The following is a 112,379-nucleotide window of genomic DNA, read 5'->3' as shown; positions in this document are numbered from 1 at the left end:
CCACGAGCAAACCGCTCCGGTATCGAGCCACTACGAAGAAAAAGGCATCCTGGTCCGCGTCGACGGAATCGGCGAGATCGAGACGATCAACCAGCGTCTGGCCGACGCCCTGGCTTGACCCGGATCCGGATGCGGATTTCGCCGTCGCGCGTTTCGGCCCCGATCATTTCGTGACCCGTTCTCTGACAGAAAACCGCCAGGTCCATCTCGGCCAGCGGATCGGTAGCGATTACCACCAGTTCGGTGCCGGGCCGCAGGTCGGCGATCGCCTGCCGCGTCAGAACCACCGGCTGCGGACAGTCGAGTCCGCGGCAGTCCAACTCCACGACGTCTGCGCCTGATTCGTTCATGTCCGCATTCCTCTCGCGCCTGATCGGCATTCTGCTGCTTCGCGCCGGCCCGCAACACTTGCCGGCCGGCCACCTGCCCATGCTGCTGGCCATCATTTTCTACGCCGCAGTCAGCACCGTCTCGATGAACGTGTCGGGCACCGCCGAGAATCCGGTCGGCGTGATCCTGCTGGCGGTTTTGCTGCCGCTCATCCTGGTGCGCATTGTACTGACGCTGCGCGGCAAGCCGGCGCGCTGGCCGCAGACCCTGACGGCCCTGTTCGGCACCGGCGCACTGCTGTCGCTGGTGTCACTGCCCCTGGGCCTGGCCACCGGTAGCGAACCGTCCGCGCCAATCGTGATGGCCAGCCTGGTGCTGTTCTTCTGGTCCTTTGCCGTCGACGGCCATATCTGGCGTCACGCCCTGGACACCAACTTCACCACCGGCCTGGCCGTGGCGGTGATACTGTTCGGGATATCGATGTTCGTGATTTCATCCGTGGCGGGGCCCCTGTGATCCTCCAACCTGATCATTACGGATTCAGCGTTCCTGTGGCGCTTCGCTGCAAGGCGCGGCGCGCAGGCAATGGCCGTAGCCCTTGGCAAGCGTCGCAACGCCGCAGCGGGGCGCCACAGGAGCGCCCGAAGGGTGGATCTGTCAGCGTTCATCGCCGCGTTCCGGCTCTTGTAAAGGGCCTGGCCATTCACTGCGAGCCGCGCCTTGCCCTGAACGCTGACAGACCCACTGAATTCGCAATGATCAGATTGGAGGATCACCGGTGAAAATCCATATTCTCGGTATCTGCGGCACTTTCATGGGGGGCCTTGCGGCCCTGGCCCGCTCCGACGGCCACGAGGTCAGCGGTTCCGACGAAAACGTCTATCCGCCGATGAGCACTCAGCTCGAGTCGCTGGGCATCGAGCTCGGCGAAGGCTACGACCCGGCCCATATTCCCGGCGATGTCGACCTGGTCATCATCGGCAATGCCCTGAGCCGCGGCAATCCCTCGGTCGAGCACGTGCTCGATCAGAACATTCCCTTCGCCTCCGGCCCGCGCTGGCTGGGCGAGACCTATCTGCGCCGTCGCACCGTGCTGGCGGTGGCCGGCACCCATGGCAAGACCACCACGGCAAGCATGCTGGCCTGGATCCTGGAAGCCGCCGGTCGCAAGCCGGGTTTCCTGATCGGCGGCATTCCGGAGAACTTCGGCCTGTCGGCACGTACCGGTGACGACCTGTTCGTGGTCGAGGCCGACGAGTACGACACCGCCTTCTTCGACAAGCGCGCCAAGTTCGTTCATTACCGGCCGCGCATCGCGGTGCTCAACAACCTCGAGTTCGATCACGCCGACATCTATCCCGACCTGGCCGCCATCCAGACTCAGTTCCACCATCTCGTCCGCACCATTCCGGGCAACGGCTGCCTGGCCGTCAACGCGGCCGACAACAATCTGCAGGCAGTGCTCGAACGGGGTTGCTGGACGCCGGTCTCGGGCTTCGGGCTGGACGACCAGGTCGAGGCCGACTGGCAGGTGCATCTGGACGACCCGGCCGGCCGCGAGCTGACCTTTCGTCACGCCGGGGAGAACATCGGCACGCTCAAATGGTCGATTACCGGCCGTCACAACGCGCTCAATGCCCTGGCCGCCGTCACGGCCGCCGCAGCGGCCGGCGTGGAACCCGCCCAGGCAGTAGCGGCCCTGCAGGACTTCAAGGGCGTCAAGCGGCGGCTGGAGTACCTGGGCGAACACGGCGGCATCCATGTCTACGACGACTTCGCCCATCACCCCACCGCCATTCGCCTGACCCTGGAAGGCCTGCGCCGCGCCGTCGGCAATGCGCGCATCCTGGTCGCCCTGGAGCCGGCCAGCAACACCATGCGCGGCGACTTTCATGTCGGCGACCTGCCCTCCGCGCTGGTGGCCGCCGACCACGTCTGGCTGCGCAGCTCCGACGGCATGGACTGGGACCCGCACGAAGTGCTCGAAAAGATCGGCGGCAACGGCCGGCCGCGCAGCCAGGTCGACAACCTGCTTGAAGACCTGCGCAGCGAAGCCCGGGCCGGCGACCATGTCATCTTCATGAGCAACCGGGGCTTCGAGAACGCCCCCCGACGTTTCTTCGACGCCTTGTCGTGAGTACCGAGTCGCTGCCCCTGTTTCCGCTGCAGACTGTCCTGTTTCCCGGCGGACTCCTGAGCCTGCGCGTGTTCGAGCAGCGCTATCTCGACATGGTGCGCGAATGCGCCCGGTCGGGCAGCGGATTCGGCGTGATTTGCGCCTGGCCGGCCGAGTCCGAGAACCGGGCCCGCCACGCGCGCATCGGCACCGAAGCGATGATGGTCGACTTCGATCAGCTCGAAGACGGGCTGCTGGGCGTGACCTGCCGCGGCCAGCGCCGCTTCCTGATTCGCGAAACCCGCGCGCGCGACGACGGGCTGCTGATCGGCGATATCGACTGGCTGCCACCCGAGCCGGCCGTGCCGGTCCCGACTCGACTCGCCGCCTTGCAGACCTTGATGCAGGAACTGCTGCGACATCGCGAAGTGGCCGAGCGCATCGAGGTCGACGTCGAGGACGCCAGCAGCCTGGGCCGCAGCCTGGCCGGCACAATCGACATTCCGCTCCAACACGCCCAGGCCCTGCTCGAGATGACCGACCCGGTCACGCGCCTGGAGGGTCTGCTCAGCTTGCTGGAGCAGGAACAGGAACCAGACTGAACAACCAGAGGTCGCCGTCGACGCGGCGGGCCTCGGGTATCGGCAGCGCAGCCGGCAGGCGCCCCAGAACATCCGAGGCGACCTCCACTTCGCGCCAGCGGTTGACCAGGCCGAACCACTCCGCGACTTCCTCGATCCGAACCTGCCCCAGCCACACCGGCACACCCTTGTCGACCAGGTTGGTGCCCGAAGCCCACAACCTGAGCACTTCGCGCCGGCCCGCATCACGGTCACGCACCATGATCAGCGCTTCACCGTGCCCGGCGAAATCGCGCGGCAGATGCGGCAGGCGGCGACCGTCGGGCCGTCCGGAAAAGATCGCCGACCAACTCGTGGCGTGCTGTCGGGGCTGGCGCCAGCCGGCCGCCTCGAGCGAGGCAATCCAGGACTCGCGCCGGCCGGCAAGCTGGAAATCGAAATGCTGCAGTGACTCCGGGCCCAGGCGTGAGCGCCGGTCCGGCAGGGTCTGCCACGCCTGGTCGAACCAGGCTTCCGCCGCCAGGCTCCGCTCAGGCAGGGCCAGGCGCGTGCGGGCTTCGAGCTGGCGGTAGCCGTCACCGGCCTGGAATGCCACTACACCGACCAACAGGCCATAGAACACGACCGCGATCAGGCCGGGATGATGGCGCCCCGCCGCGCGCTGGCGATAGCCGATGCCGACCAGCGCGGACCAGCCGCCACCCAGCGCCAGTGCCGCCATCAGGCCAAGCGGCGTGACCAGCCCGAGGTAGAAGCAGGCGAAGCTGATCAGGGCGAGCAGGACCGAATTGAGCAGGTAGGGCCATTTGCGGCGGCTGGCACGGATGTCCTTGGCCACCATCACGGCGAAAAATCCCAATACCACGGTCACCAGGGTCAGGCCGCGATGCGGCAATTCGCCGTAGCCGGGGACCACACCGGATTCCGAAATCATCAGGCCGGTCAGGCCATTGAGCGCCTCGGCCAGCAGCCAACCACCCGCGGTGGCGGCCAGCCAGTGTGTGGCGGCGTTACCCCGACCCAACGCCAGCATCAGCAGGCCGGTCGCGCCGGCGACCAGGGCCATCACCTCAAGTTCGGCCGCCATGGCCAGAACGATCATCATCGGGTCGGCCAGATGATTGCGCAGGCTGGCCGCCATCGAGGCAAGCTGACGCTCGGCATCGAGTGTGCCGGCGGCAAAGGGCAGCGCCACCATCACGCCGATCAGAGTGGCCAGGCACAGCACCAGGAACAGGCCCAGCAGTGCCACCGACAGCAGTTCACGCCGGCCCGGCCCGGCGCCGAACAGCGGCTCGACCCAGCGGCCAATCAGCCGATGTTCGCTCGACCAGCGAATCAGGCTGCGTAGCCACCAACCGCTGCGCCGCGCGGTGAAGTTGTAGACCAGCCGGGTCAGCCAGGCGACCAGCCAGATGCCCAGCACCAGGATCACGAGCACCACCGCCAGGCGGCCGGCGAACTCCGCTGCCAACTCCAGCGATGCCCCGAAGACCAGGCCGGGGAGCATATACAAGGGCACCCAGACCGCGCAGGCCGGAACGGCGGCGGCCAGCATGATCCGAGGGGGCAAGTTCATCGCCCCGGCGGCCAGCGCGGTGACCGGCCGGGTCGGCCCCAGCAGGCGACCGACGAACACGCCCTTGCCGCCGTGACGGGCGACCACGCGCCGGCCCGAGGCCAGCAGTTCCGGGTGGCGCCGGAGCAGCCACCATTGATCGATGCGATCCCGATAGCGACGTCCGACCCAGTAGCTGGTCAGGTCACCCCCCAGTGCACCGAGAAAGGCGCTCAGCCAGCACCAGAAGAACAATTCTGGCTGGCCGCTGACGACGGCGCCGACGATGAACAACATCAACACACCCGGCAGCAGCAACCCGATGACCGCCAGCGATTCGAAATAGGCAAAAACGGCCGCGACGGCGATCAACCAGCCCGGGTGAGACTGGGCCAGATCGATCAGTCGCGTGATCAGGCTGCCGTCCATGAGAATCGCTGGGTCGGGCCGAAACTCGGCGTGGGGGTTAGGATATGCTCGACTCGCACCTCAAGGAAACCACACTAGACCATGTCCAACACACTCGAGGGCAAAACCCTGTTCATCACCGGCGCTTCACGCGGCATCGGCCTGGCCATTGCGCACAGGGCAGCCCGCGACGGCGCCAACATCGCCATCGCGGCCAAGACCGACCGACCGCATCCGAAGCTGCCCGGCACCATCCATACTGCCGCGGAAGAAATCGAAGCTGCCGGCGGCCAGGCCCTGCCCCTCAAGGTGGACATCCGCGACGAGGACGCGGTCGCCCGGGCCATGGCGGATACCGCCGAAACCTTCGGCGGCATCGATATCCTGGTCAACAACGCCTCGGCCATTTACCTGGCGCCCACACCGGAAGTGCCGATGAAGCGCTACGACCTGATGCACAGCGTCAACACGCGCGGCACCTTCGTCTGCTCGCAGGCGGCGTTGCCCTACCTGAAGAAGGCCGGCAATCCGCACATCCTCAACCTGTCGCCGCCACTCAACATGGACCCGAAATGGTTCGCCCCGCACGTGGCCTACACCATCGCCAAGTACGGCATGAGCCTGTGCGTGCTCGGCATGGCCGAGGAGTTCCGGCCCGACGGCATCGCCGTCAACGCCCTGTGGCCGAAGACCGTCATCGCCACGGCCGCGCTGGCCATGCTCGGCGACGCGGTCAAGCCGGAGAACTGCCGCAAACCCGAAATCCTGGCCGACACCGCCCGCTGGATCCTGACCCAACCGTCCCGGGAGGTCACGGGCAACTTCTTTATTGACGAAGACGTGCTCGAGAAGATGGGAGTGACGGACCTGGATCAGTACGCGGTCGAGCCGGGGAAGGGCCTGCTGCCGGACCTGTTCCTCTGACGTCTTGCCGCGTTGTCGCGTCCCCGAGATCCTGGGGCGGTGGATGTGTCGTGCTGTTTGGCCTCACGCCAAGGCGCGAAGGCGCCAAGAACGCGAAGAAAAGAAAAATTCAAGAAACTACATAGTCCTGAAGTTGCCGCTCAGCTAAGCGATTTCAGAATCGCTTTAAACTAATTTCTTTCTTGGCGTACTTGGCGCCTTCGCGCCTTGGCGTGAAATGCTAGTGGCTCAAGCCTGTCAGCCAATCACTAACGCTTGTCGATGTCGACGTAGTTGCGCTCGCCCGCCCCGGTGTAGACCTGCCGCGGCCGCCCGATGCGGTGCGGGCTGGCGGACTGTTCCAGCCACTGGCTGACCCAGCCGACGGTGCGGCCGATGGCGAACATGGCGGTGAACATGCTGGTCGGGATGCCCAGGGCCTTGTAGATGATGCCCGAGTAGAAATCGACGTTGGGGTAGAGCTTGCGTTCGACGAAGTAGTCGTCTTCGAGCGCGATCTTCTCGAGCTCCATGGCCAGGTCGAGCAGGGGGTCGTCCTGACCGAGGTCATCGAGCACCTCGTGGCAGGCCTTGCGGATGATGGTCGCGCGCGGATCGAAGTTCTTGTAGACGCGGTGGCCGAAGCCCATCAGGCGAAACGGATCGTCCTTGTCCTTGGCCTTCTCGACGTACTTGCCGACCTGGCTGACGTCGCCGATCTCATCGAGCATGTTGAGTACGGCTTCGTTGGCGCCGCCGTGGGCCGGACCCCACAGCGCGGCAATGCCGGCGGCCGTGCAGGCGTACGGGTTGGCCCCGGTCGAGCCGACCAGGCGCACGGTCGAGGTCGAAGCGTTCTGCTCGTGATCGGCGTGCAGGATGAACAGCAGGTCCAGCGCTTTCGCCGCTACCGGATTGACCTCATAGGCCTCGGCCGGTACCGAGAACATCATGTGCAAAAAGCGCTCGGAGTAGTTGAGCGAATTGCGCGGATAGGCACTCGGCCAACCCATGTAGTGGCGGTAGGCCGCCGCGGCGATGGTCGGCATCTTGGCGATCAGGCGCTTGGCCGCCAGGTCGCGCTGCTCCGGGTCGTTGACATCGAGCTTGTCGTGGTAGAAAGCCGCCATCGAACCGACCACGCCCGACAGTATGGCCATCGGATGTGCGTTGTAGTGAAAGCCCGAGATGAAGTTGTTGAGCTTCTCGTGGACCATCGTGTGATAGGTGATGTCGCGCTCGAAGGACGCGAACTCATCGCCGGTGGGCAATTCGCCGTAGAGCAGCAGGTAGGCCACCTCCAGGAAACTGGAATTCTCGGCCAGCTGCTCGATCGGATAGCCGCGGTAGCGCAGGATGCCGGCCTGGCCGTCGATGTAGGTGATATCACTCTTGCAGCTGGCCGTCGCACCGTAACCCGGATCAAAAGTGAAGTAGCCCAGCTCGGAATGCAGCCTGCTGATATCGAGCGTGGGATCGCCTTCCGAACCGGCCACCACGGGCAGGTCGAGGGACTTTCCGGATTCGGGATCAGTCAGGGTGAGTTTGCGTTCGGCCACCGGGATTCTCCTTGGAAACGTTGACGGGCGCGCAGCCACAGTACCGCGCCGTACGGAACGGCGTAGTATCGCATATCGGCCTTCTCCCTGCCATTGACAGGGGCCTGGTTAAAGGCCTCGTGGGCCCGTTTCGGTTTCGTCGAACAGGCCTCGCGTGGATAATGGACCGCCATGCCCGGAGCGGACCGGGCCCAATTCACCCAAGGTCAAGAGGGTCGATGCAATGCTTTCCCGCCGCCGACTTGTCTCCTGGCTGTTTTGCGGCAGCCTGGTCCTGCTGGTTTACTCCTGGTGGCATCGCGACGAGTTCACCGATGACCTGCGCATCGATCCCGCGCTGGCCGAAGAGCCGCTACAGGAAGCGGTCGAGCGCGAGCCGTTCACGACCGAGGCCAACGAGGTCGAGTACGTCGTGCGGCCGTTGCATCGCTACGAACTTCATGGCCTGGTGGTGTCGTTCAAGCGCTTCACGCCCGGCATCGGCCTGCACGAGCGCTGGAACGACTACATCAACGTCGCCGACGTGTGCGTCATCTGGGGCGACAACGCCCGCGATCTCGACCTCAACGAGTTCAGCTTCAGCAACGGCGAGTTCACCTGCCGCATCGCCACCCGCAACGAGCAGCAGTGGCGCCGCTTCAATCGCAACCAACTGTCGAACAATCACCTCATCACCGACGACGAGCGCATTCGCGACCTGATCGACGAACTCGAGGTCGGCGACCAGATCCGCATCAGCGGCTGGCTGAGCGAATACGGCGAGCCCGGCGGTCCGTTTCGCCAGACCAGCACCACACGCACGGATACCGGCGACGGCGCCTGCGAAACCGTCTACCTGGCCGACATGCAGATCATCGACTCGATGGACAACCTCTGGCGCCGTCTGTTCTGGCTGGCGCTGGTCGGCCTGGTGGCCAGTATCGTGCTGTGGTTTCGAACGCCGTATCACCAGCTACGACGCTAATCACACGTCAACGAACTGCTCGGCATCGCCCAGCCAGCGCTCGATGACGATGTCGGCGCCGGCGGTGTCGAGTGAATCAGCCAGGCCCTTGACCGGCTCCAGCAGCTCGGCATCGCGCGCCAGGTCAGCAATGCGGAAGCGCATCATGCCGGTCTGGCGGGTGCCGAGCACCTCGCCCGGACCGCGCAGTTCCAGGTCCTTTTCGGCAATCACGAACCCGTCGGTGGTCTCACGCATCACCTCCAGGCGTTTCTGCGCCGTCTCGCCCAGCGGCGGCTTGTAGATCAGTACGCAGGCGGCCTGTGCGCTGCCGCGCCCGACCCGCCCCCTGAGCTGGTGCAACTGCGACAGGCCCAGTCGCTCGGCGTTTTCGATCATCATCAGGCTGGCATTGGGCACATCCACACCCACTTCGATCACGGTGGTCGCCACCAGCAGCTCGATGCGGCCGGCCGAAAAATCGTCCATGACCTGCTGCTTGTCAGCCGGCTTCATCCGGCCATGAATCAACCCGACGGTAAACTCCGGCAGGGCTGCGGAAAGTTCCTCGGCGGTCGATTCGGCGGCCTGCGCCTCGAGCACTTCGGATTCCTCGATCAACGGGCAGACCCAGTAGGCCTGACGACCCTCGGCCAGCGCCCGGCGCAGGCGATCAATGATCTCCTCACGGCGGCCCTGGCTGAGGGCGACCGTGGTCACCGGCTTGCGCCCCGGCGGCAATTCGTCGATGACCGAAACTTCCAGCCCGGCATAGGCCGTCATGGCCAGGGTGCGTGGAATGGGCGTGGCGGTCATGACGAGTTGATGCGGCGAGCGCTCGCCCTCGCTGCCCTTGGCCGCCAGGGCCAGGCGCTGGTGCACGCCGAAGCGATGCTGCTCGTCGACCACGATCAGGGCGAGGTCGCGGAACTCGACGCCGTGCTGGAACAGGGCATGCGTTCCGATCGCCACGGCGGCATCCCCGGCCAGGCGTTCGAGCGCCTCGCGCCGGGCTTTTCCCTTGACCTTGCCGGCCAGCCACACCGGTTCGATACCCAGCGGCGCGAACCACTGCGACAAAGTGTTGTAGTGCTGCTCGGCCAGGATCTCGGTGGGCGCGACGATCGCGGCCTGGCGCCCGCTGGCGGCGGCCGCCAGAAGCGCTACGGCCGCCACCAGGGTCTTGCCCGAGCCGACATCGCCTTGCAGCAGGCGACGCATCGGGCGGCTGGTATTCAGGTCGGCGGCAATCTCGGCAATCACGCGACGCTGGGCACCGGTCGGTTCAAAACCCACTACATCGAGCAATTTCGCGTCCAGTGCCTGGTCGGGTTCGAGCGGGTGGGCTTTCTGACGCGCCCGCGCCCGGTTCAGGCGCGTCAGGGCCAGGTGATGGGCCAGCAACTCTTCGCTGGCCAGGCGCTGCACGGCCGGATGGTGGCCGTCGATCAGGGCATCGAGATCCGCGTCCGGGCCCGGACGGTGAACCTGCCGGACGGCTTCGACCAGGCCCGGATCGATCGTACCGTCGAGCGGATCGGGCAGCTCGATGATTCCGGACAACAGTCGCTCGACCGCGCCATCGATGATCTTCGCCAGCGTCGCCTGCGCCAGGCCCTGCGTGACCGGATAGATGGCGGTGAGATGTTTCGGCAGCGGCGGTGGTTCGCCTGTGCCCAGCACCTGGCACTGCGGGTGGGCCATCTCGAATCCCTGCGGACCGAAGCGCACGTCGCCGAAGCAGCGCAGGTGGTTGCCCACCCGGAACATTCGAAGCTGCGACGGATAGAAGCGAAAAAAACGCAGCGTGATCTGGCCCGCATCATCGGCCAGGGTCACCAGCAACATGCGCCGGCGCCGCTGCACAATTTCCTGGTGCATGACCCGGCCCTCGACCTGCACCCGGGTCTCGGGCCGCACCCGGTTCATCGCAACGATGCGGGTGCGGTCTTCGTAACGCAGCGGGCGATGCAGCAACAGGTCGACTTCGCGGATGATGCCCAACGCCTTCAGGCGTGAAGCCACCTGCGGGCCGACGCCGTCGAGCTCGGACACTTCACGCAAGCCCCTGTCCGTCACGCGCTCGGACACCCGATCGAGAACACTCAGTCGTTCCCGAGCACCATGACGGCATCCATCTCCACCGGCACGCCCTTGGGCAGCGCCGCAACCTGCACAGCCGCGCGTGCCGGGTACGGCTCGGAAAAGCGCTCGGCCATCAGTTCGTTGACCGTGGCGAAATGCGACAGGTCGGTCAGGAAAACATTGAGCTTGACGATATCGTCCATCGTCCCGCCGGCGGCCTCGACCACTGCGGCGAGATTGTCGAATACCCGATTGGTCAGGGCGGTGAAGTCACCCTCGAGAACCTCGCCCGAGGCCGGATCAAGCGGAATCTGGCCGGAAAGATAGACCGTGTTGCCGGCCCTGATGGCTTGGGAATAGGGGCCGATGGCGGCGGGTGCGGCTTCGGTTGAGATTGGCGTCTTGGACATGTATGAGCCTCCGATAACGTTCTTGGCTGTTCAATGGTTAGCTGGTTGGCTGGTTTGCTTGTTCGACTCAACAACCAGCCAACAAGCCAACCAGCAAACGAGCTAACTTTACTCTCTGCTCACCCTCAGCACGTGGCGGTTACGCCGCAACCGCCGCATCACGCGCGCGAGTTGATCGCGGCCGGTGACCGCCAGGGTGAATTGGAGGATGGCGGTCTCGCGTGTGGTTGACGGTTGTTCGACCCGCTCGATGTTGGCACCGACCTCGCTCAGGGTGGCCGACACGGAGGCCAGTACGCCGGGACCGTTGACCGTGACGATCTTCAGCCGCACCGAGAAATAACCGTGCATGACCGGCGCCCAGTCGACCTCGAGGCAGCGGTCGGAATGATCCTTCTTCAGTTCGGGCACGTTGGGACAGCGCTTGCGGTGAATGACCAGGCCCTTGCCGGGGGAGAGATAGCCCATGATCGGGTCGCCCGGCACCGGGTGGCAGCACTTGGCGTACTCGATCGCGCTGCCCTCGGTGCCGCCGATGGTCAGCGATTCGGATTCAGGCTCCTCACTGGCGCGCCGCTGGGTGATGGGCAACAGCTTGTGGGCGACCACGCGGGCCAGCATGTCGCCGCGGGCAATGCGGGTGAGCAAGTCTTCCAGGCGCTCGAGCTTGAGTTTCTTCAGATAACGATCGAGGCGCCGCTCGGAAATCTTCTCGAGCGAATAGCCGCGCCGGGTCAGCGCCTGGTCGAGCAGGCGATGCCCGATGGCGACCGAGTCGGCCTGCTCCATGTTCTTCAGGTGCGCCCGAATGCTCGAGCGCGCCTTGGAGGTGGCGACGAACTCGAGCCACTCCGGCTGCGGCGTGGCGCCTTTCTGCGTAATGATCTCGACCGTCTGGCCCGATTCCAGGCGCGTGTTCAGCGGCACCGGCTCGCGGTCGATGCGCGCACCGACGGCCTGGTTGCCGACGTCGGTATGAATGGCGTAGGCGAAATCGAGCGCGGTCGAGTCGGCCTTGAGGTCGATGATCTTGCCCCGCGGCGTGAACACGAAGACCTCGTCGGGAAACAGCTCGGCCTTTGCCGTGTCGAGAAATTCCACCGAGTCGGAGGCGCGCGACTGGGTCTCGACCAGCTTGAGCAGCCACTCGCGCGCACGCACCGCCGTCTGGCCGTCGGGTGTGGCCTTGTACAGCCAGTGTGCCGCTGCACCCTTTTCGGCCACCAGGTCCATCTCCTCGGTTCGGATCTGCACCTCCATCGGCACATCGAACGGCGAGTTGAGCACCGTGTGCAGCGACTGGTAGCCATTGGGCTTGGGCAGTGCGATGTAGTCCTTGAAGCTGCCGGGCTTGGGCTTGTAGAGCGCATGGACTACGCCCAGGGCCTGGTAGCAGTGCGGCTCGGACTGCGTGACGATGCGAAAGGCGTACAGGTCCATCACCTGATCGAAGGAGAGCGACTTGTCGCGCATCTTGCAGTAAATGCTGTTGACGGTCTTGGTCCGCCCCTCGACACGCGCTGGTATGCCCGCTTCGCTCAGGCGCTTCTTGACCGCCTCGGTGACCGAATCGATGATCTCGGCGCGGTTGCCGGCGCCCTGCTTCACCCGCCGGGAAATGACCTGGAAACGATTCGGGTAACGGTGTTGGAAGCCCAGGTTCTCGAGTTCTTCCCTGAGCTCGTTCATGCCCAGGCGCGCCGCGATCGGCGCGTAGATTTCGAGTGTTTCCGCGGAAATACGCCGCTGGGCCGCCGGCGACATGTGACCGATGGTGCGCATGTTGTGCAGCCGGTCGGCCAGCTTGATGAAGATCACCCGCAAATCGCGGCTCATCGCCAGCAGCAACTTGCGGAAGCTTTCCGCGTCCGCTTCCTGGCGGGTGCGGAACTTCATCTTGTCCAGCTTGGTGACACCGTCGACCAGTTTGGCGATCTGCTCGTCGAACTGCTCGACCAGGTCGTCGTGCTCGATCTCGGTATCTTCGATGGTGTCGTGCAGGATGGCCGCGGCGATGGTCTGGTGATCCATGCGCATGCCGGCCAGGATGTGCGCTACCGCCACCGGGTGGAAGATGTAGTCTTCGCCCGAGCGGCGCTTCTGACCCTCGTGGGCCTCGGCGCCCAGTTCATAGGCGCGCAGCACGGTCGCAACGTGCTGCGGTTCCAGGTAGGTATTGAGCAGGTCCCTGAGTTCGCGAACCGGGGCTGGCAGCATGGCGGCTCTCCGGTTGGCTACAGACACCTCATGGACGAAATCCAGCGGGCGCGATCAGTCGAGGTCGTCTTCGGGCGGCGGCGGGACTTCGGCCTGCATCGCCGCCAGGCGGGCGTCGAGCTCGGCCTGCAACTGGGCGATGTTCTCGTCGTTGACCGCGCCTTCGGCGATCTCTCGCAGGGCGATGACGGTCGGCTTGTCGGACTCGTCGTCGACCAGGGGATCGGCGCCGTTGGCAATCATGCGGGCGCGCTGGGCGGCGGACATGACCAGTTCGAAGCGGTTGGGGACAGCCCCGATGCAGTCTTCTACGGTTACTCGTGCCATGGCTTGTTACTACTCCGGTATGCGCAAGGGGCCTTGCGGCTCAGGTCCAGACAGGGGCCCCGAAAGGAAAATCAATCGGTTATTGTACTGTGACCGGCGCTTTCATCCAACAGTTCATTGACCCGGGTCTGCTGGCGGTGGCGCCTGAGCGGCCAGCTGCGCACGACGGCGAGCAGGTCGGCCAGGGCCTCGTCGAAGTCGTCATTGACCACCATCCAGCGGAAATCGCCGCAGGCGGCAATCTCGCGGCGGGCCTCGCCGAGCCGTCGCTCGATCACTTCGGCCGAATCCGAACCGCGTGCCTTCAGGCGCTCGGCCAGCACCGCCATCGACGGCGGCAGGATAAAGATCGAGCACAGGTCGGGGTGATTGGCGCGGATCTGTTCGGCGCCCTGCACGTCGATCTCGAGCAGCACATCGCGACCGGTCGTCCGCAACGCCTCGACGCGGTCGCGCCGCGTTCCGTAGTAGTTGCCGAAAACTTCAGCATGCTCGAGATAGTCGCCAGCCTCGACCCCACGCTGGAATTCCTCGACCGTCACGAAATGGTACTGCTCGCCGTCGACCTCGCCGGCGCGCGCCGGGCGGGTGGTATCCGACACCGACAGCGCCAGGTTCGGGCATTTTTCCAGCAGGGCCCGCATCAGGCTGGTCTTGCCCGCACCGCTGGGCGCGGCAATCAGGAACAACTCGCCGGACGATCTGTGGTCACTCGACATTCTGCACCTGCTCGCGCATCTGTTCGACCAGCACCTTGAGTTCGACCGCGGCCTGGCCGACCTCGGCCAGGGTCGCCTTGGAGCCGAGCGTATTGGCCTCGCGGTTGAGTTCCTGCATCAGGAAATCCAGCCGCCGGCCGACCGGTTCGTCGAGCTGCATGACTCGCCGAATTTCGGCGACATGAGCCTCCAGGCGGTCGAGCTCCTCGTCGACGTCGAGCTTCAACAGCTGGATCGCCACTTCCTGCTCGACGCGACCGGGTTCCGCCTCGACCGCCAGTGCATCGAGCCGTTCACGAAAACGCGTATCGAGGGCCCGGCGAATCTCGGGCAGGCGCTCGCGTACCTCACGCGACTGAGTCTCGATACCGGCCAGGCGCTGCTCGAGCATCTCGGCAATGGCCCGACCTTCCTGCTCACGCGCGGCGATCAATTCGTCGATCGCCCGATCGAAGGCGGCCAGGGCCGGCTCGTAGGCCTGCTCGAATTCACCCTCGCCCTGCTCGATCAAGCCGGGCCAGGACAGCAGATGCACCAGGTCGGGCTCGGCGCTGCCGCCGGCCAGTTCGGCGATCTCGTCATGGGCGTTGACCAGGGTGCGGGCCAGTTCGAGATTGACACGCATCTCGGCCGCAGTGGCCGAGGCGTCGGGCTGGAATTTCAGCGAGACGTCGACCTTGCCCCGGCCCAGCCTGGCTTTGAGCCGGCTCCGAACGCCCGGTTCGAGTGCCCGGAACTCCTCAGGCAGGCGCAGGCCGACATCGAGAAAGCGCTGGTTGACCGAACGCAGCTCCCAGGTGAGCTGGCCGACATCCAGCGACGCCGAGTGCCGCGCGTAGGCCGTCATGCTTCTGATCATGCCAGTGAACCGCTTGCGAAAGAGTCGACATGGTACCCTTGCCGACCCCTGAATAGAAAGGATCGACTGCCTTGAATCGACCCTCCGGACGCGCGGCCGACGAACTGCGCCCAGTCACCATCGAGCGCAATTTCACCCGCCACGCCGAAGGTTCGGTGCTGATCTCCTGCGGCGAAACCCGCGTGCTCTGCACCGCCAGCGTGGAAGATCGGGTTCCGCCCTGGCTCCGGGGCAAGGGCCAGGGCTGGGTCACCGCCGAATACGGCATGCTGCCACGCGCCACCGGCACTCGCAACATGCGAGAAGCGACCCGCGGCAAGCAGGGCGGGCGTACGCTCGAAATTCAGCGCCTGATCGGTCGCAGCCTGCGTGCGGTCATCGACCTCGAAGCCTTGGGCGAGCGCAGCGTCACCCTCGACTGCGACGTGCTGCAGGCCGACGGCGGCACGCGCACCGCCTCGATCACCGGCGCCTACGTCGCCCTGGTCGATGCCATGGACAAGCTGTTCGACGCCGGCAAGGTCAAGCGCAATCCCCTCCACGGTCGCGTGGCTGCCATATCGGTCGGCATGCTTGGCTCGGATGCCGTCCTCGACCTCGACTTTGCCGAGGATTCCACCGCCGATACCGATCTCAACGTGGTCATGAACGACGGCGGCGGATTCATCGAGATCCAGGGCACGGCCGAGGGCCATGCCTTCCGGCGCGACGAACTCGACGCCATGCTCGCCCTGGCCGAAAAAGGTGTCGGGGAGCTGATCACCGCCCAGGAGACCGCACTCAATGGCGATTGAGGGCGGCAAGCTGGTCCTGGCCAGCGGCAACCCGGGCAAGCTCAAGGAGCTGGCCCACATGCTCGAGCCGCTGCATATCGAAGTGATCTCCCAGGCCGATTTCGATGTCCAGGCGGTCGAGGAAACCGGCCTGACCTTCGTCGAGAACGCCCTGTTGAAAGCGCGCGAGGCGGCGCGGGTTTCCGGCCTGCCCGCGCTGGGCGACGACTCCGGCCTGGTCGTCGATGCGCTCGACGGCCGTCCGGGCATCTATTCGGCGCGTTACGCCGGCAAGGATGCTTCGGATGCCGACAACAACCAGAAACTCCTGCGCGAGCTCGCCGACCTGCCGATGGATCGGCGCACGGCCCATTTCCACTGCTGCCTGGTGCTGCTACGCCACGAATCCGATCCGGTGCCCATCATTGCCGAGGGCAGCTGGCACGGACACATTCTGGAAGCCCCGCGCGGCGATGGCGGCTTCGGATACGACCCGCTCTTCCACGACCGCGAAATCGGCGCCACGGCCGCCGAGCTGCCGATGGAAGAGAAAGCCCGCACCAGCCATCGCGGCTCGGCGCTGGCGGCACTGATTGACAGGTTGCGGTGACTACCCGTTTTAATCATTCGATCATTCGAATTTCGAATTTGTTTGTGATTTGATGCTTGGAATTTGGTGCTTTCCACCGCATACCATTTCTTACGGGTCATAAGCCAAATAAGCCCACCACGATGCTCTCATCTCCACCCCTATCCCTTTACATCCACCTGCCTTGGTGCGTGGCCAAGTGCCCGTATTGCGACTTCAATTCGCATGCGCTCAAGGGCGAACTGCCCGAAGAGCGCTACGTCGATGCGCTGCTGGCCGACCTGGAAGTCGACCTGCCGCGGGTGTGGGGCCGGCCGGTGGTCAGCGTGTTTCTCGGCGGCGGCACGCCGAGTCTGTTTTCGGGCGTGGCCATCGATCGGCTGCTGGCCGGCGTACGCGCCCGGCTGCAACTGGCCCCGAATGCCGAGATCACGATGGAAGCCAACCCCGGTACGGTCGAACACGACCGCTTCGAGGCCTACCGGGCCGCCGGCGTCAACCGCATCAGCTTAGGCGTTCAGACTTTCGATAGCGACAAGTTGAAGATCCTGGGCCGCATTCACTCGGGCGCGGAAGCCGAAAAGGCGATCGAGGCCGTCAAGGCCGCCGGCTTCGAGCGCTTCAACCTGGATTTGATGTGGGCACTGCCCGAACAGAGCGTCGAACAGGCCGTGGACGATGTCGAGCGCGCCCTCGGGTTCGGCCCGCGCCACCTGTCGCACTACCAGCTCACGCTCGAACCCAACACGGTGTTTGCCAAGCACCCGCCGCCACTGCCCGATGAAGACAGCATGATCGCCATGCAGGAGGCCTGCGCCGAAAGACTCGATCGCGCCGGGCTGCACGCTTACGAGATCTCGGCCTGGGCCGAGCCAGGCCAGGAGAGTATCCATAACCTGAACTACTGGCGCTTCGGCGACTACCTGGGCATCGGCGCCGGTGCTCACGCCAAACTCACCCTGCCGGCGGAAGAACGCATCATCCGCACCCGCCGCAAATCGCACCCGCGGCCCTACCTCAAGGCGCTGGAAGACGGCAGCTTCGTTGCCGAAGAGAAGTCAATTTCCGAATCGGAACTGGCTTTCGAGTATTTCCTCAACCGGTTTCGGCTGGACGAGCCGGTGCCGCTGGCCGAGTTCGAGGATCGCACCGGGCTACATTCCGGTGCGCTTGCCGATAGGATGGGGCGTGCCCTCGAACTGGGATTGGTCGAAGCAACCGACCCGGCCTTTGAACGTTCGACAGTCCTCCAACGCACCGAGCGCGGACAGCGCTATCTGAACGACCTGCAGGCGCTGTTTCTCTAGAGCGCCGGGGGAACCGACAGGCACGGCATCGGTCAGACCGATTCCGCGTTTAAGACATTCACCGCTACTGTAAGGTAGTCATTACATGCGCAGTATTGTCTCCGTCACGACCCTGTTGTTCGGCATCGGCCTGATGCTGGCCGGCAACGGCCTGATCGGCACCCTGCTGGGTGTACGCGGCGGCCTCGAGGGTTTTTCCAGTTCCGTGATCGGCCTGATCATGGCCGGCTATTTCTGCGGTTTCGTTGCCGGCACCTTCATCGTCCCCCGCTTGATTCGTGGCGTCGGCTACGTGCGTACATTTTCCGCCCTGGCGTCGATCTGCTCGGTCACCGTGCTCCTGCACGGCCTGTACCCGAACCCCATAGTCTGGTTCGTCGTCCGGGCCGCGGCCGGCATCTGTATAGTCGGTATCTACATCGTTATCGAAAGCTGGCTCAACGAGCAGACAACCAACGAACAACGCGGACATATCTTTTCGGCCTACATGACCACCACGCTCGTCGGTCTGGGCATCGGCCAGTTATTGCTGCAGACCGGCGACATCAGCACCCTGCAACTGTTCGCCCTGGGTTCGGTTCTGATGTCGCTCGGCCTCGTGCCGGTTGCGTTCACCCCGGTCAAGGAACCGCCGCTGGTCGAGGCACACCGTCTCGGGCTGCGCAAGCTTTACCAGGCCTCGCCGCTGGGCGTGATCGGGGCACTGTTCGCCGGCGTCGGCACCGGCGCCTTCTGGGGTCTGGCACCGGTCATGGCCGCGGGCATCGGCCTCGATCCAGCCGGCATTTCCGCCTTCATGGCCCTGAGCATCCTGGGCGGGGCGCTGGTGATGTGGCCCATCGGCCGTCTATCCGACCGACTGGACCGACGCAAGGTGCTGGCCTGGGTCTGCCTGGTTACCGGCGCCGCCGCACTCGGTGCCCTGTGGCTGATCAGTTGGGACACGCGGCTAATCCTGGTCGCCGGCTTTCTCTACGGCGCAACGGGTTTCAGCATGTATTCCCTGTCGGCCGCGCATACCAACGACCACATCGAGACCGAACACATGCTCGAGGCCACCTCGAGCCTGCAGCTGCTCTACGGCAGTGGCGCCATCGTCGGGCCACTGACGGCCGGCTTTTTGATGCAGTGGATCGGCCCGACGGTTCTGCTCGCGTTCATGGGCGTCACCGCCCTGGTGCCCGCCGGCTTCGCCCGCTGGCGCATGTGGGTGCGCCCGCCAGTCCCGCTCGACGACCAGGGTGGCTGGGTACCCCAGTTCGCCACATCGCCGGCGGCACTCGAGATGCATCCGGATCAGGAGGATGAAGTCGCCAACGGAGAAAGTGGTGCCCAGGACGCGGTGCAAACGGACTCTCCACCAAAGCCTTGACAGTTGTCGTCCCGGAAACGCCGAAGGCGTTATCCGGGACCTCGCAGCTACAATCCCCGACCTACCCCAGCGGCAACACTAGCTCGACTCGAAAAGTATCCCCATCCTGCCGCGTTCGCAGATGAGCCCCTTCCTCGTAGGCCAACTCCAGACGCTGGCGGATGTTTTCCAGCGCCGTGCGGTTGCCCGGCGCGGGGGCAGAATCGTCGGGGGGCACCGGATTCTCGATGACGAAGCGCAGCCGCTTCTTGCGCGGGTACTCGCCACGGATCGTCAACGTCCCGCCCTTGGGCAATCGTGCAATGCCATGGACCACTGCATTCTCGATCAGCGGCTGGATCAGCAGCGCGGGCAGATCCTGATCAAGCGGCAGGTCATCATCGAGCTGCCAATCAATCACCAATCGATCACCCAGACGCAGGGATTCGATCCGCAGGTAGCCGCGCACCAGGTCGAGCTCTTCGGACAGGCTGTGATGCGAATCCTCGCGCAAGCCGGTACGCAACAGTTCGGATAGATCCAGCGTCGCCTGCTCGGCCTGATCCGGCTTGTCGTGGATCAGGCCGGAGATCGTGTTCAAGGCATTGAAAAGGAAATGGGGGCGGATGCGGGCCTGAAGCGCGCGCAGGCGATGGCTGCTATCGGCCGCCACCTGGCGGCGCCATCGTGCCTGCAGGGCAAGATAACGGGCCACCAGCAGACCGACGACCAGACTGAACGCCAGGTTTCTCAGCACGAAGAATATTGGTGCATCGGCAGCACCCAGGCCCAACACATCGGCCAAGCCATTGATGCTGACCACCAGCCATGAAAAGACCGCGACGACAAGCTGAATGATCAGAAACAGCATCCACTCGTCGGAAACCGGTGTGCGGCGGACCAGGTGAACACCCAGGTGGCAGTGCAGCGCGGCCACGCAGGTGCCGACCAGAATCACGAACGCTGCGACCAGGCCAAAGACCGGCCAGAACTCGGCAAAAGACTCGATACTGACAAGTACGATGCACAGCGCCAGTGCAATGCAGGCCAGAACAATGACCAGCAGTGCCGACGCGGAATCGCAGAAACCGGAAGGGCCGGGAGATGGCTCCCGGCCCTCGAATGATTCTTCCTTACGTTGCTTGCGAGACAAGCTTTTCCGATCCAGCCTCAAACTTCACGACTATGGACTGGGCAGTGAAGCACAAGCCTGAAACTCTTCATCATCACGCCAACCGAGGTTCTCACGCCAACCGGCGATAACCATATCGGCATTGACCGAGATGCCCAGGCAGTCACAGGACGGGTTCCACATATGCCAGGCCTTCTGGTTTTCCGGTGGGCCATTCGGTGGCGCTGGCGAAGATACGTAGAAATAATTGCCATCATCCGCACCACCATCGGTGCCGGCTACATCCGTGAAATCGACCCCGGCATTCGAATGCCAGCAATAGTCATCGTAGTGTGCTTCCGGATTCTCATAGAACTCATCATCCGGCTCGCTGGGCAGAGATTGTAACGGTTGCGAGCACAACAGTTCATGCTTGACCTTCTGCAACCTACGGCAATCATAGGTGATATTTCCATTCCCGCCACCACTCCAGTCGAGGGTGGTATTACCCCATAAAAACTTCGCATCGGCCGTAGCCTGATCCCAGTTCCAGTGGTTGGGGTTGTAGCCGTAGGCCTCGGGATAGTTGTCGACTTGCACGAAATCCGGGATCAGGCGGCCATAGGCATCGCGGGTTGGGTCACTCTGGTATGACACGGTGATCGTGGGCAGACCCGTACCGGGATCCAGCAATACAAAATCGCTCCCCACGGTCCAATCAGCGGGATCGGCAGGACGATCAACTTCCGAGCCGTCGGAAGCGAGAAAGAAACGATCGTCAGTAATATCTCCCGGCGTGCCAGTATCGTAGTGGATCAATTGGCGATCTTCGCTGTCGAGCAATATTGGACGGTGTGGAACTTCATCCGCAGCGCCCACACCCGAAAAGCCGGTGCCTGTTGCTTTTCTTACATCAGACCCGGGCGGGTAGGGGGCCGAATCGTACATAAGCACTTCTTGTGCGGAATCGTCGCGCGCCACCTCGTAATGGAGAACATTCGGACCATAAAGGGGATCATTCGGATATGGCGGAGTGTCATAGCTCAGATTGGTAAGCACCATGGAGCCATCAGGGTCCCCATTACCGCCGCCGTCGGTTGAAAATCCACCCAGAGAAATGATCAAGCCATCAAAATCCGGCGTGCCACCCCACGTCAGGTGTCCACGTGTAATCAATATACCGACCCCGTCGCTATTACCGCCAAAGCGCGCGTCACCATCAACATAGGTAATCTGTGGATCGGCCGTGGTGCCAAAGGTATTGTTGCCGCCATCAAAGTTGCCATCGATATACAAACTGCGCATATTGGAGTCGCCCACGGCGGCGTCCGAGTGCACCGTCCCGGTTGTCGATCCCAGCTTGATCCAGAAAACAAACTCGGCGAGCAATGCGGGATTGTTCCAGGGCGTGCCCATATTGCCGCCTACAATGCCGCCAGTGTAATTACCAATCCGGTTATCGGGAATACCCCCCGTGAATGTACCCGCGTCATCGGTCGAGTCGGTCACGATCGCCGCCCCGCAGGAGCCATTGACAGTAAACTGCTGGGAATTCGCGCCTGTTACGCTGTCGATATTGCCAGGCGCACAGATGGCGCAAGTGGGATCATCCGGATCAGCCTCGGCCAACTCCACTTCGATCTCGCGCAAGGCCAGCGACTGGCTATCGTCGGCACCACCCATGAAGGTGGCGCGGTTGAGCGCGTACAACTTGGATGGACTTTCTACCCACACGGTGCCACCGAGCCCATCATCAACTTCTTCCCAACTCTGGCAACAATACATTTTTTGTTCTAGCTTCGGATTGTCACCAGTCTCGCTGGCAGAATGCCAGGCGTCGGCGTCTCGTGGATATGCCCAAGCCTGGGCACCAATGGCCGATAGGTCCCCGGAGGAACCACCAAAGACCTGGCCGCAAGAGAGATTGTATTCGCCGAAGGTATACGCGCCAGCATTGTTGTAAAACAGTTCCAGCGAACGGGTAACTCCCTCCGAAGACGTCTCGAACACATCGGCCTGGGTGCTTGCATTACCGGCCATGCGTTCCTGCATGATGGTACTGTTCATGGCAGCCACGCCGATGACGGTCAACACCAGAAGGATCAGCAGGCTAAGCACCAGGGCGACGCCTGCTTGTCGAAATTGACGGTCAACGCATTTCATAGTCGAACTCCTTAGGGGCACCATGTTCCCGGTGAAACACCGGCCCGCTCTTCCAGCCGAACACAAGGTGCGTAAATCTGGTCGATCGCCGAATTTCGAAAAGTTGATGTCAATTCAACAAAACGTGACTCGAACTGACCTGCGTTATCGAGATCTCGCAGACCTTCGAATTCAATTCCGATCTGCACTCCCAGGCACCGATTGGCGAGCGCAGCACCCGGATCGACCTCTTCGCACTCGTATTCATCAACCTCCGAAGTACCGTCGGCCAATAAAACTTCAAATGCCAGCCCGGTCAATCCTCTTACCAATGCCCGACCGGTACCCCCAGCAGTAAAGCTCGGATCGGCAACTTGATCGTAATCATCACTGAAACCATCGTTATCTACGTCTATAAGCGCAGCGCCGGCGCAACGCAGCTCGCCGGTTGCGGCATCGAAGAAGTAACGATTCTCCACCACACGGTAATTATCGAATTCTTCCTCGCAATGGCCGCGACCGGCATAGCGAACAATCAGTTCGTCTGCAATCCCATCACCATCAGTATCGAGAGTCTCAGCAACCTTTTCCTGAATGGCGATCTGCTCGATGAACACTAATGTCATCTGATCTCTAAACCCTGCGTTACGAATATCGCGCACCATGTAGTCGCTAGCGAAGCGTATATTCTCCTGCAAACGCGAGAGCTGATTGGAATCGAGGTAGGCCGCCTTTGATGAGGCGTACATCAGAACGACTCCGCCGATCAAAAACAGCGACAACGCCATGGCCACCATCAGTTCAATCAGCGTAAAGCCACGCATGGTCGGTCGGAGACAGATGAGATTCTGGCTTGTGTATTTCATAGGTTTAGGAAATTCGGCCTGCAAGGTAACGTGATATTCGCGGTATAGCTCTCGCTGGTCTGATCTGCAGAAAATCGTCCTTCATCCCAGCTCAGCGTCACCGGTACCGTCTTCCAGCTGACATCGTCGACCCCGTCTGCGTCCTTGTCCACGCCACTGACTGTGGTTGTGCCAACGGCGAGTGAGATGCCCGGCATCTTGAATCGATTCGCGTCGGACCAGGCCCCTTCGCCGCCGGCTGCAGCGGCCTCCCATTCAGTTACTACGGCTGATGCCCGGGCACCAATTGCAGTGTCGCTTATGCAGCCCGTCGTGGGGCTGCTGACGGCGGTTCGCGTTATGTCGAACCAAAGCTGCTCCTCGAGGTCCAGAACAATGGCCGAGGCAACCGAGTAGTGCGCCGACGAATGGACGTTCTTCATGGACGTCAGCATCAGCGCACCCAGACCGACCAAGCCTATGGTCAGCACCAGCAGTGCGATCATCGCTTCGATCAGTGACATGCCGTGCTGCAGATTGGAACTTTGGGTGGTCATAAATCGCTCCTCGCTACTCAACGCAGGCGGCATCAGTCGAGGACACCTGACCGGTCGGCAAGATTGTGATCTCGCGCCGCTGGCGGTCGCCGGAACAGTCGGTATGCTGCAGCACGATATCCACCTGGGTAAAACCATCCACGTAGCCGCGATTGTTGAACGCGAAACTGTCTGTGCCGCTGGGCAATAACACGCCGTTATAATCTGCACAGCGCAGGACACCGACGGTGCACCCCTCTGAGTCCTCTGCACCATCGGGGCTTCTGACTTCGGCACTCCAGCCACTGGCATTAGAAATCAAATCCATGTCGACACTCTGATTTCTGCGAATCGATTCGTTGCGGGCAAAATTGATCACGGAAACTAGCTCGTTGGTCTGGGCAGTGACGCGGTTGTTCTTGATCAGCTGCTGAATGGAGGGCACACCGATGGTCAGCAATATCGCGAGTACCGCGATCGCAACGATCAGTTCGATAATGGTAAAGCCGCCGGTCCGATGCATACCATTAAACCTCTGATTAAATCTGCAAGCAGGATTCATAGCTAGTTCCCCCAGCAACGATCGGCGCTGCCAGTCACACTCTTGTTGCCCAGATGATCCAGCTTGAACGAGCCGCAGGGGTCACCGGACTGCGAACCCTGCGGCGCGGCGGTTAGGTCGTAGGATGTGGCCGCCACAGTGGCCGAAATCGAATAGTGCCCGTCAGCGGAGGCAGAGGGCACTGAGCAGCCGCTGTAGGTACTGGTCCTCGTAAAGCACCGCTCCAACTGCTGGGCGGCATCCAGCAACGAGGAGACCGCATCGGCACGACGTGCCTTTTCCACCTGGTTGCTGTAGATGGGAACGGCGATCGCGGCAATGATTGCCAAAATGGCAATGGTGACCATCAGCTCGATCAGTGTGAATCCGCGCGCTTTCATAAGCATGACTGCCCTCGTGTGTTCTCCGGCCCCGGATTATGGCGGATCGGGGGCGGGGACGCCAACCGGCCGCGAAACCGGGTCTCGGGACGTATCAGTCTAGAAGGGCTGTGGCGCGGCGCAAGGACTCGCCGACGGGCGGCAGGCCGCGGGGGACGAACGGTGGTTCTGGGGCGGGAATTTCGGGCGCCGGCTGTGCCGACGCCCGCAAATCAGGCGACAGGGCTTACTTCTTGCCCTTGCCGTAACGCTGCTTGAAGCGGTCGACGCGGCCGCCGGAATCCATGATCTTGTGCTTGCCCGTGTAGAACGGGTGCGACTTGCTCGAGACTTCCACCTTGACCAGCGGGTACTCGTTGCCGTCTTCCCACTTGATGGTTTCCTGCGAATGGACGGTCGAGCGAGTCTTGAACATCAGGTCGCTGGACAGGTCCTGGAACACCACTTCGCGGTACTCGGGATGAATTTCGGGTTTCATGACACTCAATTCCTGGGTCGGTCTGGCGAAAATAGCCGGCTATTATTGCTGATTTTTGCTGTTCCTTCAAGGCATGCTGCGCGCACCAGTTTACAGCTCCAGCGGATCGACGTCCACGTGCCAGCGCACGCGGCGGGCCGACTTGAGTTCGTGCAGGGCCGGCAGGCGCTCGGCGATGCGGTTGACCAGGGCGGCCCGGTTGTCGGCCTGCAGCCACAACTGAAAGCGCCAGTAGCCGCCGCGGCGAGCCAGGATGGCCGGCAGGGGGCCGTGAATCTCGAGGCCGCGACAGGCCAGCAGCCGGCCGGCCTCGACCAGGAAGGTTCGTGCCGCTTCGGCCTCGTGCGCCTCGGCCCGCACCAGCGCCAGCGCCTGGGCCGGCGGCAATTGGGCCTGGGTCCGTTCTTCCAGCAAGGAGCGCGCGAAAGTCAGATAGTCGCCGCGCGCCAGCGCTTCGAGTAAGGGATGTTCGGGATGACGGGTGACGATCAGGAATTCACCCGAGCGATCGCCCCGCCCGGCCCGACCAGCCACCTGCGCGATGACCTGGCCGAGCCGCTCTGGGGCCCGGAAATCAGCGCTGAACAGGGCCTGGTCGACATCGAGCACCGCCGCCAGGGTCACGCCCGGCAAGTGGTGCCCCTTGGCCAGCATCTGGGTGCCGACCAGCACGCAGGGGGTGCCTCCCCGGACCGTTTCCAGCAGCTTTTCGAAATCGTCCTTGCCGCTCATGGCATCGCGGTCGACGCGATGCACCGGCACGTCAGGGCAGGCGCTGACGACGCAATCTTCAAGGCGCTCGGTACCGGCGCCGAGCGAAAGCAGCTCCGGTGACTCACAATCCGGACAGCGCCGCGGAACCGGCCGCTGCGCGCCGCAGTGATGGCACTGCAGCCGACCCTGGCGCTGGTGCACGGTCAGGTGCGCGCTGCAGCGCTGGCAGTCGGCTTGCCAGCCACATTCGGCACACATCAGTACTGGGGCGTAGCCGCGCCGGTTGCGGTAGAGCAGGACCTGGCCGCCTTCGGCAAGATGGCGCTGCATTGCTTCGACCAACTGCGGGTGCAGTTCGGCCTTGCTGCCGCGACCATCGATGATGCGCCAGCGTGGTTGGCGCGCGGCGCCGGCCCGGCGTGACAGGGTCAGCATTTGATAACGACCCTGCCCGACGTTGTGCAGGCTCTCCAGCGAGGGCGTGGCCGAACCGAGCACGATCGGTACGCCGGCCGAGCGCGCGCGCAGTACCGCCACATCGCGGCCGTGATAGCGGGCGCCTTCAGCCTGCTTGAACGAGCCGTCGTGTTCCTCGTCGACGATGATCAGCGCCGGCTGCACCAGTGGCATGAACACCGCCGAGCGCGTGCCGACGATCACCCGCGCCCGGCCGCTGCGCGCTGCCTGCCAGCAGGCCAGGCGTTCGCCCTCGCTCAGGCCCGAATGGTAGACATGCGCCTGGTGACCCAGACGCGACTCGATGCGCCGAACCAGTTGCGGCGTCAGACCGATTTCCGGCACCAGGATCAGCACCTGGCCACAACCGCGCAGCAGCCGCCGGGCGGCCTGCAGGTAGACCTCGGTTTTTCCGGACCCGGTCACGCCGGCCAGCAGGAAAGAGCTGAAACGCCGGCGATGGTGAACGATGGCAGCGACGGCCGCGCGCTGCTCGGCGTTCAGTTCCGGGCCGGCGACCGCTTCAGGCTGGGGATCGGAATCGCTGGCGCGGATCAGGCCGCCGGATTCCATGCGCCGCAGCACCTCGGTGCCGGCGTGCTCGAGCAGTTCCTCACGCGCCCTGGGTCCGGCCGCCAGCAAATCGCGGATTTCGGCCTGGCTCGGGGCGCGCTTGAGTGAGGCCTCGCGGCCTTTTTCGGTCAATTCGTAGGCGCCCGGCGGCGGCTCGCGGAATTCTCTCGTTCGCCGCAAGGCGCCGGGCAGCAGCAGATTGACGGCCTCGCCCGGCGCGAAAGCGTAGTAACGCGCGCACCAGTCGATCAGTTCGAGCAAAGGGGGAGCAATCAGTCCGGCGTCGAGCAGGCGTTCGATCGGCTTGAGATTCGAGCGGTTTTCGGGCGAGGCCTGGGAATGGCCCATCACCAGTCCGACCAGGCGCCGGCTGCCAAACGGCACCAGCACCCGGCTGCCAGGTGGAGGCAGCTCGGCGCTTGCGTTCTCGGGCAGGTAGTCGAACAGGCGCGGCACCGGAACCGGCACGGCCACCTGTGCCACTGCCCGCCCCGCGCCTTTCATTCAGTCAGCGTGTGCAATCACTCTTCGACCTGGCGGTGCGCCAGCAGGCGCTCGCGGTCAAGGCCGATGAGATCACTGAGGATACGGGTGGTTTCGGTCAGATAGACGTCCGGCTCCTCTTCCTCTTCGGACTCGTCGGCGTCGGCGTCAGCCTCGTCGCTATCCACCTCGTCGCCCAGGAGTTCCTCGTCGGCACCGGCGAACTGGTCCGAACGGCGCTCTTCGGCCTCGTCCATTTCTTCACGGCGCACGGATTCGAGCAGCGAGATCGAGTCGCGCTCACTATCCTTTTCCCATTCCGACATGTCCTTGAGCAACTCGACCAACTCTTCGTCGGATTCCAGGCGCATCTCGTGGCGATGACGGGCCAGTTCGACCAGCGGCTCGAGATCGGCCACCGGCGTGTAGTCGGTCGCATCGATCTCGGCCCAGGGCATGGCGAAGTCCAGCGCGCTTTCGCCGTACTCCTCAGGATCACCGGGCGTCGGCAGACGAATATCGGGGACAACGCCCTTGTTCTGGGTCGAGCCGCCGGCCACGCGGTAGAACTGCGCCATGGTGAGCTTGAGCTGACCCAATTGCGTGTCTTCGCTACGGGCCATGTTGTCCAGGTCGATCAGGTTCTGGACCGTGCCCTTGCCGAAAGTCGGCTCGCCGATGATCACGCCGCGGCCGTAGTCCTGAATGGCGGCGGCGAAAATTTCAGAAGCCGAGGCGCTGCGGCGGTCGACCAGCACGGCCAGCGGGCCTTCCCAGGCCATGCCCGGCTCGTTGTCGGTTTCAAGCTTGACGTGACCGCGCGAGTCACGCACCTGCACGATCGGACCGGTGTCGATGAACAGGCCGGTCATGGTGGTGGCTTCGACCAGGGCGCCGCCGCCGTTACCGCGCAGATCGACCAGCAGCCCATCGATGTTCTCGTCCTTGAGTTCGTTGACCAGCCGGCGCACGTCGCGCGTGCTCGAGCGGTAGTTGGGCTGATTGCGCGAGCGGCCCTCGAAGTCGACATAGAACACCGGCACGCGCACCACGCCGATACGGCGGGTCTCGTCGCCGGCCGGGACCTCGATAATTTCCTTGCTCGCGGCCTGCTCCTCGAGCTTGACCTCGTCGCGCACCAGACGGATCTGCTCCGACGGCCCGCTCAGGCCGGTGTCGGCCGGCAGGATCTCCAGACGCACGACGGTATCGCGCTCGCCACGAATCAGGTCAACCACGTCATCGAGGCGCCAGCCGACCACGTCGACCATCTCCTCGTCATCACCCTGGCCAACCGCCACGATGCGGTCACCCTCTTTCAACTGACCATCGAGTTCGGCGGGGCCGCCCGGGACGACCTCGACCACGGTGGTGTATTCGGTTTCGCGCTGCAGCATGGCGCCGATACCGTCGAGCGACAGCCGCATCGAGATCTCGAAATTCTCCGAGGTGCGCGGCGACATGTAGGAAGAGTGCGGCTCGATCGAGCGGGTGAACGCGTTCATGAAGAACGAGAACACCTCTTCGCTGTTGAATTCGTGGATGCGGCGGCGCAGGTTTTCGTAGCGCTCGCTGAGCGTTTCCACGATTTCGTCTTCTTCCTGGTCGGCCAGCTTGAGCCGCAGCCAGTCGTTCTTGACGCGCTTTCTCCAGATCTCGTCGAGTTCCTGGCTGTCTTCGGCCCAGGGGTCCTCGCTGCGATCGAAATGATAGTCCTCGTCGACGGTGAAATCGAAGCGATCTTCGAGCAGCGAGAGGGCGTGTGCGGTGCGCTCGTCGACCCGCTCGACGTAGAGATTGAAGACCTCGTAGGCCGGCTCGAGATCGGCCGACTTGATCGCGTTGGCCATGTGCGGCCGGTACTCCGACAACTTTTCGATATCGGCCGCGGTGAAATACATGCGGTTGGGGTCGAGGGCCGACAGGTACTGGTTGAACACCCGCTCGGAAAAGGCCTCGTCCATGTCCGGGCTGCGATAGTGGTAGCTCGTCATGAAGCGCGAGGCCAGGCGACTGGCAAAACGGTGCTTGGCCTCGGGCTCGAGCCGTGTCGGCTCGGCCGGCGCCGCGCTGGCCATGCTGTCGGGCCGCTGCAGCAGGGCCGGAACGGTGAGTACGGCCAGCAGGGCGATCAGGGAGATTCTGAGAGTCAATGTTTTCATGTCAGCTATGACCGGTTCGAGCCGTGGAAGTTTGCCGGGGTGAAATTTCGGGCCATTCCGCATGGTAACCCATGACCGTGCAGAACGCCTCGATGAGCCGATCGGCCATGCCCCCCCAGGTGGCGCCATCGACGTGATCAACCACCTGGGTCATGGCCAGACCGGAAAAACCGCAGGGGTTGATGAGCGAAAACGGCGTCAGGTCCATGTCGATGTTGAAGGCCAGGCCGTGATAGGTCCGGCCGCGGCGCACTTTCAGGCCGATCGAGGCGATCTTGGCCTCGCCCACGAATACGCCCGGGGCGCCTTCCTGCCGCCCCGCCTCGACTCGCTCGGCGGCCAGGACGTCAATCACGGCCTGTTCGAGCCGGTCGACCAAGCAGCGCACGCCTACGCCCATGCGTTCGAGATCGAGCAAGGGATAGGCCACCACCTGCCCGGGCCCGTGATAGGTCACCTGCCCGCCGCGGTCGGTCTGGACGATGGGAATATCGCCGGGGTTGAGGACATGCTCGGGCTTGCCGGCCAGGCCCTGGGTAAAAACCGGCTCGTGCTCGACCAGCCACAGCTCGTCGGGCGTGTCGCCATCGCGCGCGTCGGTAAAATCCCGCATCGCCGCCCACACCGGCTCGTAGGGCTGACGCCCCAGCTGCCGCACGATGAGTTCGTGCGAGTCCCGAGTCCCGAGTCCCGAGTCCCGACAAGTCATAGCGTCATCTTCACCACATCCAGCGCCCGAATCTCGGTGTAGATGATTTCCAGGTGCCGGCGCGACTGCGCCTCGATGGTCACGGTGATGCTCTCGTAGCGGCCGTGCCGGCTCGGGCGCACACGCACATCGTGCTCATCGGGCAGCTCGGCATGGCGCGCGATCACCGCCAGGACATCGTGCATGGCATCCTCGCCGGCTTCGACCATGGCCTTGACCGGCCAGCGGCAGGGAAATTCCAGCGGGCTGTCAGCGTCGCCGGCCATCAGTCACCACCGAACAGGCCGCCCACCCAGAGCCGGATGCCGTCGATGGAGCGACCGAAGAACCCGGCCTGCTCGACACCCGCCAGGGCGACCAGCGGCCGCTCGACCAGGTCGTTGTCATCGAGCGAAATGATCAGGCGACCCACCTGCTCGCCCTGCTCGACCGGCGCGGTCAGGGTGCCGTTGACTTCCATGCGCGCCTCGAGCGAGTCGTAGCGGCCGCGCGGAATGGTCACGAACAACTCATCGGTCACACCCAGCGCCACCTCGTCGGCCTGGCCCTTCCAGAGCGGTTCGACGCTGAGCTCGTCGCCGGCCTCGTAGAGCTGGTAAGTCTCGAAGAAGCGAAACCCGTAGTTGAGCAACGACTGGCTGGCCGTCGCCCGGGCTTCTTCGCTGTCGGTGCCCATGACGACGCTGATCAGGCGCATGCCGTCGCGCATGGCCGAGGTCACCAGGCAATAACCGGCCGACTCGGTGTGGCCGGTCTTGAGCCCGTCGACCGACGGATCACGCCACAACAGGCGGTTGCGGTTGTGCTGGCGAATTTCGTTGTAGGTGAATTCGCGCTCGGAATACCAGGCATAGAAGTCCGGGAACTCCTCGATCAGCGCGGCGGCCAGGCGGGCGACGTCGCGCGCACTCGTGTACTGCTCTGGATGCGGCAGGCCGGTGGCGTTGACGTAGCGGGTATCGCTCATGCCCAGCCTGCGCGCCTCCTCGTTCATCATGCCGGCAAACACCTCCTCGCTGCCGCCGACGTGTTCGGCCAGGGCCACGCTGGCGTCGTTGCCGGACTGAATGATCACGCCCTTGAGCAGTTCCTCGACCGTGACCCGATTGCCGACCTCGATGAACATGCGCGAGCCTTCCGTGCGCCAGGCCTTTTCCGAGATCAGCACTTCGTCGGCCAACGCCAGGTTGCCGTCAGCGATTTCCCGAAAAACCACGTAGGAGGTCATGATCTTGGTGATCGATGCCGGCTCGACCCGGGCGTCGGCGTCCTGCTCGGCGATGACGGTGTCGCTATGGAAATCGACCAGCACGTAGCTGGTGGCGCCCACCGACGGGGCCGCCGGCACCGGCGACTGGGCGAAAGCGGATGACGCGATCAGCCACAGCAGGCCGCAAATCAGGGAAACGTTTCGTTGCATTGAAGTCATCAGTCGGTCAGTTCTCTCAAGGATAGACGTATCGGGCCGGCCCGAGGCCGAGTTCGGCCACGCGGTTCACCAGGCCGATCGCATCGCCCGCCTGTTCAACGGGACCGAGTCGAACGCGCCAGATCCGGCCGGCCGGCGTGCGGGCCCGTTCGGTGTGAATGGGACCGATTCCGGCGCGTTCAAGGTCGCGCGCGACCGATTGTGCCCGTTGGTGCTCGGAAAACGCGCCTACCTGGACGAATACCGGCACTCGAGCCGGGCGCGGCGTCGTGCCATCTTCATCGAAGGTAATGGCGCGCACTTCCACCGGTGCCGTGCCCAATTCGGTCATGCCCAGTTCGCTGGCTGCTGCCCAGCTCAGGTCGATGATGCGGTCAGGATGAAACGGCCCGCGGTCGTTGACGCGCACGATGATCGACTTGCCCGTGTCCACGCGCGTGACCTCCACCCAGGTCGGCAGCGGCAGGGTGCGATGGGCGGCGGTGAGCTTGTACATGTCATAGGGCTCGCCCGAAGAGGTCGGACGACCGTGGAAACGCTTTCCGTACCAGGAGGCGATGCCCCGCTCATGGTAGCCGCCGCCATGGTTCATGACGCGATAAGTTCGGCCCAGCACCTCGTAGGGACTGTGGTTGCCGTAGGCACTGCGCGGCTCGGGACGCGGCTCCGGGCGTTCGATCATGGCCGGGTCGAAACGTTCGTCCGGCGGCCCGTCCGGCTGCTCGCGAATGGCCTCGCGACCACAGCCGGCCAGGATCGTCGTAAGCAACACTATGAGCAGCGCACGCTGATTCACTCACGCGCCTCCCGAATGGCATCGGCCAACTGAGTGACGGCCATGGCGTAAAGGGGCGAACGATTGTAGCGGGTGATGACGTAGAAATTGTTCAGGCCGATCCAGTATTCGGATCCGTCACCCTGCTCGAGCTCGACCAGTGTGGCCGCCGTGTCGTCGGGCAGTCCGTCGGCATCGAACTCGACGCCCAGCTCGGCCAGGTCAGCCAGGCTGTGCTCGAGCTTGCGCCCGAACTCCGGCAACTCAGCGTCGTCCGGAACCCGGGCCGGCAGCACGATCGGCTCGCCCGCCTCCCAGCCGTGGCGGGCCAGGTAGTTGGCAACCGAACCGGCGGCATCGGGCAGGGAGCGCCAAAGATCGCGGCTGCCGCTGTCGTCCATATCGACGGCATAGGCGCGGTAGCTCGACGGAATGAACTGGCCCACGCCCATGGCGCCGGCGTAGGAACCACGCACCTCGGTCACCGGCAGCGACTCCTCGTCGGCCAGGCGCAGGAAATGCGCCAGCTCGCCGGCAAAGAAACTCGCCCGCCGGGGATAGTAGAAACCGAGCGTGGCCAGTGCATCGATCACCCGGTAACTGCCCGTATTCATGCCGTAGCTGGTCTCGACCCCCATGATGGCGACGATGATTTCGATCGGCACTTCGAAGCGCTCGGAAACCGACTCGAGCAACTCGGCATTGGCACGCCAGAATTCCACGCCCGAACTGATGCGGGTATCGGTGACAAAAATCTTGCGGTACTCGTGCCAGGGCTTGCCCTCGGCCGGCCGCGTGATGGCGTCAATGATCGACTGCTGGTAGCGCGCTTCGGCCAGCACCGCGCGCACCCGCTCGCGATCGAGCCCGTGTTCCTCGACTGCCATTTCCACGAATTCATCCGCGCCCGGATGCGGCTCTTCGGCCGGGACAATCGGGGCAACCAACAACAGGGCCAGCGCGGGCAGCAGTCTTTGCAGCATCAGGTCTCTCACTTCGGGGGATTTCAGAATATAGAGGGCCGAGTAAAGAAAAAGTTTGAGCCCCTTCGCCAAGTCTGAATTCTATCCCATGAATCGGCGGCGGCTGTACAGCCCCATCACCAAGCCGAATCCGGCCAGCAGGGTCACCGCCGAGGTGCCGCCGTAGCTGATCAGCGGCAGGGGCACGCCGACGACCGGCAACGCGCCGGAGACCATGCCGACGTTGACCGCCAGGTAAACGAAAAACATGAAAACCATGGCACCGGCCAACATCCGCCCGAAACTGTCTCGACACTGCGAAGCCAGGTGCATGCCGCGCAGGATAATCGCGGCATACAGTGCCAGCACGGCGACCACGCCGATAAAGCCGAACTCCTCGGCCAGCACCGAGAAAATGAAATCGGTATGCGGTTCGGGCAGGAACTCGAGGTGCGACTGGCTGCCTTCCAGCCAGCCCTTGCCGGTCAAGCCGCCAGAACCGACGGCGATTTTCGACTGGATGATGTTCCAGCCTTCACCGAGCGGGTCACTTTCGGGATTGAGAAAGGTGCGGATCCGATCGCGCTGGTATTCGTGCAGATTGAGCCACAAAAACGGCGCCGCAGCCGCGAAGACAGCCCCCAGCCCGAGAATGATGCGCCAACGCAGCCCGGCCAGGAACAGCACGCAAGCACCGCTGATCCCGACCAGCAATGCGGTTCCGAGATCGGGCTGGATGGCGATCAGGCCGACCGGGATGGCAACCAGCACGACAACCATGCCCAGGGCGAGCCAGTCCGGCGGCAGGCTGCGCCGGTGCAACACGACGGCGAGTATCAGCGGTAGTGCCAGCTTCATCGCCTCGGAAGGTTGAAAACGCAGCAGGCCGAGGTCGAGCCAGCGTTGTGCACCGCGGCCGACGCCAAAGAACACCACCGCAACCAGCAACAATACGGCCAGGCCGAACAACCATGGCGCCCAGACCTTGAGCAGGCGCGGCGGGATCTGGGCAATCACCAGCATCACCAGCAGACCAAGGCCTATGCGCACGGCCTGGCGCCAGACCAGGCCAATGCTCTGCTCGGCCGCGGAATAGAGCACCAGCAGACCAAAACTCATGAGCGTAAGCAGCAGCAAAAGCAGCCAGGGGTCGAGCCGCAAGCGCTCGAGCCAGCTGGCCAGGAGCGAACCCGGACGCAGCCTCACAGCCCCGCCTCCAGCGCAGCATTCAGGACACTCGCCGCAATCGGTGCCGCAACCGAGGCGCCGCCGCCGCCATGCTCGGCCACCACGGTGACCACCAGGCGTGGTTCATCGGCCGGGGCGAAACCAGTAAACAATGCGTGGTTGCGCAGAAACTCCGGCAGGTCTTCCTGCTCGCGCTCTTCGAAACCTTCGAGCTCTTCCGGGCGGGTGAAGACCTGGGCAGTGCCGGTCTTTCCGGCCATGTTCACGAGCAGTTCGGGCCCGATCGCGCGGGCCGTGCCGCGCGCGCCGTGCACCACCGCTTCCAGGCCCTCGTGGATAGCCTGCCACCAGGCCTCATCGTGGCGCACCATCTGCACCGGCTCCCTGCGATCGACCAGCGCGGGCGGCGCCGTCTGCCCACGCCCGGCCAGCGCGGCCGTGGCGTGCGCCAGCTGAATCGGCGTGACCACCGTGAAACCCTGGCCAATGCCGGTAATCACCGTTTCACCGGGGAACCACGGCTGGCCGAAGGTCGCACGCTTCCAGCTGCGTGTCGGCAATATCCCGCTGATTTCACCAGGCAGATCCAGGCCGGTGGCACGACCGAAGCCGAACAGCGCCAACTCGCGCGAGATGCGGTCGATGCCCAGGTCCACGGCAAGACGGTAGAAGTACACATTGACGGACTCGGCCAGGGCCAGCTCGAGATCGACGCGACCGTGGCCGCCATCCTTCCAGTCGCGATAGACGCGGCGGTGGTTGGGCAGACGGAAAGTGCCGCCGGAAAAGACCGTGGTCTCGGGCGAAATCTCCCCCGTCTGCAGCCCGGCCAGGGCAATGAAGGGCTTGACCGTCGAGCCGGGTTCGTAGCCGCCGGCCAGCACGCGGTTGAACAAGGGCTGGTGAAAGTCGGTCAGCAAGTCGTTATAGGCACCGTGCCCGATGCCATGCACGAACAGATTGGGATCGAAGCCCGGCTTGCTCACCAGGGCCAGCACCTCGCCGGTTTGCACGTGCAGCACGACCACGGCACCGGCAAATTCGGCCAGAGCTTCATAGGCGGCCCGCTGCACGTCGAGGTCGATATTCAGGCGCAGATCCTCGCCCGGACGCGGATCGGTGCGCTCGAGCACGCGCAGTACCCGCCCGCTGGCGTTGGTTTCGACTCGCTCGAATCCGGCATGACCGTGCAGACGCCCTTCGTACTGACGCTCGATCCCGGTCTTGCCGACGTGGGTGGTGGCCCGGTAGCGGTCGGCCTCCAGTCGCTCCCGATCACGCGTGTCGAGCCGGCCCACGTAGCCGACCAGGTGGGCGAACAGCTCGCCGTGCGGGTAGTGACGGGTCAGATAGGGCTCGATGTCGATGCCCTCGATACGATGTCGATGAATGGCCAGGCGCGCCACCTGCTCTTCGGTCAGGTTGCTCTTGAGCGTGATCGATTCGAACGGGCGCGAACGTTGTTTTTGAAGCTGGAATCGCTCCCGCTCGTCGGCACTGACTGCGACCAGGTCGGCAACCCGGGCCAGGGTGGTATCGAGATCGGCGGTACGCTCGGGTACGATCACCAGCCGGTAGGCCGGCCGGTTCTCGGCCAGTACCCGACCCTGACGATCGAGGATCAGGCCACGATTGGGCGCCAGGGCGCGCAGACTCACCCGATTGTCATCGGCGCGAGCCACGTATTGTTCGTGATCATCAAGCTGCAAAAGCGCCAGGCGAAGCGCCAGTGCGCCGATCACCAGCAACATTACTACGGTCATGAAGTTGAATCGCGATCGGACCAGCGCGAGTTCGGCGCGCGAATCCACGAGCCTGGCCAAGCGAGAACGCGCGATCATGACCGAACCCGGCGCTCTCGCTGTCGAAAGGCATCGAGCAACAGGAACAGCCAGGGCCAGATCAGCATGCCGATCACCGGCGCCAGCCACCATTGCCAGTTGGGCCAGCGATCCCCCACCAGCCCGATGATCCACAGTTGCACAATGCGGTCATTGAACAGCAGCAGCATCACCACCGCCGCCTGCTGCCAGGGCGGAAAGAAGCGGATACGAAAACGAAAGCGCTCGACCAGGTAGCTGATGATCAATAGGCTCAGGGCATGCTGCCCCAGCAGCGAGCCGGTCAGCAAATCCAGTACCAGCCCGCCGATGAAAGCCTGGCCCAGATAGCGCAGGCGGCCGCCTTCGAGATTCCAGTAGATCATGACCAGTGCCGCCCAGTAGGGCCGGGCATCCTCGGCCACAGCGGGCAACGGCATGAGTGTCAGGACCACAACGGCGACCAGCGAGGCCAGCAGGGTCCATTGGCCGCGTTCGCGCGCGCTCATGGTGTCTCGGGCTCCGGCGCCGGGTCTTCTTCTACGCTTGTTTCGTTTTCTGGCGACGTCTGTGCAATGGGCGCGTCGACCACCAACACGTGGCGAGAGCGGTCGAGGCGACCCAGCGGCCGCGCTTCGGCCAGGGCAAAAGCCTCACCCGAGGGTCGAGAAACGGTTTCGATTTCCGCCACCGGCAGCCCGGCCGGGAATGCGCCGCCCAGCCCTGATGTCAGCAGGCGGTCACCGGGATCGAGATCGACATTCATCGGCAGGTCGGTCAGCCGCAGCTGATTGATGCGACCGCTGCCGTAGGCCACGGTGCGCAAACCGGTGCGTTGAACCCGAACCGGCAAGGCATGGTCCGGATCGGAAATCAGAATGACCTGCGCGGTATGCATGCCGACCTCGTCGACCTGGCCGATCACACCCCGACTGTCCATGACCGGCTGACCCGCCTGCAGGCCGTCACGGCCACCGCGGTTGATGACCACCCGATGCGACCACGGATTGAGATCGATGTGCATCAATTCGGCAGCCTGGAAGTCGGGCAGGTCCCGGCGGGTGGCCTCGAGCAGTGCGCGCAGTTCCCGGTTGTCGTCCGCGAGTTCCTCGAGCAACGCCAGCTCGGCGCGGCGCTCGCGCCGTTCGAGCTCGAGCTGCTCGATGGTCTGCATCAGCTCGTGGCGGTCGCGCAGCTCCTCACCCAGGCGTTGACCGAGCGCAAAGGGCGCTTCGACAGCCATGATGACCGGCTCGACCGCACGCCAACCCAGCGCACGCAGTTGCTCGACGTACTGACCGCGATGGTCGAGGGTCATCAGAACAACAGCAAGCAGTGCATAGAACATCAGCCGGGCGATGCGGGCGGCCGCATCGCTGTCGATCGCCGCCGGCCATGCACTGCCGCCAGGAGTCACTTTTCGCTAAAACCCCCGCGCACCGTGACATCAGGCCGCAAAGAAGAAGTCACCCTTGTTCTCATCCATCAGCTCCAGCGCCCGACCACCGCCACGGGCCACGCAGGTAAGCGGGTCATCGGCGATGATCACCGGCAGGCCGGTCTCTTCCATCAGCAACTTGTCGAGTCCGCGCAGCAGTGCGCCGCCGCCGGTCAGGACGATGCCGGTTTCAGCCACGTCGGCACACAGCTCGGGCGGCGTCTGCTCGAGCGCGGTCTTGACCGAACTGACGATGCTCGACAGCGCCTCACTGAGCGCCTCGAGCACCTCGTTGTTGTTGAGCGTGATCATCTTGGGCACGCCCTCGGCCAGGTTGCGACCCGAAACCTGGATCTCGGAGATATCGTCCTGCTGGTGGGCACAGCCGATTTCCATCTTGATGCGCTCGGCGGTGGATTCCCCGATCAGGGTGCCGTAGGAGCGGCGCACGTAGTTGACGATGGCCTCGTCGAAGTGGTCGCCGCCGATGCGTACGGAATTGGAGTAGACAATGCCGTTGAGCGAGAGCACGGCGACCTCGGTGGTGCCACCGCCGATGTCGAGCACCATCGAACCGCGCGCCTCGTGGATCGGAATGCCGGCGCCGATCGCCGCCGCCATCGGCTCCTCGATCAGGAAGACCTCGCGCGCGCCGGCACCCTCGGCCGATTCCTTGATGGCGCGGCGCTCGACCTGGGTCGAAGAGCAGGGCACGCACACCAGCACGCGCGGGCTCGGCCGCAGAAAGCGTGAGGAATGCACCTTCTTGATGAAGTGCTGCAACATCTGCTCGGTCATGTTGAAGTCGGCGATCACACCGTCCTTCAGCGGCCGCGTGGTGCGGATGTTGCCCGGTGTGCGACCGAGCATCTGCTTGGCCTCGGCGCCCACGGCAGCGACTTCCTGGGGCCCGCCGGGACCGCGCTCCATGCGCACCGCCACGACGGAGGGCTCATTGAGCACGATGCCCTGGCCGCGAACGAAGATCAAGGTATTGGCCGTGCCCAGGTCAATGGACAGGTCATTGGAGAATAAACCGCGCAGTCGCTTGAACATGATTTCTAGAGGGGTCGCCAGTCAGGATTGCAAAAGACCGACTAATGTAGCAACGACAGTGACTTCCGGCAACAGTAAAAATGTGTGAAGACGCACAATCGAAGGGTATTTAAGGGGGGTCCGAACGACCCTGCTCGGACGCGACGGTGTTCGGAGCCGATTCGGTACAATAGCGTGCTGTTTTTCATCCCCTGGGTAATCGCCCCATGTCCGTCCTGATTTGCGGCTCGCTGGCCTACGACAACATCATGGTCTTTCCGGAACGGTTCAAGGACCACATCCTTCCCGACAAGACCCACATGATCAACGTCGCCTTCCTGGTGCCGGAACTGCACCGCAATTTCGGCGGAACGGCCGGAAACATCGCCTACAACCTGCAGCAGCTCGGCGGCGAGCCGCTGCCGATGGCCACCGTCGGCCCGGACTTCGACGAGTACGCCCGCCACCTCGAGCGCCTGGACATCAACCAGGACTACGTGCGCTGTCTGGGCGACCACTGGACGGCGCAGGCCTATATCACCACCGACCTCGACGACAATCAGATCACCGCCTTCCACCCCGGCGCCATGAACGAGGCCCACTGCCAGCCGGTGCCCGAAGACCGCGACATCGCTTTCGGCATCGTCTCACCCGACGGCAAGCAGGCCATGCTCGACCATTCCGAGCAGTTCCGCGAAGCGGGCATCCCGCATATTTTCGATCCCGGCCAGGGCCTGCCGCTGTTTTCCGGCGACGAACTCAAGCGCATGATCGAGAACGCCGACTGGCTCGCAGTCAATTCCTACGAGTGGGAAATGCTCAAGAAGAAGACCGGCTGGGCACACGAAGACATCACCTCGCGGCTCTCCGGCGGACTGGTCATCACCCTCGGCGGCGACGGCTCGGAACTTTGGACCGGCGATGGCAAGACGCACATTCCGGCAGTCAAGCCCGCAAAGATCACCGACCCGACCGGCTGCGGAGATGCTTATCGTGCGGGGCTGCTGTTCGGCCTCGAACGCGGCTGGGACCCGGCCGACGCATGCCGCCTGGGCTCAGTGATCGGCGCACTCAAGATCGCCGAGTCCGGCCCGCAGAACCACGATTTCACGCCGGAGGAAGTTGCCGAACGGTTCGAGTCCGAATTCGACCGACCGCTGCCACAGTAACGCAAGTCAGGACTGCGGCACCAGCAACTCGAAGTCATCGGCAAAGATCGGGTCGGGCGGCTCGCCGGGACCCGGGCCCGGGTCACCGCCGGCCGGGGCACCGCCGACGGTCACAACGCATTCACCGGGCAGGCAGGTTTCGCGCGTGAGCGTATCGAAGATCACCACGCCGGCCTCGAGATCGAAAGCATCCGGCCACTCCGATGGCAGCGCCTGATCAAACGGCAGGCAGTTGCCGAGATCGGGATCGTAGACCAGCAGGCCGGCGCCCTGCTGGGGGAAACAGCCGGCCAGCAGGGCTTGCCAGGTCTGCTGCGTGCCGTCAGGCAGGCCAAAGACGGCTTCCACCGAAAGCTGATCCAGCCGCTCACCATCGACGACGACGCGAACTGGACCGGCGACCACCGAGCCACAGACCAGCAGGCCAGCGAACGGCAGAAGCCGCCACCCACTGCCTACTTGGATTGGGCGACAAAGTTCCACGAGGTGATAACCTCTCCTTTCCCGTCAAAGTAGGTCCACTCTATTTCCTCGGCGATGAAGCCGAGAGATTCCTCGGCCTGACCTTCATTCCCGGCATGCCATTCCTTGCGCTCGTTGACGAAGGCCTTGGACAGCACCACGCGCCAGCGCTGCACGCTCTCGCCGGAGCTCGGGTCCGGGCCCCAGCGCTCGATGCGAATCTCCGGACAACTCTGGCCAGTGACCAGCGCTTCGACCAACCCGATCGAACTGCGCGACACGGCCTTGACCACCCGGAATGAGTCGAACATGGTGTTGCCGATGGTCGGGCCGGAACCGCCAAACACGACGGTGTTGGATACACCGTGATGGAAAGAACCGATCTCGACGTAGTCTTCCAGTCCCGGGCGAGTGCCTTCCCCCACTGTAAGAACCGAGCCGCAGGTGGCCTGCATGACCAGAAAATCCTGGGCAATCGCCGGTAAACTGGCGAACCCGGCCAACAGCAATAGCACCCCACTAACGCAACCGCGAAACACGGCCGAACGCTGAATGGAACTCCCCATGGTGGACACTCCCGGTGGTATCGATCAAGTAAAGCACCAGGGTTGATCCGTGTCAATCATCTGATTCGATAGTGTGCGGCCCATCACGCCATGTCATCCCCGCTCGGCCGGCGCCCAAAAGCCCTCTGTGCCTTGACTTTGAAAGGTAAAAAACGAACAATATCCGGCTCGCTTGTGGCTACGTAGCTCAGTCGGTTAGAGCACAGCACTCATAATGCTGGGGTCGGTGGTTCGAGTCCACCCGTAGCCACCATTATTTCCCGGGCAGCGCCGAATTCCTCCATTGGGCTCGTGCCCTTCCGATTCGGGCAGCGCCCGATCCCAGCGCATGAGTCTTCGTTCCCTCTATTTCAGCGCGGCACAGTCCTTCGAGGCGGCGCGGCGCACCGGTGGCGACCTGCACGGTCATGGCTTTTGCGCCCGGCTCGTGGCTGCACCACGCTCGTTCGACGCGGCTTTCCCTGGCGCCGAAGTCGATACGCTGGCCGAGCAGCTGGCAGCCGCCGTCGCACCACTCGACTACAGCCTGCTTGAAGACCATGTCGAGAACGCCGACGACGCGGCGCTGGCCGGGTCGATTCTGACGACGCTGAATCTCGAAGCGCCAAGCGCGCTCGATCTGCGTAGCGCTCCCGATCGGGGCGCGATCGTCAAGTCCGGGGGCGAGCGCCTGGCCTGGCAGCGATTTCGTCTGGAGGCCGCCCACCGCCTGCCCCATGTGCCGCCCGGTCACAAGTGCGGCCGCATGCACGGGCACGGTTTCGAGGTCACCCTGTATGGCACGATCGAACCGGACGCTGAGGCACACGCGGCGCAGCAGGGGATTGCCCGTGCCTGGCAACCGCTGCAACGGCAGCTGCACCTGGCCTGCCTCAATGACTTGCCGGGGCTCGAGAATCCGACCAGCGAGGTGCTGGCACGGTGGATCTGGCAGCGGCTCGAGGAAGCACTGCCCGACCGGGTCGGCGTCACGGTGATGGAAACGGGCTCGGCCGGCTGCCATTTCGACGGCGAGCGCTGGCGCATCTGGAAGTCGATGTCCTTTGACAGCGCGGTGCGGCTGGCGCGCGCGCCCGAGGGTGATCGGAGGCAACTGATTCACGGCCACACGTTCACCACGCGACTACATCTGGCCGGCGGACTCGACGAAGTGATGGGCTGGGTGTACGACTACGGCGATGTCAAGCACCGCTTCGATCCCGTCTTTCGCGCGCTCGACCACCAACCCCTTCATGAACAACCCGGACTGGCGGACAATGACCCGGCGTCGATCGCGGCTTATATCGATGCGGAAATGGCTGCCGCACTGCCGGGCCTGAGCCGAATCGATGTCCTGTCCACGCCCGGCTGCGGTGCGCTGCTGTGCCGCCGGCCCGACGAACGCGGACTGCTGGTGCCATGACCTACAGCGTGCGCGAGATTTTCCATACCTTGCAGGGCGAAGGCCTCAACGCCGGCCGCCCGGCCGTGTTCCTGCGCTTTACCGGCTGCAACCTGTGGTCGGGGCGCGAGAAGGATCGGCAGCGGGCCATCTGCCAGTTCTGCGACACCGAGTTCGTCGGTACCGACGGACCGGGCGGCGGCAAGTTCGCCGACGCCGAGGCGCTGGCTACTGCCGTGGCCCGACACTGGCCGCCAGAAGCGAACGGCCCGAGGCTGGTCGTCTGCACCGGCGGCGAACCGCTGCTGCAGCTCGACGAAGCGGCCATCACCGCACTGCACAGGCGCGAATTCGAGGTGGCGGTTGAAACCAACGGCACCATCGCCGCACCGACAGGCATCGACTGGCTGTGCGTCAGCCCCAAGGCCGGGGCCGACCTGGTGCAGCAATCCGGCGACGAGCTGAAGCTGGTCTTTCCCCAGGAAAACGTCGATCCCGAATCCTATGAACATCTGGCGTTTCGACACTTTCTGTTACAGCCCATGGACGGGCCGCATCTGGCCGAGAACAGCCAGGCGGCCATCGACTACTGCCTGCACCACCCGCGGTGGCGCCTGAGCCTGCAAACCCACAAACTGCTGGGAATCCCCTGAGTCCTGGAACCGACTGTCCGGTCGCCGGCAATTCGCACTCCCCGCAGTCCGCGGTGTACCATCGGCTGCCTGTTGCAGGCCTGAGCCAAGCGGTGGAGGTTTCGTACTCATGAATTCGATCAGGGAACTGGCTGAAGCGATGCTGCGCTATCTGGGTTCGGCCGGCCTGTCTCCGGCGGAGCTGGCCCAGCAGACCCGGATTCCCGCCGACCGGCTCGACACCTGCAACCCCGACCTTTCACCGTCACAGATGGCGCAGCTGTGGCCACTCATCCAGAGCAGCATGGCTTGCCAGCCTCGCTTCACCATGCTGGTGCGCGCGCTGATCGACCGGCAGCTGGCGAACGGCCGCGCCCGGGTCGCCGATATTGCCGACCAACTCAACATGAGCCGGCAGACCCTGTACAAGCGTCTCAAGGAGGAGAACCAGACCTTCGCCGCCCTGCTCGACCAGGCGCGTCGCGAACAGGCCCTGGTGTTTCTGCGTGATCGCCGGCGCACGCTCACGGAGGTCGCCCACCAACTGGGCTTTTCCGAGTTGAGCGCCTTCAGCCGAGCGTTCAAGCGCTGGATGGGGCAATCACCGGCCCACTTCCGGGATTCCCACCGGACCTAGCCAGGCGGCCAAACAGCCCGCTTCGTCACCGGCTCAGTGCGACTCCGATCGCTTGAAAACCAGGCTGGCGTTGGTGCCACCAAAGCCGAAGCTGTTGCTCATCACCACCGGCAAGTCGATATCTTCGCGGCGCTCGCGCACGATCGGGTAGCCCTCGGCTCTCTCGTCGAGCCGCTCGATGTTGGCCGAGGGCGTGATGAAGCGGCCGCGTTGCATCAGCAGGCAATAGATGGCCTCGTGTACGCCGGCCGCCCCCAGGGAATGGCCAGTGAGTGGCTTGGTCGAACTCAGCGGCGGGATGTCGCCGCCGAACACCTCGGCAATCGATTCCAGCTCGACGATATCGCCGGCCGGCGTGCTGGTGCCGTGGGTGTTGATGTAGGCGATCGGCTCGTCGACGGTTGCCATCGCCTGGCGCATGCAGCGCGCCGCGCCTTCGCCGCTGGGCTGGACCATGTCGGCACCGTCGGAGGTGGCGCCGAAACCGCCGAACTCGGCGATGATCTCGGCACCGCGCTCTTGTGCGTGCTCCAGCGACTCGAGGACCAGCATGCCGGCGCCGCCGGAGATGACGAAACCGTCACGGTCGGCATCGTAGGTGCGCGATGCGCGCTCGGGCGTTTCGTTGTAGCGGGTCGACAGCGCGCCCATGGCGTCGAACAGCATGCTCAGGGTCCAGTGCACATCCTCGCCCCCGCCGGCGAACATGACGTCCTGGCGGCCGAGCGCGATCAAGTCGGCGGCGTGGCCGATCGCGTGCGCACTGGTGGCACAGGCCGAAGTGATGCCGTAATTGATGCCGCGAATCCCGTAGGCCGTACTCAAACAGGCATTGATCGAGCTGCTCATGGTCTTGGGTACACGAAACGGCCCGACCTTGCGGATGCCGCGCTCACGGTGGGTATCGACCGCATCGATCAACTCCACGCTGGAGTTGCCGCCGGCGCCGGCAACCAGGCCGGTCCGTTCCGAGCGCACCCGGCCCTCGTCCAGATTGGCACACGCGATCGCCTCGCGCATGGCCTGCCAGGCGTAGCCGGCGCCCGGACACATGAACCGCCGCAGGCGGCGATCGATATTGGCTTCGAGGTCAAAGTCGATCCCCCCGCAGACATGACTGCGCAAACCAGCCTCGCGCGCCTCGTCGCTGAACACCAGTCCCGAACGGCCCTGACGCAGGGATTCATTAACGGTCTCGAGGCCAACGCCCAGGCTGGAGACAATACCCATGCCGGTCACTACCACCCGTCTCATCGATCCTGCCCTCCGAAGGCTTCCATGGACGTGAACAGGCACACCTTCAAATCCTTCGCGGAATAGATTTCGCGGTCGTCGACCGAGACCGTGCCGTCGGCGATGGCCATTTCCAGGCCGCGCCGCATGACGCGGCGGATATCGAGCCGGTAGCGAACCAGCCGGTTGTCGGGCAGCACCTGACCGAAGAACTTGACCTGGCCAACCCCGAGCGCGCGCCCGCGACCCTTGCCGCCGTTCCAGGCCAGGAAAAATCCGACCAGCTGCCACAGGGCATCCAGCCCCAGACAGCCGGGCATCACCGGGTCGTTCTCGAAATGGCAGCGAAAGAACCATAGATCCGGGTGCAGATCGAGTTCGGCCACCACCTCGCCCCGGCCGTATGCGCCACCGTCGTCGTTGATGCTTGAGATGCGGTCGAACATCAGCATCTCGTCGGTGGGCAGGCGCATGTCGCCGTCAAACAGACGACCATGGCCGCAAGCGACGAGCGCTTCCTTGTCGTAATGGTCAGGTCGGTTCATGAAGCAGGCTTGGTGATCGGTAGACCAGCAGCATAACGAGCAGCGCCCGGGCCCGCTTGACTTTGGGTGCTTTCTTTTTGACCGTTGGTCAACTTGCCGCTCTTGACATGCAGCGCGGCAGCTCTTATAAATAAGCAAGTGCTCACTTACATTGATTGAGATGCGTAAATCCGGCGAACAGCGACGCGAGGAGATCGTGCAGGCCGTAATCCACCTGGCCGCCGAGAAAGATGGCGGCCAGATCACGGCCCAGGCGATTGCCGACCGGGTGGGCATCGCCCAGCCGACGGTCTTCAGGCATTTCAAGACCCGCGACCGGATTCTCGAGGCGGTAATCGAGTGGATCGCCCGCCAACTGCTCGGTGTGGTCGGATCGGTTGCGGCCGGCACCGGGCCGGCCGACGAGCGCTTACGCCAATTGCTCGAGCAACAGCTCTCGTTCATCGCCAAGCATCGTGGCCTGCCGCGGCTGCTGTTTTCCGAGCGATTGCACCAGGAAAACACGCACTTGAAGCGCTCGGTCGGCAGGATCATGGAGGCCTACTCAAACACCGTCGCGGACCTGTTGCGCGATGGGGTGGCATCGGGAGTATTTCGACCCGACCTGGACGCCGACGAGACTGCCCGCCTGATTCTGGCCATGATCCAGGGGCTGGTGATGCGTTGGTCGATCCACGACTTCGACTTTGAACTCCCGAACGAGTCGGCGTCATTGTGGCGACTGCTGGAGCCGGCACTGCTCAAGCGGTAAAAAATTTAGGCATTTAAGCAAGTAAGTACTTACTATCAAATATGAATTCGATGCAACTGCATTGGCAATCGCCACACAGCCCGCCCAAGCAACGGGCCCGGAGACAGACATGAAACTTCCCGCCAGACCTTCGCCCGGAACCCTGATCGGCCTGGCCCTGGGGCTCGGCCTCGTGGCCTGGATCGGCTGGGCTACCGTGGTCAAGTACCGGGAGACAGTCGATCCCGAACCAGCCCGGCCCCAGCCGCCGATTCCGGTGCAGGTCGAGGCCGTCGAACCGAGATCATTTTCCGTACACCGAAGCTGGCGCGGCAACATTGATGTCGACCAGCGCGCCACGCTCTCGGCCCAGCTGACCGCCACCGTGCTGGAACTGCCTTACCGTGAAGGCGAGCGCGTCAGTGCCGGCGAACTCGTCTTTCGCCTCGACGATGCCGAGCTGCAGGCCGAGCAGGAGCGTCTGAAGGCGGTGATCGAGCGGGCCGGCGGCGAGCTCGACAACGCACGCCGCGAGCTCGAGCGCCAGCGCGATCTGTTCGCACGCAAACTCACCCCCGAGAAGATGCTCGACGACGCAGCCCAGCGCGTTGATTCCCTGGCCGCGCAAAAACGCGAGGCCGAGGCCAACCTCACACTGATCAAGACGCGGCTGGCATACGCAAGCGGCCGCGCGCCCTTTGCCGGTACCGTGCAGCGCCTGCACGTCCAGCGTGGTGAGCTGGCGCGCGCCGGCAGCCCCGTGCTCGAACTGATCGCCGACGATACACTCAAGGCGGTAGTGCGCGTGGCCCAGACCGATATCGACCTGGTGCGCGAGGGGCTTCCGGTGACAGTGGCAGTACCCGCCCTTGATCGTGAGCAGCACGGTCGCGTCGATCGCATCTACCCGCTGCTGGATGATGGCACGCGAAACGCCACAATCGCCGTGCTGCTGCCCGAACTCGCCGCGGGCGTGCGTGTGGGCATGGCCGCGGTGGTTCATGCCCGCCTCGGGGCCTGGGACGATGCCCTGACCCTGCCGGCCCAGGCCATCCACAGCGAACACGGGGCCAGCTGGGTTTATGTGTACGACGGCGAGAAGGCGCGGCGACGCATAGTACAAACCGGCCCCGGCGAGGACGGCCGCATTCTCATCGTAGCGGGGCTGGAGCCCGGCGAGCACGTCATCGTGACCGCCGATCCGCGCCTGAGCGACGGCACACGCATTCGCGTTGAGCACGGCCGGTCCGGATCATGAGCCGCTGGCCACAATGGGTACTCGATCACCGCCACATGGTGATCGCGCTGATCATCGCCGCCCTGGTGCTTGGGCTGCAGGCGCGCTACGAGTTGCCGGTGCGCCTGTTCCCCGATACCGATCCGCCGACGGTCACCGTGATCACGCAGTTCCCCGGCATGGCCACGGCCGATGTGGACAACGACCTCACCCGGCTACTGGAAGAAGAGTTCGCCAGCCTCGACGGCATCACCAGCCTCAGCTCCAGTAGTCAGGTCGGTCTTTCGGTGGTGCGCACGGAGTTCGGCTTTGGAACCACCTCGGCCCTGGCCGCCGTCGATGTACAGAACGCCATCGGACGCATTCGCCAGGAGTTGCCCGACGGCATCGAAGAACCGCAGGTGCTGGAGTTCTCCACCGCCGACAAACCGATCGTTACCCTGGCGCTGGTCTCGCAGGCACTACCCATCGAACAGGTGCGCGAGCTGGCCGACAATACCGTGCGCGATCGACTCGAGCGCGTCGCGGGCGTCGCCGCGGTCGACATCTTCGGCGGGCACAAGCTCGAGCTGCACGTGGCCGTCGACCGCGATCGGCTCGACGCCGCCGGCCTCGACACCGACCAGGTTATGGCCGCCCTCGACGACTGGAATCTGAGTGCGCCCGGCGGGCGCATCGACGAAGGCCGGCGTGAGGCGGTGGTGCGCTTCGACGCGCCCCTGACCTCGGCCGAGGATGCCGAAAACATCGTGCTCAAGGCCGCCGGCAGCCGTTTCGTTCGCCTGGGCGACGTCGCCGAAGTGGAGCTGACCCCCGGAGAGCAGCGCTCGGCTTATCGCCACAACGGACGCCGGGCCATCGCCGTGCAGATCCTCAGGCGCGACGACGCCAATACTGTCGAGGTGGCCGCCGGTGTGCGAGAGGCGGTGCACGAACTCGCCCGGGAACTGCCCGAAATCGAGCTGGTCATCGCCGACGACGATTCGGTCTTTACCGAAAAGGTCATCGACGACATGACCAGCACGGTGATGGTGGCCGTAGGCCTGACCATGATTGTCGTGCTGCTGTTTCTGGCCCAGTGGCGCCAGGCCCTGATCATCGCGCTGTCGATTCCAGCCGCATTCCTGAGCACCTTCATGCTGATGCAGATGGCGGGCCTGGACCTCAACATGGTCAGCATGTCGGCGCTGATCCTGGCCATCGGGTTGCTGGTCGACGACGGCATTGTCATCCTCGAGAATATTCACCGCCACCTGAGCGAGCGCGATATCAGCGCCACGCGTGCTGCCATGGACGGCACCGGCGAAATTCTGGGCGCCAAACTCGGCGGTTCGCTGACGACCCTGGGCGTACTTGTGCCGCTGATCTTCATGGGCGGGTTCATCGGCGAACTGTTCCGCCCCCTGGCGATGACGTTGGCCTTTGCCCTGGGCTCGTCGTTCGTCGTAGCCGTCACCCTCATCCCGCTACTGGCGGTGTGGTGGCTCAGGCCCAACGACCCCGACGCATCGCCGGGGCGCATCACCGGCACCCTGGACCGGGCCATGCGAGCCACCCGCCACGGCTACCTTGCGGCCCTGTGGGGGGCACTGCGCCATCCCGTCATCACGCTGAGCCTGGCTGCCGTGCTACTGGTGGCCAGTTTCGGCATGCTGCGCCTGATCGGCAGCGAAATGCTGCCGCGCTTCGACTCGGGTAGCTTCCAGGTCATTGTCGACACGGTACCGGGCACCGCGATCGAGGACACGGTGGCGACCCTGGGCGTGATCGAGGATGTACTGGTCGGCCGCGAGGAAGTGCTCGACGTCGGCATCCGCGTCGGCCACGAACCGGGAGCGCGCTCGATGGGACAGCGCGGGGCGATGAATCCCAACCAGGCCGAGGTGACGGTCAGCCTGGTGCCGCGCACCGAACGCGAGTCCAGCCAGTGGGAAATCATGGACGAGGTCCGGCGGGCACTCGAACACACCCCGGGCGTGATGCTGGGCGTACCGAAGGAAATGGGCGGCACGGCGCGCAGCAGTACCGCCGCCCCCGTGGTGGTGCGCATTTCCGGCTACGATCCGGCCGGGCTCGACGAGGCCGGTACCCGCCTGCTCGAGCACCTGACCGGTATCCCGGGCATGACTGACCTGTACAAGGACTGGTCGCTGGATACGCCGGAGGTACGGGTCCACCTCGACGAGGATCGCGTCAGCGAACTGGGCCTGAGCGCGCGCCGCACCGCCTCGGCCGTGCATCGCGCCATCGACGGCCATGTCGCCACCCGCTACCGACAGCCGCCCCGAAGGGACCTGGACGTGGTTGTGCGCTACAGGCCCGAGCAGCGCGCGCAGATCGACGACCTCGAAAATATCGTCATCCGCACGCCGGCCGGCAGTGTGCCGCTGCGCGAGATTGCCTCGCTGGAGAGGGCCCGGGGTCCGCGCATTCTCACCCGCGAGGACGGGCTGCGCACGCTCGAAATCCTCGGCTACCACGCCGGCCGGCCCTTGTCTGCGGTGGTCGCCGATGTCGGTGAACGCCTGGCTGGCTTCGAGGCGCCGCCCGGTCTCGAGGTCGCCCTGGTCGGCGAGCAGGAAGACTTCGGCGAAGCCCGGGCTCGCATGATGAAAGCCCTGATGCTCTCGGCGCTGGCGGTCTACCTGCTGTTGGTGGTGCAGTTCTCCAGCTTTGCCCACCCGATCACCATCATGGTGGCCGTACCCCTGCAGTTCATCGGCGTGGCGTCGGCCCTGCTGATCGCCGACAAGTACGTGTCCATGTCGGCGCTTCTGGGCATCATTCTTCTCGTCGGCATCGTGGTCAACAATTCGATTATCCTGCTCGACCTGGCGCGGCAGCGACTGCAAACCGGCGCCAGCCCGGCACGGGCCGTGGGCGTGGCAGTGGCCACCCGGCTGCGCCCGATCCTGATGACCGCGCTTTCGACCATCGCCGGCATGCTGCCGCTGGCGCTGGAAATGGCCGTCGGCGCCGAGCGCTTTTCACCCATCGCCACTGTGATCATCGGCGGCATCATTACCGCCACATTGCTGACGATGGTGGTCGTACCCACCCTGTTCGTGCTGGTGCAGCGTTTCATCGGGCGATGGACATGATCCGCGCCTTACACCGCAAATGCTAGAATCCTGACCGAGCAAGTCAATCAGGAGACCAGCGTAGTGGGCTACGCAATGAATTGGGTAACGCTCAGAGCCACTTTCTTGGAGCGAATCAAGATGCGTTTCGCAGAGAATGGTCGCTCACTTGCCAGGGAAAGCAACGCTGAGTCGTGCCAGCACAGTGGTTCCAGAAAGGTCGCCGCAAAAGCGCTGTGGCCGGCATTGCACTCGCTCGAATGGGCGACCGGCAGTCCTGCGCTCGCGTGCATTGCCCAAGACACTTGTGTGCCGGCTGAGCGTAACCCAACCAAGCGCATGGCCCACTAGGATGCCATCGACCAATACTGCGCTAGACCTTGAGCTGCTCCGACGTCGTTGTGCACGCTGCGATTTGCGCGAGCTGTGCCTGCCCGCCGGCATGGGCAGCGACGATGTCGAGCGCATCGACCAGATGGTGGCCGACCGCGCAAACCTGGCCACCGGCGACACGCTCTATCACGCCGGCTCGCCCTTCCGCGCGCTGTATGTGGTCAAGTCCGGCTCGCTCAAGACCCAAGCGGTGTCCGAAGGCGGTGAATTGCAGATTCTCGGATTCCATCTGCCCGGCGAGCTGCTCGGCTTCGATGCCCTGGCCAGCGAAAGCCACCAGTGCAGTGCCGAAGCGCTTGAAGCCTCCAGCATCTGCCGGCTGCCGTACTCCGAGCTCGAACGCATCAGCGCTTCGGTGCCCGGGCTGCAGCGCCAGTTCATGCGCCTGGTCAGTCGTGAAATGGGCGACGACCACGTCCACATGGCGATGATGGGTCGCAATCAGGCGATCAGCCGCCTGGCCTTGTTCCTGCACAGCCTGAGCAAGCGCCACGCCCGCCTGGGGCGACGCGACGACGTCATCACCCTGAGCATGTCGCGCGCCGACCTGGCCAACTACCTGGGCCTGGTGCTGGAAACCGTCAGCCGCCTGTTCGGGCGAATACAGGACATGGGCCTGATCGAGGTCAGGCGGCGCGAAATCAAGATTCTCGACGCCGAGGGCCTCAAGAACCTGGGCGATCACTGAGAAACTTCCGAACCTTCGTTTGACCGGCGTCAATCGGCGCCTGCCCCATCACTGAAATACTGGCTCCAGGATTCATGCATCGTGGAGGCAACATATGGATCGCCTGTCCCATTTCGTACTTTTTGTCTGCGCGCTGGCGCTGGCCGGCTCGGCCGCCGCGCAGTCCGACTCCTGGGAACCGGTCATCGACCTGCGCTACCGCCTCGAGCTCGTCGACGATGACCGCTTCAGCGAGGACGCCACGGCCTCGACCCTGCGCGCCCGGCTGGGCGTGGTCAGCCCGGAGTTCTCGGGCTGGCGCTTTGGCCTGGTCGGGCACGCCAATCGCCATGTCGGCAGCGAGGACTTCAACTCCACCGCCAACGGCCGCACGGACTACCCGGTCGTGGCCGACCCCGACGACGAGCACCTCTCGCAGGCCTGGATCGGCTACCGGGCCAATGAGCGCTTCGAGGCCCGCATCGGCCGCCAGCGCCTGATCGAAGACAACGTCCGCTTTCTCGGCAACGTCGGCTTTCGTCAGCTCGAACAGACTTTCGACGCGATCACCCTCGGCTGGCAACCGGCCGAAGACTGGCAAGTGGACCTGCGCTGGCTCGACAAGGCCCATCGCGTCTTTGGTCCGTCCAATCCCAACCCGCTGCTCGCCGAAGCCGAGCTCAATGCCTGGATGGGCACACTCACGCGCGACTTTGGCCCGGTCAAGTCGGCGCTCTATGCCCACCGCATCGCCTTCGACGACCGCCCGGCCTCGCACCGCAACCTCGGCCTGCGCCTGACCGGCGATCTGCCGGGCGACCAGGGCTTCGGCTACCGGGTCGAGTTTGCGCGCCAGGACGGCATTCGCGAGCTCGACGCGGTTTCGGGCCAGAACTACATCCACCTGCGCCTGCAGCAGAAGCTGGAACGCTGGCACTGGTTCGCCGGCCACGAACGCCTGGGCGGCGATGGCAACTACGCGTTCCAGATGCCGCTGGCCACCCTGCACGCCCACAATGGCTGGACCGACCAGTTCCTGACTACGCCGACCGACGGCCTCTTCGATACGTATGCTGCCGCCGGCACCACGCTCGGCCAGTGGACCGGCCTCGTCAAACTGCACGACTTTCGCAGCGACCGGGACTCTCGCAGCTATGGCCGCGAGTTTGGTCTGATGATCAAACGCCCGCTTGTCGCCGGATTGTCGGCAGAAGTGAAAGCAGCCCGCTTCAACGGCGACAGCAGCAATGGCCACCCCGATGTCACCAAGGTCTGGTTCACCCTCAACGGAAATTGGTAGGCAGCACTCGGCGGATTTTCAGCACCTTGCTCGTTAGGAACATTCGAATTTCGGTCATTCGAATTTGTTTGTAATTTGGTGCTTGGAATTTCGAATTTTGAAGTTCATTTACAGCCACCAGTGCTCAACCCGATCGTCGGGACTTCCGTGATAAGCCACCTGCGCCTGAAACAATTCCGCCGTGGCCAACGCGTCGGTCAAGGCGTGGTGGGGTGCATATTCGGGCAGGCCGTAGCGCCGACGGCAGTCGGCCAGGCGCCAGGAGTGACGCCCGCGCGCCAGCCAGGTCAGCGGGTTGAGGCTGACCCGGCCGCGGATACGCTTTTCCATCTGCAGGGTATCAATCAACGGAAACAGCAGGCCCTCGCCGAAACGGCGCTCGAAGGCCCGGTAGAGGAAGGGCCGCTCGATGGCCTGATAGTGCACCACCAGCACCTGACCGGCGATGGCGTCGAGCAGGGCCTCGGCCAGGCTTTCGAGGTCGGGCGCCGATTCGATTTGCTCGTGGGTAATCCGATGGATGGTGATCGAGCGTTCCTCGACCTCGCGGCGTGGCCGCACGACCCAGTAATGTGACCGGCTTGTCTGGATACGCTTCAGGTTGAACGGCACCAGGCCAATGCTGACGATGCCGTGGCGGCGTGAGTCGAGGCCGGTAGTTTCCAGATCGAGCGCCATCAACGGCACCTGCTCGAGCGGGGTGTCCGGCGCCACCGCGCCGCGGGCATAGTAGTCGCGCAGCAGCGGCTGACGCGATTTTTCGGCCAGGGTTTCAAACTTCGCAGCCCAGTCGGCCGGCTCGTTCTTCTTGCTGTTACCCGGAATGAACACAAGCGCTCAGACTCGAACCGGCCGGTAGCGAAAACGGATGAACTTCTGCGCGTTCGACAACACCTTGAAAGCGTCCTTGAGGCTGCGCCGCTCGAAAGCCGACAGGGTTTCCGGGTCGATGTTGTTGTTCGGCTCACCGCCGCGCTCGACATCCCAGGCCTGGTGGCGGGCACGCACGATAGAAATGAACTCCAGCGAATCGCGCAGATCGGCGGCCATGTTTGCGGTCAGGAAACCGGCCGCCACGCAGTCGTCGAGGCGCTTGAAGGCGTTCTGCGAGCGGGAAGCAGAAGCCAGAGCGTGTACCCGAATGACGTCGATCAGGGGCGCGGTGCCGCGGCGCTTGAGATTGATCGAATTGGCGTGGCGCCCACCCTGTTCGAGAACGAAGTCGCGGAAAAAGCCCAGCGGCGGCGTTCGGTTCTGGGCATTCTGCGCCAGACAGCCGAGAAAGGCGGGTTCGGCGCTGGCCTCTACCGCGATCAGCTCATTGAGTTCGTCGGCCATGCTGGTCTGGCCCGCCACGCCGTCGAGATCGAAGAAGATCGAGCTGTGCAGCAGGCGTTCGGCATTGGGCCGGTGAATCCATTCCATGAACTGCTTCTTCCACGCCGACAGGGGCTGGCGCCACTTCTTGTTGGTGGCCATGATGTCGCCCGTGCAGTAGACGTAGCCCGCGCGATCGAGCCCATCGCTGACGAACTGCGCCAGCTTGAGGAAATAGTCATCGTGGCGGGCCGGATCGAAGGCATCGTCGAGCACCATGGCGTTGTCCTGGTCGGTGAACAGGAACTGCTCGTCGCGCGCCATCGAGCCCAGGGCCAGAAAACAGTAGGGAACGGGCGGTGGTCCGAACTGTTGTTCGCCCAGTTCGAGCAGACGCTGCTTGAAGCTGCGGCCGATGGTCGCCATGGCGCTGCCGATCATGTGCGTATTGGCATCTTCCTCGACCATGCGTACGAAACTGGCGGCCACCGCGGGTCTGAGCGCCTCGAGGCCCTCGACGCTGTTGCAGTGGAAGATGTTGCGCACGACGAACAGGCTGTTCTGGGTTTCATGGTGAATGATATCGGCCAGGTCGAGCACGCCGATTGGCTGTTGATGGTGCAGCACCGGCAGGTGGTGCACGTTCTCACGCAGCATGATCAACAGCGCCTCGAACAGGTAGCAGTCGTCCTGGATACTGGCGACCCGACCGGACATGGCCTCGCTGACCGGCGTGTCCGACGGCAAGCCCTGGGCGACAATGCGCCGCCTCAGGTCACTGTCGGTCAGAATGCCGACCAGCTCCGGCGACTGCACACGCGCAGCCGCCTCGATGTCATCCTTGACCACCAGCACGGAGGTGATGCGCTCTTCGGTCATCAACCGCGCTGCTTCTTCGACCGTGGTCGAGGCCGTGACGATTACCGGTCGGTGACTGACGAGCTTGCCGGTACGCAGCGTCAGCAAGGGATTGTCGCCGCCACTGCGCGCCGCAGCCTGGCGCAGGCGGGTGCGATCCTCGACCTCGACGTAGTCGGCGAAAGCGGTGTTGCTGTCGAACAGATTGCGGAACAGATCGCCGGGGATGAAGTAGATCAACGTATCTTCGAGCGCCCGCGCAGGAAAACGGGCGCTGCGCCGGGTCAGTAGTCCGAGCTGGCCAAAGATGTCGCCCTCGCCCAGGCGGTTGTAGAGCTCGCCGCTACGCCGAAAGAGCTCGACCGAACCGCTGCGGATATAGTGCAGGTCATTGATCTCGTCACCGAGCGAAAGGATATCGGAGCCGGCCCGGAAATAGGCCACCTCCACCGATTGCGCCACGGCCGTGAGTTCGTCCTCGGCGAGAAAACTGAACGGCTCGCGCTGGCGCAGATGATCGCGAATCTCGATCTGCTCGATTTCCATGTCCGCTCCGACTGCGCGTGTCGGGCTCATGTTACCGCGCAGCATTGAGCCGGGGCTGCACGACGCGGATAATGAGCCCATGGATGATTCATCGAAAGATCTCTGGCGCCTCGACGGCCGCCGCGCGCTGGTCACCGGTGCCAGTCGCGGCATCGGCCTGGCCATTGCCCGCGCACTTTGCGAACGCGGCGCGGAAGTGTGGATGACGGCCCGGGGGCGCAGCACCCTGGAAGAAGCCGTGGCCGAGCTGAACGCCGATGGCTTTCGCGCCCACGCGCTGGCCGGCGATGTGAGCGACGCCGACTCGCGCTCACGCCTGATCGAGTCGATCGGTGCACCCCTTCACATCCTGGTCAACAATGCCGGCTACAACATTCGCAAGCCGGCCCTGGCCTACGCCGGCGACGAAGTCCGGGACATTTTCGGCACCAACCTGATGGCCGCATTCGACCTTAGCCGGGCAGCCCATCCGGCGCTTGCGGCTGCCGGTAGCGCCAGCATCGTCAACGTCAGTTCAGTGGCCGGGCTGAAGCATCTCCGGACCGGCGCACCGTATGCGATGAGCAAGGCGGCCATGAACCAGATGACGCGCAACCTGGCCGTGGAGTGGGCCGACGACGGCATTCGCGTCAATGCCGTCGCGCCGTGGTACATCGACACACCGCTGGCCCGGCAAGTCCTCGACGATCCGGACTTCCGGGCCGAAGTCCTGGCGCGTACCCCGCTCAAGCGCATCGGCCGACCCGAGGAAGTGGCCGCGACGGTGGCGTTTCTGTGCCTGCCGGCCGCCGGTTATATCAGCGGCCAGACCCTCGCTGTGGACGGCGGCTTCAGCATCTTCGGCTTCTGAAGCGAATACCAGGGCCGGCCGGCGTCTGCACATCCGACTCCGGGCAGTTCGCTACAATGCCCGACAGCTTCCGCAAATGAGTTGATATGGCCTTACTGGCGTTCTACCTGTTTCTCGCCATCGGCGTTTCCTTTCTCTGTTCGATCCTGGAAGCGGCGCTGTTGAGCATCACCCCGGCCCATATCGCGGTGCTCAACGAGCGCGGCAGCCGCACCGGCAAGCGCCTGCGACGGCTCAAGCGCGACATCGACCAACCGCTGTCGGCGATTCTGAGTCTCAACACGGTGGCGCACACTTTCGGCGCGGCCGGGGTCGGCGCCCAGGCGCAGGTGATCTTCGGCCAGGCCTGGCTGACCCTGGCTTCGGCCATCGTCACGCTGCTCATCCTGGTGTTCTCCGAGATCATCCCCAAGACCCTCGGCGCGACCCATGCCAAGTCCCTGGCGGGCTTCACCGCCAGCGCCTGTATCGTGCTCATCTACGTCACCTGGCCGCTGGTGCAGCTGTCAAAGCAGATCACCCGCTGGCTGGCGCACGACAAATCGGCCCCGACGGTCAGCCGCGAGGAGTTCCGCGTTCTGGCTCAGGCCGGCTCGCGCGAGGGCGTGTTCGGGGAAGAAGAATCCAATATCTTCACCAATCTGATCCGCTTCAGCGCCATTCGCGTCGAAGACATCATGACCCCGCGCGTGGCTGTTGTGAAGATGCGTTGCGACCAGACAGTCAGCGAAACCATGGACTCTTCCCGGGGCATGAGCTTTTCGCGTTTTCCCGTCTACGGTGAGTCAGACGAAGACATCCGCGGCTACGTGCTCAAGACCGACATCATGCTGGCCCAGGCCCAGGGACGCGGCGAAACGCGCCTGGAAGAACTCAAACGAGAGGTCCTGTTCGTGCCCGAGTTCGTGTCGCTGCAGAACCTTTTTAGCGAATTGCTGGCGCGGCAGGAGCACTTTGCCGTGGTGGTTGACGAGTATGGTGGTCTGGCCGGGGTGGTGACGATGGAAGACGTGCTCGAAACCCTGCTCGGCATGGAGATCGTCGACGAAAGCGACACCGTTGAAGACTTGCGCCACGCCGCGCGGGAGCAGTGGAAGACCCGCGCGCGCAAACTCGGCCTGGAATTGCCGGAAACCGGGCTGCAGTCGGAAACGGAATCACCCGAACCGGACGAGGAGGAGCGAAAAGATGACGCCTAGAAAGTTCTTTTGTGCACTTTGTCTGCTACTTCTGGTGGCAGCCTGCGCGGCCACGCCGGAGTCCACGAGCCGCCTGGATATCGAGGGCGCCCACCGGCCCGAACCCGGTCGCACGATTTCCGGCCAGCCCACGCCCGCCGAACTGGTCGCGGCCGAGCGTGCCGGTGTGCGCCACGTGGTCAACGCCCGCGACATCGGTGAATTCGAGGCCTGGGACGAAGCCGAGTTGGTCGCTGCCCTGGGCATGGAGTACCACCGCGTGCCGATCGGCAGCCCCGGGGACCTCAACCGCGCCGCAGTCGAGGATTTCGACCGCATCCTGGCCGAAATCGGCGACGACCCGGCCCTGCTGCACTGTGCCTCAGGCAACCGCATCGGCGCCCTGTACGCACTACGCGCGGCCTGGATCCAGGGCCGGGATGCAGAATCGGCAATCGAAATCGGCAAGGCGCACGGCCTGACCAGCCTGGAACGGCCGGTACGCAGAAAGCTCGGCAGGAACTGAGGCGACCTTCAGTCCATTCCCGGCCGGCCTTGCCAATAGCCACTGACGGCATCCGGAACGGCTTCGGTTAGCTGGCCGGCCAGCGCCGCGCGAAAGCGCCCAATCACGGCGGACATGTTCGCCTGCTGCGGTGACAATCGCAGGATATCGACGCCAGCAGCGGCGAGGGATTCGACGTGCGGGCCGAGATCCTGCAAGGCACCGGACTGCACCTGGATGCCGTTCAAATTGAGGAATGGCCGGTCTTCTCGGGTCTGCACGAGTTGGCCTTCAGGGTGATGGATGCACTCGAAACCGCACTGATCCTTGCCGCGGCCGACCGCGCGGGCCGTAAAACAACGCGCCGAATGCGACAGGGGCACGCGACCCCAGGCCAGGATCTCGATCTCGGGCCCGTCCGTACCCGGCTCCCGGAGCTGCGACAGTTGCGCCTGCCCGAGTTCCACCGGTGCAACCATGCGAAACAGCCCCGACGCGTGCAACAGCGCCAGCGCCCGGTGGTTGTAAATGTTCACCCCCTGCCCCGTCACGAAAGGCAGGCCGCGTTCGCGACACAGTTGCACCGCCGAGAGATCACCGGCCTCGACGGCGAACTCGCCATTTTCCACGATGCGCTTGCACATCGACAGTTCGGAGGCCGCCTCGATCAGGGTCAGGGTCGAGAGCACGACCTCGTGACCGGCGGCCTTCAGGTCGCGCCCCAGTGCCAGCCAGTCGGTCAACTTGAGTTCGCGTCGCTTGGAGCAGACCGTCTCGCCCAGGTAGACGATATCAACCGGCTCGCCGGCCATCGACTCGTAGAAGGCCAGCGTCTTCTGACGCGGCCAGAAATACTGCAACGGACCCAGGGAAAGCTTCATTGCCATGCCCTTTGGTACGGCCCCAAAGTAACCTGGCTGCCTTCCGACAGGCGCGTGAGCTCGCTTTGCCATTTGGCATCCGTGGCAAATCCTTCCGGGTCGGCCTCAAGCCGATCGATGGCGGCGCGCCAGATGCGCACAACCGTGCCGACATAGGCCGGCGAACGCTGGCGACCCTCGATCTTGACTGCCGAGATGCCGGCGGCCTTCAGCCGCGGCAACAGTTCGAGGGTATTGAGGCTGGTCGGCTCTTCCAGGACGTGGGAAATCTCGTCGCCGAGCCGGTAGCGACCCTTGCAGACCACCGGATAGCCGGCCGGCTCGCCGTCGGCAAAGCGGTCGATCAGCACGCCGTTGAGGCGCGCCGTCTTGCCTTCGGGCGTTTCCTGCCAGGCCACGAACTCGGCCGGTGAGCAGACCCCGGCCAGGTTGGGTGATCGGCCGGTGACGTAGCTGGAGAGTTGGCAGCGGCCCTCGACCATGATGCACAGGCTGCCGAAGGCGAACACCTCGAGCTCGAGCGGCGTTTTCTCGGCCAGCGCCTCGACCTGCTGGATGGCCAGCACGCGCGGCAACACTGCACGCGAGATGCCGAATTGTTCGTGGAAGAACTTCAGCGCTGCCGCCGTCGTCGCCGAGCCCTGAACGGACAGATGGCGCCGGATATCGGGATGCTTCCGGGCAGCGTAGTCCATCACCGCCATCTCGGCGATGATGAGCGCGTCCACGCCCAGGTCGGCGGCCCGGTCGACCGCCGAGTACCACTGCGACAGCTTGTCGGAAGTGGGATAGGTATTGAGCGCCACGTAGACCCGGCAACCGTGCGAGCGCGCATGGGCCAGGCCGCGCTCGATATCGCGATCGGAAAAATTCAGGCCCGGGAAAGCGCGCGCATTGGTCGCGTCGCGGAACCCCAGGTAGACGGCGTCGGCACCGTTGTTGACCGCCTCACGCAGGGCTGGCAGCGAGCCGGCCGGACAGACGAGCTTGATGGGCATTGCAGTCGAACCGGGAAGATGTCGGATGCGCCACAGCTTGACCGCAACATCAAGGATTGTCCTTGATGGCCGTCAAGCCGGTCCACCAGCATCCCGAATGGCATCGACCGCCGCCAGGATACGCCCGGGCTCGTCCAGGGCATTGGGCCAGTGCGGCGAGAGGCGAATCCAGCCGTCGGGACTGGCGCAGGCAATGCCCCGTTCGGCCAGCGCCTGCGCCCAAGGCGGCGCTTGAGCCGGGTCGTCAGTGCGAACGCTGAGGATACCGGAGCGCCCCGACCCATCGCTCATCCGGGCCGATCGGAAGCCGCGCTCGATCAGGCCCGGTTCGAGCGCATCATGCCAGGCCTGTACGTGCCCGAAAATGCGCTCGATGCCGATCTGTTCGAGCAGACCGAGACTGGCTTCCAGGCCGGCGGCGCCAAGCGTGTTGGGCGTGCCCGCCTCGGCCATCAGGGCACCGGGGCGGAACGGCCGGTCATAGCGCAGTTCGCCGGGCGCGCGGGTCAGAAAGGCAAAGGCGTCCTCGTGGCTGAGCCAGCCGGCCATATTCGGCTCGAGCGCGGCGGCCCGCTCCGGTGCCACGTAGAGAAAGCCGATCCCTTCCGGCGCCATCAGCCACTTGTGCGAACCACAGGCCAGATAGTCGATCCCCATCGCCTCGACATCCAGCGGCACGATACCGGCGGCCTGGATCGCGTCGACGAACAGTTCCGTTCCGTGGCGCTTGCACAGTTCTCCCATGGTTTCGAGCGGCATACGCTGGCCGGTGGTGAACTGCACGGCGCTGACTGCCACCAGCCGCACGCCGCGCTTGAGCTCGGCCTCGAAACGTTCCAGGGCTGCGTGGCGATCGGCGCGAAAATCATCGGCCTTGAGCCAGACCAACTCCAAGTCATGCTGCCGCGCGGCCTGCTGCCAAGGTGTGATATTGGTCGGAAATTCGCCGTCGAAGACCAGCACCCGCTCGCGCGCACGCCAGGACAATCCCTGGGCGATGGCGATGATGCCGGCCGAAGTGTTGGCGGTCAACGCCACGCTGTCAGCCGGCGCGGCGATCAGCCGGGCCAGGGAATCGCGCAGGCGCTCGCGCCGCTGCATCTCCTCGCGATACCAGGCCATCCCCTGTCCGGCATAGCCGTCGAGAACCGCATCGATTGCCGCACGCACCGGCTGCGACGGCGGCGACAGCGAAGCGTGGTTGACGTAGACATCGGCTTGCAGTTGCGGGAAAAGCGCCCGGCTTTCGAGTTCGGCCTGATTAGTCACGAACAACTCCTGCTGCGGCAAATTGAAGAATGCGGTCCGTAATTGCTGTCGGTCAAGGCTGCATGGAACCGGGGCGAATAGGCTGCTATAAATCTGTGCATCAACGCACGCCGCCTCAGGAAGGGCCATGGCCGAGCATCTGCAATCGCCTCCATCCGATCTCGACGACGCCATCGCAGACGATGATCTCACGATCGTGCGCATGACAGCCAGAACGGGGGCGGCACTCGCCACACTGATCGTGCCGACCTACCACCTGATCGAGTTCATCAACGGTACCGACCCGAGCCTGCTGTGGCAGCACGCCGCCTGGCGTGCGCCCGTGCTCGTCGTTGCCTTCATCATCCTCGCTCGCTGGGCGGTCGATCCGCGCGGCCGTGGCACAGCCATCCTGCTCAAGGCGCTGTCCCTGGCCCTCATGGTGATGATTTTCGGCCTGTTCACCACGGCCTGGCTGCATCCCGACGGCGATCCCGAGCGCATGACTCGCGGCTTGATCATGACGACTTTCGCCCTGGCCCTGCTGACCCTCAAGGGCGGACGCGAACTGCTGGCCATCTACGTCGCTCCGTTCACGCTGTCGATGGTCGTGCTGTGGCGTGCGGGCGTCGACTTGACCGCGCTCGGCTTGAGGCTGGTCGACCCGCTGATGATGCTCGTCGTCGCCGTGCTCATCGCCGAACTGTTCCACCGCATTCGCCAACACTCCGCGTCGCTCAGGACCGAGCTGGTCCGCCTGGCCAGCATCGATGCGCTGACCGGGCTGCACAATCGCCGCCACCTCGATTCCCGGGCCGGCGCCGAAATGGCCCGCGCCCGCCGGCACAAGACCCCCTTCAGCGTCATCATCGGCGACCTCGACCACTTCAAGCGGATCAACGACCGCCACGGTCACAACATCGGCGATATGGTGCTGCGCCGCGTCGCCGAACTGGTGCGGCAAAACCTCCGTGAAGAGGACCTGGCGGTACGCTGGGGCGGCGAGGAATTCCTGCTGCTCCTGCCCGGCGTGGATGAAGCCGGAGCCACGCAGGCGGCGGAAAAGGTCCGGGTCATCCTGGCCGAAACCCGGCTCGATTGCGACGGGCACGAGATTCACGTCACGATCAGCCTGGGCGTGGCCGAGTATGCCGGCGAGCACGAGTTCAGGGACCTGGTCAAGCGGGCCGATGAAGCCATGTACCGAGCCAAGCAGACCGGCCGCAACCGGGTCTGCAAGGCATCGGATGGGCTGGATGCCGACTTCGAGAGAACGCCGGCCGCGTAGCCTACTCGTAAGGCCTGTTCACTCAGCGTTCGCCCATTCACGCCTGCCCCCGGGCAATATGAGAGCAGGGAACCCGTTTGACGTGGCCGACAATCATTGTCCGGCGGGCCGGGCATGGGCAACCAGTGCCGGAATCGAGCGCAACAGCGCATCGACGCGCTTTTCCACATCCGGGTCCGGAACGATCGCTTCCGGCCAGGCGCGGGCGGTCTCGGCCGGCCATTTGCGCGTCGCATCCAGACCCAGTTTCGAGCCCAGGCCGGGCTCGGGCCCGGAAAAGTCGAGCGCATCCATCGGGGTGCGATCCACGTGCATCGAATCGCGCGCCGGATCGACGTGGTTGGCAATGGCCCATAAAACCTCATTGCCGTCGCGAATGTCGATATCGGCATCGACCACCACGACGAACTTGGTGTAGGTGAACTGGCGCAGGTACGACCAGATACCCATCATCACGCGCCTTGCATGGCCGGGATAGCGCTTGTCGATCGACACCAGCGCGATGCGGTAGGAACAAGCCGCCGGCGGCAGGTAGAAATCATGCACCTCGGGAAAGATGCCGCGCAGAATGGGTACGAACAGATCGTTGAGCGCCGAGGCCAGAACCGACGGCTCATCGTGCGGCGACTTGCCCATGAAGCTGCCCTGATAGATGGCATTGCTGCGCAGCGATACCCGCTCAACGGTGAAGACGGGATAGCGGCCCGGTGCATTGTAATGGCCGGTGTGGTCGCCGAACGGGCCTTCGATGGCCGTATCGTCGGGATGAATATGACCCTCGAGCAGTATTTCGGCCCCGGCCGGTACCTCCAGCCCGGTCAGCGGCGCGGTCACGACTTCGCTTCGCGCCCCGCGCAGCAGACCGGCGAACTGCAGCTCCGACAGGGTGTCGGGTACCGGCGCGACCGCCGCCAGGGTGGTGGCCGGGTCGGCGCCGATGGCCACCGCCAGCGGAAAGGGTTGGCCGGGCCGTGTGCGCTGCCACTCGGCGAAGTCCTGTGCCCCGCCGCGATGCGCCAGCCAGCGCATGATCACGCGATTGCGGCCGATCAGCTGCTGGCGGTAGATGCCGATGTTGTGACGCCCCAGGCGTGCGTTGTGCGTGATCACCAGCCCGAGCGTGATCAATCGCCCGGCATCGCCGGGCCAGCACTGCTGGATCGGCAGCCGTGCCAAGTCGATGTCGCCGCCCTCGAGCACTTCGTCGCCGAACGCGCCGTGCTCGACCCGTTTCGGTGCCATCAGCGCGATCTGAGCCAGCTCCGGCCAGTCCGACAGAGCCGACCTGAGCGAGCGCGGCAGGCGCGGCTGCTGCAGCCGGGCGAGCAGTTCACCGAGTTCCTCGAGCCGGCCGATCGGCCGTCCACCCAGCACCGCCTCGATACGGCGGCGATGCCCGAACAGGTTGAGCAGCAGCGGATGGTCGCTGCCCACGGGATGTTTGATCAGCAGCGCCGGGCCGTGCGATGCCTGCACCCGGCGCGCCAGGGCGGTAGCCTCCAGCACCGGATCGACCGGCTCGTCGATCTCGACCAGTTCGCTCCGGTTTTTCAGATCATCGAGAAAGCCACGCAGATCGCGATAGGGCATGAGCAGAACTCCAGCCTCAACCGCGCAAGCCTAGAACGCCCGGCCGCGCGTGTCCTTGTCGGCCGTCAAGTCGGGGACTTCACCTGCGCACTGGTTTGGCAAAGGGGGGGGGTGGGCTAGACTGGGCCCGGGTTTGGCATGTACGAGGCAAAGCATGAGATATCTCTTCCAGGCGGGCACGCTCGTCTCATTCCTGCTGCTGGCCACGCTCGGCCAGGCGGCGCTGCCCGGCGGCATCAGCGGCCACTGGTACAACCCGGAGCAGTCCGGGCACGGCCTGACCATCACCCTGGCCCGGCCCGGTTTTGCCGCCATCATCTGGCACGTCTACGACGACGAAGGCAATCCGCTGACCCTCAACATCGAGGGCCGGATCAGCGGCCGCAGCATCACCGGCACCGCTTACGCCGCGCGCGGCATGGAGTTCGGATCGTTCGATCCGGCCGCGCTCGAAGTCTCGGTCTGGGGCGAGGTCGATCTCGAGTTCGACAGCTGCGTGCAGGCCACCTTGCACTGGGATTCACCGGATCCCGCCTTCGGCAGCGGTTCGATGCCGCTGGAGCGGCTCGCCTTTACCCACGGCGTCGACTGCAATCTGCCGCCGATCGATCAGTCCGCGTTCGGCCGCTACGGCGGCGAGGTCATCGAGGGCGACGATCCCGAGACAGCCGTTGCCTTCACGGGCATCGTGGATCTGGAAGGCCGGCTGTGGGGCATCGAACGGCTGCGATATCCGATCCCCAGCCCGATGTGGGCGGGCGGGCGAGTCCACCATGTGGTCCGGACGGAGCCTGCGCGGGAAGACGGCTCACTCAGGGGCCGCGCGGACTTGGTGTTTTGGACCCTGGGGGGCCGCGAGGGAAGCGACGCCCCCGGAAGCTGGCCGGAAGGCGAGCCCGGCGGCGAACTGTCCTGGCAGTCACGCGACCGCGACTTCGATCTGAGTTTTTCGCCGGCCAACGATGATCGCACCCTGGTAGCGCCCATCGACACCGCAGCGTTGGCTGGCCGGTGGGCGGTGCCCATGCAGAACCAATTCGGGGAGGCCACGGCCTGGCTCGAGATCGAGGCCGGCGGCCGGGCCTGCATCGAGATGTCGCCCTGGTACGAACCGCCGGGCGGCTGCCATTTCGAAGGCCGGATCGACGCACCCGACGGTGAGCACGGGTTGATCGATTTCGAGTTCCATCGCCCCGAGGAATCACCGGGGACGCCCCATCGCGGCCGCGGCTGGCTGACCGACGGGCCGGACGGACTCGAGCTGATCCTGACCGGCGACGGCAGCTTCGGCCTGATGGCCTACCCGGAGTCCTGACGCCGGCCGGGCTGGAATGCCGATCTCGACCCGCCGGTCGAGGTGGCGTGATCAGGCGGCGCGTCGGCCAAAACGGTCGGCGCGGTAGTCGCTGACATCCAATGCCGGCTCGCGGCCATCGAGCAGGTCGGCAAGGATCTCCGCCGAGCCGCAGGCCATGGTCCAGCCCATCGGGCCGTGGCCGGTGTTCAGATAGAGCCCCCGAAGATCGGTTTCGCCGATCAGGGGCCGACCGTCGGGCGTGACCGGGCGCAGCCCGGCCCAGAGTCGCCCGGCCTTCGGCGTCAATTGCTCGGCCAGCGCCGGCAGCAACTGCCGGGCGCTGGCGAGCAGGTTGTCGATTCGTGCCGGCGGCACAGCCCGGCGGTGGCCGGCGAAATCGGCCAGGCCGGCGACTCTTAACGTCCGCTCTCCCAGCCGCAGGGTGACAAAGCGTCGCTCGGCATCGAGCAGCGGCAGGGTCGGCAAGTTCGTGGCATCGTTGATCTCGAAGGTGGCCGAGTAACCGCGCACGGGATAGATCGGCGCCTGGACGCTGAGTGACTGCAACAGCGCTGGCGTTTCCGAGCCCGTCGCGATCACGCAGGTATCAGCCTCGATCGTGTCGCGGTTGGTCACCACGGAATGAAACTCGCCGCGTTCACAGTTGATTCGCTGCACGCCTTCGTTCAGACGCAGTTCGGCACCAGCAAGGGTCGCGCGGGCAACCACCTGGCGGGCAAAGGCAGCCGCGTCGCCGGATTCATGCGCCGGGTAATAGAGCGCACCGGCCAGTTGCTGACGAACCGGCGCCAGGGCCGGTTCGCTGGCGACCACTGCCGCGGCGTCCAGGCGCTCGACTTCACCCAAGCCCTCGACCAATCGCTGACGCAGCGCAAATGAGCGCGACAGCGCCGCCTCGGAGAAGTACAGTTGCATGGAGCCCGAGCAGGTCTGGTCGTAGCGCAGTTCGTGGGCTTCGCGCCAATGCTGCAGAACTTCGAGCGAGTAGCAGCCCAGGCGGATTGCTGCCCGGGCGTTGTATTCGAAGCGCGGGCGACGCGCCTCGAGCATGAAACGCAGGCCCCAGAAACCGATCCCCGGCAGCGCGCTCGGCGGCAGTCGCCAGGGCGCGTCGCGCCGGCCCACGTAGCGCAGCAGCTTGCCGAAAAGACCGGGCTGGTTCCAGGGCTCGGAATGTAGCGGCGTGATACCACCGCCGTTGGCCTGGCTGGTGCCCGCGGCCACGCCGTTGGCCCGGTCGATCACCGTAACCCGATGACCGCGCTCGGTCAGAGCCAGGGCGGTGGCCGCTCCGACAACGCCAGCACCGATAACGATGACACGTTTCATGGCGGCATCTTACCGATCAGAACCTTGCCCGGGTTGAGCAGTTCGTCGGGATCGAGACAGCTTTTCAGTCGCGCCATGGTATCGAGACGGACGCTGTCGGCGCGCGCGGCCAGTTCGGCGGCGCGCAGCTGGCCGATGCCGTGTTCGGCAGCGATCGAACCGCGAAAGCGCACCACCTGGTCGAAGACGATGCGATTGCAGTCGGCCTCAAAGGCGTGAAAGGCTTCGGCCGTCATGTCCTCGGGCTGGCTCAGATTGAAGTGCAGGTTGCCGTCGCCGACGTGACCGAATACACAGGGGCGAATCCCCGGCACGGTATCGGCCAGGGCGCGACTGGTCGTCTCGACAAACTCCGGAATGGCCGCAACGGGGACGGAGATATCGTGCTTGAGGCTCGCGCCGCCCATTTTCTGGGCCGGCGAGATCGACTCACGCAGGCGCCACAACAACTGCGCTTGTGCATCGCTGCCGGCGACGATGGCATCGGTGGTCACCCCCTCGTCGCTGCCGCGCTCGAGGGCCTTGACACAGGCGCCCTGCAGCCAGTCGCCGGCGAGGGCCGTGTCGGCCTGCAGCAGCAGGTACCAGGGGTGGGGCCGGACCAGCGGGTCATGTACGTCGGGCAGGTATTCGAGCACGAAATCGAGCGCCAGCCTGGGCATCAGCTCCAGCGCCGAGATCGTCTCGCCGAGCTGGTGCCGTAGCAGGCGCAGCAACACCACGGCGTGCTCGAGACTGTCGATCGCGATCAGCCCGGTCAGACTCTGACGCGGCGCCGAGACCATCTGCAGGGAAGCCGCGGTGATGATGCCCAGGGTGCCTTCCGAACCGATGAACAGCTGATTGAGGTCATAGCCGCTGTTGTCCTTGCGGAGCACGGTCAGGCCATCGAGGATGCGACCGTCGGCCAGCACCACCTCCAAGCCCAGCACCTGCTGGCGCATGTTGCCGTAGCGCACGGTCAGGTGGCCACCGGCATTGGTGGCGATGTTGCCGCCGATGGTCGCCGTGCCCTCCGAGGCCAGGCTCATCGGAAACAGCAGTCCAGCGCTGGCGGCAGCCTCCTGGACACGCGCAAGGGTGCAGCCGGCTTCGACCACCAGGCTGGCACCCTCGGCGTCGATGTCGCGAATCTCGCGCATGCGCTCGAGACTCAGGATCACTTCACGCCCGCTACCGCCCACGGACTGTCCGCCCACAAGGCCGGTATTGCCACCCTGGGGCACAATCGCCACACCGGCCTCGCGGCAGTGGGCAACCACCGCCGCCACCTGCTGGGTGCTGGCCGGACGCACCACCGCCAGAGGGCGCCGGTGATAGCGCCGGCGCGGTTCCTCGACGTGGCGCGCCATCTCGTCGAGTTCGGTGATGACACCGCCGGGACCGAGCAGGCGCTGCAACCGTTCGAGGAAATGGGTGCCGAAGGCATCGCTCATCGCGGCATTATCCCAGAGCCACACGGGTGAAGCCGAGGAAACCCGCCGCCCGGCCTGCGGTCGAAACCGACTGCGCACCCCGGGGCCCTCGCCCGGGTGCATCACTGATCAGAGGTCGCCTGGAATGATCCAGTACCGCCTGCCGACGATTTCGCTTTTGACCGGGATGCTTGCCGCCTGCAGCTGGACGGTCGATATGCGAGAAGGCCAGGGCGGCCCGGCGGAAACGCGCGCCGACAGCAACGAAGAAATTCTGGTCAGCGGGCAGCTCTCCTATCCCGAGCGCATCGCCCTGCCCTCGGACGGGCAGATGCTGGTCGTGATCCAGGCTGTCGATGAGGCAGGCCCGCTGCCGATCGCCGGCTACCGCATGGCCCTCGACGGCAGCCAGGTGCCGCTGCCCTTCGCCCTGGGTTTCCGACCCGAAACCGGTCGGCCGGTCGTGCACGAGTTGATCGCGCAGGTCCGGCATGACGACCGCCTGCTCAGACAAACCGACCCGGTGTTGCTCGGCACCGATCCCGCCAGCATCGAGCTCGGCCGGATTCACCTCAAGGCGGTCGAGGCGGCCGACTTCGGCCGGGCCTGGCGCTGCGGTTCGCATCGGGTGCGTTTCGACCGGCTCGGCACGCGGCCGCGCCTGGCCATCGATGGGCGGATCTTCGACCTCGAACAGGTGCCGGCTGCCTCCGGCGTACGCCACCAGGTTCCCGGCAATGCCGGCATCGGTGTGCACGAGAAAGGCGATGATTTCCTGGTCATTCACAACGGTGCGAGGCTGCCCGAGTGTCGAGAGGCGGCGGCCCCCGAGGTACCGCTGACCGCGCTCGGCCACGAGCCGGCCTGGCAGTTGCAAATCGACGAGACCCGTCTGCGACTGACCACGGATTACGGCGAATCCGTCATCGAGATGCCGCGCCTGTATACCGGACGCCGGGGCTGGACGACGCGCTACCGTGGTGCCGACGCCGCGGGCGGACTGATCGCCACCTTGCGCGAACGCGTCTGCCGCGATTCGGCGACCGGCATGCCGCATCCCTTCGAGGCCGAAGTGCTGACCGGCCTCGAGACCTTCACGGGTTGCGGCGGCAATCCGGCCGAGCTGCTCACCGGCGGCCGATGGCGCATCAAGCACATCGACGAGGTGCCGGTCGAAACCAAAGCCGAACTGTTTTTCGAATTCACCGATGACGGACAGGTCCGGGGCCGGGCCGGCTGCAATCAGTTCACCGCTGACTACCGCCTGACTGGTGAGCGTCTCGCCATCGAAGATCCGGCCCGCACGCTGATGGCCTGCAGCGATGCCCTTATGGCCCTCGAACAGCGCATTCTCGAGCGCCTGGCGACGGTGGATCGCTTCGAGATCAACGAGCGCGGCGGCCTCGGGCTGATCGGGCGAAATGGCCGCATCGATGCGGTTCGACCAGCGCCCTGAGCCTGCCGCGGGTTCAGCGGGCAGCACGACCCAGGCGCTCCAGCCGGGCAAGCCAGCGTCGGCGGCGACGATCGTCCTTGCCGGCGACCAGGCCGACAAAACAGTGACGCACCGGCCGGATGCCGCAGAACTTGAGGATGTTGCGCTCCAGGTTGCGGAAGCCGTGCGCACGGAAATACCAGCGATAGACCAGCCCGGGCATGCCCATGGTGATCACGACGCGCGCCGACTTGCCCTTGAGATGACGCTCGCCGATACCGTCACGCGCGTCCGCGCTGAAGGCGAAGCCCGGTCGCAGCACCTGTTCCAGAAAGGCCTTGACCTTGGCCGGCATGGTGCCGAGCCAGAGGGGAAAGATCAGCACCAGGTGATCGGCCCGGTCGATCGCTTCCTGGGCCGGGCGTAGCGATGGCGGCAGTTCGCCCTCGGTCCATTCCTTTTCGCTGGCCAGCATGGGGTAGTCGAGCTCGGACAGCCGGATCTCTTCCACGCTGAAACCGGCAGACTCGGCCCCGCGCCGATAGGCCGCGGCCAGGGCGTGGCCGAAGTGTGTGGCATGCGCATCGGGATGCCCCTGAAGGATGAGGATACGACGGCTCATGGATTGAAGGCTAGCATCCGCTGTTCACGCTGAAGTTGATTTCGGTCATGTGCGGTGGACGGTCGCCAGCCGGCCCACCATGGTCAGGCACAAACGGGTACCATATTCGGCCGAGTCGTGACGCATCGTGGAGAAAGCGAGATGGTTGCCAAGCGCAAGGAAGGCAAACTGAAGGCCGCCTGCCAGCAGGACGAGTACGAGGTTGACTGGGAAGATCTGCCACTTTCGTGCCCGACCGCGGGAATGAAGATCTGGAACGCCCACCCGCGTGTCTACGTGCCGGTTCACCGATCCGGTCGCGAAATGTGCGAGTACTGCGGCGCAGTGTTCGTGCTGCGCGATCCCGATCCCGACCAGCCCATGCCGAGGTTCGACAACACGGAGATCGAAGATGCCTTTCGCCATGCGCAGGAGCGCGTGCGCGATCAGTCCTGAATCATTTCCTCGAGCGCTTCGCGGAGCACAACCGCCTGGTTATGCTCCGTATCCTTGGCACCGAACAGCAGCGTGACCGGTCCCGAGGCAGCCAGTTCAGCCAGCTCCTCGAGTTTTTCGCGCTTGTCCTGGTCCTTGAGTTCCTTGCGGTATTTCTGCTTGAACGCGGCCCATAGTTTCGGGTCGTGCCCGAACCACTTTCTCAATTCGGTCGAAGGTGCCAATTCCTTGAACCAGCGATCGAGCCCGGCCTCGTCCCTGGAAATCCCACGCGGCCAGATGCGGTCGACCAGCACACGCCTGCCTTCATCCTTCGCGGGGTCATCGTAGATTCGTCGCAGGCGAATTCTCGGGCTCGTCATACTCTTCTCCCGCCGCAGCGTTTCGGTCATGCAGCCAGAACACGAACGCTCAGGCCCTGTTCTCGCAAAGCTTGCAGCAACTGCTGCTGATGGTCGGCATCACGGGTCTCCAGCTCGAGGGTGATCTCGGTCAGACCGACCGGCACGTGAACCTCGCCGCGGCGGTGGCGCACTTCACGCACGTTCATGGCCAGTTCGGCCACTCGCGAGAGCAGCTTGGACAGGCTGCCGGGGCTGTCCGGCAGGGTCACGGCGATACTCATGAGTCGACCGCTGGCACTCAGACCGTAGTCGATCGAGCGTCCGACCAGGGACATGTCGATATTGCCGCCGGAGATTACACAGGCGACGCGCTCGTCCTGACTCACCGCAATCCGGCCCTCGAGCAGGGCGGCCAGACCGACCACGCCGGCACCCTCGCCAATGGTTCGGGTCGTTTCCAGCAGGGTGACGATGGCCCGGGCGATGGCGTTGTCGTCGACGGTCACGATCTCGTCGACATACTCGCCGATCACCTGGCGCGTGAGCTTACCCGGCGCCTTGACGCTGATGCCGTCGGCGATGGTGCGCGAACCCGGCTGGATTGCATCGAATTCGCCGTCGTCGAGATAGTGCCGCCAGGGTGCGACCGCGTCGGCCTGTACACCGATAAGACGAATGTCCGGGCGCTGCAGCTTGAGCGCCAGGGCGATGCCCGACAGCAGCCCGCCGCCGCCCAGGCACACGACCGCCGTCGTCATCTCCGGCATGGCCTCGAGCATTTCCAGGCCGCAGCTCGCCTGGCCGGCGATGATGTCCCAATCGTCGTAGGGCGATATAAAGGCCAGCCCCTGTACTTCGGCCAGCCCGTGTGCGCGCTCGGTGGCTTCTTCCAGCGTGGTGCCGACCTGCTCGATGCGCGCACCCAGCGAGCGGCAGGCGGCCACCTTGGTCATCGGCGCGGTCTCGGGCATGACCACGGTGGCCGGAATTGCGCGGCTGCGCGCGGCCCGCGCCACGGCCTGGGCATGGTTACCCGCCGAAGCCGCCACCACGCCAGCGGGGCGTTCACCGCCTGTATCGAGTCGGGCCAGCTTGTGGCTGGCGCCGCGGAACTTGAACGAACCGGTGAGCTGCAGGTTTTCCTGCTTGAGCCGCAGCTCGGCGCCCAGGCGCGAGGAAAGGGCTTCGCTGTGCACCAGCGGTGTCGCTTCGACCTGGTCGCGAATGCGCTCGCGCGCCGCGATCAGGTCTTCAAGGTCGAGTTCGACGGCCATGGACGGATTCCTGCAAAAGGAACTGCGACTATTCTGACACCGGTTCGGACACGTCGTAGCGTTCGAGACGTTCCAGCAGTTCGGCTGCACGCGCCTGTACAGCACGGTAGCCGGCTTCCCACTGACCCTCACGCGGACTCGTGCCCGCCAGGCGCAGGATCAGCTCGCGCATTCTCGCGTTGTCGTCCTGAAGTTGCCGATAGGCCTCGGCATGCACCAGTTCCACCGCTCGATCCTGGCAAATACCCAGACAGGGTTGTGGCGCTTCGATGCGGCCGCAGCCCGTGCATTCCCACGCCTTGAATGGGTCTTCGATCTGATTCGGCATGGCTTGTTACTCCCGGCGCCGCTCGTGACACTCGTGCCTGTAGATATCTAGATGCATGTAAAATACATATTATGGCAGATTCCTCGCATGTCCAGCCCGGCCAGGCCGCAAGACCCGCCCGGGCAATAACCGAGGTCCGGTTCTTTCCCCTGGCGGCACTCTACGGAGCGCTCAGCGTTCCGGCGTTCGTGCTCGGCTGGACCGGCTTGCTGCCGACTCTGCCCGGCCTGCGCACGCCCGCCGGCCACGCTCACGAACTGCTGTTCGGCTACGCGCTGGCGGTCGTTGCGGGATTCCTGATCAACCGGGCGTCTGCACCGCGGCTTGCCCTGATGATGGCCCTCTGGCTGGGCGCACGCCTGGCTTTCCTGTTCTTTCCCGGCAGTCTGGCCGCGATTGCGTTCAACGTCGGCTTTGCCGGCCTGGTGGCGGCGACCGCCGCGCCACGCTTCATGAAGGCGGCCAAGAAGTGGCGCAACCGTCTCACCGGCCCGCTGGTTCTGGCGATCTGCGCGGCGGCGGCCGGCTTTCAGTTGCTGACTTTTCACGCCGGTGGGTTCGGGAGCTACGTGCTGCTGGGCGAGGCGGTGGTGCTGTTCGCCATGCTGATGCTTTTCTTCGGAGGCCGATTGATCGCCCCGGCTGCCGCGGGGGCCATCGAACGCAGCGGCGGCAGCATGGAGGCGCGCGTGCAGCCGCGCATCGAGGGCGCCATCCTGCTGGCGATGATCGGCGCCGCCGTGACCGGAATCCTGCCGATGCTCGCCCCCCTGCAAGGCTTGCTGCTGATGCTCGCCGGCACGCTGGCCCTCGTGCGCCTGGCTCGCTGGCGCTTATGGCAATGCTGGCGGCGGATCGACCTGATCGGCCTGGGCATCGGCTACGTCTGGCTGGGGGCGGGGCTGATACTGCTCGGTGCCGGGCGCGGTTTCGCAATCGGACTGCCGCCCGGCGTGGCGACCCATGCCATCACGGTCGGCGCCCTCGGCACCCTGACGACCGGCATCATGCTGCGCACGCGCCTGCTGCGCCTGCGCATTCCGCTCGAACAGTTCGGCAGATCCTTTGCCGCCATGACCGCGCTGGTCTCGCTGGCCGCGTTGTCGCGCCTGGTCGGTGGCGCCAGTGACGGCGGCCTGCTGCTGGCGGCAGCCGCCTGGTCTTCTGCGCTGCTGCTGCTCTTCGCCCTGTTGCTGCGCTTTCGTCAGCCGCGCCAGCCCGGGTGATCGAAGAACTCGGGGTAGGCCTTGAGCACCTGGTGAAGCTGGTGCAGGCCCTCGTGCGGGTCGTCGGAATCACGCAATGACTGGGCCGCGCCCAGGGCGGCGGCCAGCAGCTTGTGCAGCTCAGCGTCGGCATCAGCCGGCAGGCGGCAGTTGGCGAACATGAAGTTCACGTTCTCCTCGACGCTGTCGGCCAGTTCGGCGGCCTGGCCGGCGTCGAAGTTGCCTGCTTTATAGGCAGCGTGATGCGGCTTGAAGGCCGAGCGCAGTTCGCTCATACCCTGCCTGAGCGACTCGTCGCTGGCCCACTTGCCCGACTCCGGTCGAGTCAGGTCAAGCTCGGCCCCACCGTGCGCGGCGTGGTGTTCGCGATCGTGTTCCCGGGATTGATCCTGAGCATGGGCGGTCATCGTACCGGCCAGGGCCAGGATGAGAATCAGGGTGATCTTTCTGGTCATGAGATTCGCCTCCTTGCGGGTGAATGATTCATTCGGGCCGACCGTTCATGGCCTGGCGCACCAGCCCGGCCAGGTGGCGGCAATAGCGATCGAGGTAGTTCATGCCTTCATCGTGACCGGACAACCAGGGATTCATCAGGGTGTGGCGCAGCAGAAAGATGCTGTCGGCCTGTTCGCCGGAATCATCCGGGTCGTCGACGAAGGTGGACGGATCGAGGTCGAGTTCGGCCATCAGCCGCTCAGCGGCGTGCTCGCCCAGGGTATTCCGATGGACCAGGGTGCGCGAGCCGAAGAACTCGCGCGAGTGGATGTCGACTTCCTCGCCCACGCTCAGGCGCTCGTAGAGGCGTCGGCCGAAGGCGTTCATTCTTGCCAGCGAGCGATTGCCGACCGGATTGATCGCCAGGCAGACCAGGTTGGTATCGGGCTCGAAGGGCAGCACGACGCGAGCGATACCGGCAAGCTCGTCGCGCAGCTGGTCGATGTGCTCGAAGAAGTACTCGCAGTTGCGGACAGTCTCCGCACAGAGGCGGCCGAAGTTGTCGGCATCGAGCGGCAGAACGCGATGGCTCAGCCAGGCCCCGGCGGCCGCGGCGCCGGGCTTGGATCCTTCAAGGATGTACTGGCCGAGGTTGCGGAAGCGGCGCTCGTACTCGGAGTCGGGAATCGATTCGGCATCGTCGAAGACGTAGGCGGCCTTCTGGCTGATGAAGTCGGTCATGCCGCGGTTGCGGGCCACGTAAGCGCCGCAGCCGAAGGGCACGTAGCCGAGCTTGTGCGGGTCGACGGTGACCGAATCGACGTGTCGAAGCGCGGCAAAGGCCTTGTAGACCGGCTCGGAAGGAAACAGGTGAAATTGCCGCCGCATTTCGGCGTGGTCGAGCAGGGTGCCGTCGGACCGGTGAAACATGCTGGCGAGGTAGCCACCCCAGGCGGCGTCGACGTGGATGGCGAAGTGCAGGCCTGCTCTGCGCCAGCGCTGGCGCGCGGCGACGATTTCGTGGATCGGATCGATCGACCCGAACTCGGTCGTTCCGAGTACGCCCACCACCGCCAGAACCGGACGCCGCGCTTCGGACAGGCGCTCCAGCGTGGCCTCCAGATCGTGCGCATCCAGACGCATGCGTTCGTTGATCGCCACCGTCACCAGGTTGGCCGCCCCGAGGCCGAGCAGCTTGAGCGCCTTTTCCCAGGAGTAATGGGCGGTATCGGGCACCAGCACCACGGGCGTGCCCAGGTCCGGGTGGCGAGCATGGAATTCGGCCATGCCCAGGGTCTCGACGCGTTCGGCCTCGATGCGCCCGGCAAGGCGGCGGGCCTGGCGACGATCGAGTCGGGCATCGATCGCGGCAAACAGTTCGCGACGCAGGCGAACGACCTGGTCGACCGGGAGGTTGAAAAGTGATCGGTCGTCGGCCGATGTGAACTCGCCCTTCCAGTGCTTCAGTTCGCCGGGCTCGAAGCCGGCCTCGCGCATCGCCGCGGCGGCCGCCAGCGGCCAGTAACGCACCGCGCGGAAATACCACAGCGCCTCGTCGTTGGCGATCGTGCCACCGGAGGTGGCGTGTCCCCAGGCGCAAGGCTCCTGCTTCGGATCGGTATTGAAGCCGAACATGGTGGCCAGTTGCCGGCCCAGTTCCAGTTCCAACGGCAGCGTGACCGGCGAGGCCTCGTCGGTGACGTGATTGGGGTTGTAGAGCGTGGTCACCAGCTGCGCGATCAGGCCCGGCAGCAGCAGGTCGGAGGCCATGTGCCCGATGTAGCGGGGGTTGAAGAAGGGCGCGGAGTTCTTCAGTCGCGCGGTCAATCCGTGCAGTTCGGTCTTCATGCGCCCGACGAAGCGACGGTACTCCGGACCCGATTCGGCCAGCACCGGGATCTGTGGCCGATCCTCGGGGTGAATGTTGCGGCGCCAGTAGACATGGTCGCGCAGCAGTTCCACCAGCACCTTCTCCAATAGCTCGTTGTTCTCCGCGTAGGAGCCGAGAAACAGCGGGCTAAGCCAGTCGACCAGTTCGTCCCGATTGTCACGCTTTGTGTTCATGTCTTCGGCTTTCTTGATTTCGGTCAAAAAGCAGTATCTGAAATACTGCTTTACTCACTATACGCCAATATCGGCCCGCCGGACGGGCCGTTCAAGGGAATCCTGCCATGAACAACATCCGCCAGCCGACCCGGGATGAACTGCAGCAATTTCCGTTGCTGTCGGGCCTCGACGAGACCGAATCACGGCGCGTTCTGAACAAGGCACGCGTGGTCACGGTGGCCCGCGGGGAGCACCTGTTCCACCACGGCGACCCGGCTCGGCGCATCTGGCTGTGCCGGACCGGTCAGCTCAAGCTCTTCCGCCTGTCCGACTCGGGCCAGGAGAAGATCATCGCCATCATCAACCCGGGGCGCAGTTTCGCCGAAGCGACGCTGTTCATGCCCGCTCGAGTCTACCCGGTCCACTGTGCGGCACTGAAACCGAGCGAGCTGGTCGGTTTCGATGCCGACGACCTGGTCGAGACCCTGCACAACGACCCCGAAGCCTGCTTCCGCCTGCTCGGTACGCTGAGCGTGCGCATGCACGAAAAGATCAACCAGATCGATTCGCTCGCCCTGCAGAACGCGCACCTGCGCGTGGCGCACTATTTGCTCGAGGAATACCGGCGTCTCCAGGCGCCGAAGACCTTCCGCCTGGAGGCGAGCAAGAAGCACATCGCCGGCCTGCTGGCCGTCCAGCCGGAAACGCTGTCGCGCAGTCTCACCGCCCTGCAGCGCGAGGGAGCACTCGACATGGATGCACGCTACATCACCATCAGCGACCCGGAAAAGCTCGAGCAGATCGCACGCAGCGGCTTCTCGGCACCGCACTGAAGCGTGCGGGATCCTCTCAGGCGGGTGCCGGCGCGAGGCGCCCGCTATGGGGCGTGTCTCCAGGCGCATGGCTGACCCGGTAATCGGCAGCGATTACCGCCCCCAGCACCAACACGGCCAGACCCTGGTGCAGGGTGCCGAGCACCACCGGGACGTAGAGCATCAGGGTGGCAATGCCCAGTGCCGCCTGCGCGGCAACGATGGTCAGCAGGATGTCGAAGGCGCGGCGGGCGCCGACATCCAGTGAATGGCTTCGCTGCCGCCACCACGCGACAATCGCCAGGGCCAGGGTGGTCAGGGCCAGTATGCGATGCATGAACTGCACCGTGGCGGGGTTCTCGAAGAAATTGCGCCACAACGGCGCCAGGCCGAGGAAGCCGTCGGGAATCCACTGCCCGGCCATCAACGGAAAATCGTTGTAGACGAAGCCGGCACGCAATCCCGCGACGAAGGCGCCGACGAAGATGGTCAGGCCGGTCATGGCCAGCAACGTGATCGTCCAGCGCCGCATCGGATGCGGCCGGTGCTCGGCCGGCATCAGCAGGCCCAGGGCGAGCCGGAACATGAAGGCGAAGATGATCAACGCCAGGCTCAGGTGCGCGGCCAGGCGGTAGGGACTCACGCGCGGAATGTCGACCAGGCCGCTCTGGACCATATACCAGCCCATCCAGCCTTGCAGGGCCCCCAGGCCGAAGATGCCCAGCAGGGGCCAGCGCAGCCGCCCGGGGATCCAGCCACGCCACCAGAACCAGGCCAGTGGCAGGGCGAAGACCAGGCCGAGCGAGCGCGCCAGCAGGCGATGCCCGAATTCGAACCAGTAGATCACCTTGAAGGCGTCGAGCGACATGCCGCGGTTGACCTTCTGGTACTCGGGGCTGGCCCGGTAGGCTTCGAATTCACGCATCCAGCGTGCTTCGCTCATCGGTGGAATCACGCCGGTGACCGGCTCCCACTCGACCATGGACAGGCCCGAGCCGGTCAGCCGGGTGGCGCCGCCCAGCATCACGAGCGAGAAGAGCACGAAGCAGCAGATCAGCAACCAGATGCCGATGCGCCGCTGATGATGTCGTTCGATCAGATTCATGACCTTGCTTCAGTCCGTTTCCATGGCCGGGGCGTGTTCTCTGACCAGGCGAACGGCCTTGGCCTCGGTCTTCAGGTCGGCCCGGTCCAGGCCATTGCCGAAGTGCACCGCCCAGGCGCTCTCCGGGTAAAGGCGGAAAGTCTCTCCCGTCCAGTATTCTCCCGCAACCGCTCCGGGAAAGAATGTCTGGTCGACGATCAACTCGGATTCGCGCAGCGCGACGTCGCCGAGCGACATGAGTTCCTCCCGGTCGGGCATACGCCAGCCATCATGACCGCAGAGACGATCGCGGTTGGTCGCTTCGACCAGCGACTGGGTATCACAGGCCGAGCCCTCGCAAACACCGCCGTCGGCCAGTCCGGGTTCACTCATATGCCTGTGCTTGTCGGTGCTGTACCACGTGTAGCGATGATCTCGATCGTGCCGGCCACCGGCGGCGTCGTGGACCTGCCACATCAGGCCACTGGCCGGATCGAACACACAGCGGTGCGGCCCTGCATCGCCGGGCGACAGTATATGTCCGGACGCATCAATGCGTTGCCAGTTTTCGGACACGGGCCGCTGATCGACGTCTTCGTCACAGCCGGCGAGCAGCGCCAGGGCGAACGTCAGGAAGATGGCCGGGAAAAATTTTCGTGGCATGCGAGTATCTCTTCGGGCTGGTGGCGGAATGCGACATTAGCCGCCGGATCGGCAACGCGGTCTGACCTGGATCAACTGCCCGGGCTCAATCCCGCTCGGGGCGGCGAATTTGACTTCAATCAATGAACCCGGCCGTCTAGCGGACCTACACTTTGCGGCAAGGACATCATCCGCGCTAAAAGATGCATTTAATCTACATTTGTTGCGCATTGCAAGAGGACATCATGCCATGAGCGATTCACAAAACGACCGGGGCGCCGAAGCCCGCGAACCGGAACAAGACCAGGAACGCCTGCCGGTCATGCAGCGCATTCTCGACAATCCGTTCCTGTTGCTGTTTCTCGGCGTCACGATTCCCACCGTGACCTACATCATCTGGGGCGTGATGAACATCGTCACCGTCCCGATCGGCTGATCGAGGGAGCAAGCCATGAGTGCCATTCAACCGCCTGCCCGACGCGTGTGGTGGAAACAGCCGGTCGACCGTGTCGAGATCGTCTGGATCGCCATCGCGCTCGTCTGGTGCCTGATCATGTTCTTCTTCATGCCCTACTGGCATGTCTACGGCGAGCAGAACTATTCCGGCGAAGCTTACCGGGTCAATCCCCAGGATTACGTCGCGAAGGTTAACGAGTTCGTCGAGGAATACACCGTGCGGCACGAGACCGACCGCCAGGTGCCGGTCGTGCGCCCGCCCGCCGGCGGCGACGTCTACCTGCTCGCGCGCCTGTGGGACTGGTACCCGATTCTCGAACTCGAGGCTGGCGAAACATACCGTTTCCATGTTTCCTCGGCCGACTGGCAGCACGGCCTGTCGATTCAACCGATCAACATCAACTTCCAGGTCCTGCCCGGCTACGACATGGTACTCAACGTCACGCCGACCGAGCCCGGCGAGTACGCCGTGGTGTGCAACGAGTACTGCGGAATCATGCACCACACGATGATGAGCCGCATCTACGTCGTCGACAACTGATTCAAGCGAGGGAACCCGTCATGCAACCCCAATTTCGTACCTGCCCGGAATCCGGGCTCGTGTTCCACCGCCCGGCAGAAAACCTGATCAAGGCCAATGCCGTCGCCGCGGTGGTCTTCCTGGCCGTCGGCGGCCTGCTCGGCCTGCTGGTCGCGCTGACGCGCTGGCCGGCGGTGCAGATTCTCAACGCCCAGGACTTTTACACTGTACTGACCGGCCACGGCGTCGTGATGCTACTGGTCTGGATCCTGTTCTTCGAGATCGCGCTGCTGTATTTCTGCTCATCGGTGTTGCTCAGGTGCCGCATCGCAACACCGAGACTGGGCTGGGTGGCCTTCGGGCTCATGATCGGTGGTGCAGCCATCACATCCTGGGCCATCATCGCCGGCTCGTCGAGCGTGATGATGACCTCCTACGTCCCCATGCCAGCCGCGCCCGGCTTCTACTTCGGCCTGATCCTGTTTGCCGTCGGCGCCTTGATCGGCGTATTCATGTTCTTCGGCACACTCGTCATTGCCCGCGACGAGAAAACCTACGAGGGCTCGATTCCACTGGTCACTTTCGGCGCACTAACGGCCGCCATCCTGGCGGTATTCACGATCGCCTGCGGCGCCATCATCCTGATTCCGACCTGGCTGTGGTCGATCGGCTACATCAGCGAGATCGATCCGCTGATGTACCGCCTGGTCTGGTGGGGTCTGGGCCATACCTCGCAGCAGATCAACGTCGCTGCACACGTGTCGGTCTGGTATGCGGTCGCCGCGATCGTGTTCGGCGCCAGGCCGATGTCGGAGAAGGTCAGCCGCGGCGCCTTCTTCCTCTACATCCTGTTCATCTCGGTCGCCTCGGCCCATCACCTGCTCGGCGACCCGGGCCTGAGCACCGAATGGAAGATCTTCAACACCAGCTACGTGATGTACCTGGCGGTACTCGCCAGCCTGGTCCACGGCCTGACCGTACCCGGCTCGATCGAGGTCGCCCAGCGCGAGAAAGGCCACAATAGGGGCCTGTTCGAGTGGCTCCGCAAGGCGCCCTGGGGCAACCCGGTGTTCTCCGGCATGTTCCTGTCGCTGGTCGGCTTCGGCTTCATCGGCGGCATCTCGGGCGTGGTGATGGGCAGTGAGCAGATCAACTTCCTGATCCACAACACCATCTACGTGCCCGGTCACTTCCACGCCACGGTGGTGCTCGGCACCACGCTCGCCTTCATGGCCATGAGCCTGTGGCTGGTACCGGTGCTGTTCCGGCGCAAGCTGTTCATGCCCGGCCTGGCCAAGTGGCAGCCCTGGCTGTTCGGCATCGGTACCGCGCTACAGACCTTCTTCATGATGGGCGCGGGCACCCTGGGCGTTTCGCGCCGCCACTGGGACATGGCCTTTACCGGTTCGGCCTTCGAGTGGACCTATCCGGGCATGGCCTACACCATGATGGCGCTCAACGGCATCAGCGCGGTCATCGCCGTGCTCGGTGGCATGATCTTTGTGGTCGTGATCGTCGGTACGGTGCTGTTCGGCCAGAAGACCAGCCCGGCCGAGTACTCGAGTACCCGCCCGGGCATCCTGCGCGGACCGGCCGAGTCGCTGTCCGGCCACAGCCATGCGGGCCTGGGCGTAAAGGGCTTCCCGGCACCGGGTACCTTCGTGCTGGCGATGTTCCTGTTGCTGATCTTCGTCGTCTACTTCTTTATCAACTACGGTTACCTGGCTTCGGTCTGGCGGTTCAGCTAAGCCATGGCGCACCAGGACGCACAAGCACAGGCTCTGCCGGCGATCGCCCCCGAAGGGGTGCGGCCCCGGCCGGGCCTGCTTGCGATCGCACTGTCGCTGTTCAAGATCCGCATCGGGGCGGCGATCACGCTGTCAGCCCTGGGCGGTGCCGTGCTGGCCGGCGGCGGCTGGCCAGTAGCGGCCGACACGGCCGTTCTCGCCCTCGCCGTCCTGCTGGCGGCCTCCGGTGCCGGCGCCTTCAATCACTACTGGGACCGCGACATCGACGCGGTCATGGGGCGAACCCGCAAGCGGCCCTTCGTCAACGGCACCCTGCAGGCGCATCGGGCCTGGCCGGTGACCTTCCTGGCCATGATCGCCGCCGGCTCAGCCCTGGGCGCCTGGTGGTTCAACCCGGCCTGCGGTCTGTTCGTGGCTGCCGGCGCACTCACCTACGCGCTGGTCTATACCGTCTGGCTCAAGCGTCGCAACGACTGGAACATCGTCATCGGTGGCGCCGCCGGAAGCTGGGCGGTGCTCGCCGGCGCCGCCGCCACCGGCCGGATTGCCGATCCGGACGTGATGCTGCTCACCGCCGTGCTGTTTCTCTGGACGCCTTCGCATTTCTGGTCGCTGGCAGTCGTCATCGCCGATGACTACCGGCGTGCCGGCGTACCCATGCTGCCGGTCACCCGCGGCATCGCTACGGCCGTTCGCTGGAACCTGGTCAACACCGCCCTCCTGGTCGGCGCCACGCTGTGGCTGACCGCGCGCAGCGGCTCGGGACTGGTCTGGCTGCTCGCCGGAACCGGTGCGGCCTGGCTGGCCTGGACGACGCTGCTGATGGCGCGCGATCCCTCGCCGTCACGCGCAATGACGGCGTTCAAGGCCTCCCTCATCCAGCTCGGCCTGTTGCTGGCCGGGTTGTTCGCCATGCACGCGGTGCCATGAATGAACCGGATCACCCCCGGAAGACTCGTCCCGGCACTGCTGGCGTTTGCGCTCGTGCTGTCGGCCGCCGACAGCAACGCTGCCCGCGGTGACGCACTCGAGATCAGTCAGGCCGCCATCGGCAACCGCGTCTCCGATCTGACCCTGATTGACAGCAACGGCGAGCGGCTCAAGCTGCACGACTTGCTCGAACGACCGCTGGGCATCAGCCTCATCTACACCGGTTGCGCGCACTCATGCAGTGTGACCACACGCTACCTCGACGGCGTGGTAAAGACCGCGCGCGAGGCTATGGGCACGGACAGCTTCGGTATGCTCACCATCGGCTTCGATCACGGTGTCGATACGCCCGAATCGATGGCCAATCATGCCCGCCGTCATGGCGTCAATGATCCCGACTGGCGCTTCGTCGTCGCCGAAAGCAACGAAGCACTCGAACAGCTGATTGCCGAACTCGGTTTCGTGTACACACCGAGCCCGCGCGGCTTCGACCACACCGTGCAGTTGAGCCTGCTCGATCGCGACGGCTCGCTCTACCGCCAGGTCTACGGCGAAACCTTCAAAGCGCCGCAGTTGGTCGAGCCGCTCAAGGACCTGGTCTGGCGCCGGCCGAAAAGCGAACAGGGCCTGCTGGCCAGCATCGGAGAACGAATCCGCTTGTTCTGCACCGTCTACGACGCCCGCGGCGATCGCTACTACTTCGACTACTCGATGTTCGTGGGCCTGGGCCTGGGCGGCGCCTTCCTGCTGCTCATCGGCGGCTGGACCGGGCGCGAACTTTTCAGGCGTCGGAGGTCAACATGAGTTCCGGCCAGGTCCGACCGCGACCGGCCTGGCCGGCCCGTGCGCTGGCCCGTGGCGAGTCGCTGCTATCGAACGCCTTTGGCGCAGCCACGAATCCCTTCCACCACCTCGGTGCGCTGGCCATCTACTGCTTCTACATCGCGCTGGTCACCGGCATCTACCTGTTCGTGTTCTACAGCACGAATCTCGAGGGTGCCTGGCATTCAGTCGAAGCCATCACCCACGAGCAGTGGGTCATCGGCGGCCTCATACGCAGCCTGCACCGCTACAGCTCGGACGCCGCCGTGCTTCTGCTGGCACTGCATATGCTGCGCGAGCTGGTCCGCATGCGCCATACCGGGGTGCGCTGGTTCTCCTGGCTGACCGGCATGCCGCTGATCTGGATCGTGCTCATCTTCGGCATTTCCGGCTACTGGATGGTGTGGGACCAACTCGCTGCCTGGGTTGCCACGGCCAGCGCGCAACTGCTCGACTGGCTGCCGATCTTCAGCGATCCGATGGGGAGCAATTTCGTCAGCAATGAAACCGTCAGCGGCCGACTGTTCACGCTGATCGGTTTCATTCACCTCGTCGGCCTGCCCATCGTGCTGGTACTGGGCATCTGGTTTCATCTGCTGCGCGTGCGCTACCCACGCATTCACCCGCCGAGCAAACTCATGCTCGGCAGCCTCGCCAGCCTGATGGTGCTTTCGCTGATCATTCCGGTGACCAGCCATGCGCCGGCCGACCTCGACGCCGTGCCCGGCGTACTGGCCATCGACTGGTTCTACCTGGCCGTCTTTCCGCTGCAGTCGGTGACGTCGCCGGGCACGATCTGGCTGGCCGGAACCACGGGCACCCTGCTGCTGGCCGCACTGCCCTGGATTCTGCCGCGCCGGCGCCAGCCGGTGGCCGAGGTTCATCTTCCCGATTGCACGGGATGCGGCTTTTGTGCCGAGGACTGCCCCTACGGCGCCATCGACATGGTGCCGCGAACCGACGGACGCAATTTCGAGCTCGAAGCCAAAGTGAACGCCTCGCTTTGCGTGTCCTGCGGTATCTGCACTGGCTCATGCCCCTCATCGTCGCCGTTTCGTCAACGCGCGCCGTTGACGACCGGCATCGAGTTGCCGCACTTCACCATGGACGACTTCCGTACAGAACTCGACCGCGCCCGCGACACGGGCCAGACCGGCGAACGCATCCTGGTCTTCGGCTGCGACCACGGCGTGGATGTGGAGAAGACCGAGACCGGGACGGCCCACAGCATGGTGCTGCCCTGCGTCGGCCTGCTACCGCCGGCCGGCATCGACTATGCCTTGCGCAACAGCGGGTATGCCGGCGTGGCGATTGCCGGCTGCGCCGACTGCGACTGTCACCATCGACTGGGCGAGCGCTGGACCCAGGAACGCATCGACCGCGAACGCCCGCCTGGCCTCCGCAAACGCGTGCCGCGGGAACGCCTGTTCACTTACTGGGGCAAGCCCGGGCAGGAAAAAGCCCTGAGCCGAAGATTGGCCGGATTTGCCGCTGGACTCGACCAGGCCGCGACCCCGGAAGCGCCGGGATCGGCCCTGCGGAGGACGGGCACATGAAGGCGCTGGCAGTCGCGGGACAGGGCCTGACCTGGGCGGTGCTGGCCACGCTGATTGGGTTGTTCGGCCAGGGGCCTTCGTTTTCGCCCTACGATCCCGGACAGGCACTGATCAAGGTGTCGATGGCGCATTTGTCCGAGCGGCTCGAGCCCTGCAGGCAACTGAGTGCGGCCGAGCGCGCCGAACTGCCGCCGACCCGACGCGTATCGGAAGTCTGCGGCCGCGAGCGGGCGCCGACCCGCTTCGAGCTGATGCTCGACGGCGAGCTGCTGGTCGCCGATGCGGTGGACGCGGCCGGCCTGTCCGACGGTGGCCGGGCCTATTACCTCGAGTACTTCCCGGTCGAGCCCGGACGCTACACCGTCACGATCCGGCTGGCCGATACACCGCGCACCGCAGGCTTTGACCTCGAGCGCGAAATGAACCTGAACCTGAAAGCCGGCGAATCAGCGCTGATCGAGATCGGTGACGACGGCGTGTCGCTCGAAACGGAGGAATCCTCATGACCCCATCGCACTGGAACCTGGAAGTCCCGTCGGATTTCCGCGGCCGGCTGGCGCGGGCCTGGCTGCTGACCGCCGTCGGCGCCCTGCTGATCTCGGGATTGTTCGTGATCCTGATCGTCGCCTCGCGGACGCCCGGCGTGGAACAGCTGTTTCCGCTCAAGAACTTCTTTCATCTGGCCATCGTCGTACACGTGGATTTCTCCGTGCTGGTGTGGTTCGCAGCCTTCGGTGCGGTGATGTGGACCCTGGTCAGCACGCCCGCGGCTCGCCGCAGCGCCTGGCTCGGCCTGGGACTGGTGATTGCCGGTTCGATCATGCTGGCTGCATCGCCATTCAGGCCGGGTGAAGCGATCATGAGCAACTATGTGCCCGTGCTCGACAACACTCTTTTCCTTGCCGGTCTGTCGGTGTTCGGGATCGGCGTGCTGGTGAGCAGCCTGCGCTCGCTGTTCAATCCCCTGCCGGGCAGCGTCTGGCCGGCCGAAGCCGGCGTGATGCGTTTTGGCGTTCAGACCGGCGTGATTGCCCTGGTACTGGCCGGCGGGCTGCTGCTGTGGTCGCTTTTTGCGTTGCCGCCCTGGCTGGATGGTGCCCAGTACTACGAGGTGCTGTTCTGGGGCGGCGGGCATGTGCTGCAGTTCGCCTGGGTGCAGTTCATGCTGGTCGCCTGGCTGTGGCTTGCGGCCGCGGCCGGCCTTCGGATTCTCATCGGGCCGCGCCTGGTGCTGGGCTTGCTGCTGGCTGGCGTGCTGCCGGCCTTTCTCGCCGTATGGGGCTACCTGTACTTCGAGGTCAGCAGTCCCGGCCACCGCACTTTCTTCATCTGGCTGATGGCGGCCGCCGGCGGCCTGGCCGCCGGGCCACTGGGCCTGGCGCTTTTGCTCGGCTGGTCGCGCAGCGAACGGACGACCGATGCGCGTCAGCGCGGCCTGCGCACCGCATTGCTGTTCTCGATCGGCCTGTTCGGGGTCGGTGGCGCGCTGGGTTTCCTGATCGACGAGTCCAACACCATCGTGCCGGCTCATTACCACGGCTGCATCGTCGCGATCACGCTCACCTTCATGGCCCTGGCGCTGTACCTGTTGCCGCGCTTCGGCTTCGCCCCGGCCAGTGCGCGCCTGACCCGCCTGATGCCGTGGGTTTACGGCACGGGTCAGGTCCTGCACGTTATCGGCCTGGCCTTCTCCGGCGGCCACGGCGTGCAGCGCAAGACCGCCGGCGCCGCCCAGGGTCTCGAAGGCCTGGCGCAGATCGGCGGCATGGCGGTGATGGGCGCCGGCGGGCTGATCGCCATCATCGGCGGCATCCTGTTCCTGATCGCTTTCGCCCGCGCGCTTTTGTCGCGCGCCCCCGCCGTCGAGGTCCACATCGACAAGGTCGCGCACCATGCTTGAAGTCCTGCTATTTGGCGTATTCCTCCTGCTGGCCTACTTCCTGGCCCACCATGCCGTGATGGCTCTGGAGCGGCGCCATGGCCGGCCGCTGGGCTGGTGGCGAACGCTGTGGTTCTTTCTGATTTTCCTGGGGCTGCTGTTGCTAGCGCAGTGGCTTACCCCATTCCTGTTGAACCAGGGAGGTACGAACCCATGATCGACGACCTGGAAAGATTCCTGCGCCTGGCGGCCAAACTCGAATCCGACGCCGCCGACGGTTATGCCCGGTTGGCCGAAGCCATGCGAGCCGATGGGCACGATGAAGTGGCCGAGATGTTCGCGAAATTCGGCGAATTCTCACGCCTGCACCTGGCCGAAGTTCAGGGTTTGCAGTCCGAAGAGCTCGGCCGCGAGTTCGATCCGCGCGCCGACGACCCGCAATGGCCGGACGCGCACAGCCCGGAGAACCCACTGGCGCTGGCGCCGCTGGCCGACATTACATCCAGGGGCGCCATCGACATGGCGCTCGAGACCGAGCGGCGCGCCTGTGACTTCTACTCGGCCGTGGCCGGCCAGACCCGCTCGGACCGCGTCCAGGAGCTTGCCCAGATGTTTGCCGAGGAAGAAGGCGAGCACGTCGAGCACCTTGAGCGCTGGTTGGAGCGGCTTGATCCGCAGTAAAAGTGTATAATTAAGTCATGTTTTCTGGTGGATTCAGGGTGCGTTCAGCGCAACCCACCCGCCGAGCATTAGAATGCAACTACGCACAACCAATTGACCTGACTAAGGAGAGTCGAAATGCGTGTTCTGATTACCGCCCTGGTTCTGTCCGCCGGCAGCCTGCTGGCCCATTCCGCCCTGGCGGCCGATGCAGAGGCCGGTGAGGCCAAGTTCAAGCAGCTTTGCGCCACCTGCCACGGCCCGACCGGCCAGGGCGACGGCCCGGCTTCGGCCGCGCTCAACCCCAAGCCGCGCAACATGAGCGACAGCGAGTGGCAGGAATCGGTCGATGACGAGCACATTGCCACCGTCATCTCCAAGGGTGGCGCGGCCGTCGGCCTGTCGCCGATGATGACCGCCTTCGGTCACCTGAGCGATGAAGATGTAGACAACCTGGTCGCCTACATCCGCAGTCTCGACGACTGAGGCAGAGCGCCCGAGTTTCGGCGGGAAGCATGATGGTACGGCACGGCAAGCGCGCCGCTACGCTGATCGGCCTCATGGCCGTGACCCTGGCCGCCGGATTGCTGGTCGGGCGAACTCCGCCCGCCAGCACGGCCTGGGGCCAGGCCCCGCCGGACGTGCGGGCCGTGATGTGGCCCGAGCCGATGCCGCTGGCCGACGTGCCCCTCAAGACCCAACACGGCCGAGCCTTCGGTCAGAAAGATCTTGAAGGACAGTGGAGCCTGATGTTCTTTGGCTACCTGGACTGTCCCGACGTCTGCCCGACCAGCCTGCACGCCATGCGTGAAATGCGCCGTCTGCTGGTTGAGAACCAGGGCGAGGAACCACAGTACCTGTTCGTCTCCGTCGATCCCGAAAACGATGACCCTTCAGAAATGGCGGATTACCTGGCCTGGTACGACCCGAACCTGATCGGCCTGCACGGACCTGATTCGAGCATCCGCACCCTGGCCGATTCGATGGCCGTGAAGTTCGAACCCTTCGTCGATGACGCGGGCAATCGCAGCATCGATCACACCAGCTCGGTCATGATCATCGACCCGCAGGGCCGCATGGTCGGCGCCCTGCCGGCGCCGCTCGTGCCACAGCGCATGGTCGAGCAGTTCGACGGCCTGCGCGGCTGGCTGGAGTCACGATCATGAACGCGTCTGCCTTGTCCCACCCGCTCGATCGGATCGCCCGCCGGCTGCCGCCGCCGCGGCTGGTCGCACTGCCGCTGAGATTCTGTCCGCCGCCGATCCGCCGCCAGGCCATGACCCGGGCTCTGAACCAGGTATTCAGCGAGATGCTCACTGCCGGTGATTTCGATTTCCTGGAAGGCCGCAGCCTCGCTGTCGAGATTAGCGACATGGACCTGCGCTGGGTCATCACCGCCGAGACGCAGCGCCTGACGACGCTGGCTGACGACGAGCCGGCCGACAGCAGCATCCGCGGCCGGGCGGTGGAATTCATCCTGCTGGCTGCCCGCATGGAAGATCCCGACACGCTGTTCTTCCAGCGTCGCCTGGAAGTCAGTGGCGATACCACCATCGGCTTGACCACACGCAACCTGCTCGATCGGCTCCCTTTCGAGGAACTGCCCCTGGCGCTGCGCATTCTGCTCAATCGTGCGGGTCGCTTCGCCTGGCGAGTACGGGCCGCCCGAAACTCACCCGCCGAGACCGTCCCGAAAGACTGACTTTGCGGCTTCACACGGCCGAAGCAGAGCCCACCGCAGCGCCATCGATACCGGCAACATCGTAAAGTGTGATCTCGTGGTCAAAGCCCTTCGGGCGAACCCGGAAGTCATCCTTAACGCGCAGCAGGTCACCACAGTCCCAGCGGGTCCGCTCGGAGATCAGGATCTGGCCACCGGTCGTGTAGGCTTCGATCCGGCTGGCCATGTTCACGTGATGACCGACCACGCCATACTTGGCGCGCTTCTCCGAACCGATGTTGCCAACGACCACCTCGCCGGTATTGATACCGATTCCGATGGCGACGTCCGGCAACCCTGCATCAGCGTTGAGGCGATTGACCTCGTCCATGGCCTGCTGCATGGCCACCGCACAGGCGACGGCGCATGAGGCATGGTTCTCAAGCGGTCGTGGCGCACCGAACAGGGCGAGTATGGCGTCACCGATGAATTCATCGATCGTGCCGCCGTGGGCGATGATCACCTCGGTCATTTTCGAAAGGAAGTTGTTGACGATCTGCATGACTTCCTGCGGATCATGCTGGGCGGCAAAACTGCTGAAACTGCGGAGATCGGCCAGCATGATGGTCATCTCCCTGCGTTCCCCGCCCAGACTGAGCGCCTCGGGTGAATCGAGCAGGGTTTCGGCCACCTCGTCGGTCAGGTAGCGTCCGAAAACGCTGCGGATGAACGCGTTGCGTCGCTCCACCTCTTCTGCAAGTCTGCGCACCTGGTCGTTGGCCGCCTTGAGCGCAAGTTGTGTCTGTACGCGCGCAAGCACGACCGGAAACTCCAGCGGTTTGGTCACGTAATCGTTGGCCCCGCGCTTCAGGGCATCGACGATGTCCGACTGATCCCCCTTGGCGGTTGCCATGATGATCGGGAGCTCGCTGACATCGCGGGTTTCTCTGAGCCGGTTCAATACTTCGATGCCGCTGATCCCCGGCATCATGATATCGAGCAGCACCAGGTCACACGGATTGCCTTCAAGCCATTCCAGGGCCGCTCGTCCGTCTTGGACCACGGAGACCCGGTAACCCCGCTTTTGCAGACGCCGCGACAGGAGGTCGCGATTCATCTCGTTGTCATCGACCACGAGAATGCGGGCGCCCTCCGACGCAGGCTGTTCGTGTTCGTTCACGTCGGAAGCGCGCAGCAAATGGAACTCGACATACGGTGTGCTCCTATCTTGGTCCGGGCCCGGCCGACGAGCCATCCGATCAGGTCGATCCCCCACGACTGCCCCTCTCGATCAGTCGGAACGACCACGAATAAAAATGTGATTGTTGTCACGTTTTAGTGGTGGTATTGTTTACCAAACAGCGCTCAAAGTCCATAATTCGTCCACTTTCCGGTACACCCGCCTGCCGCCATTTCTTATCACGGCTGCACGGCTCACCGGGATGAAAGGGCCGAGTGCAGGGATCGGGGCAAAGGGTTCAATGGCGCTATACGGGAGGCCCGCAATCATGGGCAGCACTTCATGCGAGCGGGAGCTCCGACAATGAATTCGAGCCGCGAGTTCTCGAACGACAAGGCGGCTCCGTCGAATCGCGGTCGGATTCACACCATTGTCCGACTGCCCATGATTGGCCGGATCTATGCCATGGGTTCGGCGGCCATTCTGATTGCAATCACCTTGCCGCCGGAGCGCCAGGATCTGATGGTGAGCGTTCTGGCAGTCGGCTTTGGCTATCCGCCGCTGGTTTACCTGCTGGCCCGCTTCAGCGGCTTCTCCAGGGCCATAGGATACGCCGCCTTTTCAGTCGATGGCGCGCTGGTCGGTGCCGCCATGGCCTTGCTCGGTTTCGCCTTCGTGCCGTCTACGGTGCTGTTCACCATGCTGGTGGCCGCCGGCCTGGTCATGGGCGGTTTCGGACTGTTGCTGCGATGCGTGTTGCCGGCCGTCATCGTCAGCGCACTGGCCTGGCCCTATGTCGACGTCAACTTCGATGCCCACGGGCAGGATCTACCGCTATACCTTGGCGGCGCGATCATCTCCATTTTCCTGGTCTACATTTCGTATCTGGCCCATCACACGAGCCGGCAACTGATCGGGGCGAAGCGTTCGCTTGAAAGCCGTAACGACCAGGTGCGCTACCAGGCCACCCTCATGGCCTCGATGAACCGGGTTGCCCGGATCGTCAATTCCACGCTGGACCTCGGCAAGGTCGTGGCAGCCATCACCCACAGCCTGTCCGACGTGATCGAATTCGATCAGGTGGGACTGCTGTTCATCGATCGCGACAACGATTGCCTGACCATAGACCGCTACATCGGCACGCAAGACGAGGCGTTGGGAGAGCGGTTGCGTGCGCTCCGGCTGCCACTCAAGGAAACGGGCAGCGTTTTTGTCCTGACCGCACTCAACAACAAGCCGTATTTCATCGAGGATACCGAAGCGAACAAACTCCGGATGTCGCCGTCCGACGCGCGGGTTCACGCCCTGTCGCCGAGCAAATCCCTGATGACCTTCCCCCTGTCGATTCACGACCAGGTCATTGGCGTACTGGTCTTTGCCAACACCAAGCGCCACGTCAAGGCCGGGAGGGAGGAGATCAACGTGATCGGGCGCCACGTCGAGTTCATCGCCACCGCGATCCGCAACGCCCGCATGTACGAACAGATCAAGGCGGCCCAGCGCGAGGCGGATGCAGCCAACGAAACCAAGAGCCAGTTCCTCGCCAACATGAGCCATGAGCTGCGCACGCCGATGAATGCGGTGATCGGCTATAGCGAGATGCTCAAGGAAGAGGCTGAAGATCAGGGCGCGGAAGACTTCATTCCCGATCTCGACCGGATCTGTCGGGCGAGCAAGCACCTCCTGCGACTGATCAACGATGTGCTGGATCTGTCCAAGGTGGAAGCCGACAAGATCGAACTCTATCCCGAGCGCATTGATGTCGATGCCTTCATTGAAGAAGTCACCAATGGTGTCGGTCCGATCCTGGAGGCGAACGGCAACACCCTCCACGTCGAAACCCGCGGCGACATGGATGAAATCGTCAACGACGAAACCCGCCTGCGGCAAGTCGTTCTCAACCTGCTCAGCAATGCCGCCAAGTTCACGCACGACGGCACGATTCGGATGAATCTTTCGCGCTACCTGGACGAAGGGCGCTGGTGGCTGGACATCGTGATTAACGACAACGGCATCGGGATGAGCCCCGAGCAGATCGAAAAGGTGTTCGATCCGTTTACCCAGGCCGATGCATCAACCACGCGAAAATATGGCGGCACCGGCCTCGGCCTGGCCATTACCAAGCGCTATTGCGAGTTGATGGGCGGCACCATCCTGGTCGAAAGCGAGGAAGACAGGGGCTCGACCTTCACGGTGCGCATTCCCGCCAATCTGGACGAGCCCGAGCCGGACGCGACGGCCACGCAGACCGTGGAAACCGACTTCCTGGATGGCACGAACGAAACCGGCGCCACCATCCTCGTCATCGACGACGACGCCACTGCGCTGGACCTGATGCAGCGGCTGCTGGTCCGCGAGGGCTACCGCGTTTTGACGGCCGAGGACGGCAAGTCCGGTCTCGAACTGGCCCGAAAGCGCCGGCCCGATGTCATCACGCTCGACGCCCTGATGCCGGGGATGGACGGCTGGACGGTTCTCGGTGAACTCAAGGCCGATCCAGAACTGAACGGTATCCCTGTGGTGATGATCAGCTTCGTGGATGAGCCCAACAAGGGTTTTGCGCTGGGCGCCTCCGACTACATGACCAAACCGGTCGAACGGAGCCACTTGCTCAACATACTGGGCCGAATCGGCCAGCCGGACGACCGGGAAGTCCTGGTTATCGAAGACGACGAGGACACGCGCGACCTGATCTGTCGCTGGCTCGAACAGGAGGGCTGGAAAGTGCGCCAGGCCGCCGACGGACGCGAAGGTCTGGCGGCGTTCAGGGCCCTGCGACCGACGGTGGTGGTGCTCGACCTGATGATGCCCGATATCGACGGCTTCGAGTTTCTCGCCACGCTACGCAGTGAGTTCCCCGACGATCGCAGCCGCGTGATCGTGGTAACAGCCAAGGAACTGGTACCAGACGATCTGAAGCGGCTCAATGGCAGCGTCGAGCGAATCATCCACAAGGTGCGGGCACCGGACGAGCAGTTGCTCGAGGAAATTTCACGGCACCTGTCGGTTGACAGGGTGCCGGGCTGAACACGAAAGGATTGCCATGCCACATGTATTGCTCGTAGAAGACAACGAAATGAACCAGAACATGCTGTCGCGTCGTCTGCGGCGACAGGGCTACGAGGTCGATGTGGCGGCCGACGGTGAACAGGCCATTGCCATGGTGGCCGAACGGCGACCGGACATCATCCTGATGGATATCGGCCTGCCGGGGAGGGACGGGCACGACATCACCCGGGAGCTCAAGGCGAGCGAATCGAGTAAATCGATACCGATCATCGCCCTGACGGCGCACGCCATGAAGAGCGACCGGGACAAGGCCATGGCCGCCGGCTGCGACGACTACGACACCAAGCCGGTGGAAATGGAACGCCTGCTGACCAAGATGCAGGCGGCGCTGTCGACCGTGCAGCTTCAGTCGTGAGCGTCTCCGCATCCCACACTATTCAATCCTCATCGAAGGGACTGTTCATGAACAATGCCGACTTATGTCAGTTCAAGCTACTCGGAGCCATGCTGGTGCTGGCACTGGTATCGGCCGCGACGGCCGTTGAGGCGCAATCTGGCGGCAATGACCGGGCTCCCGATTCGGTGTCGGCGCTGGGGCGCCTGGAGCCCGAACATGGCCTTATCCGGGTTGCCGCACCGGCCATGCTGGGCTTGAGCGGGGGCGTGGTCATCCGCGACCTGCGGGTCGAAGAAGGCGACGACGTGGTCGCCGGCCAGGTGCTGGCAATTACGGACCTGGCCGACCTCATGCAAGCGATTGCCGACGAGGCTGAAGCGGCGGTCGAGCTTGCCCGCAACCGGGCAACCGCCGCTCAACGGCGGGTCGACAGTACCTGCGCCCTGGTCGATTCCAAACTCGAGGAGGCCAGGCGACGGGCCGACTGGCGCGAGAGCAACGTGTCCTCCAAGGAGGAATTCCAGGCCGCGCAGGCCGATGCCCTTTCGATCCAGGCCGACTGCGCCGCGGCCGAGGCGGAGGCCGTGGCCAGCGAATCGGAGATCGGGGTGGCGGAAGCCGCACTCAAACGGGCACAAGCCAATCTCTCGCGCACCGAAATCCGCGCCCCGAGCAACGGCCGGATTATCGAGATCCTGGCACGACCCGGCGAACTGGTCACCGCACGGGGCGCGCTGGAGATGGCCCGGGTCGATCGCATGTACGCCATTGCCGAAGTTTATGAAACGGATGTCCGCCGCGTTCGCACAGGCCAGGTCGCGACCGTGACCAGTCCGGCGCTCGAGACGACACTCACCGGAACGGTCGAGCGCGTCCGCCAGAAGGTCCAGAAGAACGGCGAAATCGACACCGATCCGGCCGCACACAAGGACGCCCGCATCGTCGAAGTCGAAGTTCTGCTCGACGACCCCCAACCGGCAGCAGGTTTGACCAACCTGCAGGTCGTTGTGCTCATCGGCTCCTGATCGCCGGTGGTGTTCTGGCCTCCAAGACCCCCGCTGGGCTGGCTGCAGCTCAAGCATCGTCCGCTTCGTCTGGTGGTGGCGATTGCCGGCATCACCTTCGCCGTGCTGCTGATCATGATGCAACTCGGATTTCGTTCGGCCCTGTTCGAAAGTGCCGTGCGCTTTCACGAGCAGTTCAACTACGACATCGCGCTGTTCAGCACCGACAGCGTGTTCATCGTCCGGCCCCAGGATTTTTCCATACGAAGGCTCTACCAGGCGCTGGCCGACGAGGACGTCGCCGAGGTCATGCCGGTCTATATCTTTCCGGCGGTCTGGAAGAACCCCTGGAACAACGACCGCCGCAGCATCAATGCGGTGGGGTTCGATCCGCAGCATGACGTGCTCGACGCACCCGGCTTCGCCGAAGCCCGGGCCATGCTCACGGCACAGGATGTCGTTGCCTTCGATGCTGCTGCGCGCCCCGAGTTCGGCCCGGTCGCGGAGGAGCTACAGGCCGGCGAGCCGATCGTGACCGAAATCAATGACCGAAGAACGGAAGTTGTCGCGCTGTTCGAGATGGGCACGTCGTTCGGAATCGACGGGACCGTGTTGACCAGTGACGACAACTGGCTGCGGCTGTTTCCGGACCGATCGCGCAACCGTATTCATCTCGGTCTCATCCGCCTTGAGCCAGGGGCTGATGCAACAGGTGTTCGCGATCGGCTCGAAGCCTATCTTCCCGAAGACGTTCTGGTCCTGACCAAGAAGCAATTCGTGGAGCGTGAACAGGAGTACTGGAACTCGGCTACGCCCATCGGCTACATCTTCGCCTTTGGCGCCATCATGGGCTTTATCGTCGGCGGCATCATCGTCTACCAGATTCTGTTTGCCGATGTGTCCGAGCATCTCAACGAATATGCCACGCTGCGCGCCATCGGCTTCAAGAATCGCTTTATTTACGGCATCGTGCTCCAGCAGGCCACGATCCTGGCCGTGCTCGGCTACATTCCCGGCCTTGCCATCGTGCACTGGCTCTACGGCGTGGCCGGTGGTGCCACCCGGCTGCCGCTCTACATCACCGTGGATCGCGCCGTCACCGTTTTCGTCATGACCCTGGCCATGTGCGCGATCTCGGCGCTGCTGGCGATCCGCAAGATTCGCCGGGTCGACCCGGCAGAGGTGTTTTGATGGCAATGCCGCCGGCAATCCGGATCGAGCACCTCAATCATTCGTTTGGGCGAGGCGCGCTCAAGAAGCAGATCCTGTTCGATATCACCACCGATATTCCGGCCGGTGAAATCGTCATCGTGACCGGGCCTTCAGGTTCGGGCAAGACCACTTTGTTGACCCTGGTTGGTGCCCTGCGCTCGACCCAGGACGGTAGCGTGCAGATTCTCGGCCGGGAACTCCGGGGCGCTTCCAGCCGGGTGCTGGAACAGGTACGGCGCCGGATCGGATTCATCTTCCAGCAGCACAACCTGGTCGAAGCGCTGAGCGCACAGCAAAACGTCGAACTCGGCGTGCGCTGCAGCGGCCGGATCGGTCGCGCAGCCATGCGGCAGCGCGCACGCGACATGCTCGATGCAGTCGGCCTGAGCGAGCGCATGGACCACAAGCCCGAACAGATGTCGGGCGGGCAGCGCCAGCGAGTGGCCATCGCCCGGGCCCTGGTGGGCGAACCCGACATGCTGCTGGCCGACGAGCCCACCGCCTCGCTCGACAAGCAGTCGGGGCGGGAAGTGGTCGACCGGATGCAGTCCCTGGCACGGGAAAAGGGCACCACCATCCTCTTGGTAACCCACGACAACCGCATTCTCGACATCGCCGACCGCATCGTTCACCTGGAGGATGGTCGCCTTTCGACCTTCACCGACGCCGTCATCGCCAGCAACGAGCACATGATGAAGACCCTCGCGGAGAGCCGTCAGAAGCAGCCGATTGCCGAGGTCGTCGCCGACCTGGACGAGTCCGGCTTCAGGGATATGCTCGACGACATCACTCAGGAGTCCCAGCGCTTTCTCGAGGCCACCGCGCTGGCGCGCGACATGGCCTTCCAGAGCATGCTCGAGCAGGCGCTTTTCAGCTTCACGGCCAAGGCTGGCCAGCTGCTCGACGCCGAACGCGCCTCACTGTTTCTGGTCGACCGCGAGCGCGATTCGCTGGTCTTGCGTGTGGCCGAGGACCTGCCGGAAGATGGTGAGGTTCGCATCCCCATCGGCAGCGGCATCGCCGGTGCCGTCGCGGCCAGCGGCGAAACTGTCCGGGTCGATGACGCCTACGCCGATCCACGCTTCTCCCCGGATGTCGACCGGCAGTCCGGGTTTCACACGCGGTCCATCCTCTGCCTTCCGGTCAAGGACCGCAGTGGTGAAGTATTTGCCGTAGCACAGTTGCTCAACCGCCGCGATGGCCAACCGTTCGAAGATGCCGATGCCGAGCGTTTCGCGGAGTTTCTGGGTTCCCTCGGCGTCATTCTGGAGACCCTGCAGAATCTCGGACATCTGGCGACTGCTCCGCAGAAGCCGGGGAAGCATCCGTCACGCTGATCGCTTGACCCGTCTATCCAAGGAACCTGCCCGACATGAGTATCAACCCTCGCATCCACGATCTGATCGGACGCTATTTCGACCTGGACAGTGACGAGATAGAGCCGGTCCTGGAAGCCTTCAGGCAAGAAACACTCACCGGCGGGGAATGGCTGTTCCGACAGGGCGATCCGGGTGATTCGCTGTACTTTCTTGTTCGCGGCCGGCTACAGGTGTGGATCGACCAGGAGTCGGATGACAATGTCACCAACCAGACCCTGGTCGGCGAGGTAATGCCCGACGAAACCGTCGGCGAGATCAGCCTGCTGACCGGTCAGCCGCGCTCCGCCGGTATTCGGGCTGCTCGCGACAGCCAGCTGCTGAAGATCGACCGCGCCGAATTCGATCAACTGGCCGAACGCTATCCGCGCATGACCATGAAGTTGGCGGGCAGCATCGCCGCGCGTCTACAGCGACGCACCTCCGGCAACTCGGCGTCGACGCGACGACTGACCAATATTTGCCTGGTCCCGATAACCAGCAATTCGAGGATCGAGGCCTTCGTCGGGGAACTGGTCAACGCGCTCGGCAAGTTCGGTGCTGTACTGGATCTCAGCCCGGACAAGCTCGGCCACGCGGGTGCGCCCGTGACGGCGCTCGACACCAGCTCCGAAATACCGCCCGCGCTGCCGGGCTGGCTGGATGAGCAGGAAGATCGTCACCGCTTCGTGGTCTACCGCGCCCACGCCGCGACGAGCCCCTGGTCACAGCTGGCGGTTCGGCAAGCGGATATGGTGCTCTTGCTGGCCGACACCACCGCACAACCCCAACCGCAGGCCTGGGAGACCGTGTTCGACAGCAAGGACGATGCCTTTCGCCTCGCTCAGCATGCCCTGGTGCTCGTCCATCCAGCCGAGCAGGGCGAGATCCGCGGTACGCGCGCCTGGCTGGAACAACGCGATGTCAATTTTCACCTGCATGCCTTCTCGGGCCATCGTCCAGATGTCGAGCGGGTCGCCCGGGTGGTCGCTGGCCGAGCCCTGGGCCTGGTGCTCGGTGCCGGGGCAGCGCGCGGGTTTTCGCACATCGGCGTCTATCGCGCCCTGACAGAGGCCGGCGTCGAAATCGACTGGATCGGGGGATCCAGCATCGGCGCCATCCTGGGCGCCGCCATGGCGAAGAAGCATTCCCCCGAAGCGGTTTACCAGGCCGCCTACGAAGGGTTCGTCGTGGGCAAGCCCTTCAGCAACTACACACTGCCGCTGGTTTCGCTTCTGAGCGGCCGGCGCATGATGAAAGCGACCCGAAAACTGCTCCCCGGCCGAATCGAGGATCTGCCGCTTCCCTTCTTCTGTCTGTCGAGCAACCTCGACAGCGGGTCCATCAACATCCACACCAGCGGCCCGATCGACCGGGCCGTGCAGGCGACCGCCGCCATGCCCGGCGCCTTGCCGCCGGCTGTCGTCAATCGACACCTCGCAGTCGACGGCGCCGTACTCAACGGGCTGCCGGTCGACGTCATGCGTCGCTGTCCCGTCGGTGAGGTGGTGGCAGTGGATCTGTCGTCACGCAAGACCTACGAGGTCGACTACGAAGAGCTGCCGTCGGCCTGGACGCTGCTGCGCAGCCGCTGGCTGCCGTTTGGCCGGCGCTACCGGGTTCCCGGCCTGGTCACCTTGTTGCTCAAGTCGACTGAAATCGGAAGCGTCATCCGGGTCCGCGAACAGGGCAAACAGGCCGACCTGCTGCTCAATCCGGATGTGCGCAAGTTCGGCATGACCCAGGTCGCGGCCTTCGAGCGCATAGTCGAAGCAGGCTACCGGGAGGCGCTCGAGAAACTGCCGGACTGGCTCAGCCAGCGCAAGGCGTCGCCCGGGGCAACTCAGCCAAAGTAGTAGATCGCCGCGCCGTTGATCAGGATATGCAGGATGTTGTCGACGAGGATCATCAGCCAGGTCGCCATCCATGCCGGAAGTTCAGGCGGATAGCCGGTTTTCCGACACTCCGACCAGGGGCGACTGCCTGGCCAGGGCCGGTTCTTGGCCCAGATCAGAAAGCGGGCCAGACGCCAGCGATCGATGACAAAGTGCGTTCCGGCGATGATGGCCAGTGCGGCCGGGCTTTGCGTAATCAGCAGAAACGGTAGCGTGTAGAAGACGACATGTACGGTCGCCGCCAGTGTGCTGGAGCCCTTCTCCCGCACCATCCAGTCGCTTTGCAGAATGTAGTCCCCGACCAGGTGGGCGACGATCTGGTTCGCGGTAAACATGAGAAGTGCATCCCCTCGGAGTTGCGCTAGTGTGGATTATTGCACGGTTTCATGATTGCGGCTCCGGTGATGCCGTGCTCGAGAATTGAAGCTCGCGCCCGAAATGCGGCGTTCGGGAAACGGCCACACCGCGTCGCTCAGGCGGGCGCATCTGTCAGTCGTCCGTCGCGATAATCCGCGACGGCCTGCTCGATCTCCTCGCGCGTATTCATCACGAAAGGCCCGTACTGGGCCACCGGCTCACCGATCGGCCGGCCGGCCAGCAGCAGCAATCGGGCACCCGCTTCACCGGCGCGCAGGGACACCGCCTCGCCTTCGCCCAGGATTCCGACCGCCTGCTGCCGCAGGAATTGCCCGGCCACGTCGAGCTCGCCTTCGTAGGGATAGACAAAGGCGTTGTGACTTTCCGGCAAGGGCAGTACCAGCTCGGCATTGGCCTCCAGGTGGACGTCGAGGTAGACCGGGTCGGTGGCCATCGAGTCCGGCTCGGCGTTGACCGCGCCGGCGGCCGCCTGGCCCTCGAGCGCGATCCGGCCGGCAATGACGCGGATACGCGCCCCATCCAGTTCCAGCTCCGGAATCGACTCGGCCGGAATATCGCGATAGTCGGCCGGTTTCATTTTTTCGGCCCCCGGCAGGTTGATCCACAGCTGGAAGCCGCGCATGCGGCCCTCGCGCTGCTGCGGCATCTCCGAGTGGATCACGCCACGCCCGGCGGTCATCCACTGCACGCCACCGGGGCCCAGGTCACCCGTGTTGCCGAGGTGGTCCTGGTGCTGCATGTGCCCATCGAGCATGTAGGTGACCGTCTCGAACCCGCGGTGCGGATGCGGCGGAAAGCCGGCGAGGTAGTCGTCGGGGTTGTCCGAGTAGAACTCGTCGAGCATCAGGAAGGGATCGAGCCGGAGCGCATCGACGGCGCGCTGGCCGAGGCTGCGGCGCAACTTGACGCCGGCGCCGTCCGAAGTCGGCATCGAAGGAATGGTCAGTCTCAGTTCGCGATTGTGGGTCATGACAGAATCTCCCGGTTCAGGCCGCCAGGCGGTCGATGGCTTCGACCGCCTGCGAACGCGCCTGTTCAGCCGTTTCCTCGCCCATGGCCAGGCCTTCGACATAGGTAAAGCGGACGCCGGTGATGCCCAGCATGCCGAAGAAAGTGCGAATCAGCGGCGTCTGGGTATCCATCTCGGTGCCCTGGTACTTTCCGCCGCGGGCGGCGAAAACGTACAGCGGCTTTTCCCCGACCAGGCCCTCCGGCCCGTTCTCGGTATAGCGAAAAGTCACGCCGGCACGGGCGACATGATCCATCCAGGCCTTGAAGGTCGACGGGATGGTGAAGTTGTACATCGGCAGCCCGAGCACAACGGCATCGGCCGCATTGAGTTCAGCGATCAACTCGTCGGATATCGCAGCGGCAGCGTGCTGCCCCGGGCTGCGTTCGGCACTGTCGCGCTGAAAGCCGGTGAAGGCTTCGGCCGTCAGGTGCGGCAGCGGCTCAAGCGCCAGATCGCGGCACAGGACCCTCCCGTTCGGATTGTTCTCGCGCCAGCGCGCGGCAAAAGCGTCGGCCAGCCGGCTCGACTGGCCCGAGCCGTTAAACAGGCTCGACTTGATCACCAGTAATGTTTGCATGTTCTGTACCTCCAGTTGTTCCAGGGGTCGGACTTCAGGATGCAGACTACATTTGATCCAATCGATTAAAAAGCGCAAAATATTGGCTTAATCATTCGATTTATTCGAACATGGAACACGCCCGGATCTCGCTCGAGCAGTGGCGCGCGCTGGTGGCGGTGGTGGAGGCCGGCAGCTATGCGGCGGCCGCCGAGGCAATCAACAAGTCAGCCTCGACGCTCAGTTATGCCATTAATCGCATCGAGACCTTACTGGGGCTTGCGGTCTTTCGCATCGAGGGCCGGCGCGCCGTGCTGACCGCGGCCGGTCAGACCCTGTACCGCCGTGCGCACGCCCTGATCGATGAATCCGGGCGGGTCGAACGCATGGCCCAGCGCCTCGCCGCAGGCGAGGAGCCCGAACTGCGGCTCGCCGCCGAGATCATCTTCCCGACCTGGCTGCTGCTCGACTGCCTCGATCGCCTGTCGCGGGAGTTTCCCGAGATGCGCGTGCAGCTGCACGAGTCGGTGCTCGGCGGAACCAGCGAGCTGCTCACCCGCGGGGCAGTCGACCTGGCCATCGCTTCCTCGATTCCGGCGGGCTTCGTCGGCGACGCCCTCATTCGCGTTCGCTTTATCGCCGCCGCCGCGCCGCATCACCCACTACACCAGCTCCGGCGCGAGCTCACACTCGACGACCTGCGCGACCATCGACACCTGGTGGTGCGCGACAGCGGCAGCCAGCCGGCCGCCAGCGAGGCCTACCGGGTGAGCGAACGGCGCTGGACGGTGAGCAGCAAAGCCACCTCGATCCGCGCCGCCTGCATGGGCCTGGGCTTTGCCTGGTACGCCGAAGGCATCATCCGGCGCGAACTCCATGGCGGGCAGCTCAAGCCGCTGCCCTTGCGCGAAGGGCGCGAACGCTGGGCAACGCTTTATCTCGTCTACGCCGATGCCGACAGCGCCGGCCCCGGCGCACGCCGCCTCTCCACACTTTTAAGAGACGCCGCCGGCCCGGCCAGTGGGCCATGCGGTTAATTAGGTAACGCTCAGAGCCGCTAGCGCGTTGTACACTGAGTACATCACCACCGGTCGACATCCATGAGTACAGCCCGAAAGACCGCCGGAGACCAACCCTGGTGGCAGGCCAGAGCCGTGCCGGAGGGTCGAACCCTCCACCTGACGCTGGGCCCGCTCGATCTGGCCATCGGGCGCTCCCGGCCGACCTGGCTGATCCGCATCGGGCGTCAGCCGGAAGCCGACAGCGAAGCCCGGCTGAAGTCGCGGGTCGCCAGGGGCCTGCCGGAACCCTACGACGAGCGCTTTGTCCAGGCCGATGAGACCGACACGATCCGGCTGGAGCCGGTGCTTGCCGACCGATCGATCGTCATTCGTCCGCGTCAACCCATTCATCTACCGGGGCACGAGGAAATCACGCTCTATCTTTCGACGCCGGTCTACCTGCGCATCCTGGCCGGCAGTCCGCCGGTTCTGCTCAGGGAGGTGCCGTCCCTGGTCCTGTCGGATACCTGGTTCGGGCCATCCACGCAGGAAGGCGAACTGTGCTACGCGGGACGCACCCAGGCCCGACACCGCATCGAGGAATTGCCGCTCAGACCCCACCGGGCGATCACGCCGCTGCTGATTCGCAACCGGGCCGATACGATTCTGCCGTTGGAGAAGATCAGCCTGCCGGTCCCCATGCTGTCACTGTACGGGGCCGCCGACGCCAGCCTGTGGACCCAGCGCGTCACACTGGTGCGCGAAGGCAACTCCGATCTGGCCAAGGTCAGCGTCGACGCGAAGGCGCCGGATCCCGGCGTGCCGATCGAGAAGCTGGCAGGACCCCGCAAGGATCCTTCACGCTTCGGACTCGTACGGGCGTTCAGCGTACTGTTTGGAAGCTGACATGAGCGATACACTGCACAGCCTGATCACCAGCGAAACATTCCTGTCGATCATGCGGGCGGTCGTCATGGTCGGTGCCGGCCTGCTGCTGGCCTCGCTGGGCGGCCGGCTGACACAACGGCTACTGAGTAAGCGCCTGGCGCCACAGACCCTGCAGCTCACCCGGCGCGCGGTGTTTTACGGCGTGCTGGCCCTGTTCATCGCCTCGGCCATGCGCGAACTGGGCTTCAGTCTCGCGGTCATCATGGGGGCCGCGGGCATACTGACGGTGGCCATCGGGTTTGCCTCGCAGACGACCGCCTCCAACCTGATCAGCGGCCTGTTCCTGATCGGTGAGCGCAGCTTCGAGATCGGGGATTTCATCCAGGTCGGGGAAACCACCGGCGAAGTGCTGTCAATCGACGCCCTGTCGGTCAAGCTGCGCACCCTCAATAATGTCTTCATCCGCATTCCCAACGAGACCCTGATCAAGAGCGAGGTGATCACTATCACCCGCTATCCCATCCGCCGCTATGACCTGATGCTCGGCGTGGCCTACAAGGAAGATCTCGATCATGTCCGTGAGGTACTCATGGATGTGGCCGAACACATCCCGGCCTGCCTCGACGAACCCGAGCCGATTATGTATTTTCTCGGTTTCGGGGAATCGGAACTTCAGATTCAGTTCTCTGTGTGGTCACGACGCGAGGACTTCCTGAAATTCCGCAGCACCGTCGCCACCGCCGTCAAGCGGGCCCTGGATGACGCCGGCATCGAGATTCCGTTTCCCCATCGCTCGCTGTACGCTGGTGAGGCCACGCGACCCTTCCCGGTCACCGTGGTCGATCCTGCCGAGACGCAATCTTCTGACTAGAGACGATCAGAGCTTCCCAAGGAGAAGTCATGGCCAAGACAAGATCCACCATGCTGCCGCTGGGCACACAAGCGCCCGAGTTCGAACTGCCCGAGCCGGCCACCGGCAAGACCTGGCGTTTCGAGGACGTGGCCGGCCGCAAGGGCACGCTGGTAATGTTCATCTGCAACCACTGCCCCTTCGTCAAGCACGTGCTCGACGAACTGGTCCGGCTGGGGAACGATTACCAGGACAGCGATATCGGCATCGTCGCCATCTCCAGCAACGACGTGACCGGCTACCCGCAGGACCGGCCCGAGCGCATGGCTGAACTGGCGCAGCAGAAGGGTTTTCCCTTCCCCTATCTCTACGACCAGCCGCAAACGGCCGCCCGCTCCTATGACGCTGCCTGCACCCCCGATTTCTACATTTTCGACGCCGATCGACGCCTGGTCTACCGCGGCCAGCTCGACGATTCCCGGCCGGGCAATGGCAAGCCGGTCGATGGCCGCGACGTCCGTGCCGCGCTCGACGCCTTGCTGGCCGGACAGCCGGTATCGGAGGATCAGAAGCCTTCGATCGGCTGCAATATCAAGTGGCGGGAATAAGTATTGGTTTCAGGGGTTCAGGTTTCAGGGTTCAGGAAAGACAGGCCAAGCCCGTCCTGAAACCTGAACACTGAAACCTGAAACCTCGTTCCGATGCTCCCCATAGACACCGCCCTCCCGGAGCTTCGTTCCACGCTCGAACGGCACAACACCGTGCTGCTCCAAGCCCCGACCGGCAGCGGCAAGACCACGCGGGTGCCGCCGGCCCTGCTTGACGCCGACTGGCGCGAGGGACGACGCATCCTGATGCTCGAACCACGCCGCCTGGCGGCGCGCTCGGCCGCCCGCTACATGGCCCGGCAGCGCGGCGAATCGCCCGGTCAGTGCATCGGCTACCGCACGCGCCTGGACACCCGGATCTCGCGCGAGACCGTCGTCGAGGTCGTCACCGAGGGCATTCTCACCCGCCTGATCCAGTCCGATCCGGCGCTCGGCGAGTATGCGGCGGTGCTGTTCGACGAATTCCACGAGCGCTCGCTGCAGGCCGACCTCGGCCTGGCCCTGGTGCGCGAATCGCAGCAGGCCCTGCGCCCGGACCTGCGTGTACTGATCATGTCGGCCACGCTGGCGACCGAGCAACTCGCCGAGCTGCTCAACGACTGTCCGGTCATCACGAGCGAAGGCCGGTCCTTCGATGTCGAGGTGCGCTACCGTCCCGCCGGGCGCGAACGTCCGGAAATCCACGTCGCCCGCGCGGTGCGCGCCGCACTGGCCGAGGCCGAGGGCTCGGCGCTGGTGTTCCTGCCGGGCCTGGGTGAAATCCGGCGCGTCGCCCGTCGCCTGGCCGACCCACTGCCCGAGGATGTCGATCTTCACATCCTGCACGGCAGCCTGTCGGCCAGGGAACAGGACGCCGCCATCGAACCGGCCCCGGAAAGCCGGCGCAAGATCGTGCTGGCCAGCGCCATCGCCGAATCGAGCCTGACCATCGAAGGCATTCGCATCGTCGTCGATGCCGGCTGGCAACGACGCGCTCGCTTCGATCCCAACAGCGGCATGACCCGACTGGTCACCGAGCGCGTTTCGAAGGCCTCGGCCGAGCAGCGCCGCGGCCGCGCCGGGCGTCTGGCACCGGGAGTCTGTTACCGGCTGTGGAGCGAGTCGGAACGGCTGCAGGCGCACACGCCGCCGGAGATCCTGTCGGCCGACCTGGCGCCGGTGGTGCTGGAGCTCGCGCAGTGGGGCGTAACAGATCCCGGCGAGTTGGACTGGCTCGATCCGCCGCCCGAGGCTCCCTGGCAACAGGCGCGCGAACTGCTCCGGCAACTCGGGGCACTCGACGGTGAGGGCCGCATCACCACACACGGCCGCGAGATGCTTGCCCCCGGCCTGCATCCCCGCCTGGCCCACATGGTGCTGATGGGGCGAAAGATCGGCCTGGGCCGCACCGCCGCCGAACTGGCCGCACTGCTCGGCGAACGCGATCCCACCGGCGTCAAGGATGCCGATATCGAAACCCGGCTCGCCACCCTGCGTGCGCGCTCCCACAGCGGTGGCGCCATGACGGGCATTCGCCAGATGGCCGGGCAGATCGCCGCCGGCTGGTCTGATAAGGCGCCCCGCGACGGCGCGGCCGGTCGACTGCTGGCCCAGGCCTGGCCGGACCGTATCGGCCAGCGACGCGGCGGTCAGCGCGGCCGTTTTCGGCTGGCCAACGGCCGCGGCGCCTTTCTGCCCGAAGACGATCCATTGGCCGGCAGCGAATGGCTGGTCGCCTGCGATCTCGACGGCCAGGCCCGGGAAGCACGGATCTACCTGGCGGCGGCCGTATCGCAGGCCGACCTCGAACACGACCTGGCGGCCCGCATTGAAACCCACGAGATCGCCGACTGGGACGAACAGCGCGGCACGATCATCGCTCGCCGCCAGCGCCGACTCGGCACCCTGATACTGGATGAAACCGAACTCGACCGGCCGAATGCGGAAACGCTGCAGGCCGGACTGCTGACTGCCATCCGGCGCAAGGGCATCGACGCCCTGCCGTGGACGGATCAAACCAGGCAGTGGCAGGCGCGCGTCAATCTTCTGCGGCGCCTGTGGCCCGATCAGTGGCCGGCGGTCGACGACCCTGCGCTCGAAGCGAGCCTGGAAGACTGGCTGTTGCCCTGGCTGGCCGGATTCCGGCGCTGGTCCGATCTCGAGCGCCTGGACCTCTCCGCTGCACTGAAGTCCCTGATCGGCTACCCGCAGCAACAGCGACTCGATCAACTGGCGCCGACGAAACTCACCCTGCCCACCGGCCGGTCGGCCCGCCTCGACTACTGCCAGGAGAACCCGCCGGTGCTGGCGGTGAAACTGCAGGCCCTGTTCGGCTGGCAACAGACACCGCGCATTGCCGACAACCGGGTCGCCGTTCAGCTCCACCTGCTCTCACCGGCCGGCCGACCGCTGGCGGTCACCGCCGACCTGTCCAGTTTCTGGCAGAACGCCTACCCGGACGTGCGCAAGGACATGCGCGGACGCTACCCCAAGCATCCCTGGCCGGAAGACCCGCTGAAAGCGACCGCGACCGAAGCAACCCGTCGCAACCGCTGAACGCTCCGGCCCGGGAATCTCGCCATGATGAGCACCCCCTGGTCAGGGCCGCCGCTGCATCCTGCTTCGGCCAGCCGGGTACAATGGCCCCCAATCAGCGCGGGATGGCAGGTCTGGCACGGCAATCCCGTTATTGAAGCCAACCGTACATACAAACCCCGGACCCGACACTTGTTTCGGTCCGAACCAGGAGTGAAATCATGATTGCACGCTTGCTTGTCCCCGCCCTGGCCCTTGGCCTGGTCACCGCGGCCGTCGCCGAGACCCCCAACATCGAACCCGGACTGTGGGAATACAAAAACAAGATGAGCTTCTCTGGTGATGTACCGATTCCCGACCAGGAACAGACCAGCGAGGAATGCATCACGATGGAAGATATCCAGGACGGCGATGCCTTTCTCGACGACGTCGAGGAATGCGAGGTCACGCGCAAGGACGTGCGCCGAGACGGCATGGACTACGCCATGACCTGCACCCAGCCCGACGGCACTCAGATGACCATGGTCGCGACCATGCAGTTCAACGGCGACAGCGCCGAAGGCACGATTGACGGCAGCATGGAGACGCCGATGGGCGCCATGGAAATGAGCATCGCCATGACTGGCCGCCGCATCGGTGACTGCCCGGGCGAGTAGGTCGGCGCAAACACGCCGAATCAGTCAGGAAGGAGCCGGGCGCTGCCCGGCTTTTTTGTTGAAAGCCGGGTGGCTCGTCAATTTCGCTGCCGCAGGGTTGGTTGATGCCACGGGTCGCTGTGCGAGCCTCGACACGTCAACTTCTGTTTCGCCCGCCTGCTTCGCAGGCGCTGGATTGGCTGACGCCACTGGTCGCGGCGCGGGCCTCGACAAGTCAAAGGCGATTTCGCCCGGCTTGCTTCGCAAGCTCTTTGGGCGAGTAACTTTTGTCAGTCGCGACAAAAGTCACCAAAAACGCTCTTAGAAGACGCGGTTGGTCCGCAGGAACAAAAGGCTTTCGGGCTTAACGGATATACCGCTTTTGCCTTCGCTAGTGCTCGGTCGTGAAACATGGCATTTTCGACAAACCCTTGGTGTAGCCCGCACCCAGATCGCACGGCCTCGATCGGGGTCGGCTTCGATTGACGGCGGGACAGAAGTCGGGGGTGGAACGCCACTCGAAGTCGTCGTGCCAGATGCGGGCCGCTGCAGGCGTGATCGCAAGTCAGCATGTTCCGCAGCCGGGCTCAAGCAAAGCCCCAGTCGTAGTCCGTGAAGCCACTCCGCTCAGATATTCCTGAGACGTAACCGTCATCTTTTAAGCGCATTTTTTGGGTACTTTTTTGGCGCGACAAAAAAGTACCTCGCCGCAAGAGCCTGCGAAGCAGGCCGGGCGAAACCGCCTTTGACTTGTCGAGGCCCGCCAAACCGGCGGTAGCAACACACCGCCTAGTGACAGCAAACTCGTTATCAAGGCAACTGCGTTGCCAACGCCCCCACATGCACACCGGGATTGAAGTAGCGAGTCTCGATGCCGGACGCGTCGAAGCGCTCGGCGCTGACCGGCGCGATGTCGCCGCCCTTGCGAGCCTGGGTGAGAGACCACCAGCCCGAGGGATAGCAGGGCTGCGGAAAACCCAGGGTCCGGATGGTGGAAAACCCCGCCTTTTCCATGTTGCCGCGGATGCCGGCGATCAGTTTCTGATGCAACAGCGGTGATTCGCTCTGTTGCAGGAACAGGCCGCCGTCAGCCAGGGCCGAATAGCAGTCGGCCACGAACTCCGGCCCGAACAGGCCCTCGGCCGGGCCGATGGGATCGGTCGAATCGACGATGATCACGTCCACACTGCCCGCTGCGAGGTTCTTCACGTGCGCCAGGCCGTCGTCGAAGATCAGTTCGGCGCGCGGGTCGTCGTTGCGCTCGCACAGCTCCGGAAAGAACTTCTCGGACAGGCGCGTGACCTGCTCGTCGATCTCGACCTGGGTACAGCGCTTGACAGTATCGTGCGCCAGCACCTCGCGGAGCGTGCCGCAATCGCCGCCGCCGATGATCAATACACGCTTCGGGTCGGGGTGGGAGAACAGCGCCGGGTGGCTCATCATCTCGTGGTAGAGGAAATTGTCGCGCGTGGTCAGCATGACGAAGCCGTCGATGACCATCAGGTTGCCCCATTTTTCGGTGCGATAGACATCGATGGTCTGGAAGTCGGTGATCTCGTGCGCCAGGTGCGCATCGATGGTCCAGGACGCGGCGCTGCCGGCCTCGGAGCAAGCCTCGGTAAACCATTTGCGGTCGTCGGGAAGGGCCATGTCGCAATCGGGTTCTGTTGAGCCAGTCGAGATGTTAACCCGGATGCCGGCGCCGATTGCCCGTTACAATCGCCGCCATGAACAGTGATGCCCGCACCCGCGCCCGCCGCCGCTACGCCATCGACCGCTGGTCGGAGGGGTTCTTCGATCTCGACCAGTCCGGGCAGTTGCTCGCCCGGCCCGACCGGCAACGCAGCGTGGCTCTGGCCACCATCGTCGAGCGCGCCCGCCGCCAGGGCCTGCGCCTGCCCATGTTGCTGCGCTTTCCCGACATCCTGCGCGCCCGGGCGTCACAATTGCGCGAGGCCTTCGAGACGGCCATGGCCGAGCACGACTACGGCGGGGGCTACGCACCCGTCTACCCGATCAAGGTCAACCAGCAGGCCAGCGTCGTGCGCACCCTGGCCGAGGTCGAGGGCCTGGGCCTGGAAGTCGGCAGCAAGCCCGAGCTGATCACCGCCCTGGCGGTCAGCCAGCCGGCTACGCGCATCATCTGCAACGGCTACAAGGACGCTGCCTACATTCGCCTTGCCCTGAGCGGCGCCAGGCTGGGGCTCGAACCGGTCATCGTCATCGAGAAGCCCGGCGAGTGGCCACTGATCCGGCGCGAGGCCGAACGCCTGGGTGTCACGCCGGAAGTCGGGGTGCGGCTGCGCCTGTCCTCCCTGGGCAGCGGCAACTGGCAGAACACCGGCGGCGAGCGCGCCAAGTTCGGCCTGGCCGCCAGCCAGGTGCTGGGCCTCGCCGAGGCCATGCGCGAGGCCGGCTGCCTGGACTGGCTCACGCTGCTGCACTTCCACATGGGCTCGCAGATTTCCAACCTGCGCGACATCCAGCGTGGCGTGCGCGAGGCCGGGCGTTACTTCACCGAACTGGTGGCCGCCGGCATCGACATCCGCCGGCTCGACATCGGCGGCGGCCTGGGCGTGGACTACGAAGGCGGCGGCACGCGCAGCTTCTGTTCGATGAACTACTCCCTGGCGCAGTACGCCCACGCGATCGTCGGCGGTATCGCCGAGCTGTGCCGCGAGCACGACCTGGCCATGCCGCAGTTGATTTCCGAATCGGGCCGGGCGCTGACCGCCCACCATGCCGTGCTCGTGACCAACGTCACCGCCACCGAAACCCTTCCGCGTGACGCCAGAGACGCTGGCAAGGACGACCCGGCGGTCATTCGCGGCCTGGCCGAGGTGCGCGACCAGGTCGATGAGCGCGAGCCCGAGGAAAGCTTTCTCGAGGCCGAGCACCTGCTCGAGGAAGGTCGCAACCTGTTCCTCTACGGCGACCTGCCGCTGGCCGAACGCGCCCGGCTCGAGCCGCTCTACAACACCATCCTCGAACGACTGGCCGGTCGGCTCGACCGCGAGCACCGCCGCCACCGCGAGCTGGCCGAGCGCATCCGCTACCAGCTCTCGGCCAAGTACTTCATCAACCTGTCGATCTTCCAGTCGCTGCCCGACATCTGGGCCATCGATCAGGTCTTTCCCATCCTGCCGCTGAGTCGGCTCGACGAGGAGCCGACCGAACGCGCCGTGCTCGAGGATCTGACCTGCGACTCCGACGGGCGCATCGACCAGTACGTCGACCGCGGCCTGCTCGAGCCGACCCTGCCGGTGCATCGCATCGAGCCGGACGAGACCTACCTGCTCGGCATCTTCATGGCCGGCGCCTATCAGGAAACACTGGGCGATATCCACAACCTGTTCGGCGACACCGACAGCGTCGACGTCGTGCTCGACAACGGTGAATTCCGCCTGACCAACGCCCGCGCCGGCGACTCGGCCGACATGCTGCTCGAACTGGTCGGCTACAACCCGCGCGAACTGATGACCGCCTGCCGCGCCCGCGTGGCAGCCGCCGGACTCGACCGCGAGCAGGCGGAACTGTTCGAGCGCCTGCTGACCGAGGGCCTGTCGGCTTATACCTATCTCGAAACCTGACGGTTTGCATGCGAGAGCAAGCTGCCGCTGGAGCGCGGCTTGTTTGGAACCGCAGATTTCGCAGATGGACGCAGATTAAGCAGAAATAATTTGAATCTGCGCAAATCTGCGAAATCTGCGGTTTCATGAACGCCGCAGTTGGACGATGCCACACAACATTCAGGAGACGACATGAAAGCAGGCTGGATCGGACTCGGTGCCATGGGCGGGCCCATGGCCGGGCATCTTGCACGTCACCGCCATCTGGCGGCTGTCTGGAATCGTAGCGCCGACAAGGCGAAGGCCTTCGTCGCCGAGAACGAAGGCACTTCAGCCGCTGAGTCACCCGCCGAACTGGCCGCGGCAGTCGATGTGATCTGCCTGTGCGTCTCCGCCGACAACGACCTGCGCGAAGTCGTCGATGCCATACGCGACTCACTGCGCCCAGGACAGGTCGTGATCGATCATTCCACCGTGGCGCCGGCCACCGCCCGCGAACTGGCCGCCGATCTGGAAAAGCTCGATGTCGCCTTCATCGACGCCCCGGTCACCGGCGGCGTGGAAGGCGCGAAGAACGGTCAGCTGGCGATCATGGCCGGCGGCGACCGGGAAGCGGTTGAACGCGTCCGGCCGGTCATGAACAGCTACGCCCGGGTCATGCACCACCTCGGCCCGTCCGGCGCCGGCCAGTCGGCCAAGGCGGTCAACCAGCTGATGGTCGCCGGCATTGCCGAGGCGGTGTGCGAGTCGCTGGCCCTGATGGAACGCCTCGACCTGCCGCGCGAACCGATGCTCGAGCTACTCGGCGGCGGAGCGGCCGGCAACTGGTTCCTCGACAAGCGCGGCAAGACCATGCTGGCCGACTCCTTCGAAGTCGGCTTCGACCCCAAGCTGCTACTCAAGGACTTGAAGATCTGTCGCGATCTGTGCGACGAAGCCGACTTCACTTCGGCCGTGCTCGGCCAGGCGCTGGATGACTATCAGCGGTTGATCGAGGGTGGAGATGAGGGGCGGGATATTTCTGCGCTTTATCGGTTGAAGCGGTGAGGGAGGTGCCTGCTTCGCAGGCAGTGTGTTTTGTTGTCGCTAGACTGGCTGATGCCACGGGTCGCCGTGCGGGTCTCGACACTTCAAAGGCGGTTTCGCCCGGCGCGCTTCGCGCGCTCTTGCGGCGAGGTACTTTTTTGTCGCGCCAAAAAAGTACCCAAAAAATGCG

The 112,379-nt window shown here is 64.5% G+C and carries 108 protein-coding genes and 1 tRNA gene (1 of these 109 running past the window's edge); 56 read left to right on the top strand and 53 right to left on the bottom strand.

From position 1 onward, the window contains the following. Positions 1 to 118, top strand: the final stretch of a protein-coding gene (locus tag G4Y73_RS01150) for an adenylate kinase (protein ID WP_164228558.1). 443 nt of this gene lie to the left of the window's left edge; only the last 118 of its 561 coding nucleotides appear in the window; the start codon falls outside the window, past its left edge; the stop codon is at positions 116 to 118. Here G4Y73_RS01150 and G4Y73_RS01145 read toward each other — a convergent pair. Continuing rightward, positions 87 to 350 (bottom strand): sulfurtransferase TusA family protein, encoded by a 264-nt coding sequence (locus G4Y73_RS01145; protein ID WP_164228557.1) that lies wholly within the window; start codon positions 348 to 350, stop codon positions 87 to 89. The two genes, G4Y73_RS01150 and G4Y73_RS01145, sit on opposite strands and share 32 nt — an antisense overlap. Here G4Y73_RS01145 and G4Y73_RS01140 point away from each other — a divergent pair. The 3 genes from G4Y73_RS01140 to G4Y73_RS01130 all read left to right on the top strand — a co-directional run bounded on the left by G4Y73_RS01140 (position 349) and on the right by G4Y73_RS01130 (position 3,048). After that, the gene (locus G4Y73_RS01140) at positions 349 to 846 is read left to right on the top strand and encodes a hypothetical protein (RefSeq protein ID WP_164228555.1); all 498 of its coding nucleotides are present in this window, start codon (positions 349 to 351) and stop codon (positions 844 to 846) included. The genes G4Y73_RS01145 and G4Y73_RS01140 overlap by 2 nt on opposite strands. A gap of 262 nt (positions 847 to 1,108) precedes the next feature. Beyond that, a complete protein-coding gene (mpl, locus tag G4Y73_RS01135) occupies positions 1,109 to 2,467 on the top strand; it encodes a UDP-N-acetylmuramate:L-alanyl-gamma-D-glutamyl-meso-diaminopimelate ligase (protein WP_164228553.1) in 1,359 nt (452 codons plus the stop codon). Continuing rightward, a complete protein-coding gene (locus G4Y73_RS01130; protein ID WP_164228551.1) occupies positions 2,464 to 3,048 on the top strand; it encodes an LON peptidase substrate-binding domain-containing protein in 585 nt (194 codons plus the stop codon). The genes mpl and G4Y73_RS01130 overlap by 4 nt, the downstream gene beginning before the upstream one ends. Here G4Y73_RS01130 and G4Y73_RS01125 read toward each other — a convergent pair. Further along, on the bottom strand, positions 3,014 to 5,014 hold the full coding sequence (locus G4Y73_RS01125; protein ID WP_164228550.1) for a VTT domain-containing protein: 2,001 nt from the start codon (positions 5,012 to 5,014) through the stop codon (positions 3,014 to 3,016). The genes G4Y73_RS01130 and G4Y73_RS01125 overlap by 35 nt on opposite strands. Positions 5,015 to 5,095: 81 nt before the next feature. Here G4Y73_RS01125 and G4Y73_RS01120 point away from each other — a divergent pair, with 81 nt between their 5' ends. Then, positions 5,096 to 5,917: an NAD(P)-dependent oxidoreductase gene (locus G4Y73_RS01120; protein WP_164228549.1), complete on the top strand. Its 822-nt coding sequence runs from the start codon at positions 5,096 to 5,098 to the stop codon at positions 5,915 to 5,917. A 248-nt stretch (positions 5,918 to 6,165) separates the two neighbouring features. Here the strand turns inward: G4Y73_RS01120 and G4Y73_RS01115 are convergent, their stop codons facing one another. Next, a complete protein-coding gene (locus tag G4Y73_RS01115) occupies positions 6,166 to 7,455 on the bottom strand; it encodes a citrate synthase (protein WP_164228547.1) in 1,290 nt (429 codons plus the stop codon). A gap of 223 nt (positions 7,456 to 7,678) precedes the next feature. On the opposite strand from G4Y73_RS01115, the gene G4Y73_RS01110 reads away from it, so the two are divergent. Continuing rightward, positions 7,679 to 8,419 (top strand): hypothetical protein, encoded by a 741-nt coding sequence (locus G4Y73_RS01110; protein ID WP_164228546.1) that lies wholly within the window; start codon positions 7,679 to 7,681, stop codon positions 8,417 to 8,419. On the opposite strand, the gene recG is transcribed toward G4Y73_RS01110, so the two are convergent. The 6 genes from recG to G4Y73_RS01080 all read right to left on the bottom strand — a co-directional run bounded on the left by recG (position 8,420) and on the right by G4Y73_RS01080 (position 15,015). After that, positions 8,420 to 10,462: an ATP-dependent DNA helicase RecG gene (gene recG, locus G4Y73_RS01105; RefSeq protein WP_205596443.1), complete on the bottom strand. Its 2,043-nt coding sequence runs from the start codon at positions 10,460 to 10,462 to the stop codon at positions 8,420 to 8,422. 41 nt (positions 10,463 to 10,503) lie between these two features. Beyond that, positions 10,504 to 10,893, bottom strand: coding sequence for a RidA family protein (locus G4Y73_RS01100; protein WP_164228543.1), 390 nt, complete (start codon positions 10,891 to 10,893; stop codon positions 10,504 to 10,506). Positions 10,894 to 11,001: 108 nt separating this feature from the next. Further along, on the bottom strand, positions 11,002 to 13,110 hold the full coding sequence (locus tag G4Y73_RS01095) for a bifunctional (p)ppGpp synthetase/guanosine-3',5'-bis(diphosphate) 3'-pyrophosphohydrolase (RefSeq protein WP_164228541.1): 2,109 nt from the start codon (positions 13,108 to 13,110) through the stop codon (positions 11,002 to 11,004). A gap of 54 nt (positions 13,111 to 13,164) precedes the next feature. Then, positions 13,165 to 13,437, bottom strand: coding sequence for a DNA-directed RNA polymerase subunit omega (gene rpoZ, locus G4Y73_RS01090; RefSeq protein ID WP_164228540.1), 273 nt, complete (start codon positions 13,435 to 13,437; stop codon positions 13,165 to 13,167). A 71-nt stretch (positions 13,438 to 13,508) separates the two neighbouring features. Further along, complete coding sequence (gene gmk, locus G4Y73_RS01085) at positions 13,509 to 14,156, bottom strand: guanylate kinase (RefSeq protein WP_164228538.1); 648 nt, start codon at positions 14,154 to 14,156, stop codon at positions 13,509 to 13,511. Next, entirely contained in the window at positions 14,146 to 15,015 is an 870-nt protein-coding gene (locus tag G4Y73_RS01080; protein ID WP_164228537.1) for a YicC/YloC family endoribonuclease, read from the bottom strand. The genes gmk and G4Y73_RS01080 overlap by 11 nt, the downstream gene beginning before the upstream one ends. Positions 15,016 to 15,086: 71 nt before the next feature. Between G4Y73_RS01080 and rph the strand changes: the two genes are divergently transcribed. From rph to G4Y73_RS01060, 4 genes are all read left to right on the top strand, one after another. Next, a complete protein-coding gene (gene rph, locus G4Y73_RS01075; RefSeq protein WP_164228535.1) occupies positions 15,087 to 15,809 on the top strand; it encodes a ribonuclease PH in 723 nt (240 codons plus the stop codon). Next, positions 15,805 to 16,398, top strand: a complete 594-nt coding sequence (rdgB, locus tag G4Y73_RS01070; protein WP_346426838.1) for an RdgB/HAM1 family non-canonical purine NTP pyrophosphatase — start codon at positions 15,805 to 15,807, stop codon at positions 16,396 to 16,398. Before rph ends, rdgB begins: the two co-directional genes overlap by 5 nt. 122 nt (positions 16,399 to 16,520) lie before the next feature. Continuing rightward, the gene (gene hemW, locus G4Y73_RS01065) at positions 16,521 to 17,684 is read left to right on the top strand and encodes a radical SAM family heme chaperone HemW (RefSeq protein WP_164228532.1); all 1,164 of its coding nucleotides are present in this window, start codon (positions 16,521 to 16,523) and stop codon (positions 17,682 to 17,684) included. 85 nt (positions 17,685 to 17,769) lie between these two features. Continuing rightward, entirely contained in the window at positions 17,770 to 19,056 is a 1,287-nt protein-coding gene (locus tag G4Y73_RS01060) for an MFS transporter (protein WP_164228529.1), read from the top strand. A 61-nt stretch (positions 19,057 to 19,117) separates the two neighbouring features. Here the strand turns inward: G4Y73_RS01060 and G4Y73_RS01055 are convergent, their stop codons facing one another. From G4Y73_RS01055 to G4Y73_RS00965, 19 genes are all read right to left on the bottom strand, one after another. Next, positions 19,118 to 20,188, bottom strand: coding sequence for a histidine kinase (locus tag G4Y73_RS01055; RefSeq protein WP_164228527.1), 1,071 nt, complete (start codon positions 20,186 to 20,188; stop codon positions 19,118 to 19,120). Between the two features lie 30 nt (positions 20,189 to 20,218). Beyond that, positions 20,219 to 22,309, bottom strand: coding sequence for a PilX N-terminal domain-containing pilus assembly protein (locus G4Y73_RS01050; protein WP_164228525.1), 2,091 nt, complete (start codon positions 22,307 to 22,309; stop codon positions 20,219 to 20,221). Between the two features lie 11 nt (positions 22,310 to 22,320). Further along, positions 22,321 to 23,154 carry a prepilin-type N-terminal cleavage/methylation domain-containing protein gene (locus G4Y73_RS01045; protein ID WP_164228523.1) on the bottom strand — a complete coding sequence of 278 codons (834 nt, stop codon included), beginning with the start codon at positions 23,152 to 23,154 and terminating at the stop codon, positions 22,321 to 22,323. Next, a complete protein-coding gene (locus G4Y73_RS01040) occupies positions 23,151 to 23,690 on the bottom strand; it encodes a prepilin-type N-terminal cleavage/methylation domain-containing protein (RefSeq protein ID WP_164228521.1) in 540 nt (179 codons plus the stop codon). The genes G4Y73_RS01045 and G4Y73_RS01040 overlap by 4 nt, the downstream gene beginning before the upstream one ends. 13 nt (positions 23,691 to 23,703) lie before the next feature. Then, complete coding sequence (locus tag G4Y73_RS01035) at positions 23,704 to 24,192, bottom strand: GspH/FimT family pseudopilin (protein WP_164228518.1); 489 nt, start codon at positions 24,190 to 24,192, stop codon at positions 23,704 to 23,706. 41 nt (positions 24,193 to 24,233) lie between these two features. Then, complete coding sequence (locus tag G4Y73_RS01030) at positions 24,234 to 24,617, bottom strand: type IV pilin protein (protein ID WP_205596442.1); 384 nt, start codon at positions 24,615 to 24,617, stop codon at positions 24,234 to 24,236. 220 nt (positions 24,618 to 24,837) lie between these two features. After that, positions 24,838 to 25,089, bottom strand: a complete 252-nt coding sequence (locus G4Y73_RS01025) for a type B 50S ribosomal protein L31 (RefSeq protein ID WP_164228516.1) — start codon at positions 25,087 to 25,089, stop codon at positions 24,838 to 24,840. A 90-nt stretch (positions 25,090 to 25,179) separates the two neighbouring features. Then, positions 25,180 to 27,336, bottom strand: coding sequence for a primosomal protein N' (locus tag G4Y73_RS01020; RefSeq protein ID WP_164228514.1), 2,157 nt, complete (start codon positions 27,334 to 27,336; stop codon positions 25,180 to 25,182). 17 nt (positions 27,337 to 27,353) lie between these two features. After that, positions 27,354 to 29,477, bottom strand: coding sequence for a carboxy terminal-processing peptidase (locus G4Y73_RS01015; RefSeq protein WP_164228512.1), 2,124 nt, complete (start codon positions 29,475 to 29,477; stop codon positions 27,354 to 27,356). A 1-nt stretch (position 29,478) separates the two neighbouring features. After that, positions 29,479 to 30,186, bottom strand: a complete 708-nt coding sequence (lipB, locus tag G4Y73_RS01010; RefSeq protein ID WP_164228510.1) for a lipoyl(octanoyl) transferase LipB — start codon at positions 30,184 to 30,186, stop codon at positions 29,479 to 29,481. Then, the gene (locus G4Y73_RS01005) at positions 30,183 to 30,452 is read right to left on the bottom strand and encodes a DUF493 domain-containing protein (protein ID WP_164228508.1); all 270 of its coding nucleotides are present in this window, start codon (positions 30,450 to 30,452) and stop codon (positions 30,183 to 30,185) included. Before G4Y73_RS01005 ends, lipB begins: the two co-directional genes overlap by 4 nt. Next, a complete protein-coding gene (locus G4Y73_RS01000; RefSeq protein ID WP_205596441.1) occupies positions 30,452 to 31,615 on the bottom strand; it encodes a D-alanyl-D-alanine carboxypeptidase family protein in 1,164 nt (387 codons plus the stop codon). Before G4Y73_RS01000 ends, G4Y73_RS01005 begins: the two co-directional genes overlap by 1 nt. 16 nt (positions 31,616 to 31,631) lie before the next feature. Next, complete coding sequence (locus G4Y73_RS00995) at positions 31,632 to 32,411, bottom strand: septal ring lytic transglycosylase RlpA family protein (protein WP_205596440.1); 780 nt, start codon at positions 32,409 to 32,411, stop codon at positions 31,632 to 31,634. Further along, positions 32,408 to 33,373 carry a lytic murein transglycosylase B gene (gene mltB / locus G4Y73_RS00990; protein ID WP_164228504.1) on the bottom strand — a complete coding sequence of 322 codons (966 nt, stop codon included), beginning with the start codon at positions 33,371 to 33,373 and terminating at the stop codon, positions 32,408 to 32,410. Before mltB ends, G4Y73_RS00995 begins: the two co-directional genes overlap by 4 nt. A gap of 81 nt (positions 33,374 to 33,454) precedes the next feature. Further along, complete coding sequence (rodA, locus tag G4Y73_RS00985) at positions 33,455 to 34,558, bottom strand: rod shape-determining protein RodA (protein ID WP_346426809.1); 1,104 nt, start codon at positions 34,556 to 34,558, stop codon at positions 33,455 to 33,457. Beyond that, positions 34,555 to 36,303 carry a penicillin-binding protein 2 gene (gene mrdA / locus G4Y73_RS00980; RefSeq protein ID WP_240451113.1) on the bottom strand — a complete coding sequence of 583 codons (1,749 nt, stop codon included), beginning with the start codon at positions 36,301 to 36,303 and terminating at the stop codon, positions 34,555 to 34,557. The genes rodA and mrdA overlap by 4 nt, the downstream gene beginning before the upstream one ends. 74 nt (positions 36,304 to 36,377) lie before the next feature. Next, on the bottom strand, positions 36,378 to 36,869 hold the full coding sequence (gene mreD, locus G4Y73_RS00975) for a rod shape-determining protein MreD (protein ID WP_164228501.1): 492 nt from the start codon (positions 36,867 to 36,869) through the stop codon (positions 36,378 to 36,380). Continuing rightward, the gene (mreC, locus tag G4Y73_RS00970; protein WP_164228499.1) at positions 36,866 to 37,777 is read right to left on the bottom strand and encodes a rod shape-determining protein MreC; all 912 of its coding nucleotides are present in this window, start codon (positions 37,775 to 37,777) and stop codon (positions 36,866 to 36,868) included. The genes mreD and mreC overlap by 4 nt, the downstream gene beginning before the upstream one ends. Positions 37,778 to 37,807: 30 nt before the next feature. After that, positions 37,808 to 38,854, bottom strand: coding sequence for a rod shape-determining protein (locus G4Y73_RS00965; RefSeq protein ID WP_164228497.1), 1,047 nt, complete (start codon positions 38,852 to 38,854; stop codon positions 37,808 to 37,810). Between the two features lie 206 nt (positions 38,855 to 39,060). Between G4Y73_RS00965 and G4Y73_RS00960 the strand changes: the two genes are divergently transcribed. Next, entirely contained in the window at positions 39,061 to 40,002 is a 942-nt protein-coding gene (locus tag G4Y73_RS00960; RefSeq protein WP_164228495.1) for a carbohydrate kinase family protein, read from the top strand. Positions 40,003 to 40,008: 6 nt separating this feature from the next. Here G4Y73_RS00960 and G4Y73_RS00955 read toward each other — a convergent pair whose 3' ends face one another. Further along, on the bottom strand, positions 40,009 to 40,407 hold the full coding sequence (locus G4Y73_RS00955) for a hypothetical protein (protein ID WP_164228493.1): 399 nt from the start codon (positions 40,405 to 40,407) through the stop codon (positions 40,009 to 40,011). A gap of 50 nt (positions 40,408 to 40,457) precedes the next feature. Continuing rightward, a complete protein-coding gene (locus G4Y73_RS00950; protein WP_164228491.1) occupies positions 40,458 to 41,030 on the bottom strand; it encodes a type VI secretion system tube protein Hcp in 573 nt (190 codons plus the stop codon). A gap of 176 nt (positions 41,031 to 41,206) precedes the next feature. Here G4Y73_RS00950 and G4Y73_RS00945 point away from each other — a divergent pair. From G4Y73_RS00945 to G4Y73_RS00930, 4 genes are all read left to right on the top strand, one after another. Then, positions 41,207 to 41,283 (top strand) — tRNA-Met (locus tag G4Y73_RS00945). A gap of 75 nt (positions 41,284 to 41,358) precedes the next feature. Continuing rightward, on the top strand, positions 41,359 to 42,432 hold the full coding sequence (locus tag G4Y73_RS00940) for a 6-carboxytetrahydropterin synthase (protein ID WP_164228489.1): 1,074 nt from the start codon (positions 41,359 to 41,361) through the stop codon (positions 42,430 to 42,432). Continuing rightward, entirely contained in the window at positions 42,429 to 43,064 is a 636-nt protein-coding gene (gene queE / locus G4Y73_RS00935; RefSeq protein WP_164228487.1) for a 7-carboxy-7-deazaguanine synthase, read from the top strand. Before G4Y73_RS00940 ends, queE begins: the two co-directional genes overlap by 4 nt. 109 nt (positions 43,065 to 43,173) lie before the next feature. After that, the gene (locus tag G4Y73_RS00930; RefSeq protein ID WP_240451112.1) at positions 43,174 to 43,680 is read left to right on the top strand and encodes a helix-turn-helix transcriptional regulator; all 507 of its coding nucleotides are present in this window, start codon (positions 43,174 to 43,176) and stop codon (positions 43,678 to 43,680) included. A gap of 33 nt (positions 43,681 to 43,713) precedes the next feature. Here G4Y73_RS00930 and G4Y73_RS00925 read toward each other — a convergent pair whose 3' ends face one another. Together G4Y73_RS00925 and fabA are read right to left on the bottom strand one after the other, a co-directional pair. Further along, positions 43,714 to 44,934 (bottom strand): beta-ketoacyl synthase N-terminal-like domain-containing protein, encoded by a 1,221-nt coding sequence (locus G4Y73_RS00925; protein WP_164228485.1) that lies wholly within the window; start codon positions 44,932 to 44,934, stop codon positions 43,714 to 43,716. Next, positions 44,931 to 45,458, bottom strand: a complete 528-nt coding sequence (gene fabA, locus G4Y73_RS00920) for a bifunctional 3-hydroxydecanoyl-ACP dehydratase/trans-2-decenoyl-ACP isomerase (RefSeq protein WP_164228483.1) — start codon at positions 45,456 to 45,458, stop codon at positions 44,931 to 44,933. Before fabA ends, G4Y73_RS00925 begins: the two co-directional genes overlap by 4 nt. A gap of 160 nt (positions 45,459 to 45,618) precedes the next feature. On the opposite strand from fabA, the gene G4Y73_RS00915 reads away from it, so the two are divergent. From G4Y73_RS00915 to G4Y73_RS00895, 5 genes are all read left to right on the top strand, one after another. Beyond that, positions 45,619 to 46,209, top strand: coding sequence for a TetR/AcrR family transcriptional regulator C-terminal domain-containing protein (locus tag G4Y73_RS00915; protein ID WP_164228481.1), 591 nt, complete (start codon positions 45,619 to 45,621; stop codon positions 46,207 to 46,209). 109 nt (positions 46,210 to 46,318) lie between these two features. Then, positions 46,319 to 47,446 carry an efflux RND transporter periplasmic adaptor subunit gene (locus G4Y73_RS00910; RefSeq protein WP_164228479.1) on the top strand — a complete coding sequence of 376 codons (1,128 nt, stop codon included), beginning with the start codon at positions 46,319 to 46,321 and terminating at the stop codon, positions 47,444 to 47,446. Then, positions 47,443 to 50,526: an efflux RND transporter permease subunit gene (locus G4Y73_RS00905; RefSeq protein ID WP_164228477.1), complete on the top strand. Its 3,084-nt coding sequence runs from the start codon at positions 47,443 to 47,445 to the stop codon at positions 50,524 to 50,526. The genes G4Y73_RS00910 and G4Y73_RS00905 overlap by 4 nt, the downstream gene beginning before the upstream one ends. Positions 50,527 to 50,857: 331 nt before the next feature. Beyond that, positions 50,858 to 51,586 (top strand): helix-turn-helix domain-containing protein, encoded by a 729-nt coding sequence (locus G4Y73_RS00900; protein ID WP_164228475.1) that lies wholly within the window; start codon positions 50,858 to 50,860, stop codon positions 51,584 to 51,586. Positions 51,587 to 51,680: 94 nt separating this feature from the next. Next, on the top strand, positions 51,681 to 52,865 hold the full coding sequence (locus tag G4Y73_RS00895; RefSeq protein ID WP_164228473.1) for an alginate export family protein: 1,185 nt from the start codon (positions 51,681 to 51,683) through the stop codon (positions 52,863 to 52,865). 108 nt (positions 52,866 to 52,973) lie between these two features. On the opposite strand, the gene G4Y73_RS00890 is transcribed toward G4Y73_RS00895, so the two are convergent. Both G4Y73_RS00890 and G4Y73_RS00885 read right to left on the bottom strand, forming a co-directional pair. Further along, positions 52,974 to 53,696, bottom strand: coding sequence for a 3'-5' exonuclease (locus tag G4Y73_RS00890; RefSeq protein ID WP_164228471.1), 723 nt, complete (start codon positions 53,694 to 53,696; stop codon positions 52,974 to 52,976). A gap of 6 nt (positions 53,697 to 53,702) precedes the next feature. Beyond that, complete coding sequence (locus G4Y73_RS00885; RefSeq protein WP_240451111.1) at positions 53,703 to 55,616, bottom strand: DUF294 nucleotidyltransferase-like domain-containing protein; 1,914 nt, start codon at positions 55,614 to 55,616, stop codon at positions 53,703 to 53,705. Positions 55,617 to 55,665: 49 nt separating this feature from the next. On the opposite strand from G4Y73_RS00885, the gene G4Y73_RS00880 reads away from it, so the two are divergent. The 3 genes from G4Y73_RS00880 (at position 55,666) to G4Y73_RS00870 (ending at position 58,140) form a co-directional block, all read left to right on the top strand. After that, positions 55,666 to 56,436 (top strand): SDR family oxidoreductase, encoded by a 771-nt coding sequence (locus G4Y73_RS00880; RefSeq protein ID WP_164228469.1) that lies wholly within the window; start codon positions 55,666 to 55,668, stop codon positions 56,434 to 56,436. Positions 56,437 to 56,522: 86 nt separating this feature from the next. Next, positions 56,523 to 57,635 carry a hemolysin family protein gene (locus G4Y73_RS00875; protein ID WP_164228467.1) on the top strand — a complete coding sequence of 371 codons (1,113 nt, stop codon included), beginning with the start codon at positions 56,523 to 56,525 and terminating at the stop codon, positions 57,633 to 57,635. After that, positions 57,625 to 58,140 (top strand): sulfur transferase domain-containing protein, encoded by a 516-nt coding sequence (locus G4Y73_RS00870; RefSeq protein WP_164228465.1) that lies wholly within the window; start codon positions 57,625 to 57,627, stop codon positions 58,138 to 58,140. The genes G4Y73_RS00875 and G4Y73_RS00870 overlap by 11 nt, the downstream gene beginning before the upstream one ends. A gap of 8 nt (positions 58,141 to 58,148) precedes the next feature. Here the strand turns inward: G4Y73_RS00870 and G4Y73_RS00865 are convergent, their stop codons facing one another. The 3 genes from G4Y73_RS00865 to G4Y73_RS00855 all read right to left on the bottom strand — a co-directional run bounded on the left by G4Y73_RS00865 (position 58,149) and on the right by G4Y73_RS00855 (position 61,267). After that, entirely contained in the window at positions 58,149 to 59,000 is an 852-nt protein-coding gene (locus G4Y73_RS00865; RefSeq protein WP_164228463.1) for a U32 family peptidase, read from the bottom strand. Next, positions 58,997 to 59,992: a peptidase U32 family protein gene (locus tag G4Y73_RS00860; RefSeq protein WP_164231155.1), complete on the bottom strand. Its 996-nt coding sequence runs from the start codon at positions 59,990 to 59,992 to the stop codon at positions 58,997 to 58,999. Before G4Y73_RS00860 ends, G4Y73_RS00865 begins: the two co-directional genes overlap by 4 nt. Before the next feature lie 78 nt (positions 59,993 to 60,070). Next, positions 60,071 to 61,267, bottom strand: a complete 1,197-nt coding sequence (locus G4Y73_RS00855; protein ID WP_205596438.1) for an aminotransferase class V-fold PLP-dependent enzyme — start codon at positions 61,265 to 61,267, stop codon at positions 60,071 to 60,073. A 127-nt stretch (positions 61,268 to 61,394) separates the two neighbouring features. Here G4Y73_RS00855 and G4Y73_RS00850 point away from each other — a divergent pair, with 127 nt between their 5' ends. Continuing rightward, a complete protein-coding gene (locus G4Y73_RS00850) occupies positions 61,395 to 62,534 on the top strand; it encodes a GGDEF domain-containing protein (protein ID WP_164228459.1) in 1,140 nt (379 codons plus the stop codon). 93 nt (positions 62,535 to 62,627) lie between these two features. On the opposite strand, the gene G4Y73_RS00845 is transcribed toward G4Y73_RS00850, so the two are convergent. Next, positions 62,628 to 64,124 carry a UbiD family decarboxylase gene (locus G4Y73_RS00845; protein WP_164228457.1) on the bottom strand — a complete coding sequence of 499 codons (1,497 nt, stop codon included), beginning with the start codon at positions 64,122 to 64,124 and terminating at the stop codon, positions 62,628 to 62,630. Between the two features lie 154 nt (positions 64,125 to 64,278). Between G4Y73_RS00845 and G4Y73_RS00840 the strand changes: the two genes are divergently transcribed. Continuing rightward, positions 64,279 to 65,439 (top strand): hypothetical protein, encoded by a 1,161-nt coding sequence (locus G4Y73_RS00840; RefSeq protein WP_164228455.1) that lies wholly within the window; start codon positions 64,279 to 64,281, stop codon positions 65,437 to 65,439. 51 nt (positions 65,440 to 65,490) lie between these two features. Here the strand turns inward: G4Y73_RS00840 and G4Y73_RS00835 are convergent, their stop codons facing one another. Further along, positions 65,491 to 66,771, bottom strand: coding sequence for an FAD-dependent oxidoreductase (locus G4Y73_RS00835; protein WP_164228453.1), 1,281 nt, complete (start codon positions 66,769 to 66,771; stop codon positions 65,491 to 65,493). Further along, complete coding sequence (locus G4Y73_RS00830; RefSeq protein WP_164228452.1) at positions 66,768 to 68,207, bottom strand: FAD-binding oxidoreductase; 1,440 nt, start codon at positions 68,205 to 68,207, stop codon at positions 66,768 to 66,770. Before G4Y73_RS00830 ends, G4Y73_RS00835 begins: the two co-directional genes overlap by 4 nt. Positions 68,208 to 68,331: 124 nt before the next feature. Between G4Y73_RS00830 and G4Y73_RS00825 the strand changes: the two genes are divergently transcribed. Next, the gene (locus G4Y73_RS00825; RefSeq protein ID WP_164228450.1) at positions 68,332 to 69,642 is read left to right on the top strand and encodes an META domain-containing protein; all 1,311 of its coding nucleotides are present in this window, start codon (positions 68,332 to 68,334) and stop codon (positions 69,640 to 69,642) included. A 13-nt stretch (positions 69,643 to 69,655) separates the two neighbouring features. Here G4Y73_RS00825 and G4Y73_RS00820 read toward each other — a convergent pair whose 3' ends face one another. Continuing rightward, positions 69,656 to 70,243 carry an NAD(P)H-dependent oxidoreductase gene (locus tag G4Y73_RS00820; protein ID WP_164228448.1) on the bottom strand — a complete coding sequence of 196 codons (588 nt, stop codon included), beginning with the start codon at positions 70,241 to 70,243 and terminating at the stop codon, positions 69,656 to 69,658. 141 nt (positions 70,244 to 70,384) lie between these two features. Here G4Y73_RS00820 and G4Y73_RS00815 point away from each other — a divergent pair, with 141 nt between their 5' ends. Then, positions 70,385 to 70,678, top strand: a complete 294-nt coding sequence (locus G4Y73_RS00815) for a zinc-finger domain-containing protein (protein WP_164228446.1) — start codon at positions 70,385 to 70,387, stop codon at positions 70,676 to 70,678. Here G4Y73_RS00815 and G4Y73_RS00810 read toward each other — a convergent pair. From G4Y73_RS00810 to G4Y73_RS00800, 3 genes are read right to left on the bottom strand one after another with little or no spacing between them, the layout of a single operon-like run. Further along, positions 70,669 to 71,040 (bottom strand): DUF488 domain-containing protein, encoded by a 372-nt coding sequence (locus tag G4Y73_RS00810; protein WP_164228444.1) that lies wholly within the window; start codon positions 71,038 to 71,040, stop codon positions 70,669 to 70,671. The two genes, G4Y73_RS00815 and G4Y73_RS00810, sit on opposite strands and share 10 nt — an antisense overlap. Positions 71,041 to 71,066: 26 nt before the next feature. Beyond that, positions 71,067 to 72,296: a threonine ammonia-lyase gene (gene ilvA / locus G4Y73_RS00805; protein ID WP_164228441.1), complete on the bottom strand. Its 1,230-nt coding sequence runs from the start codon at positions 72,294 to 72,296 to the stop codon at positions 71,067 to 71,069. 28 nt (positions 72,297 to 72,324) lie between these two features. Next, positions 72,325 to 72,624 carry a hypothetical protein gene (locus G4Y73_RS00800; protein WP_205596437.1) on the bottom strand — a complete coding sequence of 100 codons (300 nt, stop codon included), beginning with the start codon at positions 72,622 to 72,624 and terminating at the stop codon, positions 72,325 to 72,327. Positions 72,625 to 72,695: 71 nt separating this feature from the next. Here G4Y73_RS00800 and G4Y73_RS00795 point away from each other — a divergent pair, with 71 nt between their 5' ends. Beyond that, a complete protein-coding gene (locus G4Y73_RS00795; RefSeq protein ID WP_164228440.1) occupies positions 72,696 to 73,850 on the top strand; it encodes an NnrS family protein in 1,155 nt (384 codons plus the stop codon). Here the strand turns inward: G4Y73_RS00795 and G4Y73_RS00790 are convergent. Both G4Y73_RS00790 and G4Y73_RS00785 read right to left on the bottom strand, forming a co-directional pair. Further along, positions 73,829 to 74,305 (bottom strand): hypothetical protein, encoded by a 477-nt coding sequence (locus G4Y73_RS00790; protein WP_164228439.1) that lies wholly within the window; start codon positions 74,303 to 74,305, stop codon positions 73,829 to 73,831. The genes G4Y73_RS00795 and G4Y73_RS00790 overlap by 22 nt on opposite strands. Positions 74,306 to 74,333: 28 nt before the next feature. After that, a complete protein-coding gene (locus G4Y73_RS00785; RefSeq protein WP_164228438.1) occupies positions 74,334 to 76,349 on the bottom strand; it encodes a pyridoxal-dependent decarboxylase in 2,016 nt (671 codons plus the stop codon). 107 nt (positions 76,350 to 76,456) lie between these two features. Here G4Y73_RS00785 and G4Y73_RS00780 point away from each other — a divergent pair, with 107 nt between their 5' ends. Further along, positions 76,457 to 77,164: a Crp/Fnr family transcriptional regulator gene (locus G4Y73_RS00780; protein WP_164228437.1), complete on the top strand. Its 708-nt coding sequence runs from the start codon at positions 76,457 to 76,459 to the stop codon at positions 77,162 to 77,164. Between the two features lie 16 nt (positions 77,165 to 77,180). Here G4Y73_RS00780 and G4Y73_RS00775 read toward each other — a convergent pair whose 3' ends face one another. Both G4Y73_RS00775 and G4Y73_RS00770 read right to left on the bottom strand, forming a co-directional pair. Beyond that, on the bottom strand, positions 77,181 to 78,248 hold the full coding sequence (locus tag G4Y73_RS00775) for a COX15/CtaA family protein (RefSeq protein WP_164228436.1): 1,068 nt from the start codon (positions 78,246 to 78,248) through the stop codon (positions 77,181 to 77,183). A 9-nt stretch (positions 78,249 to 78,257) separates the two neighbouring features. Beyond that, a complete protein-coding gene (locus G4Y73_RS00770; protein ID WP_164228435.1) occupies positions 78,258 to 78,890 on the bottom strand; it encodes a DUF1566 domain-containing protein in 633 nt (210 codons plus the stop codon). A gap of 229 nt (positions 78,891 to 79,119) precedes the next feature. On the opposite strand from G4Y73_RS00770, the gene G4Y73_RS00765 reads away from it, so the two are divergent. From G4Y73_RS00765 to G4Y73_RS00705, 13 genes are all read left to right on the top strand, one after another. Continuing rightward, positions 79,120 to 79,305 carry a hypothetical protein gene (locus G4Y73_RS00765; RefSeq protein ID WP_164228434.1) on the top strand — a complete coding sequence of 62 codons (186 nt, stop codon included), beginning with the start codon at positions 79,120 to 79,122 and terminating at the stop codon, positions 79,303 to 79,305. A 15-nt stretch (positions 79,306 to 79,320) separates the two neighbouring features. Next, positions 79,321 to 79,866, top strand: coding sequence for a cytochrome C oxidase subunit II (locus G4Y73_RS00760; RefSeq protein WP_164228432.1), 546 nt, complete (start codon positions 79,321 to 79,323; stop codon positions 79,864 to 79,866). 20 nt (positions 79,867 to 79,886) lie between these two features. After that, positions 79,887 to 81,593, top strand: a complete 1,707-nt coding sequence (locus G4Y73_RS00755) for a cbb3-type cytochrome c oxidase subunit I (protein WP_164228431.1) — start codon at positions 79,887 to 79,889, stop codon at positions 81,591 to 81,593. A gap of 3 nt (positions 81,594 to 81,596) precedes the next feature. Continuing rightward, positions 81,597 to 82,523 (top strand): heme o synthase, encoded by a 927-nt coding sequence (cyoE, locus tag G4Y73_RS00750; RefSeq protein WP_164228430.1) that lies wholly within the window; start codon positions 81,597 to 81,599, stop codon positions 82,521 to 82,523. Then, positions 82,524 to 83,327, top strand: coding sequence for an SCO family protein (locus G4Y73_RS00745; RefSeq protein WP_164228429.1), 804 nt, complete (start codon positions 82,524 to 82,526; stop codon positions 83,325 to 83,327). It abuts the gene before it with no gap. Continuing rightward, the gene (locus G4Y73_RS00740) at positions 83,324 to 84,901 is read left to right on the top strand and encodes a cytochrome b N-terminal domain-containing protein (RefSeq protein WP_164228428.1); all 1,578 of its coding nucleotides are present in this window, start codon (positions 83,324 to 83,326) and stop codon (positions 84,899 to 84,901) included. The genes G4Y73_RS00745 and G4Y73_RS00740 overlap by 4 nt, the downstream gene beginning before the upstream one ends. Then, entirely contained in the window at positions 84,898 to 85,407 is a 510-nt protein-coding gene (locus tag G4Y73_RS00735; protein WP_164228427.1) for a hypothetical protein, read from the top strand. The genes G4Y73_RS00740 and G4Y73_RS00735 overlap by 4 nt, the downstream gene beginning before the upstream one ends. Then, on the top strand, positions 85,404 to 86,801 hold the full coding sequence (locus G4Y73_RS00730; protein WP_164228426.1) for a cbb3-type cytochrome c oxidase subunit I: 1,398 nt from the start codon (positions 85,404 to 85,406) through the stop codon (positions 86,799 to 86,801). The genes G4Y73_RS00735 and G4Y73_RS00730 overlap by 4 nt, the downstream gene beginning before the upstream one ends. Beyond that, positions 86,794 to 86,997: a hypothetical protein gene (locus tag G4Y73_RS00725; protein WP_164228424.1), complete on the top strand. Its 204-nt coding sequence runs from the start codon at positions 86,794 to 86,796 to the stop codon at positions 86,995 to 86,997. The genes G4Y73_RS00730 and G4Y73_RS00725 overlap by 8 nt, the downstream gene beginning before the upstream one ends. After that, positions 86,994 to 87,461, top strand: a complete 468-nt coding sequence (locus G4Y73_RS00720) for a ferritin family protein (RefSeq protein ID WP_164228422.1) — start codon at positions 86,994 to 86,996, stop codon at positions 87,459 to 87,461. The genes G4Y73_RS00725 and G4Y73_RS00720 overlap by 4 nt, the downstream gene beginning before the upstream one ends. Before the next feature lie 117 nt (positions 87,462 to 87,578). Then, positions 87,579 to 87,926: a cytochrome c gene (locus tag G4Y73_RS00715; RefSeq protein WP_164228421.1), complete on the top strand. Its 348-nt coding sequence runs from the start codon at positions 87,579 to 87,581 to the stop codon at positions 87,924 to 87,926. Positions 87,927 to 87,955: 29 nt separating this feature from the next. Continuing rightward, entirely contained in the window at positions 87,956 to 88,606 is a 651-nt protein-coding gene (locus G4Y73_RS00710) for an SCO family protein (RefSeq protein ID WP_164228419.1), read from the top strand. Beyond that, entirely contained in the window at positions 88,603 to 89,142 is a 540-nt protein-coding gene (locus tag G4Y73_RS00705) for an SCP2 sterol-binding domain-containing protein (RefSeq protein WP_164228418.1), read from the top strand. Before G4Y73_RS00710 ends, G4Y73_RS00705 begins: the two co-directional genes overlap by 4 nt. A 10-nt stretch (positions 89,143 to 89,152) precedes the next feature. Here the strand turns inward: G4Y73_RS00705 and G4Y73_RS00700 are convergent, their stop codons facing one another. After that, the gene (locus tag G4Y73_RS00700; RefSeq protein WP_164228416.1) at positions 89,153 to 90,280 is read right to left on the bottom strand and encodes an adenylate/guanylate cyclase domain-containing protein; all 1,128 of its coding nucleotides are present in this window, start codon (positions 90,278 to 90,280) and stop codon (positions 89,153 to 89,155) included. 363 nt (positions 90,281 to 90,643) lie between these two features. Between G4Y73_RS00700 and G4Y73_RS00695 the strand changes: the two genes are divergently transcribed. Genes G4Y73_RS00695 through G4Y73_RS00670 form a run of 6 tightly spaced genes read left to right on the top strand, consistent with a single transcriptional unit; the run spans position 90,644 to position 99,113 of the window. Next, on the top strand, positions 90,644 to 93,307 hold the full coding sequence (locus G4Y73_RS00695; RefSeq protein ID WP_164228414.1) for a response regulator: 2,664 nt from the start codon (positions 90,644 to 90,646) through the stop codon (positions 93,305 to 93,307). Between the two features lie 16 nt (positions 93,308 to 93,323). Beyond that, complete coding sequence (locus G4Y73_RS00690) at positions 93,324 to 93,704, top strand: response regulator (RefSeq protein ID WP_164228413.1); 381 nt, start codon at positions 93,324 to 93,326, stop codon at positions 93,702 to 93,704. Positions 93,705 to 93,751: 47 nt separating this feature from the next. Continuing rightward, the gene (locus G4Y73_RS00685) at positions 93,752 to 94,711 is read left to right on the top strand and encodes an efflux RND transporter periplasmic adaptor subunit (protein ID WP_164228411.1); all 960 of its coding nucleotides are present in this window, start codon (positions 93,752 to 93,754) and stop codon (positions 94,709 to 94,711) included. Positions 94,712 to 94,717: 6 nt separating this feature from the next. Continuing rightward, on the top strand, positions 94,718 to 95,881 hold the full coding sequence (gene devC / locus G4Y73_RS00680) for an ABC transporter permease DevC (RefSeq protein ID WP_205596436.1): 1,164 nt from the start codon (positions 94,718 to 94,720) through the stop codon (positions 95,879 to 95,881). After that, a complete protein-coding gene (locus tag G4Y73_RS00675) occupies positions 95,881 to 97,239 on the top strand; it encodes an ATP-binding cassette domain-containing protein (protein WP_164228409.1) in 1,359 nt (452 codons plus the stop codon). The genes devC and G4Y73_RS00675 overlap by 1 nt, the downstream gene beginning before the upstream one ends. 35 nt (positions 97,240 to 97,274) lie before the next feature. Beyond that, complete coding sequence (locus G4Y73_RS00670; protein ID WP_164228407.1) at positions 97,275 to 99,113, top strand: cyclic nucleotide-binding and patatin-like phospholipase domain-containing protein; 1,839 nt, start codon at positions 97,275 to 97,277, stop codon at positions 99,111 to 99,113. Here G4Y73_RS00670 and G4Y73_RS00665 read toward each other — a convergent pair. From G4Y73_RS00665 to G4Y73_RS00655, 3 genes are all read right to left on the bottom strand, one after another. After that, positions 99,101 to 99,487 (bottom strand): DUF3307 domain-containing protein, encoded by a 387-nt coding sequence (locus G4Y73_RS00665; protein ID WP_164228406.1) that lies wholly within the window; start codon positions 99,485 to 99,487, stop codon positions 99,101 to 99,103. The two genes, G4Y73_RS00670 and G4Y73_RS00665, sit on opposite strands and share 13 nt — an antisense overlap. 137 nt (positions 99,488 to 99,624) lie before the next feature. After that, positions 99,625 to 100,500: a pirin family protein gene (locus tag G4Y73_RS00660; RefSeq protein ID WP_164228404.1), complete on the bottom strand. Its 876-nt coding sequence runs from the start codon at positions 100,498 to 100,500 to the stop codon at positions 99,625 to 99,627. Between the two features lie 16 nt (positions 100,501 to 100,516). Further along, positions 100,517 to 101,119: an NAD(P)H-dependent oxidoreductase gene (locus G4Y73_RS00655; protein ID WP_164228402.1), complete on the bottom strand. Its 603-nt coding sequence runs from the start codon at positions 101,117 to 101,119 to the stop codon at positions 100,517 to 100,519. A 110-nt stretch (positions 101,120 to 101,229) separates the two neighbouring features. Here G4Y73_RS00655 and G4Y73_RS00650 point away from each other — a divergent pair, with 110 nt between their 5' ends. From G4Y73_RS00650 to G4Y73_RS00625, 6 genes are all read left to right on the top strand, one after another. Continuing rightward, positions 101,230 to 102,135, top strand: a complete 906-nt coding sequence (locus tag G4Y73_RS00650; protein ID WP_164228400.1) for a LysR family transcriptional regulator — start codon at positions 101,230 to 101,232, stop codon at positions 102,133 to 102,135. Positions 102,136 to 102,198: 63 nt separating this feature from the next. Then, complete coding sequence (locus G4Y73_RS00645) at positions 102,199 to 103,005, top strand: hypothetical protein (RefSeq protein ID WP_164228398.1); 807 nt, start codon at positions 102,199 to 102,201, stop codon at positions 103,003 to 103,005. A 1-nt stretch (position 103,006) separates the two neighbouring features. After that, positions 103,007 to 103,858 (top strand): mechanosensitive ion channel family protein, encoded by an 852-nt coding sequence (locus G4Y73_RS00640; protein ID WP_164228397.1) that lies wholly within the window; start codon positions 103,007 to 103,009, stop codon positions 103,856 to 103,858. 29 nt (positions 103,859 to 103,887) lie between these two features. Next, positions 103,888 to 104,445 carry a thioredoxin family protein gene (locus G4Y73_RS00635; protein WP_164228396.1) on the top strand — a complete coding sequence of 186 codons (558 nt, stop codon included), beginning with the start codon at positions 103,888 to 103,890 and terminating at the stop codon, positions 104,443 to 104,445. Between the two features lie 93 nt (positions 104,446 to 104,538). Further along, entirely contained in the window at positions 104,539 to 106,980 is a 2,442-nt protein-coding gene (gene hrpB, locus G4Y73_RS00630) for an ATP-dependent helicase HrpB (protein ID WP_164228395.1), read from the top strand. Positions 106,981 to 107,180: 200 nt separating this feature from the next. Further along, the gene (locus G4Y73_RS00625; protein WP_164228394.1) at positions 107,181 to 107,615 is read left to right on the top strand and encodes a DUF3617 family protein; all 435 of its coding nucleotides are present in this window, start codon (positions 107,181 to 107,183) and stop codon (positions 107,613 to 107,615) included. Between the two features lie 789 nt (positions 107,616 to 108,404). Here G4Y73_RS00625 and speE read toward each other — a convergent pair. Then, entirely contained in the window at positions 108,405 to 109,244 is an 840-nt protein-coding gene (gene speE, locus G4Y73_RS00620) for a polyamine aminopropyltransferase (protein ID WP_164228393.1), read from the bottom strand. Positions 109,245 to 109,321: 77 nt separating this feature from the next. On the opposite strand from speE, the gene speA reads away from it, so the two are divergent. Beyond that, entirely contained in the window at positions 109,322 to 111,184 is a 1,863-nt protein-coding gene (gene speA, locus G4Y73_RS00615) for a biosynthetic arginine decarboxylase (RefSeq protein WP_164228392.1), read from the top strand. A 171-nt stretch (positions 111,185 to 111,355) separates the two neighbouring features. After that, a complete protein-coding gene (locus tag G4Y73_RS00610; protein WP_164228391.1) occupies positions 111,356 to 112,210 on the top strand; it encodes an NAD(P)-dependent oxidoreductase in 855 nt (284 codons plus the stop codon). Positions 112,211 to 112,379 lie beyond the last annotated feature (169 nt).

It is taken from the genome of Wenzhouxiangella sp. XN201, from assembly GCF_011008905.1.
In the GTDB taxonomy this organism is placed as follows: domain Bacteria; phylum Pseudomonadota; class Gammaproteobacteria; order Xanthomonadales; family Wenzhouxiangellaceae; genus Wenzhouxiangella.
Note: the sequence above shows the minus strand (reverse complement) of the source record. Positions and strands in the feature narration are given on the sequence as shown.

What these genes read in the sequence shown, in the direction of transcription:
- G4Y73_RS01140 (WP_164228555.1), top strand. Translation starts at nt 349, where the DNA reads ATGTCCGCATTCCTCTCGCGCCTGATCGGCATTCTGCTGCTTCGCGCC.
- G4Y73_RS01145 (WP_164228557.1), bottom strand. Translation starts at nt 350, where the DNA reads ATGAACGAATCAGGCGCAGACGTCGTGGAGTTGGACTGCCGCGGACTC.
- G4Y73_RS01125 (WP_164228550.1), bottom strand. Translation starts at nt 5,014, where the DNA reads ATGGACGGCAGCCTGATCACGCGACTGATCGATCTGGCCCAGTCTCAC.
- G4Y73_RS01120 (WP_164228549.1), top strand. Translation starts at nt 5,096, where the DNA reads ATGTCCAACACACTCGAGGGCAAAACCCTGTTCATCACCGGCGCTTCA.
- G4Y73_RS01110 (WP_164228546.1), top strand. Translation starts at nt 7,679, where the DNA reads ATGCTTTCCCGCCGCCGACTTGTCTCCTGGCTGTTTTGCGGCAGCCTG.
- G4Y73_RS01100 (WP_164228543.1), bottom strand. Translation starts at nt 10,893, where the DNA reads ATGTCCAAGACGCCAATCTCAACCGAAGCCGCACCCGCCGCCATCGGC.
- G4Y73_RS01095 (WP_164228541.1), bottom strand. Translation starts at nt 13,110, where the DNA reads ATGCTGCCAGCCCCGGTTCGCGAACTCAGGGACCTGCTCAATACCTAC.
- rpoZ (WP_164228540.1), bottom strand. Translation starts at nt 13,437, where the DNA reads ATGGCACGAGTAACCGTAGAAGACTGCATCGGGGCTGTCCCCAACCGC.
- gmk (WP_164228538.1), bottom strand. Translation starts at nt 14,156, where the DNA reads ATGTCGAGTGACCACAGATCGTCCGGCGAGTTGTTCCTGATTGCCGCG.
- G4Y73_RS01080 (WP_164228537.1), bottom strand. Translation starts at nt 15,015, where the DNA reads ATGATCAGAAGCATGACGGCCTACGCGCGGCACTCGGCGTCGCTGGAT.
- hemW (WP_164228532.1), top strand. Translation starts at nt 16,521, where the DNA reads ATGCTCTCATCTCCACCCCTATCCCTTTACATCCACCTGCCTTGGTGC.
- G4Y73_RS01060 (WP_164228529.1), top strand. Translation starts at nt 17,770, where the DNA reads ATGCGCAGTATTGTCTCCGTCACGACCCTGTTGTTCGGCATCGGCCTG.
- G4Y73_RS01050 (WP_164228525.1), bottom strand. Translation starts at nt 22,309, where the DNA reads ATGAAATGCGTTGACCGTCAATTTCGACAAGCAGGCGTCGCCCTGGTG.
- G4Y73_RS01045 (WP_164228523.1), bottom strand. Translation starts at nt 23,154, where the DNA reads ATGAAATACACAAGCCAGAATCTCATCTGTCTCCGACCGACCATGCGT.
- G4Y73_RS01040 (WP_164228521.1), bottom strand. Translation starts at nt 23,690, where the DNA reads ATGACCACCCAAAGTTCCAATCTGCAGCACGGCATGTCACTGATCGAA.
- G4Y73_RS01035 (WP_164228518.1), bottom strand. Translation starts at nt 24,192, where the DNA reads ATGCATCGGACCGGCGGCTTTACCATTATCGAACTGATCGTTGCGATC.
- G4Y73_RS01030 (WP_205596442.1), bottom strand. Translation starts at nt 24,617, where the DNA reads ATGCTTATGAAAGCGCGCGGATTCACACTGATCGAGCTGATGGTCACC.
- G4Y73_RS01025 (WP_164228516.1), bottom strand. Translation starts at nt 25,089, where the DNA reads ATGAAACCCGAAATTCATCCCGAGTACCGCGAAGTGGTGTTCCAGGAC.
- G4Y73_RS01020 (WP_164228514.1), bottom strand. Translation starts at nt 27,336, where the DNA reads ATGAAAGGCGCGGGGCGGGCAGTGGCACAGGTGGCCGTGCCGGTTCCG.
- G4Y73_RS01015 (WP_164228512.1), bottom strand. Translation starts at nt 29,477, where the DNA reads ATGAAAACATTGACTCTCAGAATCTCCCTGATCGCCCTGCTGGCCGTA.
- lipB (WP_164228510.1), bottom strand. Translation starts at nt 30,186, where the DNA reads ATGACTTGTCGGGACTCGGGACTCGGGACTCGGGACTCGCACGAACTC.
- G4Y73_RS01005 (WP_164228508.1), bottom strand. Translation starts at nt 30,452, where the DNA reads ATGGCCGGCGACGCTGACAGCCCGCTGGAATTTCCCTGCCGCTGGCCG.
- G4Y73_RS01000 (WP_205596441.1), bottom strand. Translation starts at nt 31,615, where the DNA reads ATGACTTCAATGCAACGAAACGTTTCCCTGATTTGCGGCCTGCTGTGG.
- mltB (WP_164228504.1), bottom strand. Translation starts at nt 33,373, where the DNA reads ATGCTGCAAAGACTGCTGCCCGCGCTGGCCCTGTTGTTGGTTGCCCCG.
- mrdA (WP_240451113.1), bottom strand. Translation starts at nt 36,303, where the DNA reads ATGACCGTAGTAATGTTGCTGGTGATCGGCGCACTGGCGCTTCGCCTG.
- mreD (WP_164228501.1), bottom strand. Translation starts at nt 36,869, where the DNA reads ATGAGCGCGCGCGAACGCGGCCAATGGACCCTGCTGGCCTCGCTGGTC.
- G4Y73_RS00965 (WP_164228497.1), bottom strand. Translation starts at nt 38,854, where the DNA reads ATGTTCAAGCGACTGCGCGGTTTATTCTCCAATGACCTGTCCATTGAC.
- G4Y73_RS00960 (WP_164228495.1), top strand. Translation starts at nt 39,061, where the DNA reads ATGTCCGTCCTGATTTGCGGCTCGCTGGCCTACGACAACATCATGGTC.
- G4Y73_RS00950 (WP_164228491.1), bottom strand. Translation starts at nt 41,030, where the DNA reads ATGGGGAGTTCCATTCAGCGTTCGGCCGTGTTTCGCGGTTGCGTTAGT.
- G4Y73_RS00940 (WP_164228489.1), top strand. Translation starts at nt 41,359, where the DNA reads ATGAGTCTTCGTTCCCTCTATTTCAGCGCGGCACAGTCCTTCGAGGCG.
- queE (WP_164228487.1), top strand. Translation starts at nt 42,429, where the DNA reads ATGACCTACAGCGTGCGCGAGATTTTCCATACCTTGCAGGGCGAAGGC.
- G4Y73_RS00930 (WP_240451112.1), top strand. Translation starts at nt 43,174, where the DNA reads ATGAATTCGATCAGGGAACTGGCTGAAGCGATGCTGCGCTATCTGGGT.
- G4Y73_RS00925 (WP_164228485.1), bottom strand. Translation starts at nt 44,934, where the DNA reads ATGAGACGGGTGGTAGTGACCGGCATGGGTATTGTCTCCAGCCTGGGC.
- fabA (WP_164228483.1), bottom strand. Translation starts at nt 45,458, where the DNA reads ATGAACCGACCTGACCATTACGACAAGGAAGCGCTCGTCGCTTGCGGC.
- G4Y73_RS00915 (WP_164228481.1), top strand. Translation starts at nt 45,619, where the DNA reads ATGCGTAAATCCGGCGAACAGCGACGCGAGGAGATCGTGCAGGCCGTA.
- G4Y73_RS00910 (WP_164228479.1), top strand. Translation starts at nt 46,319, where the DNA reads ATGAAACTTCCCGCCAGACCTTCGCCCGGAACCCTGATCGGCCTGGCC.
- G4Y73_RS00905 (WP_164228477.1), top strand. Translation starts at nt 47,443, where the DNA reads ATGAGCCGCTGGCCACAATGGGTACTCGATCACCGCCACATGGTGATC.
- G4Y73_RS00900 (WP_164228475.1), top strand. Translation starts at nt 50,858, where the DNA reads ATGCCATCGACCAATACTGCGCTAGACCTTGAGCTGCTCCGACGTCGT.
- G4Y73_RS00895 (WP_164228473.1), top strand. Translation starts at nt 51,681, where the DNA reads ATGGATCGCCTGTCCCATTTCGTACTTTTTGTCTGCGCGCTGGCGCTG.
- G4Y73_RS00885 (WP_240451111.1), bottom strand. Translation starts at nt 55,616, where the DNA reads ATGAGCCCGACACGCGCAGTCGGAGCGGACATGGAAATCGAGCAGATC.
- G4Y73_RS00880 (WP_164228469.1), top strand. Translation starts at nt 55,666, where the DNA reads ATGGATGATTCATCGAAAGATCTCTGGCGCCTCGACGGCCGCCGCGCG.
- G4Y73_RS00875 (WP_164228467.1), top strand. Translation starts at nt 56,523, where the DNA reads ATGGCCTTACTGGCGTTCTACCTGTTTCTCGCCATCGGCGTTTCCTTT.
- G4Y73_RS00870 (WP_164228465.1), top strand. Translation starts at nt 57,625, where the DNA reads ATGACGCCTAGAAAGTTCTTTTGTGCACTTTGTCTGCTACTTCTGGTG.
- G4Y73_RS00865 (WP_164228463.1), bottom strand. Translation starts at nt 59,000, where the DNA reads ATGAAGCTTTCCCTGGGTCCGTTGCAGTATTTCTGGCCGCGTCAGAAG.
- G4Y73_RS00850 (WP_164228459.1), top strand. Translation starts at nt 61,395, where the DNA reads ATGGCCGAGCATCTGCAATCGCCTCCATCCGATCTCGACGACGCCATC.
- G4Y73_RS00845 (WP_164228457.1), bottom strand. Translation starts at nt 64,124, where the DNA reads ATGCCCTATCGCGATCTGCGTGGCTTTCTCGATGATCTGAAAAACCGG.
- G4Y73_RS00840 (WP_164228455.1), top strand. Translation starts at nt 64,279, where the DNA reads ATGAGATATCTCTTCCAGGCGGGCACGCTCGTCTCATTCCTGCTGCTG.
- G4Y73_RS00835 (WP_164228453.1), bottom strand. Translation starts at nt 66,771, where the DNA reads ATGAAACGTGTCATCGTTATCGGTGCTGGCGTTGTCGGAGCGGCCACC.
- G4Y73_RS00830 (WP_164228452.1), bottom strand. Translation starts at nt 68,207, where the DNA reads ATGAGCGATGCCTTCGGCACCCATTTCCTCGAACGGTTGCAGCGCCTG.
- G4Y73_RS00825 (WP_164228450.1), top strand. Translation starts at nt 68,332, where the DNA reads ATGATCCAGTACCGCCTGCCGACGATTTCGCTTTTGACCGGGATGCTT.
- G4Y73_RS00820 (WP_164228448.1), bottom strand. Translation starts at nt 70,243, where the DNA reads ATGAGCCGTCGTATCCTCATCCTTCAGGGGCATCCCGATGCGCATGCC.
- G4Y73_RS00815 (WP_164228446.1), top strand. Translation starts at nt 70,385, where the DNA reads ATGGTTGCCAAGCGCAAGGAAGGCAAACTGAAGGCCGCCTGCCAGCAG.
- G4Y73_RS00810 (WP_164228444.1), bottom strand. Translation starts at nt 71,040, where the DNA reads ATGACGAGCCCGAGAATTCGCCTGCGACGAATCTACGATGACCCCGCG.
- ilvA (WP_164228441.1), bottom strand. Translation starts at nt 72,296, where the DNA reads ATGGCCGTCGAACTCGACCTTGAAGACCTGATCGCGGCGCGCGAGCGC.
- G4Y73_RS00800 (WP_205596437.1), bottom strand. Translation starts at nt 72,624, where the DNA reads ATGCCGAATCAGATCGAAGACCCATTCAAGGCGTGGGAATGCACGGGC.
- G4Y73_RS00795 (WP_164228440.1), top strand. Translation starts at nt 72,696, where the DNA reads ATGGCAGATTCCTCGCATGTCCAGCCCGGCCAGGCCGCAAGACCCGCC.
- G4Y73_RS00790 (WP_164228439.1), bottom strand. Translation starts at nt 74,305, where the DNA reads ATGACCAGAAAGATCACCCTGATTCTCATCCTGGCCCTGGCCGGTACG.
- G4Y73_RS00785 (WP_164228438.1), bottom strand. Translation starts at nt 76,349, where the DNA reads ATGAACACAAAGCGTGACAATCGGGACGAACTGGTCGACTGGCTTAGC.
- G4Y73_RS00780 (WP_164228437.1), top strand. Translation starts at nt 76,457, where the DNA reads ATGAACAACATCCGCCAGCCGACCCGGGATGAACTGCAGCAATTTCCG.
- G4Y73_RS00775 (WP_164228436.1), bottom strand. Translation starts at nt 78,248, where the DNA reads ATGAATCTGATCGAACGACATCATCAGCGGCGCATCGGCATCTGGTTG.
- G4Y73_RS00770 (WP_164228435.1), bottom strand. Translation starts at nt 78,890, where the DNA reads ATGCCACGAAAATTTTTCCCGGCCATCTTCCTGACGTTCGCCCTGGCG.
- G4Y73_RS00765 (WP_164228434.1), top strand. Translation starts at nt 79,120, where the DNA reads ATGAGCGATTCACAAAACGACCGGGGCGCCGAAGCCCGCGAACCGGAA.
- G4Y73_RS00760 (WP_164228432.1), top strand. Translation starts at nt 79,321, where the DNA reads ATGAGTGCCATTCAACCGCCTGCCCGACGCGTGTGGTGGAAACAGCCG.
- G4Y73_RS00755 (WP_164228431.1), top strand. Translation starts at nt 79,887, where the DNA reads ATGCAACCCCAATTTCGTACCTGCCCGGAATCCGGGCTCGTGTTCCAC.
- cyoE (WP_164228430.1), top strand. Translation starts at nt 81,597, where the DNA reads ATGGCGCACCAGGACGCACAAGCACAGGCTCTGCCGGCGATCGCCCCC.
- G4Y73_RS00745 (WP_164228429.1), top strand. Translation starts at nt 82,524, where the DNA reads ATGAACCGGATCACCCCCGGAAGACTCGTCCCGGCACTGCTGGCGTTT.
- G4Y73_RS00740 (WP_164228428.1), top strand. Translation starts at nt 83,324, where the DNA reads ATGAGTTCCGGCCAGGTCCGACCGCGACCGGCCTGGCCGGCCCGTGCG.
- G4Y73_RS00735 (WP_164228427.1), top strand. Translation starts at nt 84,898, where the DNA reads ATGAAGGCGCTGGCAGTCGCGGGACAGGGCCTGACCTGGGCGGTGCTG.
- G4Y73_RS00730 (WP_164228426.1), top strand. Translation starts at nt 85,404, where the DNA reads ATGACCCCATCGCACTGGAACCTGGAAGTCCCGTCGGATTTCCGCGGC.
- G4Y73_RS00725 (WP_164228424.1), top strand. Translation starts at nt 86,794, where the DNA reads ATGCTTGAAGTCCTGCTATTTGGCGTATTCCTCCTGCTGGCCTACTTC.
- G4Y73_RS00720 (WP_164228422.1), top strand. Translation starts at nt 86,994, where the DNA reads ATGATCGACGACCTGGAAAGATTCCTGCGCCTGGCGGCCAAACTCGAA.
- G4Y73_RS00715 (WP_164228421.1), top strand. Translation starts at nt 87,579, where the DNA reads ATGCGTGTTCTGATTACCGCCCTGGTTCTGTCCGCCGGCAGCCTGCTG.
- G4Y73_RS00710 (WP_164228419.1), top strand. Translation starts at nt 87,956, where the DNA reads ATGATGGTACGGCACGGCAAGCGCGCCGCTACGCTGATCGGCCTCATG.
- G4Y73_RS00705 (WP_164228418.1), top strand. Translation starts at nt 88,603, where the DNA reads ATGAACGCGTCTGCCTTGTCCCACCCGCTCGATCGGATCGCCCGCCGG.
- G4Y73_RS00695 (WP_164228414.1), top strand. Translation starts at nt 90,644, where the DNA reads ATGAATTCGAGCCGCGAGTTCTCGAACGACAAGGCGGCTCCGTCGAAT.
- G4Y73_RS00690 (WP_164228413.1), top strand. Translation starts at nt 93,324, where the DNA reads ATGCCACATGTATTGCTCGTAGAAGACAACGAAATGAACCAGAACATG.
- G4Y73_RS00685 (WP_164228411.1), top strand. Translation starts at nt 93,752, where the DNA reads ATGAACAATGCCGACTTATGTCAGTTCAAGCTACTCGGAGCCATGCTG.
- G4Y73_RS00675 (WP_164228409.1), top strand. Translation starts at nt 95,881, where the DNA reads ATGGCAATGCCGCCGGCAATCCGGATCGAGCACCTCAATCATTCGTTT.
- G4Y73_RS00670 (WP_164228407.1), top strand. Translation starts at nt 97,275, where the DNA reads ATGAGTATCAACCCTCGCATCCACGATCTGATCGGACGCTATTTCGAC.
- G4Y73_RS00665 (WP_164228406.1), bottom strand. Translation starts at nt 99,487, where the DNA reads ATGTTTACCGCGAACCAGATCGTCGCCCACCTGGTCGGGGACTACATT.
- G4Y73_RS00660 (WP_164228404.1), bottom strand. Translation starts at nt 100,500, where the DNA reads ATGACCCACAATCGCGAACTGAGACTGACCATTCCTTCGATGCCGACT.
- G4Y73_RS00655 (WP_164228402.1), bottom strand. Translation starts at nt 101,119, where the DNA reads ATGCAAACATTACTGGTGATCAAGTCGAGCCTGTTTAACGGCTCGGGC.
- G4Y73_RS00650 (WP_164228400.1), top strand. Translation starts at nt 101,230, where the DNA reads ATGGAACACGCCCGGATCTCGCTCGAGCAGTGGCGCGCGCTGGTGGCG.
- G4Y73_RS00645 (WP_164228398.1), top strand. Translation starts at nt 102,199, where the DNA reads ATGAGTACAGCCCGAAAGACCGCCGGAGACCAACCCTGGTGGCAGGCC.
- G4Y73_RS00640 (WP_164228397.1), top strand. Translation starts at nt 103,007, where the DNA reads ATGAGCGATACACTGCACAGCCTGATCACCAGCGAAACATTCCTGTCG.
- G4Y73_RS00635 (WP_164228396.1), top strand. Translation starts at nt 103,888, where the DNA reads ATGGCCAAGACAAGATCCACCATGCTGCCGCTGGGCACACAAGCGCCC.
- hrpB (WP_164228395.1), top strand. Translation starts at nt 104,539, where the DNA reads ATGCTCCCCATAGACACCGCCCTCCCGGAGCTTCGTTCCACGCTCGAA.
- G4Y73_RS00625 (WP_164228394.1), top strand. Translation starts at nt 107,181, where the DNA reads ATGATTGCACGCTTGCTTGTCCCCGCCCTGGCCCTTGGCCTGGTCACC.
- speE (WP_164228393.1), bottom strand. Translation starts at nt 109,244, where the DNA reads ATGGCCCTTCCCGACGACCGCAAATGGTTTACCGAGGCTTGCTCCGAG.
- speA (WP_164228392.1), top strand. Translation starts at nt 109,322, where the DNA reads ATGAACAGTGATGCCCGCACCCGCGCCCGCCGCCGCTACGCCATCGAC.
- G4Y73_RS00610 (WP_164228391.1), top strand. Translation starts at nt 111,356, where the DNA reads ATGAAAGCAGGCTGGATCGGACTCGGTGCCATGGGCGGGCCCATGGCC.